This is a genomic window from Streptomyces sp. NPDC048516 (assembly GCF_043199875.1).
In the GTDB taxonomy this organism is placed as follows: domain Bacteria; phylum Actinomycetota; class Actinomycetes; order Streptomycetales; family Streptomycetaceae; genus Streptomyces.
Map to the genome: position 1 here is coordinate 114,965 of NZ_JBICWS010000007.1, position 115,343 is coordinate 230,307.

The following is a 115,343-nucleotide window of genomic DNA, read 5'->3' on the forward strand; positions in this document are numbered from 1 at the left end:
CCTCCGGCCTGTCCGTGCAGTCCTTCCTGCGCGGCATCCATGTCGTGGACTACTCGCGCGACGCGCTGGCCGAGGTCGCCCACCATGTGGTGACCCTCGCCGAGGCCGAAGACCTCCCGGCCCACGGCGCCGCGCTGAAGGCCAGGTTCGAATGGAAGGTCCCGCAGAGCAAGTGAGCAGGCACGTGACCAGGATCGACGATCTCCCCATCCGGGACGAGCTGCGCGGCAAGTCCCCCTACGGCGCACCGCAGCTGGACGTCCCGGTGCGTCTGAACACCAACGAGAACCCCTACCCGCTGCCCGAGCCGCTGATCGAGCGGATCGCCGAGCGGGTGACCGAGGCCGCCCGCCGGCTCAACCGCTACCCCGACCGGGACGCGGTCGAGCTGCGCACCGAGCTGGCCCGCTATCTCACCCGCACCGGCGGCCACGAGGTCGGGGCGGACCAGGTCTGGGCCGCCAACGGCTCCAACGAGGTCATCCAGCAGCTGCTGCAGACCTTCGGCGGCCCCGGCCGCAGCGCCCTCGGCTTCGAGCCGTCGTACTCCATGCACGGGCTGATCTCCCGCGGCACGGGCACCGGCTGGATCTCCGGCCCGCGCAATGACGACTTCACCATCGACGTCGAGGCGGCCCGGGCGGTCATCGCCGAACAGCGGCCCGATGTCGTCTTCATCTGCTCGCCGAACAACCCGACCGGCACCGCCGTCGGGGAAGCGACGGTGCTCGCGCTGTACGAGGCGGCGCAGGCGGCCCGGGCCGACGGGGCCGGCGCCCTGGTGGTGGTCGACGAGGCCTACGGCGAGTTCAGCCACCGGCCCTCGCTGCTGCCGCTGATCGAGGGCCGGCCGAATCTGGTGGTCTCCCGGACCATGTCCAAGGCCTTCGGCGCCGCCGGACTGCGGCTGGGCTACCTCGCCGCCGACCCCGCCGTGGTCGACGCGGTGCAGCTGGTCCGGCTCCCGTACCACCTCTCGTCCGTCACCCAGGCCACCGCGCTCGCCGCGCTGGAGCACACCGACACCCTCCTGAAGTACGTCGCGCAGCTCAAGACCGAGCGGGACCGCCTGGTCACCGAGCTGCGGGCGGCCGGCTGCCAGGTCGTCGACTCCGACGCCAACTTCGTGCAGTTCGGTCTCTTCGAGGACGCGCACGCCACCTGGCAGGCGATCCTCGACCACGGCGTGCTGGTCCGGGACAACGGCGTACCGGGCTGGCTGCGGGTCACCGCCGGCACCCCGGCCGAGAACGACGCGTTCCTCGACGCGGTTCGCGCAGTACTGAAGGAGAGCAAGCGATGACCCGCGTAGGACGCGTGGAGCGCACGACCAAGGAAACCTCCGTCCTCGTCGAGATCGACCTCGACGGCAGGGGCGAGGTGGAGGTGTCGACCGGTGTGGGCTTCTACGACCACATGCTCGACCAGCTCGGCCGGCACGGCCTGTTCGACCTCAAGGTCAAGACCGACGGCGATCTGCACATCGACACCCACCACACCATCGAGGACACCGCGCTGGCCCTGGGCGCGGCGTTCAAGCAGGCCCTCGGTGACAAGTCCGGCATCTACCGCTTCGGCAACTGCACCGTCCCGCTGGACGAATCGCTCGCCCAGGTGACCGTGGACCTCTCCGGCCGCCCGTACCTGGTGCACACCGAGCCGGAGAACATGGCGCCGATGATCGGCAGCTACGACACGACCATGACCCGGCACATCTTCGAGTCGTTCGTCGCCCAGGCCCAGATAGCGCTGCACATCCACGTCCCGTACGGCCGCAACGCCCACCACATCGTGGAGTGCCAGTTCAAGGCGCTGGCCCGCGCCCTGCGCTACGCCAGCGAGCGCGACCCGCGCGCGGCCGGGATCATTCCTTCCACCAAGGGAGCCCTGTAGCCCGTGAACGGTCTGTCCACCGTCTTCATCCTCCTCGGGCTCTTTCTCCTCGGCGGTGTCTACTCGTTCTGGAAGCAGCAGCTGCCCAAGGGCCTGATCGTGCTGCTGTCCGTCGGCTCGGCGCTGTGCCTGCTCGCCGGCGTGCTGCGGCTGGAGGTATGGAATTGACCCCCTCGGCATCCCGTAAGAACGTCGTCGTCTTCGACTACGGCTTCGGCAACGTCCGCTCCGCCGAGCGCGCCCTGGCGCACGTCGGCGCCGAGGTCGAGATCACCCGGGACTTCGACCGGGCGATGAACGCCGAGGGCCTGCTGGTCCCCGGCGTCGGCGCGTTCGCCGCCTGCATGGCCGGGCTCAAGCAGGCCCGCGGCGACTGGCTCATCGGCCGCCGGCTGGCCGGCGGACGCCCCGTGATGGGCATCTGCGTCGGCATGCAGATCCTCTTCGGCCGCGGCATCGAGCACGGCGTCGAGACCGAGGGCCTGGACGAGTGGCCCGGCACGGTCGGCCCGCTCAAGGCCGAGGTCGTCCCGCACATGGGCTGGAACACCGTCGAGGCCCCCGGGGACTCGCAGCTCTTCGCCGGGCTGCCCGCCGACGCCCGCTACTACTTCGTGCACTCCTACGCGGTGCACGACTGGGAGCTGGAGGTCGGCAACCCGCACATGGGCGCGCCGACGGTCACCTGGGCCACGCACGGCGAGCGGTTCGTGGCCGCGGTCGAGAACGGCCCGCTGTGGGCCACCCAGTTCCACCCCGAGAAGTCCGGCGACGCCGGTGCCCAGCTCCTGACCAATTGGATCGAGACCCTGTAATGCCGAACGCTGCGAAGCTCGAACTCCTCCCCGCCGTCGATGTCCGCGACGGCCAGGCCGTCCGCCTGGTGCACGGCGAGTCCGGCTCCGAGACCTCCTACGGCGACCCGCTGGAGGCGGCCCTGGCCTGGCAGCGGTCCGGCGCCGAGTGGCTGCACCTCGTCGACCTCGACGCGGCCTTCGGCACCGGTGACAACCGGGCGCAGATCGCCGAGGTCGCCCGCTCCATGGACATCAAGGTCGAGCTGTCCGGCGGCATCCGCGACGACGACACGCTCGCCGCGGCCCTGGCCACCGGCTGCCGCCGGGTCAACCTCGGCACCGCCGCGCTGGAGACGCCCGAGTGGGTCGCCAAGGTCATCGCCGAGCACGGCGACAAGATCGCGGTCGGCCTGGACGTCCGCGGCACGACGCTGCGCGGCCGCGGCTGGACCCGCGACGGCGGCGACCTCTACGAGACGCTGGCCCGCCTCGACTCCGAGGGCTGCGCCCGTTATGTCGTCACCGACATCAACAAGGACGGCACCCTCCAGGGCCCCAACGTCGAACTGCTCAGGAACGTCTGCGCGGCCACCGACCGGCCCGTGGTCGCCTCCGGCGGCGTCTCCTCGCTCGACGACCTGCGGGTGCTGGCCTCGCTGGTACCGGAAGGTGTCGAGGGCGCGATCGTCGGAAAGGCGCTCTACGCAAAGGCGTTCACCCTCGAAGAGGCGCTGGCAGCAGTGTCGTAATTGTCGTAACGGCGAACGAAAGGCCGCATGATGACCATCGAGCGCGTACGGACCCCCAATCCCTGGGAAGAGAAGATCGGCTTCGCACGCGCCGTGGCGGCCGGCGACCGGGTCCTGGTCGCCGGCACGATGCCCCTGGTCGACGGCGTCCTCGTGGGGGAGGGCGACCCGTACGAACAGACCAAGGCCGCCTTCACCCACGCGCTGGATGCGCTCAAACCCTTCGGCCTCGGCGCCGACGCGGTGCTGCGCACCCGTGTGTACCTCACCCACCTGCGCGATGTGGACGCGGCCGGCCGCGCCCACCGGGAGCTCTTCGAGGCCGCGCCGCCCGTTTCGAGCCTGGTCGTGGTCTCCGGCTTCGTCGACCCCCGCGTACTGGTGGAAGTGGAACTGGAAGCTTTCCGAGAACTGTCAGAGAGGCCTGAACCGACATGACCCTGGCGGTCCGAGTCATCCCTTGCCTGGACGTCGACAACGGCCGGGTCGTCAAGGGCGTCAACTTCCAGAACCTGCGCGACGCGGGTGATCCCGTCGAGATGGCGAAGATCTACGGCGAGGAGGGCGCCGACGAGCTGACCTTCCTCGACATCACCGCCTCCTCCGGCAACCGCGAGACCACCTACGACGTGGTCCGCCGCACCGCCGAGCAGGTCTTCATCCCCCTCACGGTGGGCGGCGGCGTCCGCACCCCCGAGGACGTCGACAAGCTGCTGCGGGCCGGCGCGGACAAGGTCGGCGTCAACACCGCCGCCATCGCCCGTCCCGACGTGATCCGTGAGATCGCCGAGCGCTTCGGCAGCCAGGTCCTGGTCCTCTCGGTCGACGCCCGCCGTACCGACGCGGGGACGCCGTCCGGCTACGAGGTCACCACCCACGGCGGCCGCCGCGGCACCGGCATCGACGCCGTGGAGTGGGCCCACCGCGCCGCCGAACTGGGCGCCGGGGAAATCCTCCTCAACTCCATGGACGCCGACGGCACCAAGGACGGCTACGACGTCGCGATGATCGAGGCCGTCCGCAAGCACGTCAGCGTCCCGGTGATCGCCTCCGGCGGCGCCGGCCGGCTCGACGACTTCGCCCCGGCCGTCGAGGCCGGCGCCGACGCGGTCCTGGCCGCCTCCGTCTTCCACTTCGGCGACCTGCGCATCGCCCAGGTCAAGGATGTCCTCCGGGGGGCGGGTCACCCCGTGCGCTGACCGTCCCGCGCCCGTAGGCTCGCCCCATGAGCCGTGTCAACGATGTGGGTGGCCAGGCCGGGTTCGGGGCGCTGGAGATCGAGGCGGACGAGCCGCCGTTCCATGCCGACTGGGAGGCGCGGGTGTTCGCGCTGAACTCCGCGCTGGTCCAAAGCGGGGTCTACCGGCTCGACGAGTTCCGGGACGCCGTCGAGCGGATGGCCCCGCAGGAGTATCTGGCGGCGTCGTACTACGAGCGGTGGCTGCGCGCGATCGAGACGCTGCTGGCCGAGCGGGGGCTGCTCGGTGAGGGCTGAATTCCGGACGGGGGAGCGGGTGCGGGTGCGCGCCGTCGACCCCGCGGGGCACACCCGGGTGCCGCGGTACGTGCGTGGACACGTGGGGCGGATCGTCGAGTGCCAGGGCCGCTGGGCGCTCGCCGACGAGAGCGCGGCGGGCGTTGCCGAGCCTCGCGTGGAGCCCGTCTACACCGTGGCCTTCGCCGCGGCGGATCTGTGGGGCGAGGGCGGTCACGAGGTCACGGTGGACCTCTGGGAGTCGTACATCGAGCGGGTACGGAAGGACGGGGCATGAGCGGCGAGCACACGAGTGTGCCGGTGGCGGCGCGGGTCAGGCGGCTGGAGGAGCGGCTGATCGAGGCCGGGGTGGTCTCACAGGCGCAGCTGGACGAGGCGCTCGGCGCGATGCTGAAGGGGGCCTCGCCGGTCAACGGGGCGCGGATCGTGGCGCGGGCCTGGAGCGACGAGGGGTTCCGGGAGCGGCTGCTGGCCGATGCCAACGCGGCGCTGCCCGAGATGGGGCTCTCCATGGCGGGCGGCATCCAGGAGCAGCGGCTCAAGGTCGTCGAGAACACCGCCACCACGCACCACGTCCTCGTGTGCACCCTGTGCTCCTGCTACCCGGTCGGGCTGCTGGGGCCGTCGCCGTCCTGGTACAAGAGCGAGGCCTACCGCTCGCGGGTGGTGCGCGAACCGCGCGCCGTGCTGGCCGAGTTCGGGCTGGAGCTGCCGGACGACACCGTGATCACGGTGTGGGACTCCAGTGCGGAGAGCCGCTATATGGTCCTGCCCCGGCGGCCCGGCGGCACCGCGGGGATGAGCGAGCCGGAGCTGGCCGCGCTCGTCACCCGGGAAGGGCTCATCGGGACCGCCGCGGTCTGATACGGCGTTCCTTCCCGCTCAGCGCCCTTTCCCGCTCAGCGCCCCTTCCCGCTCACCGCGCCTTCCGTGCCGCCCGGACGAACTCCCGGTTCATCGTGGCGATGCTGAACAGCGGAATCCCCTTGGGACAGGCCGTCGCGCACGCCCCGGTATTCGTGCAGCCGCCAAAGCCCTCGGCGTCCATCCGTCCCACCATGTCCAGGACGCGGCTCTCCCGCTCCGGGGCGCCCTGGGGCAGGGAGTTGAGGTGGACGACCTTGGCGGCGGTGAAGAGCATCGCCGAGCCGTTGGGGCAGGCCGCCACACAGGCGCCGCAGCCGATGCACTCGGCGTGCTCGAAGGCGGTGTCGGCGGCCGCTTTGGGCACGGCGGTGGCGTGCGCCTCGGGGGCGGCGCCGGTCGGGGCCGTGATGTAGCCGCCGGACCCGATGATGCGGTCGAAGGCGGAGCGGTCGACGACCAGGTCCTTGACGACCGGGAAGGCGGCGGCGCGCCACGGCTCGATGTCGAGGGTGTCGCCGTCCCGGAAGGACCGCATGTGCAGCTGGCAGGTGGTGGTGCTTCCCCAAGCTCTCGAATCCGCTCGAGCAGGGGAGACCCCATTCGGGCCGTGCGCCTCGCCGTTGATGACGAGCGAGCAGGCGCCGCAGATGCCCTCGCGGCAGTCGTGGTCGAAGGCGACCGGATCATCACCGCTCAGCAGGAGCTCTTCGTTGAGGGTGTCGAGCATTTCCAGGAACGACATGTCCGGTGAGATGCCGTCCACCTCGTAGGTGGACAGGGCGCCGGGGGCGTCGGCGTTCTGCTGGCGCCAGATGCGCAGGGTGAGCTTCATGCGTAGCTCCGCTGGGTGGGGTGGACGTACTCGAAGACCAGGTCTTCCTTGTGGAGGACGGGGGCCGCGCCGGTGGCGGTGAACTCCCAGGCGGCCGCGTAGGAGAACTCCTCGTCCCGGCGGGCGGCCTCGCCGTCGGGGGTCTGCGACTCCTCGCGGAAGTGGCCGCCGCAGGACTCGGCACGGTGCAGCGCGTCGAGGCACATCAGCTCGGCGAGCTCCAGGTAGTCGACGATGCGGTGGGCCTTCTCCAGGGACTGGTTGAACTCTTCGCCGGTGCCTGGCACCTTGACGCGGCGCCAGAACTCCTCGCGGATCCGCGGAATCCGGTCGAGGGCCTTGCGCAGCCCCTCGTCCGTGCGGGCCATTCCGCAGTACTCCCACAACAGGGCGCCGATCTCGCGGTGGAAGGAGTCGGGGGTGCGGTCGCCGCCGACGGCGAGCAGCCGCGTGAGGCGTGCCGTGGTCTCCGCGGCGGCCGCCACGGCCGCCGGGTGGCCGTCGTCGACGGGGGCGAGGGGGGTGCGGGCCAGGTAGTCGTTGAGGGCCGGCGGCAGGACGAAGTAGCCGTCGGCGAGGCCCTGCATCAGGGCGGAGGCACCGAGACGGTTGGCGCCGTGGTCGGAGAAGTTGGCCTCCCCGATGGCGAACAGGCCGGGGACGGTGGTCTGCAGGTCGTAGTCGACCCACAGGCCGCCCATCGTGTAGTGCACGGCGGGGTAGATCCGCATCGGCGTCTCGTACGGGTTCTCCGCGGTGATCCGCGCGTACATGTCGAAGAGGTTGCCGTACTTCTCCTCGACCGCGGCCCTGCCCATCCGGGCGATCGCGTCGGCGAAGTCCAGGTACACGCCCTGACCGCCGGGACCGACGCCGCGGCCCTCGTCGCAGACGCTCTTGGCGGCGCGCGAGGCGATGTCACGGGGCACGAGATTGCCGAAGGAGGGGTAGCGGCGCTCCAGGTAGTAGTCGCGCTCCTCCTCGGGGATCCGGTCGGGCGGGCGGACGTCGCCCGGGGTCTTCGGGACCCAGATGCGCCCGTCGTTGCGCAGCGACTCGCTCATCAGCGTGAGCTTGGACTGGTGGTCGCCGGTGCGCGGGATGCAGGTGGGGTGGATCTGGGTGAAGCAGGGGTTGGCGAAGTACGCCCCGCGCCGGTGCGCCCGCCAGATCGCGGTGGCGTTGGAGTGCATGGCGTTCGTCGACAGGTAGAAGACGTTGCCGTAGCCGCCGGACGCCAGGACCACCGCATCCGCGACGTGGCACCCGATCCGGCCGGTGACCAGGTCGCGGGCGACGATGCCGCGGGCCCGGCCGTCGATGACGATCAGGTCGAGCATTTCGGTACGGGCGTGCAGGCGCACCGTCCCGGCCGCGATCTGCCGGGAGAGCGCCTGGTAGGCGCCGAGCAGCAGTTGCTGCCCCGTCTGGCCGCGGGCGTAGAACGTACGGGAGACCTGGACGCCGCCGAAGGAGCGGGTGTCGAGCAGACCGCCGTACTCGCGGGCGAACGGCACGCCCTGGGCCACGCACTGGTCGATGATCTCGACGGAGATCTGCGCGAGCCGGTGCACATTGGACTCCCGGGCGCGGAAGTCGCCGCCCTTGACGGTGTCGTGGAAGAGCCGGTGGACGGAGTCGCCGTCGTTGCGGTAGTTCTTCGCCGCGTTGATCCCGCCCTGGGCGGCGATGGAGTGCGCCCGGCGCGGGGAGTCCTGATAGCAGAACTGCTCGACGTGGTAGCCCTGTTCGGCGAGGGTGGCGCCCGCCGCGCCGCCCGCGAGACCGGTGCCGACGACGATGACGGTGTGCTTGCGGCGGTTGGCCGGGCCCACGAGCCTGGCCTCGAAGCGGCGGCGGTCCCAGCGCTCGGCGACCGGCCCGCCGGGGGCCGCGGTGTCGGCGACGGGCGCGCCGGCCGGGTAGTCGGCGTAGCTGCCGTACGGCGTCGTGACGGTGGCCGGAGCCGTGCCGGCGGTCGATGCCGCATCGGCGGTCGACGTCACGTCGGCGGTCGGAGCCGGGTCGGTGGTCGGTGGCGGCCCGGTGGTCGGTGTCGGCCCGGTGGTCGGAGTCGGCTCGGTGGTCGGTGTCGGCCCGGTGGTCGGAGTCGGCTCGGTGGTCGGTGTCATGTCAGCTCACTACTCCGGTCATCACGGAGACGGGGACGGCGAGGAAGCCCGCGGTCAGGACGGCGGCGAGGGCGTTCGCGAGGGCCTTGAGCGTCCGGTCGCGGCCGCGCCGGTTGGCGCCCAGCGTCTGCGCGGCGCTCCAGAAGCCGTGCCGGATGTGCAGACCCAGGGCGAGCATCGCCACGAGGTAGACGGCGTTGCCGTACCAGGTGGAGAAGGTGGCGACCACGTTCGCGTACGGGTGTCCTGCCTCGGCGCGCGGATTCACCGTCAGCGTCGTCAGGTCCAGGAGGTGCCAGACGAGGAACAGGCCGAGGATGACACCGCCCCAGCGCATCGTCCGGGTGGCGTAGCTCGCGCGGCGGCCGGGCGACGGGAGAGGCAGGCGCGGCGCGAAGCGCCTCGGGTGGGCGTACTTCACCGGCCGGGCGGCCAGGTCGCGGCGGCTGAGCTGGTACGCGGCCACCGCATGCACCACGACCGCGGTCAGCAGCACCACCCGCGCGATCCACAGGAACCACTCGTGGTGCAGGAACGGCTCGCCGATGGTGCGCAGCCAGGCGGCGTACGCATCGAAGTCCGCCGCACCGAAGAAGATCTTGAGGTTGCCCAGCATATGGACGACCAGATACAGCAGCATCACCAGGCCGCTGACGGCCATCGCCGTCTTCTTGCCGACGGTCGAGTGCCACAGCAGGCCCGCGAAGGACGGCCGTCGGCCCGTCCGTGTGTCCAGTGCCATGAGTCCGACGGTAGGGACCGGCTTCCGATCAGTCCAAGACATGGTCCGGCTCATCTCCATAGGCTGCGCCTATCACCGGGCTTACCCTTGCCCGTATGCAGCTGCAGCAGCTCCGCTACTTCACGGCCGTGGCCGACACCCGGCACTTCACCCACGCCGCCGAGCGCGAACATGTCGCCCAGCCCTCCCTTTCCCAGCAGATCCGTTCGCTGGAACGGGAGTTGGGAGCGGAGCTCTTTCACCGCGCCCGCGGCCACATCACCCTCACCGATGCCGGCGAGACACTGCTGCCGTTCGCCCGGCGGATCCTCGCCGATGCCGAGACCGCCCGCCGCGAGGTCCAGGAGGTCGCCCGGCTGCGCCGCGGGCGGCTGCGCCTCGGCGCCCCGCCCAGCCTGTGCGCCAGCCTCGTCCCCGACGTCCTGCGGGCCTTCCACACCGCGTATCCGGGGGTGGAGCTCCTGGTGACCGAGGACGGCTCGCAGGACCTCGTCAGGGCGCTGGCCGACGGCGCACTGGACCTGGCCCTGGTCATCACCCCGCTTCCGGTCCAGGCCCCGGCGCTGACGACCTCGGACCTGCTGCGCGAGGAACTGGTCGTGGTCTCCGCTCCCGACCGCCCGGCCCCGGCCGGCCGGCGCACCCGCATCCGGGTGGAGGATCTGCGGGGCCGGCCGCTGGCCATGTTCCGCCGCGGCTACGACCTGCGGGAATTCACCACCGCGGCGTGCCGGGCGGCCGGTTTCGAGCCCGCCTTCACCGTCGAGGGCGGCGAGATGGACGCCGTCCTCGGCTTCGTCCGGGCCGGGCTGGGCCTCGCCGTGGTCCCCAGCATGGTCGCCGAACGCTCAGGCCTGCGCGTCACCCGCTTCTCGACGCCCGGTATGCACCGCGTGGTCTCCGTCGCCCACCGGGGCGATGTCTCCCCGCCGCGCGCCGCCCGGGAGCTGGAGCGCATTCTGCGGGACCGCCTGGAGCCGGACGGCTCCTGAGCGGGGAGAGCCCGGCGGACGGGGGAGAGGGGCGGATCACCGGACGGGGCCGGGCGCGGCCCCGTGGCAGGCGGCCGCACCCGGTCGTAGGCTGGCCGCATGTCGACCCATGCGAAGCGTGAACGGCTCCTTCTCGCCGACCTGTTGGAGAGTGCCGGCCCCGAGGCGCCGACGCTGTGCGAGAACTGGAGCGCGCGGGACCTGGCCGCGCATGTGGTGGTGCGCGAGCGCCGCGCCGACGCGGCCGGCGGGCTGCTCGTCAAGCCGCTGGCCGCCCGGCTGGAGCGGGTGCAGGCGGAGTTCGCCGGCAAGCCGTACGACGAGCTGATCCGGCTGATCAGGACCGGGCCGCCGCGGATGTCGCCGTTCGCCCTCAAGCCGATCGACGAGGCGTCCAACACCGTCGAGTTCTATGTCCACGCCGAGGACGTACGGCGGGCGCAGCCGGACTGGACCGCACGGGAGCTGGACCCCGTGTTCTCGGACGCGCTGTGGTCCAGGATCGAGCGGATGGCCCGGGTGCTGGGCCGGAAGTCGCCGGTGGGCCTGGTGCTGCGGCGCCCGGACGGGCGGACGGCGGTGGCCCATCGCGGGACTCCGGTGGTCACGGTCGTCGGCGAGCCGGGCGAGCTGACGATGTTCGCGTTCGGCCGGCAGGAAGCCGCCGAGGTGGAGCTGGACGGCGACAAGGACGCCATCGACCGGCTGCGGGCGGCCAAGCTGGGGGTGTGAGCCCGGCCGCCCGGGGAGCCGGGGGTGAGCCTGCCCGGCCGCGAAGCCGGGGGTGAGCCCGCCCCCGCAAAGCGGTCGCACGACGGGAACCCGCCCTCACGAGCGGAACACCACCACCACGACCACCACGCCGACCACCACCGCCGCCGCGAACACCGCCCCCAGCACCCGCGCCGCCACCCGCGCGGCGCGGTCCGGGTCCGGCGGCGGTGGCGGCGCGGGCGGCTGCTGACGATGCATGCCTGCAGGATGCCGCACGGCACAATGGACCCCATGAGCAGCCGCGCCGCCACCCCGGACACCACCCCCGCCCTGGACCCCGCCATCGCCGCCCGCCTCAAGCGCGGCGCCGACGGCCTGGTCCCCGCCATCGCCCAGCAGTACGACACCGGCGAGGTGCTGATGCTCGGCTGGATGGACGACGAGGCGCTGCACCGCACCCTCACCACCGGCCGCTGCACCTACTGGTCCCGCAGCCGCCAGGAGTACTGGGTCAAGGGCGACACCTCCGGCCACGTCCAGCACGTCAAGTCGGTGGCGCTGGACTGCGACGCCGACACCGTCCTGGTCCGGGTCGACCAGGTCGGCGCCGCGTGCCACACCGGCGACCGCACCTGCTTTGATGCGGACGTACTGACCACCGGGGCCGGTCAGGACCAGTAGGCTCCGCTGCCATGACCACGGGAACCACCGGCACCGCCACTCCGGACCTCGACACCTTCCGCACCCTCGCCAAGGACCGACGGGTCATCCCCGTCACCCGGCGCCTGCTCGCGGACGGCGACACCCCGGTCGGGCTCTACCGCAAACTCGCCGCCGAACGCCCCGGCACCTTCCTCCTGGAGTCCGCCGAGAACGGCCGTACGTGGTCGCGCTACTCCTTCATCGGCGTCCGCAGCGCCGCCACGCTCACCACCCGCGACGGGCAGGCGCACTGGCTGGGCACCCCGCCGGTCGGCATGCCGACCGGCGGCGACCCGCTCGACGCGCTGCGCGACACCGTCGAGGCGCTGCACACCCCCCGCGACCTCATCGAGGGCGAGGGCCTGCCGCCGTTCACCGGCGGCATGGTCGGCTACCTCGGCTACGACATCGTGCGCCGTCTGGAGAAGATCGGCGAGCAGACCGAGGACGACCTGCAGCTGCCCGAGCTGACCATGCTGCTCACCTCCGACCTCGCCGTCCTCGACCACTGGAACGGCACGGTCCTGCTGATCGCCAACGCGATCAACCACAACGACCTCGACACCGGTATCGACGAGGCCTACGCGGACGCGGTGGCCCGCCTGGACACCATGGCCGACGACCTCGCCCGGCCCGCGCACGCCAGTGCCGCCGCGCTGCCGCCCTCCCAGGTCCCGCCGTACACCGCCGAGTGGGGCGGCCCGGCCTTCCAGGAGGCCGTCGAGGACATCAAGGAACGCATCCGGGCCGGCGAGGCCTTCCAGGTCGTGCCCTCCCAGCGCTTCGAGACCCCCTGCACGGCAAGCGCGCTGGACGTCTACCGGGTGCTGCGGGCCACCAACCCCAGCCCGTACATGTACCTCTTCCGCTTCGAGGGCGGCGAGGACGGCGAGCGCACCGGCTTCGACGTCGTCGGCTCCAGCCCCGAGGCGCTGGTGAAGGTCGAGGACGGCCGGGCCATGGTCCACCCCATCGCCGGCACCCGCCCGCGCGGCGCGAGCGTCCAGGAGGACCAGGCCCTCGCGGACGAGCTGCTGGCCGACCCCAAGGAACGCGCCGAGCACCTGATGCTGGTCGACCTGGGCCGCAACGACCTGGGCCGGGTGTGCGAGCCGGGCAGCGTCGAGGTCGTCGACTTCATGTCCGTCGAGCGCTACAGCCATGTGATGCACATCGTCTCGACGGTCACCGGGCAGGTGGCCGAGGGCCGCAGCGCCTTCGACGTGCTCACCGCCTGCTTCCCCGCGGGCACGCTCTCCGGCGCCCCCAAGCCGCGCGCCCTGCAGATCATCGAGGAGCTGGAGCCGACCCGGCGCGGTCTGTACGGCGGCTGCGTCGGCTACCTCGACTTCGCCGGCGACTCCGACACCGCCATCGCGATCCGCACCGCCCTGCTGCGCAACGGCACCGCCTACGTCCAGGCGGGCGCCGGAATCGTCGCCGACTCCGACCCGGTGGCCGAGGACACCGAGTGCCGTAACAAGGCGGCGGCGGTGCTGCGCGCCGTGAACACCGCGAACCACCTGGGCGGGTAGCCCGCCGCGCCCGTTTTGCCACCCCCGCGCGCCGGGCCCCGCCGGCCGGTGCGCGATAGTGGTACCCGTGAGTGCCGTACCCCAGACCCCTGAGACCGAGCCCTCGGTCACGCCCGGGCCCCCGCCCGCCAGGTCCGCCTCCGGAGCGAAGCGCAGTCTCGCCCTGGCGCTGCCGGCCGGTGCGGTCGGCAGCGCCCTGGCGCTGCTGGCCTCCGGCCGCACCTGGGCCGAGGGCACCGCCGTGCTGGCCCAGGGCGAGCTGCCGCGCAGCGTGACCGGCGCCGATGTGACCGGTGTGCCCGGCGCGCTGGCCGTCGTCGGGCTGGCCGCGCTGGTCGCCGTCTTCGCGGTGCGCCGGACCGGCCGGATCGCGGTCGCCGTTCTGCTCACGCTCAGCGGTGTGGGCATCGCCGTCGCCGCGGTGCTGGGCAACTCCGACACCTCGGCGCTGCGGGAGAAGGCCGCCACCACGGCCGGACTGACCAGCGCCGGTGTGCATCACGTCACGCACACCGGGTGGCCGTGGGTGGCCGCCGCCGGCGGTCTGCTGCTGCTGCTCGCCGGACTGCTGGCCCTGGTCTGCGGGCGCCACTGGCCTGCCATGTCGGGCCGCTACGAGCGCACGCCGGGGGGCGGCCGCGGCCCGCGCCGGACGCCGCCCGCGCCGGATCTGGACCGGCCCGAGGAGATCTGGAAGTCCCTGGACCGCGGTGAGGACCCCACCCGGTAACGGTGCTCCACCCGGCATCGGTGACAATGGGCGCTGAGGATCACCGCGCCCCGACCCCGGCGCGAGAGAGCAACGAGGAGCATTCATGTCGAGCAGTGGCCACGGACACACCCCCGCCGCCTGGACCGGCGTCATCATCTCGTTCATCGGCTTCTGTGTCTCCGGAGCCTTCATCGTGCTGGGGAACGTGCCCGGCTTCTGGGCCGGCATCGTGCTGATCGGCCTCGGCGCCCTGGCGGGCGGTCTGATGCGCGCGGCCGGCCTGGGCCAGGAGCCCAAGCGCTCGGCCAAGCCGCGCCCGCAGGCGCAGGCGCAGCCGCAGGAGGGCTGAGCCGGCCGCGGGAGGGCCGGCCTTCCGCACCCGTGGCGCCGCGACCCGGCGCCACCCTCGTGGCCCCTCGAAGGCGCCGCTTCCCGGTCCGTACGCACCCCTGGTGCCGTACCAGCCGTCCGTGCCTCTTCCGTACGGCGGCCGAGAAGCTGCGCCTTCGCGTGTTCCGTACGGCGGCCGAGAAGCTGCGCCTTCGCGCGTGCCGCCGCACAATCGGCACGTGAGCGAACCCGCGGCGCGGCCCCGGCCCGAAGCCCGACTCCACGGCGGGCTGCCCCGCCGTCTGGCGGCGCCCCTGGGCGTCCTGGCCGCCGCCACCGCCGCCTTCGCCTGCCTCGGCGTCGTCGACCCGAACGAGCCCGGGCACTACCCGGTCTGCCCCCTGCTGCACCTCACCGGCCTCTTCTGCCCGGCCTGCGGCGGCCTGCGCAGCGCCCATGCCGTCGCCCACGGCGATCTCGTGGCGGCGCTGGGCGCCAATGCCCTGGCGGTGGCCGGGTACGCCGCCTGTGCGGTCTTCTGGGCCCGCTGGGTGGGCCGTGCGGTGCGCGGACGCCCTACGGACGGCCCGCGGCCGCGAGCCGTCCACCGGTGGGCGCTGGGCGGCCTGCTGCTGGTCTTCACGGTCGTCCGCAATCTCCCCTTCGGCAGCGGGCTGGCACCGTGATCCGCGGGCCGTGCGGGCCGGCCGTGCCCGCCCGCGCGGGGCCCCGGGGTGTCCGGGTCGTGGGACCGAGGTCCACCGGATGTGAGACCTGGATCCTTTGGCGGATACCATCGGAGTGCCGGATGGGACAGCTCGTCCCGGTGGCCACTGTCCACCTCCACCGCTCAAGAAGGAGGCCGCTCGCGTGAGTGTGCTCGACGAGATCATCGACGGCGTCCGTGCCGACCTCGCAGAGCGGCAGGCGCGCGTCGGCCTCGACGAGCTCAAGGAGCGGGCCCAGAAGGCGCGTCCCGCCAAGGACGGGGTCGCCGCGCTCAAGGGCGAGAGCGTCACGGTGATCTGCGAGGTCAAGCGCTCCAGCCCGTCCAAGGGCGCGCTCGCCGCGATCGCCGACCCGGCCGGTCTGGCCGCCGACTACGAAGCGGGCGGCGCGGCGGTCATCTCCGTCCTGACCGAGCAGCGCAAGTTCGGCGGTTCGCTGGCCGACCTGGAGGCCGTCCGCGCCAAGGTCGACATCCCCGTGCTGCGCAAGGACTTCATCGTCACCGCCTACCAGCTGTGGGAGGCCCGTGCCTACGGCGCCGACCTCGCGCTGCTGATCGTCTCCGCGCTGGAGCAGGAGGCCCTGGTCTCGCTGATCGAGCGGGCCGAGTCGATCGGCCTGACGCCGCTGGTCGAGGTGCACGACGAGGAAGAGGTCGCCCGCGCGGTGGACGCCGGCGCGAAGATCATCGGCGTCAACGCCCGCAACCTGAAGACCCTCGAGGTCGACCGCGGCAACTTCGCCCGGATCGCCCCCGAGATCCCCGACCACATCGTCAAGATCGCCGAATCCGGGGTGCGCGGGCCGCACGACCTGATCGCGTACGCCAATGACGGCGCGGACGCGGTGCTGGTCGGCGAGTCGCTGGTGACCGGCAAGGACCCCAGGACCGCGGTCGCCGACCTGGTCGCCGCGGGCTCCCACCCGGCGATCCGGCACGGCCGGTCCTGAGCGCCCGGGGACGGCACACACCGACATGACCGCCACCGCCGCAGGCATCCGCTGCCAGGCCCGGGTTCCGTACCCGGGTCCGGTCGGCGCGCGCGCCGCGGCGGGGGCCACCCGCGTCCGGCGCCCCGCGCTGGTCCACGGCTTCCCGCCCGCCGCCCACCACCGCCCCGAGCCGCAGCGCTGCGCGCTGCCGCCGTGGCACCGCGGCTGCCGGGCGCCCGCACGACGGGTCCACGGGCGCAGGGTCAGGTACCACATCGGGTCCGAGCCCGGACAGATCAACGGCAGGCGATGGCGACCGGGGTCCGCGCGCTGACGCGTCGACCCCGTTTGGGCACCGGGGTGGCGGTGGGCGCGGCGGTCATCTGACCGCCTGCTCATCCCCCCACCCCCGAACCCACCCCCGCCCCCTCCCCCGAAGGGGGAGAGGGGGGAGGGGGCGGGGGAGCGCCGCGGCCGGGTTCCACGGCCTGCGGCCCCGCCGGGTTCCCACGGAACTGCGGTCGGGCCCCACGGGCCCCCGACCGGGTCCCACGGGCCGCGACCCGGTCCCACGACGTCGCGGGCCCGGCCGGCCGACGGGTCCCACGACGCCGGCCGCCCCTCCGTGAGACCGCACCGCGGGCTCCGCGGCGGCAACCGGCCCGCGCAGCGCGCGCCGCCTACCGTGATGCCCGAATTCCGAACCCGAATTCCAAATCCTTATATCTCCGAATATCTCCGACACAACCGGACTTCCGGGGCCACCCGCCCCGGCCGAGGAGTGCGTCTGATGTCCTCCGATTTCTTCCTCCCCGACCCCGAGGGGCGCGTCCCCAGCGCCGAAGGCTATTTCGGCGCCTTCGGCGGCAAGTTCATCCCCGAGGCGCTGGTCGCCGCGGTCGACGAGGTCGCCGCCGAGTACGAGAAGGCCAAGGCGGACCCCGCGTTCGCCGCCGAGCTCGACGACCTGATGGTCAACTACACCGGGCGTCCCAGTGCGCTCACCGAGGTGCCGCGCTTCGCCGAACACGCCGGCGGCGCCCGGGTGTTCCTCAAGCGCGAGGACCTCAACCACACCGGCTCGCACAAGATCAACAACGTGCTGGGCCAGGCGCTGCTCACCAAGCGGATGGGCAAGACCCGGGTCATCGCCGAGACCGGCGCCGGCCAGCACGGCGTCGCCACCGCCACCGCCTGCGCCCTCTTCGGTCTCGAATGCACCATCTACATGGGCGAGATCGACACCCAGCGCCAGGCCCTCAACGTCGCCCGGATGCGGATGCTCGGCGCCGAGGTCATCGCCGTGAAGTCCGGCAGCCGCACCCTCAAGGACGCCATCAACGAGGCCTTCCGCGACTGGGTGGCCAACGTCGACCACACCCACTACCTGTTCGGCACCGTCGCGGGACCGCACCCCTTCCCCGCGATGGTGCGCGACTTCCACCGCGTCATCGGCGTCGAGGCGCGCCGCCAGATCCTGGAGCGCGCGGGCCGCCTGCCGGACGCGGCCGTCGCCTGTGTCGGCGGCGGCTCCAACGCCATCGGCCTCTTCCACGCCTTCCTCCCGGACGCCGGCGTACGGCTCGTCGGCTGCGAGCCGGCCGGCCACGGCATCGCGACCGGCGAGCACGCGGCCACCCTGAGCGCCGGTGAGCCGGGCATCCTGCACGGCTCCCGGAGCTACGTCCTGCAGGACGAGGAAGGCCAGATCACCGAGCCGTACTCCATCTCGGCCGGCCTCGACTACCCGGGCATCGGGCCCGAGCACGCCTACCTCAAGGACAGCGGCCGCGGTGAGTACCGCGCCGTCACCGACGACGCCGCGATGCAGGCGCTGCGCCTGCTCTCGCAGACCGAGGGGATCATCCCGGCCATCGAGAGCGCCCACGCGCTGGCCGGTGCACTGGATCTCGGCAAGGAGCTCGGTACCGACGGACTGATCGTCGTCAACCTGTCCGGGCGCGGCGACAAGGACATGGACACCGCCGCCCGTTACTTCGACCTGTACGACACGGACGCCGCCGTCGAGGCGGACAACGCCGCCGCCGGCGCGGAGATCGAAGGGGACGTCAAGTGAGCGGGAACATCAAGCTGCTGAGTGACACCCTCGCCGCCGCCAAGGCCGAGGGCCGCTCGGCCCTCATCGCCTACCTGCCGGCCGGGTTCCCGACCGTCGACGGCGGCATCGAGGCGGCCAAGGCCGTCTTCGACGGCGGCGCGGACGTCGTGGAGGTCGGGCTGCCGCACAGCGACCCGGTCCTGGACGGCCCCGTCATCCAGACCGCCGACGACATCGCCCTGCGCGGCGGAGTGAAGATCGCGGACGTGATGCGGACGGTGCGCGAGGCACACCGGGCCACCGGCAAGCCCGTCCTCGTCATGACGTACTGGAACCCGATCGACCGCTACGGCATCGAGCGGTTCACCGCCGAGCTCGCCGAGGCGGGCGGCGCCGGCTGCATCCTGCCCGACCTGCCGGTCCAGGAGTCCGCGACCTGGCGGGAGCACGCCGACAAGCACGGCCTCGCCACCGTCTTCGTCGTCGCCCCCAGCAGCAAGGACGCGCGGCTGGCCGAGATCACGGCCGCGGGCTCCGGCTTCGTCTACGCCGCCTCGCTGATGGGCGTCACGGGCACCCGTGAGTCGGTGGGGGCGCAGGCGCAGGACCTCGTACGGCGCACCAAGGCGACCACCGCCCTGCCGGTCTGTGTCGGCCTGGGCGTCTCCAACCCCGAACAGGCCGCCGAGGTGGCCCGGTTCGCGGACGGAGTGATCGTCGGCTCGGCGTTCGTCAAGCGGCTGCTGGCGGCGGACGGAGACCTGGCGGACGGTCTCGCGGGGATCCGCGCCCTGGCGGCCGAGCTGGCCGAGGGCGTGCGCAAGCGGGCCTAGCGTGGTGCGCAGCGCCGGTTCCGCAGGGATGCGGGACCGGCGCGCTGTCCCTCGCGTTGTCCCTCGATAGGGCGAACATCGGTGCGGAGGGGTGCGGCGGCACCCCTCCGCTTCGTTGTCCAGGGGCGTGAGCCAGAAGAACCATGAGGGTAAGAGAACCGCCCGCGAGCGGCTGCAGGAACAGCGGGAAAGGGAGAGGGCGCGCGCCCGGCGCAGCCGGCAGGCCGTCGTCGCCGGATCGGTGGTGGTGGTGCTGGCGGTCGCCGGCGGCATCGCCGTCTGGGCGACCTCGGCCGGCAGCGGCAAGAGCAGTTCCGACAAGGAAACCGCCCTCCCGAAACAGGCCGGCGGCGGCAGCAGACCCGCCATTCCCGTCGGTGCGCCGGGCGCCCCCTCCACACTCGCCGTGTGGGAGGACTTCCGCTGCCCGGCCTGCCAGCAGTTCGAGACCGGCTTCCGCCCGGCCATCCACGAGTTGCAGGACTCCGGACAGCTCAAGAACGAGTACCACCTCGTGACGATCATCGACGGGAACGCCGGCGGCAAGGGGTCCCTCAACGCCGCCAACGCCGCCCTCTGCGCCCAGGACGCGGGGAAGTTCCGCGACTACCACGACGTCCTCTACTCCCATCAGCCGCCCGAGCAGGAGGACAAGTTCGCCGACAAGCAGTACCTCCTCCAACTCGCCGGCAAGGTCAAGGGACTGGTGACCCCCGCCTTCACCCGGTGCGTCAACGATGGCCGGTACGACCATTTCGCGCAGAAGTCCACCGACGCCTTCGCCAAGTCCGGATACCGCGGTACCCCGACCGTCCTGCTCAACGGAAAGGACCTCTCGAAGGAGAAGGGCGGCCGCATCACGCCCGCGGACCTGAAGAAGATGGTGAAGGACGCCAACAAGGGCAAGCAGCCGGGGAAAAGCGCCTCGCCGCACAGCGGTGCCGCGCCGCATCCGGCCACCTCGACCCGGGGGAAGCAGGCCGTCCGGAGCGCCCCGCCCCGGGGAGAACAGGCCGTCCGGAGCGCTTCGCCCCAGGAAAAGCAGCACGGCATGGGCGCCGAGCCGGGGAACTAGGGGACTCGGGCGGGGGCCTTGGGGACGCAGCCGGCGTCCTGGGGGACTGAGCCGGGGCCCTGGGGGGCTCGGGGAAAGCTGACACCTCTGGCGGTCCCGGCGGGCTCCGCCCCGGCGGCGCCGCGGTCCTCCCGGGCACGCAGCGTCATCGCACGACAGCGGGGTCGTTACGCAGCCGTTGCCGGGTGGGTTGTCGCCGACCCCGCCCGGCGCGGTAGCGTCGACCTTGCCATGGACCTCGCATTCATTCCCAGCCCGTCGGTCGGCGTCGTACATCTCGGCCCGATCCCGCTGCGCGGCTACGCATTCTGCATCATCATCGGCGTCTTCGTCGGCGTCTGGCTCGGCAACAAGCGCTGGGTACAGCGCGGCGGCCGCTCCGGCACCGTCGCTGACATCGCCGTGTGGGCCGTGCCCTTCGGGCTGGTCGGCGGCCGCCTCTACCACGTCATCACGACGTACGAGCCGTACTTCGGCCCCAACGGCCACCCGCTCGACGCCTTCAAGGTGTGGGAGGGCGGCCTCGGCATCTGGGGCGCGGTCGCCCTCGGCGCCGTGGGCGCCTGGATCGGCTGCCGCCGGCGGGGCATCCCGCTGCCCGCGTACGCCGACGCGCTGGCGCCCGGTCTGGCCATCGGGCAGGCGATCGGCCGCTGGGGCAACTGGTTCAACCAGGAGCTGTACGGCAAGCCGACCGATGTCCCGTGGGCGCTGCAGATCAGCTCCGACCCGGCGATCGGACGGATCGGCGGCACCTACCACCCGACCTTCCTCTACGAGAGCCTGTGGTGCCTCGGAGTGGCGGCGCTGGTGATCTGGGCCGACAAGCGCTTCCGGCTCGGCCACGGGCGGGCCTTCGCGCTGTACGTCGCCGCCTACTGCGCCGGGCGCGCCTGGATCGAGTACATGCGGGTCGACGAGGCGCACCACATCCTGGGCCTGCGGCTCAACGTCTGGACCGCGCTGCTCGTGTTCGTTCTGGCCATCGCCTACCTGGTGGTCTCCGCCAAGAAGGCACCCGGCCGGGAAGCGGTCGTCGAACCGGGGGCGCAGCTCGCCGACGGTGAGGGCGTGGACGAGAGCGGCGAAGGCGCCAAGGACGCGGACGGCGCCACGGGCGCCGAGAGCGCCGCAGACGCCGGGGCCACCGCCGATGCCGCGGCCGTGAAGTCGTCGCCGACGCCGGGCGCCGGCGGGACGGCGCAGGCCGAGGAGCCCGCAACGTCCGAGAAGTCCGCGGAGCCCGCGAAGGACGAGCCCGCGAAGGACGAGCCCGCGGGCGAGAAGGCCGAGGACGCGGCGGACGCCCCCGCGGCGGATGCCGCCAAGCCCGCCGGCAGCGGCAGCACCAAGAAGTCCTGAGGCGGCCACCGGCCGCGACAGCGCCGGGCGGACCCGATACGTCGGATCCGCCCGGCGCTGTGCTGTCCGGGGCACCGGCGTTGCGTGCCGGGGCGTTGCCGTGCCGTCAGCGCCGGCGCTCGGCCAGCTCCAGCACCCGCCGGGCCCCCGCCACCACCGCCGCGTCCACGAATCTGCCGTCCGGCAGCGCCAGTGCCCCGCCGCCCTCCGCCGTGGCCGCCCGTACCGTCTCCCGTGCCGCCGCGATCTCCTCCGCCGAAGGGAGGTACGCGGCCTCGATGACCGGCAGCTGGCGGGGGTGGACCGCCGCCCGGCCCAGGAACCCCAGGCCTCGGCCCGCCGCACAGGATCGGGCCAGCCCGTCCAGATCACGGACGTCCGGGAAGACCGACTGCGGCGGCGGGGCCAGACCGGCCGCGCGGGCGGCGACCACGGCACGGCCGCGCGGCCAGGCCAGCCCCGCGTCGTCCCGCACCCCCAGCTCCCCGCACAGATCGGCCTCGCCGAGCGCGATTCCGCGCAGCGCCGGGTGGGCGGTGGCGATGGCGAAGGCGTGCTCGATGCCCAGCGCGGATTCGAGCAGGGCGTACAGGGCCGGGGTGGCGGGGAGCGTGCCCGGGGCGGCGGGGAGGGTGCCCGGGGCGGGCGCGGCCGCTGGAGTGAGGGTGACGGTGGTGGTCCCCGTGGCCGTACGGGACGGGGTGTGGTGGCCCGCGAGGGCGTGCCCGGCCGGTCGTACCGCCCCTTCCGCGGCGTACCCGGCCCCTTCCGCGGCGCCGGGGAGGTACCCGGGGGCGGGCTGTGCCGCCGTCGTCGCCCAGTCGGCGGCGCGGTGGACATCCGCCGGGCTCTGCACCTTCGGCAGCCGCAGACCGGCCAGGCCCGGCAGCGCGGCGAGCGTGCGGATCTCGTGCGCGGCGAGCGGGCCGTCCAGCGCATTGACGCGGACATGGACCGGGCAGGGGCCCGGGGAGGGGTCGCTCAGCAGCTCGGCGGCAGCGCGCAGGGCGTGCTCCTTGCGGTCAGGGGCGACCGCGTCCTCCAGGTCGACGACGACCACATCGGCCCCGGAGCCGAGCGCCCTGGCGACCACCTCGGGGCGGTCCCCGGGAACGTACAGCCAGGTCAGCGGCGTGGGAACGGCGACCGGGCGGGGCGGGGGAGCCGGCGTCACAGCGCACCCGCCGCGCGCAGCCCGTCGATCTCGGGCCCGGTCAGGCCGATGCCGGCGAGCACTTCGTCCGTGTCCGCGCCGTGCGGGCGCCCTGCCCACCGGATGGCGCCCGGCGTTGCGGAGAGCCGGAAGAGGACGTTCTGCATCCGGACGGTACCGAGTTCGTCGTCCGGGACCTCGGTGATCGTGCCCAGCGCCTGGTATTGCGGATCCGCCATCACCTCGCGGATGTCGTAGACGGGTGCCACCGCCGCTTCGGCCTTCTCGAAGGCGGCCAGCACCTCGGCCCGGTCGTGCCGGGCGATCCAGTCGGCGACCGCCGTATCGAGCTCATCGGCGTGCCGGGCACGCCCCGCGCCGGTCGCGAACCAGGGCTCGTCGATCACCTCGGGCCGGCCGACCAGCCGCATCACCCGCGCGGCGACCGACTCGGCGGAGGTGGAGACCGCCACCCAGGAGCCGTCGGCGGTGCGGTAGGTGTTGCGCGGCGCGACATTGGCGGAGCGGTTGCCGGTCCGCGGCTGGATGTGACCGAGCTGGTCGTACCAGAGCGGCTGGGGGCCGAGGACGGTGAGCATCGGTTCGATCAGTGCCAGGTCGATGACCTGGCCGTGCCCGTTTGCCGCCCGGGCGTGCAGCGCGGCCATCACGGCGTACGACGTGGTCAGCGCGGCGATCGCGTCGGCGAGGCCGAACGGCGGCAGGGTCGGCGGGCCGTCCGGCTCTCCGGTGATCGCGGCGAAGCCGCTCATCGCCTCGGCCAGGGTGCCGAACCCGGGGCGGCGGGCGTACGGGCCGAACTGCCCGAAACCGGTGACCCGGGCCAGCACCAGCCGCGGGTTGCGCGCGGACAGCTCGTCCCAGCCCAGCCCCCACCGCTCCAGGGTCCCGGGCCGGAAGTTCTCGATGACGACGTCCGCCCCGGCGGCCAGCCGCAGCAGGACCTCCCGGCCCTCCGGGTGGGAGAGGTCGAGGGTGAGGGTCTTCTTGTTGCGGCCCAGCAGCTTCCACCACAGTCCGATGCCGTCCTTGGCGGGCCCGTGGCCGCGTGCCGGATCGGGGCGGTGCGGATGCTCGACCTTGATCACCTCGGCGCCGTAGTCCCCCAGCAGGGTGGCGGCGAGCGGCCCGGCGAACAGCGTGGCGAGATCGAGTACCCGCAGCCCGGCGAGCGGACCGGGGGACGGGGGCTCGGGGGAGGGGCACTCGGGGGCGGTCCGGTCGCCGGCGCCTGGCCCGGGCCTCCCGGACAGGGACGGATCGGTCATGGTGCGGGTGCCTCCGGTCGGTCGGGTGCGGGGCGGAGCACGGCCAGTGCGGCGGTACGGGCCGCGAGGGCGTCGAAGCCGATGCCGTCCAGCCCGCCGACGCCGGTGGCGAGCCGGCCCTTCAGCGGTGCCGTCCAGCGGGCGGGCAGCGCCTCGGGCGATCCGGCGAGCAGCCCGGTCAGCGAACCGGCCGTGGCGCCGTTGGAGTCGGTGTCCCAACCGCCGGACACCACACGGCAGATGGAGCCGGTGAAGTCACCGTCGGCGTGGGTGAGCGCGGCGGCCAGCAGCGCCGCGTTCGGCACGGCATGCACCCAGTGGTGGTGCCCGTACGCGGCGTGCAGCCGGTCGACGACGGTCGCGAAGCCGGCCGGCGTACCGGTGGGCTCGTCGTGCGCCGCCGCGATACCCCGGCGGACGGCCTGCGCGAGCCGGGAGTGCGCCGGGATCACCGCCAGCCCGGCCCGCAGCGCGCCGTGCACATCGGCGGCCGGGCCGGCTGCCGCGGCGAGCGCGGCGGCCGTGAACATCGCGGCGTACACCCCGTTCGCGGTATGGCTGAGGGTGGCGTCCCGCCAGGCCTGCGCGGCGGCGGCCGCCGGGTCGCCGGGGTGGGTCCAGCCGAAGACGTCGGCGCGGATCTGCGCGCCGATCCACTCCCGGAACGGGTTGCGGTACCACGCGGTGTGCGGCGGCTCGATGCCGTCCAGGAGATTGCGGTACGCCAGGCGTTCGGCGGTGAAGGTACGGCCTGCCGGGAGCTCGTCCAGCCACAGCCGCGCGACATCGGCGGTGGTGAAGCCGTGGCCGTGGCGTTCGAGGAGCAGCAGGCCGAGCAGGGGGTAGTTGAGGTCGTCGTCCTCGGGCATGCCGTCGATGTTCTCGGCGAGCGAGGTGGCGCGGCTGCGGCGGTTCCACGGGTAGCGCGCGGCCACCGCCGGATCGAGCCCGGCCCCGGTGAAGTACGCGGCCGGCGGCCAGTTGCCGGTCGCCCGGGCGAGCGCGCGCACACCGTTGAGCGGCAGCTTCTCGACGGGCTTGCCGAGCAGACAGCCGGCCGCCCGCCCGAGCCAGGCGGCCTCCAGACGGGCAGTCACCTGACGGGCGTCTTCCGGACGGCCCGTCAGGGTGCGGTCCGTGCGGTCCGTGCGGTCCGTGCGGTCTGTGTGGTCCGTGTGGTCTGTGCGGTCCGTGCGGTCCGTGCGGTCCGCCGGGCGGGGCCGGCGGCCGGCCGGCGCCCAGGTCGCCTGGATGTCCGACAGGCCGGTGGGCTCGTCGGCCTCCGACGGGCAGGGCAGCTGCGCGAGTTCATCGAGCAGTGTCCCTGCGAGGGCGCGCAGGGCCGGGTCCGCGGGGCGGGGGGAGGCACCCGACCGGGCGGGCGCCGTCGTGCCGCCCGCCGCCCGCCAGCGCCGCGCGATCCCGGCGGCGTCCCGGCCGTCCTCCGCCGCCTGCCGTAGCTCGTGGCCGATCAGGTCCTCGGGCTGCACCCAGGTCACCCGGAGCGGATCCGCGCAAAGGGGCCGGACGACGGCCGCCGTGGCCGTCACCGCCCGCCCGCCTCCGTCATCGCCGGGATGGCCGAGATCGCGGTGAAGGCCTGCTCGTGGGTGCGGGCGCGGGCCCGGTCACGGGTGAAGACCTCGCGGGCGACGGTGGCCAGCGCGGCTCCGGGCGCCTGCAGATCGAGACGGCTGGCGCGGGCGACCTCCTCGCTCCACTCGGCCGGTACCGCCGCCGCGCCGCGCAGCGCGCCGACGAGCGCGCCGCTCATCGTGGCGATCGAGTCGCAGTCGCGGCCGTAGTTGACCGCGCCGAGGACCGTGGCCCGGAAGTCGCCGCCACCGGTCAGCAACATGCCCAGGGCGATGGGGAGTTCTTCGACGGCGTGCAGCCGGGAGGGGCGCCGGGCGCCGAGCGACGGGTTGCGGTAGTCCGGTCCCACCGTGTCGAAGGGGGCGACGGCCGCACGCAGCGGCGCCGGCGCAGACTCGGGGCCGGTGAGCGACGACGCGGCCTCGCAGACCGCCTCGATCGCGGCCCGGGTGCCGTCCTTGGCCAGCCGCAGCGCCTGGACGACGACCGAGGACGGGGTGGCGTCCGGCAGGAACGCGGCGGCCACGGCCGCGGCGAACACCCCCGCCGCCTCCCGCCCGTAGGAGGCCTGGTGCGCACCGGCGATGTCCAGCGCCTCGGCGTACGCCCGGTCCGGGTTGCCGGCGTTGACGATGCCGACCGGAGCCATGTACATCGCCGCACCACAGTTGACGATGTTGCCGACGCCCGCCTCGCGGGGGTCCGCGTGCCCGTAGTGCAGCCGCGCCACGATCCACTTCTCGGCGAGGAAGATCCGCTGCAGCGGCAGCGCCTCGGCCTCCAGTTCCGGGATCCAGCGCGGGGTGCCGATCAGGTCCGGGACGAGGTGGCCGGCGATGTCATAGGCGTCCAGGTGGTCGCGCACGGTTTCGTAGACCCGCACCAGCGCATGCGTCATCAAGGTGTCGTCGGTGACGTGGCCGTCGCCCTTGTGGTACGGCGCGATCGGGCGGGCGGTGCGCCAGTTGTCGTGGAACGGTCCGACGATGCCCTCGACCCGGCCGCCGTGCCGCTTGACGATCTCCTCCGGCGACCAGCCCTCCACGGGCCCGCCGAGCGCGTCGCCGACGGCGGCGCCGACCAGGCATCCGGCCGCCCGGTCCTCCAGGGACGGCGGAGCGGAGACGACGGGCGGCACCGGACCCGTGGGCGACGGCTCGGCGACCGGGGGGACGGTGCGGGCCGGGAGGGTCCGGACGGCCCGGGGCGCCCCCGCTCCGGGGGCGTCCGGCGCATCCGGCGTCTCCGGTGTCGCGGCCGGTGTCGCATTTCGCGCCGCGGCCGGTGTCTGCTCGCTTGCGTACGTCATGTGCGGGTGAGTCCTTCCACGGTGGGGGAGAGGGAGGCGGCCGGAAGGGCGCCGGGGACGGCATCGGGGAGAGCCGGCGGGACGGCCGTCCCGGTGGCTTCGGGGGCGGTCAGTTCCGTACCGGCGAGCAGCCCGGCCAGTTCGACGAGGTCCGTGCCGGCCAGCCGTGGCAGCGCACAGCCGGACAGCACCCGGCAGGCGTCGCGCCAGGTGCGGGGCAGGGCGTGGGCACCGCCGAGCACTCCGGTCAGGGCCCCGGCCAGGGCCGGCGCGGAGTCGGCGACCCGGGAGAGGCAGGCGGCGGCCGGTACCGCCTCGGCCACCAGCCCGTCCGTGGCCAGCGCGAGCGCCAGTGCCACCGGGACGGTCTCGGCCGCGGCGATGCCGTAGCTGTAGACGTGGTCGACGATCTCGTGCTCCAGCACGGGCACCAGCGCGAAGGCGGTGCCGAAGCGGCCGGGACGGCTCCGGCCGTCGGTGGCGAAGGCCCGGGCGAGCCGGACCGCGTGCAGGGCGTTGCGGCGGATCTCGGTGCCCTCGGGAAGCTGGTCCAGGGCCGCCTCCACACAGCCGCCCGCCGCCGCACCGCCCAGCGCGGCCGCCACCGCGGCGGCCATCGCCCGGGCGCCGTGCACCCCGTCGCCGTCCTGGGTGTAGCGCGCGTCGTACTCGGCCAGGTCGGCGGCGGCGGACGGCTCGCCGGGGTGCACCACGGCCAGTACGGCGGCGCGTACACAGGCCGCGTCGTCGAAGAAGTGCGGGTTGTCGTGGCCGGTGGCGGGCGGCCGCAGTCCCGCGGCGAGGTTGCCGAGCCCGGCCCGCACCGAGATCCGGGCGCGCAGCGGCAGCACGGCGGACTCCACCTCGGGTGCCCGGTCGGCGGCCGCCGCGACCTCGCCGGCCAGGGCGTTCCAGGCGAGGTCGATCGCGGCGCGCATCCGGCGGTCCCGGCCCAGGTCGCTGAGGAGCGCACCGGCCGCGGTGAGCACCGACTCGGCGGTGAAGGCCGCCCACTCGGCGTCGTCGGAGGGACCCAGCCGCAGCGGCTCGGGCGGCTGGTTCAGCGCGATCGGCACCGGCAGCGTCGTGGTCGCGTTCTGCTCGGCGAAGGTGTCCAGCTCACGGGTCAGCCGGCGGGTCCACTCCGGCATCCGCGCCGCCCGGTGCCGGGCCGCGGGCCATCCGGCGGCGTCGCCCGCGGCCAGCCCGAGCAGCAGCCCTTCGATACGGCTACGGGCGCATGCGGTGTCCGGGGGGCCTTCCGGAGCAAAGGCGGCGGCGTCCCGCGCGGCGGGCCCGCAGGTCACCCGGCCCCCGTCCGGGCCGCGACGCCGCTGCCGGCGTTGAGCCCGCTGCCGGCGCCGAGCCCGCTGCCGGCGCCGAGGCCGCTGCCGGCGCCGAGGCCGCTGCCGGCGCCGAGGCGGCTGCCGGCGCCGAGGCCGATCCCCGCCCCGATGCCGCTGGCGGCCCCGCGCCGCGCGGCGGCAGGCGCCCCGTCCACCTGCGGCGTCAGCAGGTCCGCGATGTCCAGGACGTGGTAGCCCGCCATCGACGGCAGACAGCTGCCGCGCGCCGGGCCGATGGCCCCGTCCCAGTCCTCGGGGATCGCGGCGGCGCCGCACAGCGCACCGGCCAGCGCACCGGCCACGGCCGCCGTGGTGTCGGCGTCCCGCCCCATGTTCACCGCGGTCAGCACCGAGCCGCGGAAGTCGCCACGCGCCGCCGCGAACGCGCCGAAGGCCAGCCCGACGGCCTCGGGCGCCAGATCCGTCCAGGGGTAGCCGCCGACCACGACCGCCGAGCGCACCGCCCGCTCGGTGCCGAGCTGGGTGAGGCCCGGGTCGTACCGGGAGCGCTGGGCGGCGCCGACCGCCCGGCGCAGGGAGCGGGCGGTCCAGGAGTCCTCCGGTACGACGGACAGCGCGGCGGCGATCACCGCGTCGGTGTTGGGGGCCCCTCCTGGACCGAGGGGGGCGCCCCCGGCCGAACCGAGCGGAGACCGGGGGAGCAGCGCAGACCGGGGGATTGCCGACGGCCCGTGGGGGAGGGCGACCATGGCCGCCGCGACCCCGGCGGCCACCGCCCGGCCGCCGTAGATCCCCTCCCCGTCGTGGCTGACGGTGCCGTCGATGGCGACCAGCCGGGCGGCCTCGGCGGGCCGTCCGGCGGCGAACACCCCGAACGGCGCGGCGCGCATGGCCAGCCCGTCGCTCCAGGCGTGCCGGTGCTGGGCGGAGATCGGGGCGGCCAGGCCCCGGCGCAGGTTCTCCAGGGTGCCGCGCTCGCTGAAGCCCGCGCCGCGGAACGGCCCCTCGTCGCGGTCCGCGATCCACTGGTGCCATGCGGCCTCGACATGGGCGACGGTCAGCGCCGAGCCGTGCCCGGCGAGCAGCAGCCCCGAGAAGATCGCGTACTCGGTGTCGTCGGTGCCGGCCGGGTCGTCCTCGACGTACCCCTCGATCCGGCCCCAGCGGGCGCGGATCTGCGAGGGCTTCATGTTCTCCGCGGGGGCGCCGAGCGCATCGCCGACGGCGAGCCCGAGCATCGCGCCGCGGGCCCGGTCGCGCATCGCCTCCTCCGCGGCGGCGGGCACGGCCGGATCCGCGGGCGGGGAGTGCGCTGCGCTCATGGGCGTGCCGTTCTGTCGTACGGGCCGGACCGCCGCCCGTGACCGCGGGGCGCCGGCCGGTTTCGGGCCGCTGCGCTGTATCCGTGCCACGCGGCGGCCCGCCTCTCCTGTCCCGGGCGGCAGGGTCACCCGGTCGACTCCACCGGAGGGCACCCTGAGCCGGACCGCCCGAGGGCCCGAAAAGGGGGTGTGACCCGGATCTCATCGCCACCCTTGAGGAAAAACCGCAGGTCAGCGCGGTAAGTTCGGCCTTCCTTGCTAGCGGCGGAGGGTAATGGGCGCATAGCTTCGAGGTGTTGGAGGGGGAAGTGCCGCCATCGGCCCACACCTCGCTGCAGGGAGTAGGTACCGATATGTCCGTCATGGAGATCATGGATGCCGCGGCGCCGACGCATGTGGCCCACCGCGACAACCACACCCACCGCGATGTGAACGGCGGCTGGCTGCGCCCCGCCGTCTTCGGCGCGATGGACGGGCTGGTCTCGAACCTCGCCCTGATGACAGGTGTCGCCGGAGGTGCGCTGTCGCAGCAGACGATCATCATCACCGGCCTGGCGGGACTGGCCGCCGGGGCCTTCTCGATGGCCGCGGGGGAGTACACCTCGGTCGCCTCGCAGCGTGAGCTGGTGCAGGCCGAGCTGGACATCGAGCGGTCCGAGCTGCGCAAGCACCCGAAGGACGAGCTGGAGGAGCTGGCGGCGCTCTACGAGTCCCGCGGGGTCGAGCCGGCGCTCGCCCGGCAGGTCGCCGCGCAGCTGTCCAGGGACCCGGAGCAGGCCCTGGAGATCCATGCCCGCGAGGAATTGGGCATCGACCCGTCCGACCTTCCTTCGCCCACCGTCGCCGCGGTCTCCTCCTTCGGATCGTTTGCGCTGGGCGCGCTGCTGCCTGTCCTTCCTTATCTGCTGGGGGCGTCCGCGATCTGGCCCGCGGTCCTGCTCGCGCTGGCCGGACTGTTTGCCTGTGGTGCCGTGGTGGCGCGGGTGACGGCTCGCTCCTGGTGGTTCAGCGGGCTGCGGCAGCTGGCTCTCGGCGGCGCGGCCGCGGGTGTGACGTACGCCCTGGGAGCACTGTTCGGAACCGTCGTAGGCTGACGTGTCATACGGGTGACTGCATAATTACCGCGTTACCCAGCGGTTTCGGTTTGTTGGCGACCGGGCATAAGGCCCAGGCGTCGCGGGCAACGTCGCTCGCCGAACGCCGCCTTGTGGGACGGCCTGGATTCCGTCCGTGCACTGACTCACCGCCCGTGCGGTGTCCGCATGTTGGAAGCCCCTTTTCGCTTTTTGAGAAGGGAGTCATCCTGTAACCTGCACGAAATTTCGCGGAGGGCCAACGTCGTCCCTCGGCAATGCCTATGCCACGACGACGTTGGGAGAGCCGATGCGTTTTGCGTCCACGCACTCCGCGACCACCAGCAGCGCCAGCGCCGCCGCCTGGTCGCCCATGGACGGCCGCCCTGCCCAGCAGGGCATGTACGACCCGCGCAACGAGCACGACGCCTGTGGCGTCGGCTTTGTGGCCACCCTCACCGGCGAGGCCAGCCACGCACTGGTCGAGCAGGCACTCACCGTCCTGACGAATCTGGAGCACCGCGGTGCCACCGGCTCCGAGCCCGACTCGGGTGACGGCGCCGGCATCCTGCTCCAGGTGCCGGACGCATTCCTTCGCGAGAACGTCACCTTCGAGCTCCCCGAGGCCGGCGCCTACGCCGTCGGCATCGCCTTCCTGCCGTCCGATGCCCAGGAAGCGGCCGACGCCGTCGCGCGCATCGAGGCGATCGCCGGTGAAGAGGACCTGGACGTCATCGGCTGGCGGGTGGTCCCGGTCGCCCCGCAGCTGCTGGGCAACGGCGCCCGCGCCACCATGCCCGCCTTCTCCCAGATCTTCGTCGGCGACGGCAAGAACACCGGTCTGGCGCTGGACCGCAAGGCCTTCGCGCTGCGCAAGCGCGCCGAGCGGGAGGCCGGGGTCTACTTCCCCTCGCTGTCCGCCCGGACGATCGTCTACAAGGGCATGCTGACCACCGGCCAGCTGGAGCCCTTCTTCCCGGACCTGTCCGACCGCCGCTTCGCCACCGCCGTCGCGCTGGTCCACTCGCGGTTCTCCACCAACACCTTCCCGAGCTGGCCGCTCGCCCACCCGTACCGCTTCGTCGCGCACAACGGCGAGATCAACACGGTCAAGGGCAACCGCAACTGGATGCGGGCCCGCGAGTCGCAGCTCGCCACCAAGCTCTTCGGCAAGGAGAACGCCGAGAACCTGGAGCGGCTGTTCCCGGTCTGCACCCCGGACGCCTCCGACTCCGCCTCCTTCGACGAGGTCCTGGAACTGCTCCACCTCGGCGGCCGCTCGCTGCCGCACTCGGTGCTGATGATGGTCCCCGAGGCGTGGGAGAACTCCCCCTCCATGGACCCGGCCCGGCGCGCCTTCTACCAGTACCACTCCACGATGATGGAGCCCTGGGACGGCCCGGCCTGTGTCACCTTCACCGACGGCGTCCAGGTCGGCGCGGTCCTCGACCGCAACGGCCTGCGCCCCGGCCGCTACTGGGTCACCGACGACGGCCTGGTCGTGCTCTCCTCCGAGGTCGGCGTCCTGGACATCGACCCCGCCAAGGTGGTCCGCAAGGGCCGCCTGCAGCCCGGCCGGATGTTCCTCGTGGACACCGCCGAGGGCCGCATCATCGAGGACGACGAGATCAAGGCGCAGCTCGCCGCCGAGCAGCCCTACCAGGAGTGGCTGGACTCCGGTCTGATCGAGCTGGCCGACCTGCCCGAGCGTGAGCACATCGTGCACACCCACGCCTCGGTCACCCGCCGCCAGCAGACCTTCGGCTACACCGAGGAAGAGCTGCGCGTCATCCTCGCCCCGATGGCCAAGGCCGGCGCCGAGCCCATCGGCTCGATGGGCACCGACTCGCCGATCGCCGCTCTCTCCGAGCGCCCCCGGCTGCTCTTCGACTACTTCACCCAGCTCTTCGCGCAGGTCACCAACCCGCCGCTGGACGCCATCCGCGAGGAGCTGGTCACCTCGCTGATCTCCTCCCTCGGCCCCCAGGGCAACCTCCTGGAGCCCACCGCGGCCTCCTGCCGCAGCGTGACCCTGCCCTTCCCGGTCATCGACAACGACGAGCTGGCCAAGCTCGTCCACATCAACGCCGACGGCGACATGCCCGGCATGAAGGCCGTGACCCTCTCCGGCCTCTACCGGGTCTCCGGCGGCGGCGAGTCGCTGGCCGCCCGGATCGAGGAGATCTGCGCCGAGGCCGACGCCGCCATCGACGACGGCGCCCGGCTGATCGTGCTCTCCGACCGGCACTCCGACGCCGAGCACGCGCCGATCCCGTCGCTGCTGCTGACCGCCGCGGTCCACCACCACCTCATCGGCACCAAGGAGCGCACCCAGGTCGGTCTGCTCGTCGAGGCCGGCGATGTGCGCGAGGTGCACCACGTCGCGCTGCTCATCGGCTTCGGTGCCGCGGCCGTCAACCCGTACCTGGCCATGGAGTCGGTCGAGGACCTGGTCCGCGCCGGCACCTTCCTGCCGGGCGTCGAGGCCGAGGCCGCTATCAAGAACCTGATCAAGGCGCTCGGCAAGGGCGTCCTGAAGGTCATGTCCAAGATGGGCATCTCCACCGTCGCCTCCTACCGCGGCGCGCAGGTCTTCGAGGCCGTGGGTCTGGACGAGGAGTTCGTCGCCCGGTACTTCCACGGCACCGCCACCAAGATCGGCGGCGCGGGCCTGGACGTCATCGCCAAGGAGGTCGCCGCCCGGCACGCCAAGGCCTACCCGGCCTCCGGCATCGCCGCCACGCACCGCGCGCTGGACATCGGCGGCGAGTACCAGTGGCGCCGCGAGGGCGAGCCGCACCTCTTCGACCCGGACACCGTCTTCCGGCTCCAGCACTCCACCCGCTCGCGCCGCTACGACATCTTCAAGCAGTACACGGACCGGGTGAACGAGCAGTCCGAGCGGCTGATGACGCTGCGCGGCCTGTTCTCCATCGCCTCCGAGCGCCCCTCGATCCCGATCGAGGAGGTCGAGCCGGCGTCCGAGATCGTCAAGCGCTTCTCCACCGGCGCCATGTCGTACGGCTCCATCTCCCAGGAGGCGCACGAGACGCTGGCCATCGCCATGAACCAGCTGGGCGGCAAGTCCAACACCGGTGAGGGCGGCGAGGACCCGGACCGTCTCTACGACCCGGCGCGCCGCTCCTCCATCAAGCAGGTCGCCTCCGGCCGCTTCGGTGTGACCTCCGAGTACCTGGTCAACTCCGACGACATCCAGATCAAGATGGCCCAGGGCGCCAAGCCCGGCGAGGGCGGCCAGCTGCCCGGCCACAAGGTCTACCCGTGGGTCGCCAAGACCCGGCACTCCACCCCGGGCGTCGGCCTGATCTCCCCGCCGCCGCACCACGACATCTACTCCATCGAGGACCTGGCTCAGCTGATCCACGACCTCAAGAACGCCAACCCGCAGGCCCGCATCCACGTGAAGCTGGTCTCCGAGGTCGGCGTCGGCACGGTCGCCGCGGGTGTCTCCAAGGCGCACGCGGACGTGGTCCTGATCTCCGGCCACGACGGCGGTACGGGCGCCTCGCCGCTCACCTCGCTCAAGCACGCGGGCGGCCCCTGGGAGCTCGGCCTGGCCGAGACCCAGCAGACGCTGCTGCTCAACGGCCTGCGCGACCGCATCGTGGTGCAGACCGACGGCCAGCTCAAGACCGGGCGCGATGTCGTCATCGCCGCCCTGCTGGGCGCCGAGGAGTACGGCTTCGCGACCGCCCCGCTGGTCGTCTCCGGCTGCGTCATGATGCGCGTGTGCCACCTCGACACCTGCCCGGTCGGCATCGCCACCCAGAACCCGACGCTGCGCGAGCGGTTCAGCGGTAAGGCCGAGTACATCGTCAACTTCTTCCAGTTCATCGCCGAAGAGGTCCGTGAGCTGCTGGCCGAGCTGGGCTTCAGCACCCTCGACGAGGCCATCGGCCACGCCGAGCTGCTGAACACCTCCCGCGCGGTGGACCACTGGAAGGCGCAGGGCCTGGACCTGGCCCCGCTGCTGCACGTCCCCGAGCTGGCCGACGGCGCGGTGCGCCACCAGGTCATCGAGCAGGACCACGGCCTGGAGAAGGCGCTCGACAACGAGCTGATCAAGCTCGCCGCCGACGCCCTGGCCGCGGACACCGCCGAGGACGCCCAGCCGGTCCGGGCACAGATCGCGATCCGGAACATCAACCGGACCGTCGGCACCATGCTCGGCCACGAGGTCACCAAGAAGTTCGGTGGCGCGGGCCTGCCCGACGACACCATCGACATCACCTTCACCGGCTCGGCCGGCCAGTCCTTCGGCGCGTTCCTGCCGCGCGGCATCACGCTGCGCCTGGAGGGCGACGCCAACGACTACGTCGGCAAGGGCCTCTCGGGCGGCCGGGTCGTCGTCCGCCCGGACCGCGGCGCGGACCACCTGGCGGAGTACTCCACCATCGCCGGCAACACCCTCGCCTACGGCGCCACCGGCGGCGAGCTGTACCTGCGCGGCCGGGTCGGCGAACGCTTCTGCGTCCGCAACTCCGGTGCCACGGTGGTCTCCGAGGGCGTCGGAGACCACGGCTGCGAGTACATGACCGGCGGCAACGCGGTCGTGCTGGGCGAGACGGGCCGTAACTTCGCGGCCGGCATGTCCGGCGGCTTCGCCTACGTCATCGACCTCGACAAGGCCAACGTCAACAAGGAGCTCGTCGACGCGGTGAACCCGCTGAACGACGACGACAAGCAGTGGCTGCACGACGTCGTGCAGCGCCACCAGGAGGAGACCGGCTCCACCGTCGCCGCCAAGCTCCTCGCCGACTGGGATGCCGCGGCCGCGCGCTTTTGCAAGGTCATCCCGCCCACCTACCAGGCAGTGCTCGTCGCCAAGGACGCCGCTGAGCAGGCCGGACTCTCCGAGTCCGAGACCCACGAGAAGATGATGGAGGCGGCGACCAATGGCTGACCCCAAGGGCTTCCTGAACCACGAGCGCGAGATCGCCAAGACCCGCCCCGTCGAGGAGCGCGTCAAGGACTGGAACGAGGTCTACCAGCCCGGCTCCCTGCTGCCGATCATCAGCAAGCAGGCGTCGCGCTGCATGGACTGCGGTATCCCGTTCTGCCACAACGGCTGCCCGCTCGGAAACCTCATCCCCGAGTGGAACGACTACGCCTACCGCGAGGACTGGACCGAGGCCAGCGAGCGGCTGCACGCGACCAACAACTTCCCGGAGTTCACCGGTCGCCTGTGCCCCGCGCCCTGTGAGGCCGCCTGTGTGCTGGGCATCAACCAGCCGCCGGTGACCATCAAGAACGTCGAGGTCTCCATCATCGACAAGGCGTGGGACAACGGGGACGTCACCCCGCAGCCGCCCGAGCGCCTGTCCGGCAAGACCGTCGCCGTCATCGGCTCGGGCCCCGCGGGCCTGGCCGCCGCCCAGCAGCTGACCCGGGCCGGCCACACCGTCGCCGTCTACGAGCGCGCGGACCGTATCGGCGGTCTTCTCCGCTACGGCATCCCCGAGTTCAAGATGGAGAAGCGCCACATCAACCGCCGCATCGAGCAGATGCGCACGGAGGGCACCAAGTTCCGCACCGAGGTGGAGATCGGCCGGGACCTCGACGCCAAGAAGCTGCGCAAGCGCTACGACGCCGTGGTCATCGCCGCCGGCTCCACCACCTCCCGCGATCTGCCGGTGCCCGGCCGCGAGCTGAACGGCATCCACTTCGCGATGGAGTACCTTCCGCTCGCCAACAAGGTGCAGGAGGGCGACCTGACCGTCGCCCCGATCAGCGCCGAGGGCAAGCACGTGGTCGTCATCGGCGGCGGCGACACCGGCGCGGACTGCGTCGGCACCGCCCACCGCCAGGGCGCGGCCTCGGTCACCCAGCTGGAGATCATGGGCAAGCCGGGCGACGAGCGGAACGCCAACCAGCCCTGGCCGACCTTCCCGATGCTCTACAAGGTCACCTCCGCGCACGAGGAGGGCGGCGACCGGCTCTACTCCGTCTCCACCACCCACTTCGAGGGCGACGAGGACGGCAACGTCCAGTGGCTGCACCTGACCGAGGTGGAGTTCAAGGACGGCCGCCCGGAGCCGAAGCCCGGCACCGAGCGGAAGATCCCGGCCCAGCTGGTCACCCTCGCCATGGGCTTCACCGGCACCGACCGGGAGAACGGCCTGGTCGAGCAGTTCGGCCTGGAGCTCGACGAGCGCGGCAACATCGCCCGCGACGCGGACTTCGCCACCAACGTCCCCGGCGTGTACGTCGCCGGTGACGCCGGCCGCGGCCAGTCGCTGATCGTGTGGGCCATCGCCGAGGGCCGTTCCGCGGCCAAGGGCGTGGACCGCTTCCTGACCGGAGTCAGCGCCCTGCCGGCTCCCATCAAGCCGACGGATCGCGCACTGACCGTGTGATCCGTCCCCCGATGTCCCGTACAACGTCGTGCGGAACAACCGCGGCGCCTGTCCCCCTCCCCCGACCGGGAGGGCAGGCGCCGCGGGCCTGTGCCGTCGCGCCCGGTCCCCCGGACCGGGCCCGGCGCCCCGGGCGCGCTACGCGCCGCCGCTCCCGGCGGGGAAGCGCCTCCCCAACTGCCGGGCCATTTCCCGTGCGGGCGCCGGTACGGCCGGTGGCGGGGGAGTGCCCGACGGCCGGAAATCGTGCACCGGCGCACGCCAGGCATCCAGGTCGGGCCGTTGGCCGCACAGCGGCACCACCCACCGCGGATCGGCATGCACCCGCAGCACCTGCGCCTCGATCTGCGTCCACGCCCCGTCGGTGACCGTCCGCTCTCCGACCCGGCGGGCCTCCAACTGCACCGGGCAGTGCGCCAGTCGGGGCGGCCGTACCAATTCGGACGGCTCCGTCCACGGCGCATCCGTGGAGCAGGGCATGCCGCCCGGCTCCTCCTCGGTTCCCGCTCCGTCCGGCGGCAGATTGAAGACCACGTCCGGGCGCACCGCGAGATTCCGCGCGGTCCGGCCGCGGGCCGGCAGCCAGACGCTGACGACCGGCCCGAGCTCCCACCGGATGCGCAGCTCGACCAGCACGAATGTCCCGTCGTCGTTCTCCGTGGACAGCAGCGCCGGGACGACCGAACTGCTCTTCTCCAGCGCGACTTTCATGGCCTTGAGGATAGAAGCCGGTTGATTCGGTGCTCACCGAAATGTTATCAGAGGTTACTCTGTGTACATGAAACGATGGGACGCCGATCAGGAAAGCGTCGCGGAGACCCCCGATCTGGCCGCCCTCGCGGCGCTGCTCGCGGACCGCACCCGTGCCGCCATCTGCATGGCCCTGCTCGACGGCGGCGCCTGGACCGCCGGTGAACTGGCCGAATACGCCGCGGTGGCGCCCTCCACCGCCACCGAACACCTCAACCTCCTGGTCGCCGGAGGCCTGCTCGCCGAGGAACGGCAGGGGCGGCGGCGCTACGTACGCCTGGCCGGACCGGAGGCCGCGGAGACCCTGGAGAACCTTGCCGGTCTGGCGCCCTACCGCCAGGTCCCGGTCCGCTCCCTGGCCGAGGCCAACCACCGCAGGGCCCTGCATCACGCCCGGACGTGCTACGACCACATCGCCGGTGCGCTCGGCGTCGCCATCGTCGAGGCGATGACCGAACGCGGCCTGCTGGGGCGGGACTACGGCCCGGTGCTGACCGTGGACGGGGCCGGCTGGCTGACCGCTCTCGGCATCCCCGACACCGGTCCCTCGGCGGCCCACCGGGCTCATGTCCGCACCTGCCTCGACTGGACGGTGCGCCGCCGGCACCTCTCCGGCGCGGTCGGCGCCGCCCTCTACCGGCACGCCCTGGAGCGCGGCTGGGTCGTCAAGGCCGTCGCCACCCGCATCCTCACCGTCACCGCGGCGGGCCGTACGGCCTTCCGCGCGCAGCTCGGACTGCCCGACGAGGCGCTGTTCCCCTCCCTCGGCTTCGCCCCGACGCCGCCCGGCGGCCCCGGGGCGCTCAGTCCTCGCCGACCTGGCTGATCCGGTCGTCGCCGAGCTTGCGCTGGGTGTCCTGGAGCAGGATCCGCAGCAGCCCGGCGAGCTGCTTCTGCTGCCCGGGGGTCAGGCCGTCGGTCAACTCGGCCTCGCGGTGCAGTACTTCGCCGACCGTGGCCTCGACCTTCTCGTGGCCGGCCGGGGTCAGCTCGACCAGGACCGTGCGGGGGCGGCCCTCGCCGGGCCGCCGGGTGACCAGCCCCTCGCGCTCGGCGCGGGTCACCCGCTGGGAGATCGCCCCCGCGGTGACCAGGGAGCGGCGGCTGAGTTCACGGGTGGTCAGGGTGTACGGCGCGCCGCTGCGGCGCAGCACGCTGAGCAGATCGAGGGTGGCCGGGTCCATCCCGGCGCCGGCCAGCACCCGGCGCCGGTCGTCGCCCAGCAGCTTCGCCAGCTGCCAGATCGGCGTCACGATGCCGATGGAGGAGACCGGGGTGCCGGGGCGTTCCCGTTCCCAGGCGGCGGCGATCTCCTCGACGGGATACGGGGAAGCGGGGGCCGCCGGGTGGCCGGAGTCGTCCCCCGCCTCGAAGTCTCTTGTCACGGGCCCTCCCGGGGATGGTACGTTCAGCTCTAAATTTAGACCTGAACGTGATGGACGGAGCTCAGCATATGTCACGCACCATCCTGGTCACCGGCGGCGGCACCGGCATCGGACGCGCCGTCGCCCACCACTTCGCGGACGCCGGTGACGACGTCATCGTCACCGGCCGGCGCCCCGGCTCGCTCGACGAGACAGCAGCCGGCCGCCGGACCGTGCGCCCACTGGTGTGCGACCACACCGACCCCCGGGCGCTCACCGCGCTGCTCGCCGGGCTCCCCGAGCGGATCGACGTCCTGGTCAACAACGCCGGGGGCAACACCGACCTCGACGCGGACGACGCCGCCGACCTGGCGGCCTACGCCCGCAACTTCCGTGCCAACCTCGACGCCAACCTGCTCAGCGCCGCGCTGACCACCAGGGCGCTGGACGACCGGCTCGCGGCCGGCGGCGCGGTCGTCCACCTCGGATCGATCGCCGCCGACCACGGCAACGGCGCCTACGGAGCGGCCAAGGCCGGCCTTGCCTCCTGGAACATCGGGCTGTCCCGGACGCTCGGCCCCCGCGACATCACCACCAACGTCGTCTCGCCCGGCTATATCGCCGGCACCGACTTCTTCCGCGACCAGCTCACCGACGAGCGGCGCGACCAATTGGTGGCCGCCGCGGCGGTGGGCCGCGCCGGGTCCCTCGCCGACATCACCGGCACGGTGGCCTTCCTTGCCTCACCGGCGGCCCGGCACATCACCGGCCAGGTGCTGAACGTCAACGGCGGTACCCGCGGCACCCGTTGAGGCTTCCCCGGCTCGGCTCGGCTCGGCCAGGACCGGTCCGGGCGCCGGGCCGCGGCGGCACGGCCTACGCGTCGCCGTCCTCCGCGAGCCGGGCCGGGAAACCGCCGGTCGCCACCGGCCCCCAGCGCAGCGGCGTCACCCGGATCAGCGACTTGCCCTGGCGGCGCATCGACTCCCGGTACTCGTCCCAGTCCGGGTGCTCCCCGGCGATGTTGCGGTAGTACTCGACAAGCGGCTCGACCGAATCCGGGGCGTCGATGACCTCGGCCTCGCCGTCGATCTGCACCCACGGGCCATTCCACTCGTCGGACAGCACGATGACGCTGACCGACGAGACCCGGCGGACGTTACGGACCTTGGCGCGCTCCGGATACGTCGACATGACCAGCCGTCCGGAGTCGTCCACCCCGCAGGTCAGCGGCGAGCCCTGCGGGGTGCCGTCGCCGCGGCGGGTGAGCAGGATCGCGCGGTGACGGGGGCGGACGAACTCCAGCAGTCCGGGCAGCTCGACGCGGGTGTTGCGGGCGATGGAAGGGCTCATGCGGGTGAGCCTAGGGGGTGGGCGGAGTGCGCGCGCAGGCGAACCGCGGAGCGGGCGCGCGCTCACGCCGCACCCGCCGGTCAGCCCTTGAGGAGCTGCTTGCCCGTCGCCGCGTCCACGACCTTGCGGCCGTCCAGCGCGCTCTTGAGGTGCACGGTCACCTTGTCGGTGGCCAGTTGCTCGGTGCACATCCCCTTGGCGCTCTTGCGCTTGCCCCAGCCGGTGATCACCACAAGGTCCTTCGACTCCTGGCTGCGCGCCCCGAAGCGGGCATCGCAGGCGCTGTGCCCGACGGTGACGGTGATCTCCCGTGCCCCCGTCTTCTCGGGGCGCTGCGCGGCGACCAGCGGCAGCAGCGCCTGCCGGCGGCCGTGAACGGGGGAGACCTTCGGCCAGTCGTGCACGATCTGGTCCGCGCGCCGCTCGAACTCATCCTGCTTCTTCGGCGGCACCGCGGGGGTCACCTTCTGCTGATTCTGGCCACAGCCGGACAGTGCGACGGCGCCGGCTGCCGCCAGCGCGAGCACGGCGGTGAAGGTACGGGTGCGGGAGAGGTGGGATCCTCGCATGACATTGCCTCCTTGTGTCACGGATGGGACGTGCCAGGCGCAAGACAGGTTCCGGCCGCTTTCCGCCGTTGCCGTGGATGCTGACGGTGCCGCCGGGGCCGGGGAGACGCCGCGTCGCCGTCCGGTCCGTCCACCGTGAAACCCGGTCCGCCCACGGCGAAACAGTGGCGGCGGCGGACCGTCCGCCCGCTAGCGTCCGAGCCATGGACACCCTCACCGAGCTCACCCCCACCGTCTGGCAACTCCCCTTCCCCGTAGGGCACGTGTACCTCGTCGCCCTCCCCGACGACGGCTACGCGGTGGTCGACACCGGCCTCCCCGGCTCGGCCCCCGCCATCCTCGACGCCCTCGCCACGCTCGGTGGCCGTCCGGAACAGCTGCGGCAGATCGTGCTCACCCACTCCCACCTGGACCACATGGGCTCCGCGGCCGATCTGGCCGCCGCCACCGGCGCCCGCGTCCTGGCCGGGGCGCTCGACGCCCCGTACATCCGCGGCACCGCCCCCGAACCCACGCCGGTGCCGACCCCCGCGGAACAGGCCCTGCACGAAGGGATCATGGTGAACCTGGCGGCCGCCGGGACGCCGCCGCTGCGCCACGCCGAGGTCGATATCGTCCTGCACGACGGGGACACCCTCGACGGCTGGGGGGAAGAGGTGCGGGTGCTGCACGTCCCCGGCCACACCCCCGGCGGGATCGCCCTGCACCTCCCCGCGAGCCGGCTGCTCTTCCCCGGCGACATCATCGGCACCGACCCCGACGGCCGCCGCGCGGTCCTCGGCCCCTTCAACGTCGCACGTGAGGAGGCCATCGTGTCCTTCCGGCGGCTCGCCGCCCTCGATGACGTCGAGACGGTCTGCGTACCGCACGGCGTCCCCCTGCGCACCGGCGCCCGGGACGTACTGGCCGCCGCCACACCGGAGAAGGACTGGCTCTGAACGGTGCCCGCGCGGGGCGCGGCGCATCCCCGCCGCCTGCTGACACGGGTAATCTCGCGCGGGCGCGGCCCGGGCCCCGGCCACCGGACCGGGGAGCACCGGCAGGCGGGCGAGCGCGGAATGCGAGGAGAGACACGGGCATGCAACTGCACACCCACGAGTGGGGCACCGGCGAGCGGACCGCGGTGCTGGTCCACGGGCTGATGTCCGATCACCGCACCTGGCACCGCGTCGCTCCGGCGCTCGCCGACCGGGGCTATCGCGTCCTCGCCGTCGATCTGCGCGGCCACGGCCGCAGCCCGCGCGGCGACTACGACACCGAGCGGTACGCCGAAGACCTCGTGGAGACCCTGCCCGCCGCCCCCGAGCTCGTCATCGGACATTCACTGGGCGGCCTGGCACTGTCCCTGGCGGTGGAGCGGCTGCAGCCGCGGCGGGCCGTCTACAGCGACCCGGCCTGGTCGTTCCCCAGGTTCCAGGAGCCCGTCGATCCGGGCCTGTTCGTCGCGTTCAAAGGGGCCGACCGGGCGATGCTGCGCACCTTCAACCCGCGCTGGAACGACACCGACCTCGACATCGAGCTGGCCACGATCGCGCAGTGGGACACCGCCACCGCCCTCGCGCTGTCCGCCGTCCACCGACAGGACCATGTGCCCGAGAAGCCGGTCGTCCCGTCGCTGGTGCAGTTCGCGGGGGAGGGGTTCCTCTTCTCCCAGCAGGCGGCGGACGAGCTGACCGGCCGCGGCTTCGAGGTCCGTACGGTGCCCGGCGTCGGACACACCATCCACCGCGACGACTTCGACGGCTTCATGGCGGGGCTGGAGGGGTGGGTCTAGGGCAGACACCGCTCCGGGCTCCGGCGGCCCGGCCTGGCCCGGCCCGGCCGGGGCGCCGGCCGCCGCTCCGTCACGTATCGCAGTCCAGCAGCGTCTTGCACAGCCCGCAGCGGGCCTGCAGGCGGCCACGGACCGGGACGCGGATCCGCTGGTGGCAGGCGGGGCAGGGGAAGGACACCCGCAGGGGCGGCGGGCCCTCGAAGGCATAGTCGGCGGTGGCGGGCGGGCGGCCGGTGCGCCGCGGATCCTGCGCCGCCCGGCGGTCCTTGGCGTAGCGCCGCCGGGCGGCCCAGCCGGCGGCGGCGAGCGGCGGCCGGCGGGCGTCCCGGCGGGCCCGTGCCGCGCCCGCCGTGTACGCGTCGTACGCCTGCGGGCTGGTGAACCACGGCGACGGGTCCTCGCCGAAGAACTCGGCCCGCTGGGCGAGGACATAGCCGAACTCCTCCGGCGTCAGATAGCCGAGCTTCTGCGAGAACGGGCCGTGCTCGCGGTAGGCGTCCAGCAGCAGCCAGCCCGCGCCGAGGTACGCGGCCGCGGTGTCGGTGAGGATCTCGTTGTCCCGGGTGCCGGGGAACGACAGGTCCAGGCGGTGCAGGCACAGATGCATCACCTCATGGGCCAGCGCGGCGCCGATGTCCTTGCGGTGCTTCTTGAAGCGGTCGTTGAGCTCGATGAAGTACTCGGGCCCGGCGGTGAGTTCGACCGCCGCGGCGTGTTCCATCTCCCGGAACGTGATGACCGTCCGCGCGTCCGGCAGATGCAGCTGGCGGAGCATGGCCCGGGCGATCCGCTGTGCCCCCAGGTGCAGATCCTCGGTCTCGTCGAAGGCCGCATCGACCGGCAGCACGCTGGTGGCAAAGGTGCTCACCGTGTCGTACGACAGGCGTTTGAACAGCGCATGGACGGCCGCGCGCACCGTGTCGAGATGGGGGAATCCGTGCTCGATGTCACTGCCGCCCGTGGTCACCCGGCCACTGTACGGGGGGCCGGGAAAGTCCGGTATGGGCCGTACGGGGCCCGTGGGGTAAGCGAGTTGGCCGGATGCGCACTCTTGTCACCCCGATCGGCCACTCCACATAATCACAGGGCGCTTTACGGACTCATCCCCCACTGGGTCCGGTCGCCTTGCGGCGTGCGGCCGTCCTCCACACACCTTCTGCGGCGGCCACGTCCGGCTCCGGTGTTGGCATGGGCTCGTCATCGACGTGCAACCCCCCACGAAAGGAAGCCCGTTGCGCAGCTACCGGAAGCCCCTCAAAAGATCCCTTGCCCTCGGTGCCGTCGCCCTGGCCGCCGTCAGCCTCCAGCCCGGCTCGGCCTTTGCCGCCCCCTCGGCGGGCCCGTCCGGCTCGGTCCACACCAAGGTCGTCGGCGGCACCAAGGCCGACCAGGGTGAATTCCCTTTCATGGTCCGGCTGTCGATGGGCTGTGGCGGCGCCCTGTACGCCAAGGACATCGTGCTCACGGCGGCGCACTGCGTCGACGGCAGCGGCGACAACACCTCCATCACCGCCACCGCGGGTGCGGCCGACCTGGAGGACTCGCACGCCGTCAAGGTGAACTCCACCAAGGTCCTCCAGGCCCCCGGCTACAACGGCAAGGGCAAGGACTGGGCACTCATCAAGCTCGCCAAGCCGATCGACCAGCCCACGCTGAAGATCGCCGAGGACGACAAGCTCAACAACGGCGACTTCACCATCGCCGGCTGGGGCGCCGACAAGGAGGGCGGCGAACAGCAGCGCTACCTCCTCAAGGCCACCGTGCCGTTCGTCGATGACGCCGCCTGCCAGAAGGCCTACGGCGACCAGCTGACGCCCGGCGACGAGATCTGCGCCGGCAAGCTGGACACCGGCGGCATCGACACCTGCCAGGGCGACTCCGGCGGCCCGATGTTCCGCAAGGACGACGCCGGGCAGTGGCTCCAGGTCGGCATCGTCTCCTGGGGCGAGGGCTGCGCACGCCCCGGCAAGCCCGGTGTCTACAGCGAGGTGAGCACGTTCGCCGCGAACATCAAGAAGGCCGCGGGCGAACTGGGCGGCTGACCGCGCCTCGTACGCGATCCGCGCCGCGTAAGCGATCCGGACACCGCGTACGCGATCCGTACCACGCGCACACGGAGCACGGCACGCACACGGAGCACGGCACGCACACGGAGCACGGCACGCACACGGAGCACGGCACGCGAACCGCACCACCTGCACGAAGGGCCCGGGGATCCGCGGTGGATCCCCGGGCCCTTCGGCGGAGTCCGAAGCCACCGGCCTCGGTCCGGGACCTTGGTCCCTTCGCGCCACGGCCATTGGTCCGTCCGCCGCGGGACCTAGCTCGTGCCCGCGGCCGGGCCTTGTGCCGTCACGGATGACCGGACGGCCTATGGGCCACCCGCGACTTGCTTCCTACCGTGAACGGTATGAGCAACGAGCCCCGCCCCCGACCCCCGGCACGTGACCGCGGCCACCGAGCGACGGTCCTCGCCGCGCTGCTCCTCGCCGCCTCCGCGGCCACCCTCGCCTATGTGCTGCTCGGCGGCCCGGACAACCCCGTCGAGCTGCCCGCCGAGGACCACCCGAACGCGGTCCGGGGCTGATCGGCAGGCTCCCGCCGCCGGGCGCACCGGGCCGTCCCCGGCCGCGGCGGCCCGAACACCGCCGCCCGGAGGGGAGAACGACTCGCCGCCCGGAGGGAAGAAGGACACGCCGTCCGGAGGGGAGACGGTGACGCCGCCCGGAGAGACGGAGACCGGCCCGCTACCCCGAGGGCGCCCAGGAGGAACGACATGCCGATCAGCGTGGTGATCGCGGACGACCAGGAAGTGGTCCGGATGGGATTCCGGACGGTTCTGGAGAGCCGGCCCGACATCGAGGTCGTCGCCGAGGCCACCGACGGCGAGGCCGCCCTCGCGGCCGTCGAGCGGCTGCGCCCCGATGTGCTGCTGCTGGACATCCGGATGCCCGGCACCGACGGGCTGGAGGTCACCCGGCGGCTGACCGAGCGCACGCCCGGCGGCCCCGAGGTCCGGCACACCCCAGGGATCGTCATCGTCACCACCTTCGACCTGGACGCATACGTGCAGGCCGCGCTGGACGGCGGCGCCTCGGGCTTCCTGCTCAAGGACGCCAGCCCCGCGCTGCTCGTGGAGGCCGTTCGGGCCGCCGCCGTCGGCCACTCCCTGCTCTCGCCCTCGGTCGCCGCCCGGCTGCTGCGTGAGCTGTCCCCGGCCGGCGGCAACGGCCGGGCGCCGGCCCGCACCCCCTCCGAGCCGCTGACCGGCCGCGAACGGGATGTCGTCCGGGCGCTGGCCGGCGGCCGGACCAACGCCGAGATCGCCGGCGCCCTGTATCTGTCGCTGTCCACGGTCAAGTCCCATCTGGCGAACGTGCAGACCAAACTGGACGCCCGCAACCGGGTCGAGATCGCCTTCTGGGCCTGGGAGAGCGGTCTGTCCTCCGGCGGCCCGTGAGCGAGCACGGCGAGCGCACCGGGACACGGCGCGTCCCGGGCCGCATCCCGGTGCGCGCCCGGTGGGCCGCCCTGGGCAGCCGGCCGGCACGGGGGGCGAAGACCCGTCCGCGGCAAACCGTCGCCGCCCGGGCCGCCCTCGCGGTGGCACTGCTGCTCCTCGTCGGGTTCGAGACCCTGGCGACGGCACACCAGCCCGCCCGGCCACACCTGATCGTGACGGCCGCCGGCACCGTGGTCGGTCTGTGTGCGGTGCCCTCCGACCGGATCCCGCTGACCGGGCGGGTGTGGACCGCGGCCGCGGTCTCCCTCACCGCGTCGGCGGTGCTGATCGCCGGACCGCACGCACGGGACGTGTGGGGCCTGGGCGAGGGCATCGCCCTGCTCGTCCTGCTCGGCGCCGTGGTCCGGCGGGCGCCCGGCCGCACCGCCGCCGTCCTCGGTCCGCTGCTGGGCCTGGCCTGTGTGCTCGCCCCGCTGCGGGACGTCCGGCCGGGGCTGTTCACCGTCGTCTCCGCCGTGCTGACCGTGGTCGTCGCCGCGTATGCGGCGATCTGGCGCCGGCAGGACGCCCGGCGGCTGCGCGATCTCGCGGCCGTCCGGGCCGCCGAGCGCCTGGAGCTGGCGCGGGAGCTGCACGACCTGGTCGCCCACCATGTCACCGGCATCGTCGTCCAGGCCCGCGCCGCCCGCTTCACCGCTCTCGAAGGCCGGCCGGCCGGTGCCACCCTCGAACGGATCGAGGCCTCCGGCAGCGAGGCGCTGGGCGCGATGCGCCGGCTGGTGCGGGTCCTGCGCGAGGACGGGGCACACCCCCACCCGGTCGCCGGGCTCGCCGAGGTCCGGGCGCTGACCGAGGCGTTCGCCCGCACCGGCCCGCCGGTCGTCCTCTCCGTCGACACCGGCCTGGCGCAGACGCTGCCCGACGATGTGGCCGCGGCGGTCTACCGCATCGTCCGCGAGGCGCTGACCAATGTCCGCAAGCACGCGGCGGATGCCACGGCGGTACGGATCGGCCTGCGGTCCGTCCCCTTCGGGGCGGAGCTGCGCATCGCCAACGACGGCGGCAGACCGGCCCGCCTCGGCGAACAGGCCCGCGGCGGCGGCTTCGGACTGGCCGGGCTCACCGAACGGGCCGAGGCGATGGGCGGACGGCTCCTCGCGGGCCCCGCGGCCGAGGGCGGCTGGGAACTCACCGCCGTACTGCCCCTCGACAGCGGGGCGACGGCCTGAGGCCCCCGGGTCGCACCGGCCGTACGGGCCGCACCGGCTTCCCGCCGCACCGGCCGCCCCCGCTCCCCCCGGTCCGCCCCGCTTCCCGCCGCACCGGCCGCCGGACCGCCCCGCTTCCCGCCCGCCCCCGCCGCCCCCGACGGCGCCCCACATCTGTCCAACACCTGCCCCTCCTTTGTCCATAGGCGCACCACCCGCACGCGCAGCACGCTGTCCGCCGACAGGCAGTGCAGGTACGAAGGAGGACGTGCGCGTGAACGAACAGACCGGCGCCCCGCGCGGGCCCAGCCGAAGAAACGTCGTCGCCGCCACCGCGCTCGCCGGGGCGGCGGGCGCCCTCCCGCTCGGGACGCACTCCGCCACCGCCGCACCCCGCGGAGGCGAGGCGGTGCTCCGGTCCGAGGCGCTGGAGGTCCGGGTCGACAGCGCCTTCCCCCGGATCGTCTCCTACACCGACCGCGGCACCGGCGCCGTCCTGCACGGCCAGGACACCCCGGTCACCCAGGTCCTTCTCGACGGCACCGCCCACACCCCCCGCGTCACCCACCGCACCCGCGCCGACCGCGCCACCTACACCCTCGGCTTCGACGGCGGCACCAGGATCACCGTCGAGATCGCCGTCCGGGACCGGCGCACGACCTGGCGGGTCACCGGCATCACCGACACCCCGGCGCTGCGCATCGGCACCCTGGAGATTCCCGGCCTCGCCCTGCTGAGCGTCCGCAGCGACCAGCCCGGCGCCGTCCTGCTGGCCGCCCGGATCGAACTGGACAAGGCCAAGAGCGGCGACACCCTGGTACAGGTCACCGACGCCACCCCCGCCGAGGCCGCACCCACCGGATGCGCCTACGCCGTGGTCGCCACCGACGCGCTGGCCGGCGCCGTCGAGACCAACACCTGCTACGACCGGCCCACCGGGGCCACCAGCTGGGAGAACGGCCGCCTCTGGCGGCAGACCGTCAAGGGCGACGGCTTCGTCAAGGCCCAGCTGTCCTGCGGCCAGTGGACCCACAGGGCGGCCGGGCAGCCGTCTCCCACTCCCGACTCCTCCCCCACTCCCGACTTCGCTCGACCGGGGGGACCCCCACGAGCGGGAGGCGCCCCCGGCGCCACCGACCCGCTGCCGTACGCGACCGTCATCGTCACCGGCGACCGCAACGGCGACGGGAAGACCGACTGGCAGGACGCCGCCATCGCGCTGCGCGACATCATGGTCATGCCGCTGGGCGCCGACGCACAGCATCTGCGGGTCGTCCCGCACATCCCGTTCAACTTCGCCAGCCAGGCCACCAACCCGTTCCTCGCCACCCTCGACCACATCAAGCGGATCGCCCTGGCCACCGACGGGCTGCGGCAGTTCACCCTCCTCAAGGGCTACCAGTCCGAAGGCCACGACTCCGCCCACCCCGACTACGGCGGCAACTACAACACCCGGGCCGGCGGCCTGGCCGACCTCAACGCCCTGCTCCGCGCCGGCAAGAAGTGGAACAGCGACTTCGCGGTGCACGTCAACGCCACCGAGTCCTACCCCGTCGCCCACGCCTTCTCCGAGAAGCTGGTCGACAAGAACGACAAGCAGTGGGACTGGCTCGACCAGTCCTACCGCATCGACGCCCGCCGCGATCTGCTCTCCGGCGACATCGCCCGGCGCTTCGCGCAACTGCGCAAGGAGACCGACCCGGCCCTCAACACCGTCTACCTCGACGTCTTCCGCGAGTCCGGCTGGAACTCCGACCGGCTGCAGCGCCACCTGCGCGACCAGGGCTGGCAGGTCGCCACCGAATGGGGCCACGGCCTGGAGCGCTCCGCCCTGTGGTCGCACTGGGCGAACGAGACCGACTACGGCCCCGACACCTCCCGCGGCATCAACTCCCGGCTCATCCGCTTCCTGCGCCACCACCACAAGGACGTCTTCGCCGACAAATGGCCCACGCTGCTCGGCAACGCCCGGATGGGCAACTTCGAGGGCTGGGTGGGCAAGACCGACTGGAACGCGTTCCACACGATCATCTGGACCGACGCCCTGCCCGCCAAGTACCTCCAGGCGTACCCGATCAGCACCTGGGACGCCCACGAGATCACCTTCGAGGGCCCCACCAAGACCTCCGTCAGCGACGCCGAGGGCACCCGCAAGATCACCACCGACGGCCGGCTGGTCTACGACGACGGCACCTACCTGCTCCCCTGGGAACCCCGCCGGGCCACCGACCCGCACCGCCTCTACCACTACAACCCGCACGGCGGCACCACCACCTGGACGCTGCCGCGCGGCTGGGCGGGCGCGGCCGCCGTCTACGCCTACCGGCTCACCGACCAGGGCCGTACCGCGGAGACCCGGCGCCCCGTCAGCGGCGGCAAGATCACCCTCACCGCCCGGCCCGGTGTCGCCTACGTCGTGCACCGCGCCAAAGCCCCGGTGCAGCGCGACCCCGTCTGGGGCGAGGGCACACCCCTGACCGACCCCGGTTTCCACTCCGGGAACCTCGCCGGCCGGCAGGTCACCGGACCGGCCTCCGTCCGGCTCAGCAAGACGGGCGACTACGAGCTGGTCATCGACGCCGGCACCGCCGCCACCGTCGCCCAACGACTCGCCCGGCTCGCTCCCGGCAGCTACGCCGCCTCCGTGCAGGTCGAGGTCGGCGCCACGGCGGGGGAGCGGCGACGGGCCGCCCTGGAGGTCCGTACCGCCGACGGCGTCACCGCCGCCAACTGGACCGACACCTCCACCGCCGGCAACTACGTCGCCGCCGACCGCAAGTCCGGCACCCGCTTCCAGCGCCTCTTCACCCACTTCACCGTCCCCGGGGGCGGCGGCCCGGTCACCCTCACCCTCACCGCGGCGGCCGGCCGGGCCCGGGTCAGGTTCGACAACCTCCGCGTCGTACCGGCCCGGCCCACCACCAAGCAGGGCACCCTGGCCTACGAGGACTTCGAGCACGTGCCCCAGGGCTGGGGCGTCTTCGTCAAGGGTGACGCGGGCGGCAGTACCGACCCCCGCACCCATATCGCCCAGCGGCACGCCCCGTTCACCCGGCGCGGCTGGAACGGCAAGGCCATCGACGACGTCATCGACGGCGGCCAGTCGCTCAAGTCACGCGGCGAGAACACCGGACTCGTCTACCGGACGGTTCCGCACACCGTCCGCTTCACCCCCGGCCGCCGCTACCGCGTCACCTTCCGCTACGAGAACGAGAAGGCCGGCCAGTACGCCTGGGTCACCGCCGTCGACACACCCGCTTCCCGCGAACTGAACCGCACCCCGCTGCCCGTCGCCACCCAACCCGCCACCCACGCCTACGAGTTCACCGCACCGGCCGACGGCGAGGCATGGGTGGGGCTGCGCAAGGTGGCCGATGACGCGACCGCGGAGTTCGTCCTGGACTCCTTCGAGGTACGCGAGATCTGACGCGCCCTGGGGCGGCGCCCCCGCCGCCCCAGGGACCGCTCAGCGCCCGCCCGCGCACGGATACAGACCGGGCGCCCCCGCCTCGTCACCCACCAGGGCCGGGGCGCCCTCCCACTCCCACAACAGCAGCTCGTTGGCGCCCTCGCGCAGCACCGGGCCCGGGACGTACAGGGTCCGCTGCGGCCCGAGACCCCAATAGCGCCCCAGACAGAAACCGTTGATCCAGGCGAAACCGTGATGCCACCCCGGCAGCGCGAGATCGGCGTCCCCGGGCCGCCCGGCCACCGTCACCGTCCCCCGGTACAGCCCCGCGGCCCCGCCCGCCTCCTCCACCTCCCGGAACGGAACGTTGGCCAACGCCCCGGGTTCCTCCATCGCATCCAGCCGCAGTCCCCGGGACCGCACGCCGTGCAGAAACTGCCGCTCGTGCAGCAGCCCGCCCGTGATCCCCTTGGACTCACCGAGCCGCGGCCCGTAGTTGACCCGTCCCAGCGACGCCACCCACAACTCCACCGACGCCGGCCCGGCCACCTCCCCGAGCACGGCGTCCTCGGTGTCCACCACCGGCGCGCGCACCCCGTCGACCCACACCACCGCCCGGTCCCGCAGCCCGCTCACCCGCAGCGGACGGGGGCCACGCGGCCCCGGTACCCCGACCCGGTAGCGGACCACGCCCCGGTCCACCCCCAGCTCCTCGAACGTGGCCGGAGCGCCCCCCTCCCTCTCCGCACCGCCCAGCACCTCCATCACGTCCCCGGCGCACGCCCACTCACCGACCACCGCACACACCGGCTCCGCCAGCACCCGCAGCGGCTCCGGCACCCGGGGCAACGGCCCGTCCGCCCACTCGGCGAGCACCTTGCGGAACCGCCAGAACTTCTCCGTGGGACGCCCGCGTTCATCGACCGGCGCCCCGTAGTCGTAGGAGGTGACCGTCGGCTGCAGCACCCCGTCATGCAGCTCGCCCGCGCGGTTCGCCCCCGCCCACCCGCCGAAATTCGTCCCGCCGTGCGCCATATAGATATTGACCGAAGCGCCGCACTCCAGAATCTCCCGCAGCGTCGCCGCGGCATCCTCCGGAGCGCGCGGCACGTGCTCCTGCCCCCAGTGCGCGAACCACCCGCACCAGAACTCCATGCACATCAAGGGCCCCCGGTCCTGATGGCGCCGCAACGCCGCCAGCGCCTCCCCGGCCCCCGAACCGAAGTTGACGGTGGCCGGCAGGCCAGGAACCGAACCACCGCTGAGCATGTGGTCCTCGGGCCCGTCCGAGGTGAACAGCGGCACGTGCACCCCCAGCGCCCGCAGCCGTTCCACGAGGTGCGCCAGATACACCCCGTCGCTGCCGTACGAGCCGTACTCGTTCTCCGCCTGCACCATGATCACCGGCCCGCCGCCCGCGCCGCCGGGCCCCGCCGCCGTGCACTGCCGCGCCACGACCTGCGGCAGCAGCCGCCCGAACCAGGCGTCCACGGCCCGCAGATACGACGCATCCCGCGTCCGCACCCGCCGCCCCAGCGGCCCGGTCAGCCACTGCGGCAGCCCGCCGTTCTCCCACTCCGCGCAGATGTACGGTCCCGGGCGGACGATCGCCCACAGCCCCGCCGCCTGCACCGCGTCCAGGAACCGCCCCAGCGCCTCCGGGTCCCTGAACTCGCCGGGCCGCGGCTCGTGCAGATTCCACGGCACATAGGTCTCCACGCAGTTCAGGCCCATCGCCCGCAGCATCGCCAGGCGGTGGTCCCACTGCGCCTCGTGCACGCGGAAGTAGTGCATCGCCCCGGACAGCAGCCGCACCGGCCGCCCGTCCAGCATGAAGTCCCGCTCGCCCGCCTCGAACTGCGTCACGTCACCCGCCCCTGTGTCGTCTCCCGTGCGCCACCGGCCGGGCGCACCCGGTCACCGGTCACCCTTGCCCTCTGGCGGTGTGACGGTCCATGGACAAAGATCGGATCTGTTTGGACGGTTCGACGGTCCGACGGTCCGACGGTCCGACGGAGCGGTACGGAGCGGCGGAGCGGTACGGAGCGGAGGAGCGGTACGGAGCGACGGGAGGCCCGGACGTGTACCACACCTGGATGCGCTACTTCACCCCGAGCCCGGTCCACCACCGGCTCGGCCTGGTGTGCCTGGGAGTCGGTCTCCAGCACGGCACCCTGCCCACGGTAGGTCCGCGCACCCTCGACCACCATGTCGCCATCGTCATCAGCGCCGGCCGCGGCTGGTTCACCGCCCCCGACGGCCGGCGCCGTGCGGTGACCGCCCCCGCCCTGCTGTGGATCATGCCGGGGGTGCCGCACCACTACGGCGCCGACCCGGAGACCGGCTGGGACGAGAGCTTCGTCGACTTCACCGGGCCGGCCGCCGCGACCTACACCGAACTCGGCTACATCGAACCGGACCGCCCGCTCGTACCGCTCGCGGACACCGGGCCGGCCCGGACCGCCATCGGACGGATCGCCCGCGCGGCGCGGCGGGGCAACCCCCTGCTGGAGGTGGAGACCTCGGCCGCGGTCCACGAACTCCTCGTCGCCCTGCGCAGGGCACGCGCCGACACCGACGCCGACGGGGACCCGGTCCTCCAGGCTCTCGCCCGGGACGCCTTCCTCCCGCTCTCGGTCGCCGAACACGCCGCCCGGCACGGTATGACCCCCGTGGAGCTGCGCACCGCCGTACGCCGCGGCGCCGGCTGCAGCCCCAAGGACTACCTGCTGGGCATACGCCTGGGCCGCGCAAAGGAACTCCTGGCGGGAACCGAACTCCCGGTGGCGGCGGTGGCCCGCCGGGTCGGCTACGACGACCCGGCGTACTTCAGCCGCCTGTTCACCCGGCGGGTCGGCACCGCCCCCGTACGCTTCCGCGACCGCCAGGTCCGCAACGTACCCGGCGGCTGGTCCACACAGGTCCCCGACCCGGATGACCCGCCCCTGGTCAGGGGGTGGAACGGCTGACGGGGGCTGGCTGAATCCGTGCGCGTGGCCCGTGGCCGGCGCCGGGCACGGGGTCGCTTTGCTGCGTGGGCCGGGTGCGGGTTGCCGGTGGCTGGGGCCGGTTCGCCTATTCGTTGTGGGTGGTGGGTCGGACGGGCTCCGGTGCGTCCCCTCCGACCCCCGCGGCAACCACTTAAGCCGCCCGAGAGCGAGCCCCACGCAGCCGCACCGAACAACGGCCGGTGCGCGCCCCACAGGGGCGCGGGGGACTGCGCGCCCGGCCCCAACGCACCCGCAGACAACGAACGCCCCCACCTCACCCCGCAGAACAGGGATGCACCGCCCACCCGCGTTACGGCAGCATGACGTCATGCCCGCACTGCAGCGCGACGAGGCGCAGACCCGAGCCCGGCTCATCGACGTCCACCGTTACGAGATCGCCCTCGACCTCACCCGGGGCGAGGACCACTTCGCCTCCCGTACGGTCATCCACTTCACCGCGCACGCAGACGGCGACACCTTCGTCGAGGTCAAACCCGCCGAGCTGCACTCCGCCACCCTCGACGGCCGCCCCCTCGACCCCGCGGCCCTGGACGGCAACCGCCTCCCGCTCACCGGCCTCACCCCCGGCGAGCACGCACTACGCGTGGACGCCACCATGCGCTACTCCCGCACCGGCGAAGGCATGCACCGCTTCACCGACCCCGCCGACGGCGAGACCTACACCTACACCCAGCTCTTCATGGAGGACGTCCAGCGCGTCTTCGCGGCCTTCGACCAGCCCGACCTCAAGGCCGTCTTCGCCCTCACCGTCACCGCCCCCGCCGACTGGACCGTCCTCGGCAACGGCATCGCCACCCAAGGCGACCCCGGCCACTGGACCCTCGCCCCCACCCAGCTGATCTCCACCTACCTCGTCGCCGTCGCCGCCGGACCCTGGCACTCCGTACGCACCGAACACGCCGGACTGCCCTTCGGCCTCCACTGCCGCCGCTCCCTGGCCCCGTACCTCGACGCCGACGCCGACGAAATCCTCGACCTCACCCGGCGCTGCTTCGACCGCTACCACCAGATCTTCGAGGAGCCCTACCCCTTCGACTCCTACGACCAGGCCTTCGTCCCCGAGTTCAACGCCGGGGCCATGGAGAATCCCGGCCTGGTCACCTTCCGCGACGAATTCGTCTTCCGCTCCGCCGTCACCGACACCGAACGCCAGACGCGCGGCATGGTCGTCTCCCACGAAATGGCCCATATGTGGTTCGGTGACCTCGTCACCCTCCAATGGTGGGACGACATCTGGCTGAACGAGTCCTTCGCCGAATACATGGGCTACCAGGTCCTGGCCGAAGCCACTCGCTTCAAGGACACCTGGACGGATTTCGCCATCGCGCGCAAGGGCTGGGGCTACGACGCCGACCAGCGCCCCTCCACCCACCCCGTCGCCCCCGCCCCCGAGGACGTCCCCGACACCACCTCGGCGCTCACCAACTTCGACGGCATCTCCTACGCCAAGGGTGCCTCCGCACTGCGCCAACTCGTCGCCTGGATGGGGGAGAAGGACTTCCTCGCCGGTATCAACGACCACTTCGCCCGGCACCGCTTCGGCAACGCCACCCTCGCCGACTTCATCGATTCGCTCTCCCGCGCCACCGACCGCGACGTCCACGCCTGGGCCGGGCGCTGGCTGCGCACCACGGGAGTCGACACCCTGACCCCCGTCGTGGAAGAAGGCGCGGACGGCCATTGGAGCGTGTCCGTCGAGCAGACCGGAAGCCAGGACGGCATCCGCCCGCACCGGCTCACCGTCGGCCTCTACGACCACGACCGCACCACCCCGGGCCGCCTCGTCCCGCGCGAGCCGCTGTCCTGGGACGTGCCCGACGGCGGCGGCCACTCCGCCACGGGCGGCCGCCCCGCCCTGCTCCTGCTCAACGACCAGGACCTCACCTACGCCAAGGTCCGCCTCGACCCCGTCTCCTGGGACGCCGCCCTCGGCGCCCTGTCCGGACTTCCCGAACCGCTGACCCGCGCCGTGGTGTGGAACGCCGCCCGCGACATGGTCCGGGACGGCGAACTGGCCCCCGCCGCCTACCTCGACGCCGCCCGCACCCACCTCCCCTACGAAACCGACCTCGCCGTCGTCCAAGGCGTCCTCGCCTTCGCCCGCACCCAGATCGCCGACCGCTACCTGCCCCGCACCGAACGCCGCACCGCCCTCGCCACCCTCACCTCCCTCAGCCGCGACATACTCCGCCGCACCGAAGGCCCCGAACACGGCTCGGAAGCGGGGCTGCGGCTCACCGCCGTCCGCACCTTCATCGACAGCGCCACCACTCCCGAAGGCATCCAGGACTGGCTCGACGACGGCAGCGTCCCCGGCGGCCCCCGCCTCGACCCCGAACTGCGCTGGCGCATCCTCGGCCGGCTCGCCACCCTCGGCGCGTCGCCGCTCGACGAACTCCGCGCCGCCATCGACGCCGAACTCGCCCGCGACCCCAGCGCCACCGGCCGCGAGGGCGCCGCCCGCTGCCGCGCCGCGCTCCCCGACCCGGCCGCCAAACAAGCCGCCTGGGACGCCCTGTTCACCACCGACGGCACAGCCGCCCTGTCCAACTACCTCTTCACCGCCACCGCCACCGGCTTCTGGGCACCCGAACAGCACGACCTGCTCCGCCCGTACGTCGCCCGCTACTTCACCGAGGTCCCCGCCCTCGCCGCCGCCCGCGGCCCCGCCCTCGCCGATGCCGCCGGCCGCTACGCCTTCCCCGCCGTCTTCGTCGAGGAGGACACCCTCCGGCGCGGCGAGGCCTGCCTCACCGACGGCGACCCGGCACCCGCCCTGCGCCGCAAGCTCATCGACCAGCTCGATGATCTGCGCAGGGCGCTGAAGGTACGCGCCGCGGCCGGGGGCGCCTAGCCGGGGCCCTCTTCCCACCCTGTTCCGGTTCCTGCCCCGCGCCCCGCCTCCCGGCAGCAGGGCACGGCATACGGAGGGACACCCCGGTCGCCCCGCTCACGGCCGGGGCGACCGGCCGGTCCGGCATGTCGGTACCCGGGCATCTCGTTCGTCCTTAAGCTCGATGGGACATACCGGGCTATTTGCCCCACGACTCCAGGAGTGACCATGACCGGCTCTGCCACCCAGGGAATCAAGACCGTGCTGCACCCCGTGTCCGACCTGGCGACGGCCAAGGCGGTGTACGCCGCCCTGCTCGGCGTGCCGCCGCAGGCCGACGAGTCCTACTACGTCGGCTTCGAGGCCGCGGGCCAGCACATCGGACTGGTGCCGGGCGGCGGACCGCAGGGCATGACCGCACCGGTGGCCTACTGGCACGTGCCGGACATCGAGGCGAAGCTGGCCGAGGTGACCGCCGCGGGCGCCACCGTGAAGGAGCCCGCGCACGAGGTCGGCGGCGGCCGCCTGGTGGCCACCGTCACCGACCCCGACGGCAACGTCCTCGGGCTGCTTCAGGACCGTTGAGCGCCGCGCCGGCCGGGCGGGCTTCGTGCCGGCCCGGCCGGCCGCCGCCGGTCAGACGGGCGCGGTGGGCGCCGCCCGTTGCGCGACCCCTCCGGCACAGCAAAATCAGACGTTACGCTCGGAGCCGGTCAGACCGAACCAGGCGACGCCGACGGAGACCGCGAAGGCGGCCCCTCCTCCCGGATGGAGACACGATGAGCAAGGTCACGAGGACGGACCCGCAGTCGCCCGCACCGCACGCCGCCGACAGTCACGATCTGATCCGCGTGCACGGCGCGCGCGAGAACAACCTCAAGGACGTCAGCATCGAGATCCCGAAGCGCCGGCTGACGGTGTTCACCGGCGTCTCCGGCTCGGGCAAGAGCTCGCTGGTCTTCCACACCATCGCCGCGGAGTCGCAGCGGCTGATCAACGAGACCTACAGCGCCTTCGTGCAGGGCTTCATGCCGACCCTGGCCCGACCCGAGGTCGACGTCCTCGAAGGGCTGACGACCGCGATCATCGTCGACCAGCAGCGGATGGGGGCCGACGCGCGCTCCACCGTCGGCACCGTCACCGACGCCAACGCGATGCTGCGCATCCTCTTCAGCCGGCTGGGGAAGCCGCACATCGGCCCGCCCGGCGCGTACGCCTTCAACGTCCCCTCGGTCCGGGCGAGCGGTGCCATCACCGTCGAGCGCGGAGCCCGCAAGGCGGTGAAGGCGACCTTCACCCGCACCGGCGGCATGTGCCCGCGCTGCGAAGGCCGCGGCACGGTCTCCGACATCGACCTCACCCAGCTCTACGACGACTCCAAGTCGCTCGCCGAGGGCGCGTTCACCATCCCCGGCTGGAAGTCCGACAGCTTCTGGACCGTGCGGGTCTACGCCGAGTCGGGCCTCCTCGACCCGCACAAGCCGATCCGCAAGTTCACCAAGAAGGAGATGCACGACTTCCTCCACCGGGAGCCGACCAAGGTGAAGGTCGAGGGCGTCAACCTCACCTACGAAGGGCTGATCCCCAAGATCCAGAAGTCGTTCCTGTCCAAGGACAAGGAGGCGCTGCAGCCGCACATCCGGGCGTTCGTGGAGCGGGCGGTCACCTTCACCACCTGCCCCGAGTGCGAGGGCACCCGGCTCAGCGAGGGGGCCCGGTCGTCACGCATCGGCGACATCAGCATCGCCGACGCCTGCGCCCTGCAGATCAGCGACCTGGCCGCCTGGGTCCGCGGCCTCGACGAGCCGTCGGTGGCGCCCCTGCTCACCGCGCTGCAACAGACGCTCGACTCGTTCACCGAGATCGGCCTCGGCTACCTCTCGCTCGACCGGGCGTCGGGCACGCTGTCGGGCGGCGAGGCGCAGCGCGTCAAGATGATCCGCCACCTCGGCTCCTCGCTCACCGACACCACCTATGTCTTCGACGAGCCCACCACGGGCCTGCACCCCCATGACATCCAGCGGATGAACAACCTGCTGCTGCGGCTGCGGGACAAGGGCAACACGGTGCTCGTCGTGGAGCACAAGCCGGAGACCATCGCGATCGCCGACCACGTCGTCGACCTGGGCCCCGGCGCCGGTGCGGCGGGCGGCACGGTCTGCTTCGAGGGCACCGTCGAGGGGCTGCGGGCCGGCGGCACCGTCACCGGCCGCCACTTCGACGACCGGGCCGCCGTCAAGAAGACCGTGCGCATCCCCACCGGCAGGCTGGAGATCCGCGGCGCGACGACGCACAACCTGCGCGGCGTCGACGTCGACCTCCCGCTCGGGGTGCTGACCGTCGTCACCGGCGTCGCCGGCTCCGGAAAGAGCTCGCTCGTCCACGGGTCGCTGCCGGGGCGGGCGGGGGCCGCCGGCGAGGGCGTGGTGTCGGTCGACCAGGCCCCGATCCGCGGCTCACGACGGAGCAACCCGGCGACGTACACCGGACTGCTCGACCCGATCCGCAAGGCGTTCGCCAAGGCCAACGGCGTGAAGCCGGGACTGTTCAGCTCCAACTCCGAGGGTGCCTGCCCCACCTGCAACGGCGCCGGCGTCATCTTCACCGATCTGGCGATGATGGCCGGTGTCGCCTCCCCCTGCGAGGAGTGCGAAGGGAAGCGGTTCCAGGCATCGGTCCTGGACCACCACCTCGGCGGCCGCGACATCAGCGAGGTGCTCGCGATGTCGGTGACCGAGGCCGAAGAGTTCTTCGGCGACGGCGAGGCACGCACGCCGGCCGCGCACCGTATCCTCGGCCGGCTCGCCGACGTCGGGCTCGGCTACCTCGGCCTCGGCCAGCCGCTCACCACGCTGTCCGGCGGCGAGCGGCAGCGGCTCAAGCTGGCCACCCACATGGCCGAGAAGGGCGGCGTCTACCTCCTCGACGAACCGACCGCCGGCCTCCACCTCGCCGATGTCGGGCAGCTGCTCGGCCTGCTCGACCGGCTCGTCGACTCCGGCAAGTCGGTCATCGTCATCGAGCACCACCAGGCGGTCATGGCGCACGCCGACTGGATCATCGACCTCGGCCCCGGCGCCGGCCACGACGGCGGCCGGATCGTCTTCGAGGGCACCCCCGCCGACCTCGTCGCCGCCCGCTCCACCCTCACCGGCGAGCACCTCGCGGCCTACGTCGGCACCTGACCCGGGGGAGACCCCCTTCGGCAGGCCCGCGCGGCCAACGTGAGACGGGTGCGGCCCCGGCCCCGGACGGAAAACCGCCGCGGCCGGGAGGCCGACGGCACCCGAACATCTGCGGTACACCCGTACCACTTACGGGTGGTATGACCGCAACCAGTGGATACCGACTGTACAGGGAAAGTAACTTTGGGCTGCCTAAGGGCTGGTCCGCATGGGATCGGCGCCCCAACTCCCCTGACAGAAGAGCACATTGATGCCCGTGCCCCCTGCCGGCACCGCCCTCGCAGGCGGCACCAACGGCCCCCGCGCACTCCGCCCCCTCCTCGAAACCGTCCTCGACGCCCTCACCACCGGGGCCGAGGACCGCGCCGGCCCCCTCCCCTCCGGCGGCCCCGCCACCGTCACCCGCGCCGTACGCGAGGCCTGCCACCCCCTGCTCCCCGACCACGGCACCGGCCCGCACACCGCCCTGCGCACCCTCGTCCACACCCTCGCCGCCGGCGCCGCCGACCCCGCCGACCCCCACTGCGCCGCCCATCTGCACTGCCCGCCCCTGGCCCTTGCCACCGCCGCCGACCTCGCCGCCGGCGCCCTCAACCCCTCCATGGACTCCTGGGACCAGGCCCCCGCCGCCTCCGCCCTCGAAGCCCTCACCAGCCGTGAACTCGCCGCCCTGGTCTACCCCCGGGCCACCCGCCCCGACGCCCTGATCACCACCGGCGGCACCGAATCCAACCAGCTCGCCCTCCTCCTCGCCCGCGAAGCCACCGCCCCCGGCGGCACCGCGACCGACCCCCACCGGCCCGCCCCGCCCCTCCAGATCGTGTGCGGCGCCAACGCCCACCACAGCATCCACCGCTCCGCCTGGCTCCTCGGACTCCCCGAACCCCTCACCCTCCCCACCCCCGACGGCATCCTCACCCCCGACACCGTCCACACCTGCCTCGCCAACCTCGCCGGCCGCACCGGCCCCGTCCTCCTCACCGCCACCGCAGGCACCACCGACTCCGGCGCCCTCGACCCCCTCCCCGCCCTCGCCGACGTCGCCGACCGGCACGGCGCCCGCTTCCACGTCGACGCCGCCTACGGCGGAGCCCTCCTCTTCAGCGACACCCACCGCAGCGCACTGAACGGCCTCGCCCGCGCCCACACCGTCGCCCTCGACCTGCACAAACTCGGCTGGCAACCCGTCGCGGCCGGCCTCCTCGCCGTTCCCGACCCCGCCACCCTGGCCCCCCTCACCCACCAGGCCGACTACCTCAACGCCGACGACGACACCGAAGCCGGCCTCCCCGACCTCCTCAGCCGCTCCCTGCGCACCACCCGCCGCCCCGACATCCTCAAAATCGCCGTCACCCTCAAAGCCCTCGGCCGCCACGGCCTCGGCGAACTCGTCGACCGCACCCTCGCCGCCGCGCAGACCCTCGCCGACCTCATCGAGGCCCACCCCCGCTACGAGCTCCACTCCCGCCCCGCCCTCAGCACCGTCCTCTTCCGCCCCACCGGCGCCGACGACACCACCCTCGCCACCATCCGGCGCACCCTCCTCACCGACGGACAGGCCGTCCTCGGCCGCGCCACCACCCCCACCGGCCTCTGGCTCAAAGCCACCCTCCTCAACCCCCACACCCAACCCGGAGACCTGACCACCCTCCTCAAACTCGTGGAAGGCCACACGCCTCGATGAGCGCCACCCCGCACCCGGAAACCCCCCTCACCACCGACACCACGAGCCCCGGTGAACCCCTCGACCTCGCGGGCATCGGCATCGGCCCCTTCAACCTCTCCCTCGCCGCCCTCGCCCACCCCCTCACCTCCCTCCGCACCGCCTTCTACGACCAGCGCTCCGCCTTCCACTGGCACCCCGGCCTCCTGATCGACGGCGCCACCCTCCAAGTCCCCTTCCTCGCCGACCTGGTCACCCTCGCCGACCCCGCCAGCCCCTGGACGTTCCTCAACTACCTCAAGACCCGCGAACGGCTCTTCCCCTTCTACTTCGCCGAACGCTTCCACCTCCACCGCGCCGAATTCGACGCCTACTGCCGCTGGGTCAGCGAAAACCTCCCGAGCCTCCACTTCGGCCACCAGATCGACGCCGTCCGCTGGAACCCCGAACACGAAGTCTTCGAAGTCGACTTCACCCAGCTCGACACCGAAGGCGAAGCCGAAGCCCTGGGCCGCACCTACGCCCGCAACCTCGTCCTCGGCATCGGCACCACCCCCCACGTCCCCGTCCCCCTCCGCCCTCTCGCCGAGGCCCCCGCCGTCCCCGTCATCCACTCCGCCGACTACCTCGACCACCGCGAGCGCCTGCTCGACGCCGACCACGTCACCGTCATCGGAGCCGGCCAGTCAGGCGCCGAAATCTTCCTCGACCAGCTCCGCGCCCGCCCCGCCGGCCGCGAACGCCTCCACTGGCTCGCCCGCACCCCCGCCTTCGCCCCCATGGAATACAGCAAACTCGGCCTCGAACACTTCACCCCCGACTACACCCGCTACTTCCACGCCCTGCCCGAACGCGTCCGCGACGACCTCGTCCCCGGCCAATGGCAGCTCCACAAGGGCATCGACCACGCCACCCTCGGCGCCATCCACGACGAGCTCTACCGCCGCACCCTCGACGGCGGCTGGCCCGACGCCACGCTCACCCCCGGAGTCTTCGTCCGCACCGCGGGCCGCGTCGGCACCACCAAGGTCGAACTCCACCTCGACCACATCCAGCAGGGCACCCGCTCCCGCCTCACCACCGACGCCGTCATCCTCGCCACCGGCTACCGCGAACGCCGCATGGACACCCTGCTCGCCGCCATCGACCCCTACGTACGCCGCGACTCCGGCGCACGCCCCCGCATCGAGGCGGACCACCGCCTCGTCCTCGACCCCGCCGTCACCGGCTCGGTCTACGTCCAGAACGCCGAAACCCACACCCACGGCGTGGGCACCCCCGACCTCGGCCTCGCCGCCTGGCGCAGCGCCACCATCCTCAACTCCGTCACCGGCAACACCCCCTACCCCCTCCCCAGCCGCACCGCCTTCACCAGCTTCGGCCTCCCCCAGCCGTCGACGGGACGCACCGGCATGGTCCCCCGCCAGGGCTCCACCCTCGTCCCCCGCCGTTGACACCGGCCCCTGCCACCCACGTCCGCCTGCCACCTGCCACCCGCCACCCGCCACCAGGCCCACGGGAGCCGGGGGAGCGCCGGGCCCAGGAAGAGACCGCAGCCGGCCCCGGACGGCGCCCCCTCCGCCCGTGCCTCCGGCGCCCCCCGGCGGCCCCTGGCGGTCCACCGGAAGTCAGAACACCGGCACCCCGTCCCGCGTCAGCTTCCAGTCCACCGAGGCAAATTGGGCAGGATCGATCTGCCCGCTCTCCTGAACCCACCCGATGATCAAATTCCGGATCTCGTCGGACGTCGACCACACCTGCTCCGCGGCCGCCACATGCGGGAAATTACCGCCACCACTCGCCCGGTAGTTGTTCACCGCCAGCACGAACCGGGCCGCATCATCCAACGGCTTCCCGCCGAACATCAGCTTCCCGATCCGCTGCCCCGCCGGCTTGGCGATATCGATCTCGTACGAGACGCCGCTCACCACGTCATAGTTGTAATCCGGCGTACCGTCCGCATTCGTGACCTTCGACGGATCCACCGGACCACCGGCCGCCGTCCGCACGTAATACCGCGCCGAAAACTCCAAATAAGCCCGCACCTGCGCACCCGTCAACACCCGCGCCTCCAGCGTGTTGTCGAACGGATACAGCGCCGCCATCGACCGGATCGTCACATCCCCCTCCGGCACCCTCGCGGTCCGCGAAAAGCACGACGCCTGCGACAACACCGGCAACGACGCATACGCCGACCCCGCAAGCGCCTTACGCACCACCTCCGCCTGCACGAACGCAATGAAATCCAGGACCGGCGTGTCCTTCACCGGCGCCTCGGCCGCCGTCATCTCCGCCTTCGACCGGCCGATCACCCGGTTCACATACGCCACGACCTTCCGGTGCTCGGCCCGCAGCAACCCCGTGATCCGCGCGTCCTCCGCCACCGCATTCGAGTTCAGGACCCGCGAGGCGACCGACGCCACCTCCCAGCGCCCCCGATGCCACTCCACCGCCACATCGAAGAGCGTCAGCCGCTGCCCCCACTTCAGCGGCTCCGAGAGCACCACCTCCCGGCCCGTCTCCTTGTTCACCACCCGCCGCTCGGGAACCTCCACATGCGCATGCCCCACCAACATCGCATCGATCCCCGGCACCTGCTCCGCCACCAACGCCGCCGCATTCTCCACATACGGCAACTGATCCCCGTACGACGACGTACCGCTCATCCCGGAATGTGCCGCCACGATCACCACATCCGCGCCCATCGACCGCAGCTTCGGCACCCACTTCGCCGCCTGCTCCACCAGCCCCGGAAACGCCAGTTTTCCCTGCACATGTGCCTTGTCCCAGATCGCGATCCCCGGATTCGTCAAACCCAGCACCGCCACCGTCACCTCCCGGCCGTGCGGGGACCGCAACCGCCTCAGCACATACGGACGGAACGCCGGCCGCAATGTCTTCGCGTCCACCGCATTCGCCCCCAGCAGCGGAAAATCACAGCTCTCCTCGAACTTCCGCAGCACCGGAATGCCGTAATTGAACTCATGATTCCCCAGCGTCGCGGCGTCATAGCCGATCGCATTCATCGCCCGCGCCATCGGATGCACCGGCCCGTCCGGATCCGTGATCGGATCCACCTTGGCGTAGTAATACGCCAGCTGCGTGCCCTGAATCGTGTCACCCGCATCGATCAGCAGCGTGTGCCGCCGGCCCTTCTCCCGCCGCACCTGCGTCACCAGCGTCGAAATCTTCGCCAGACCGACATCGTTGTGCGCCGCATCGTCGAACTCCGCGCCGGTGGCGTAGTCCCAGTTGAAGACATTGCCGTGCAGATCCGTCGTGCCCATGACCGTGAAGGCGTACCGCTCCCCCCGATGACCGCGGCCACCGTGGTCACCCGCGTCCCGGGCCTCCACCGCCCCGGCCGCCGGCGCGCCCGCCGCCCCCGCGAGCGCCATCCCGGCCCCCGTCACCACGGAACGCCCCAAGAACTTCCTACGGTCGAGCGACATGCCAACTCCCTTGGATGAACGCCAAAACGCCGATGCGCGCCGCCACACAGCGGGACGACGCGCGTAGATTCTGGCGCAGCCGTCCCCCGCGCAACACCCCTCGCCCGGCTCCCCCGGATACCCCACCCCGCCCCACCCCGATATGCGACCCTTCACCACCCACGCCCCCGCACCCACCCGCCCCGGACCCACCCGCCCCGCACCTGCACGCCGGGGACCCACGCGCCCTGCACCCACACGCTGCACCCGGCGGCCCGCCCCACCGAACGCACCGAACGCACCGAACGCACCGAACGCGCCAGACACACCGGACGCCCACCCCGAAACCCGGGAGCCACCATGACCGACCCCACCGCCACGTCTCCCACCCCCGCCGTCCCCGCCGGCGGCACCACCCCGACCGACCTCCCGTACGGCACCCCCGACACCCCCCGCCTCGCCGTACGCGGCGAAGCCCGCCTCGACGTCGCCCCCGAAATCGCCCGCATCGCCGTCACCGTCAGCGCCCGCGGCACCGACCGCACCGCCGCCCTCACCGACCTCACCCGCCGCAACGAACAGGCCCTCACCCTCATCAAGAGCTACGGCGACGCCATCGAAAAACTCGAAACCGGCGCCTTCAGCCTCACCCCCCAGCTCACCGAGAAAGGCCGCCACGAACGCGTCCGCGCCTACCTCGGACGCGTCACCCACACCGCCACCCTCAACGACTTCACCACTCTCGGCGAACTCACCACCCGCCTCGCCGACCTCGACCTCACCCGCGTCGACGGCCCGTGGTGGGGCCTGCGCCCCGACTCACCCGCCCACCGCGCCGCCCGCACCCAAGCCGTCCGCGAAGCCGTCCAGCGCGCCCGCGAATACGCCGAAGCCCTCGGCGCCCGCCTCGACGCCCTCCTCGAGATCGCCGACCTCGGCGCCGAGGGCAGCGCCCCCGCCCAGGCCCCCGGCATGCGCGGCTTCGCCGGATACGGTCGCGCCGCCGTCCAGGAATCCGCCCCGGCCCTCGATCTCGAACCCCAGCGTCAAGCCGTCCATGCCCATGTCAACGCACGCTTTACGATGACCCGCCCCGTACTGTGAGACCAGGCGCATGGAATGAATTCCCGCTCATCGGAGCGCTGTCGCGCCCATTCCATTACTTGTCAACAGCCTTTCATCAAGCGCTCGTTGAGCAGTCACTTCCCTACCGTTCCCTACCGCCCGGTAAGTCATAGGGTCGAAGCATGCGCCGAGCAAAGATCGTCTGCACACTGGGACCCGCCACCGACTCGTACGAGCAGATCAAAGCGCTCGTCGACGCCGGAATGGACATTGCCCGCTTCAACCTCAGTCACGGCACCTACGCCGAACACGAGGCGCGATTCGACCGGGTCCGCAAAGCCTCCGAAGAAACCCGCCGCAGTGTCGGCATCCTCGCGGACCTTCAAGGCCCGAAGATCCGACTCGGCCGATTCCGCGAAGGCCCTGTACTTCTCGAACGCGACGATGAGTTCACCATCACCGTGGAACCCGCCGTCGAAGGCGACCGCCAGATCTGCGGCACCACCTACCACGGCCTCGCCGCCGACGTCACCACCGGCGAACGCATCCTCATCGACGACGGAAAGGTCACCCTAGAGGTCACCGACGTCGACGGACCCCGCGTCCGCACCAGGGTCGTCGAAGGCGGCATGGTCTCCGACCACAAAGGCCTCAACCTCCCCGGCGTCGCCGTCTCCGTCCCCGCCCTCTCCGACAAGGACCAGGACGACCTCCGCTGGGCCCTGCGCTACGGCGCCGACATCATCGCCCTCTCCTTCGTCCGCAGTGGGCACGACATCGACGACGTCCACCGGATCATGCGCGAGGAAGACCGCTTCCTCCCCGTCATCGCCAAGGTCGAAAAGCCCCAGGCCGTCGACAACATCGACGACATCGTCGCGGCCTTCGACGGCATCATGGTCGCCCGCGGCGACCTCGGCGTGGAAATGCCCCTCGAAACCGTCCCGATCGTCCAGAAGCGCGCCATCAAACTCGCCAAGCGCAACGCCAAACCGGTCATCGTCGCGACCCAGATGCTCGACTCGATGATCGACAACTCCCGCCCCACCCGCGCCGAGGCCTCCGACGTCGCCAACGCCGTCATCGACGGCACCGACGCCGTCATGCTCTCCGGCGAAACCAGCGTCGGGAAGTACCCCACCGAGACCGTCAAGACGATGAGCCGCATCGTCGAGGCCGCCGAGGAAGACCTCCTCGCCAAGGGCCTCCCGCCGCTCACCGAGGCCAACAAGCCCCGCACCCAGGGCGGCGCCGTCGCCCGCGCCGCCGCCGACATGGGCGACTTCCTCGGCGCCAAGTTCCTCGTCGCCTTCACCCAGTCCGGCGACACCGTCCGCCGCCTCTCCCGCTACCGCTCGCCCATCCCGTTGCTGGCCTTCACCCCCGACCCGGCCACCCGTTCCCAGCTCAACGTCAGCTGGGGCGTGGAGACCTTCCTCGGCCCGACCGTCAACTCCACCGACGAGATGGTCGCCCAGGTCGACGAGCAGCTTCTCCGGCTCGGCCGCTGCCAGAAGGGCGACGTCGTCATCATCACGGCCGGCTCCCCGCCCGGAGTCCCCGGCTCCACCAACCTCGTCCGCGTCCACCACATCGGCGAGGACGACTCCCCGAAGTAGCCCCACCCGCACCGAGATTCCGCTGGGCCGAGGTACCTGACTGCCGTCCCCGTCAGTACTTCGGCCCGATGTGTCGGTCCATGAGGGCGACGGAGGCTTTGCGGGCCACGGAGATGTTCTCGGCTTTGCGGGATTGCCGGGCGGGTTTCCACTCGACCCCGACTGCGTCGAGGGTGTCGGTGCAGAGGCGGATGATGTCGGCGGACATATTGGTGAAGAAGTACCGCGGGTATTCGTAGCGCTTCCGCTGTCCGGCGACCGTGCGGGTGGCCCAGTTGGTGATCCGGCAGCCGTCGGAGTGGATGAGTCCGCGAAGGAACTCCCAGGGGTGCTCGTCCACGATCCGTTGCTGCCAGTCTTCGAGGGCGATCCGTCGTTCGTGTTTCTTGCCGGGGCCGTGTTGAGGGAAGAGGCAAAGCCAATGGTGGCTGTAACTCGTCACCATGACGCAGCCCTCGCGCTGGACGATGCACGCGCTGTTCGCCGGTCGGACGGCTTTCACCGCCTCGCGGCACGCGACGATCAGACCCGGCCAGGCATCCGCACAGGCGATGCGCAGCACATATCCGTGCCGTCGAGGCTGCCTGCTGAGGCAGCCGTCGCCGAGGTAGAGGCCGAGTAAGTAGGCGTATGCCGTCGTCGCCTCGGGTGGCCGCGGTACCGGCTCGCATCGCGGGCATTCCGTCTTGCGTGAGACCGGTTCCATGCGGGTCTGCCAGGATCGGATGGCGAAGCGGGATATCCCGGTCTGCTTGCTCACGGAATTGAGGCTGCGGCCCTGGGCGACGAGAGAGAGCGCGTGCTCGCGGGTTTCCCGGTCGTACATGGAAGCGAGCTTGGCCGGGGCGAAGACACCGGGCCACTGTTCGAGTACTCGTTCGCTCCATCGAGCGAACTTTCCTCAAGTTCAGATGACCTTGGAATCGAAGGAAAAGTGCCCCGGGTCGGACTCGAACCGACACTGTATGGGTTTTGAATCCATTGCCTGCTGCCAATTGGGCTACCGGGGCCAGCGGAATCCAAGGTTAACGCCCACCTGCTGTGGGACCACCTTACAGGAGCTAGGTAGGCTCATGGAGCACCACCTGCCTGGAATGAGGAGTCCCGTGAGCGCCGCCGAGCCCGAGCAGCCCGTCGCCGATGACGATCAGTCGCACGTCCCGCCGCTGACCACGCGCGTCGTGATCGCCGAGGACGAGGCCCTCATCCGTCTCGACCTCAAAGAGATGCTGGAGGAAGAGGGCTACACCGTCGTCGGTGAGGCCGGGGACGGGCAGACCGCCGTGGAACTGGCCCGGGAGCACCGTCCCGATCTGGTGATCCTGGACGTGAAGATGCCGGTGCTGGACGGCATCTCGGCGGCCGAGAAGATCGCCGAGGAGAGCATCGCGCCGGTGCTGATGCTGACCGCGTTCTCGCAGCGTGAGCTGGTGGAGCGGGCGCGGGACGCGGGCGCGATGGCGTATCTGGTGAAGCCGTTCTCCAAGACCGATGTGGTTCCCGCGATCGAGATGGCGGTGAGCCGGTTCACCGAGCTGCGGACGCTGGAGCAGGAGGTCGCGGACCTTACGCAGCGGCTGGAGACCCGGAAGCTGGTGGACCGGGCGAAGAGCATTCTGCAGACGCAGTACGGGCTGACGGAGCCGGCCGCGTTCCGGTGGATCCAGAAGACGTCGATGGACCGCCGGCTGTCGATGCAGCAGGTGGCCGAGGCGGTCATCGAGGACGCCGAGCAGAAGAAGCAGCAGAAGGAGCAGTAGCCCGGAGGAGTCCGGCTCGTCCGGAGGAGTCCGGCTCGTCCTGAGCGTGCGAGCGGCCCCGCACCGATCACCATCGGTGCGGGGCCGCTCGTCGTGCGAGGTGGTGTGGTCAGTCCGCGGTCCGCGGCTCTCAGTCCTCGCCGAGGTAGGCCTTGCGGACGGATTCGTCATGGAGGAGGGAGTCGCCGCTGCCGGAGAGGACGATGCGGCCGATTTCCATGACGTGTCCTTGGTCGGCGAGGGAGAGCGCGGCCTGGGCGTTCTGTTCGACCAGGAGGATGGTGGTGCCTTGGGAGCGGAGTTCGCGGATGGTTTCCATGATCTTCTGCATCATGATCGGGGAGAGGCCCATGGAGGGCTCGTCGAGCATGAGGAGTTTGGGGCGGGACATCAGCGCGCGGCCCATGGCGAGCATTTGCTGTTCGCCGCCGGAGAGCGTGCCGGAGGCTTGTTTGCTGCGTTCGCCGAGGATGGGGAAGAGCTCGTAGACGCGTTGGATGTCTTTCTCGATGTCGCCGGCGTCCTTGCGGAGGAAGGCGCCGAGCTGGAGGTTTTCGGCGATGGTGAGGCGGGGGAAGAGGCGGCGGCCTTCGGGGGAGTGGGCGAGGCCGCGTTCGACGATCTTGTGGGCGGGGACGCCGTCGAGTGGTTCGCCGTCGAAGGTGATCTTGCCGGCGAGCGGCTTGAGGAGGCCGGAGAGGGTGCGCAGGGTGGTGGTTTTGCCGGCGCCGTTGGTGCCGATGAGGGTGACGGCCTGTCCTGCTTCGACGGAGAACGAGATGCCTTTGACGGCTTCGATCTTGCCGTAGGCGACGCGGAGGTCCTCGACTTGGAGCAGTGCGGTCATGGGGTGTCTCCGGTCTGTCCCTGGGCCGGCTGGTCTGGTGGGGTCGTCCCGTCTGCTGCGCCGGGTTCTCCTGGTCCTTCGGGCTTTCCTGGCCCGTCGGGTTCTTCCGTCCCGGCTGCGGGGCCTGTTGTGCCGTCCGGAGCTGTTGTGGAGTGCGAACCTGTTGTGCCGTCCGGGTCCGTGGCGTCGTCCGGCGTCGGCATGCCCTCGACGGGTGTGCCGAGGTAGGCGGCGATCACGCGTTCGTCGGCCTGGACGACCTCGGCGGTGCCTTCGACGAGTTTCTGTCCCTGGACGAGGACGGCGACGCGGTCGCAGAGGTTGAAGATGAAGCGCATGTCGTGCTCGATGACGAGGACGGCGGTGCCCTGTGCGCGGATGGCGAGGACGAGGTCCTGGGTGGCGCGGGTTTCCTGGGGGTTCATGCCGGCGGTGGGTTCGTCCAGGAGCAGCAGTCCGGGTTCGCTGGCGAGGGCGCGGGCGATTTCGAGCTTGCGTTGTTCGCCGTAGGGGAGGTTGCGGGCGAGGTGGTCGCGTTTGTGGGCGAGGCCGGTGAATTCCAGGAGTTCCATGGCGCGTTGTTCGCTGCTGCGTTCGGCCTTTTTGAAGCCGGGGCCGCGCAGGAGTGCGGACCAGAGGCCTTCTTTGGTGCGGGTGTGCCGTCCGACGAGGACGTTTTCGAGGACGGTCATGTTGGCGAAGAGGCGGATGTTCTGGAAGGTGCGGGCGACGCCGGCCTGGGTGACGAGATGGGGCTTGCGGGAGAGGCGGGTGCCTCGGTAGCTGACGGTGCCTTCGGTGGGCACGTAGAGGCCGGTGAGGCAGTTGAAAAAGGTGGTTTTGCCGGCGCCGTTGGGACCGATGAGGCCGACTATTTCGCCGGTGCCGACGGTGAGGCTGACGCCGCGTACGGCGGTGAGCCCGCCGAAGCGCATGGTGACGCCGTCGGCTCGCAGGACGGTCTCGGTGTCAGTGGCGGGTGCGAGGCTGGAGGGTGTGGTCATGGTCGTCACGCCTTTGCCTGGGTGGCGCCGAGGGTGGCGTCTGCGTCGGGGAGGCGCTGGTCGGGCACGTCGAGTTGGCCGGTTTCGTGGAATTCGAGTTGTTTCCTGCGGTCGGGGATGAGGCCTTCGGGGCGGAAGCGCATGAGGAGGACGAGGGCGATGCCGAAGAGCAGGAGTTGGTAGTCCTGGATGAAGTCGAGCTTGGCCGGGATGAGGAAGAGGAGGGCGGCGCCGACGAGGGGTCCGCTGAGGGTTCCCATGCCGCCGAGGATGACGGCGGCGAGGAGGAAGGCGGAGTTGGGGGGCTGGGGGCCGGCGAACTGGAACTGTTCGGGGGTGGCGGTGGTGACGACGTGGGCGTGGACGGTGCCGGCGAGTCCGGCGAGGGCCGCGCCGAGGGCGAAGGCGAGGAGGCGGAGGCGGAAGCTGTTGATGCCCATGGCGATGGCGGCGGTTTCGTCCTCGCGGATGGCGATCCAGGCGCGGCCGATGCGGGAGGCGGCGGCGCGCCGGAAGACGAGAACGACGAAGGCCGTCACGAGGATCATCAGCAGGTAGTAGTTGCCGTAGGTGGCGAGGGGGATGCCGAGGATGACGTGGGGTTCGCCGAAGTTGAAGCCGAAGATTTCGAGGTTGGGGATGTTGGGGATGCCCATGGCGCCGTTGGTGATGTCGGGGCCGGTGGTGCCGTTGAGGTTGAGCATGGCGATGCGGAAGATCTCACCGAAGCCGAGGGTGACGATGGCGAGGTAGTCGCCGCGTAGGCGCAGCGTCGGTGCGCCGATGAGGACGCCGAAGACGAGGGAGGCGGCGGCGCCGGTGAGGAGGGCCGCCCAGAAGGGGAAGTGGAGCCCGAAGGCGGATTCGGGGGAGCCGGAGACGAGGGCGGCGGCGTAGGCGCCGACGCCGAGGAAGGCGACGTACCCGAGGTCGAGGAGGCCGGCGAGGCCGACGACGACGTTGAGACCCAGGGCGACGGTGGCGAAGATCAGGATGTTGGCCCCGATGATCGTGTACTGGTCGGTGTCCTGGGTGAACGGGAAGCAGGCGGCGGAGAGGAAGGCCGCGCCGAGGGCCACCGGGCGGTGGGTGCGGGTGAGTGCGGTGAGGCGGGCGGTGAGTCCGGCCCGGTGGAGGGCGGGGACGGCGAGCGCCATGAAGAGCAGGTAGCCGACGAAGGGGGCGCCGTCGTCGGTGTCGATGCCGTAGGTGAAGACGAGGAGCCCGGCGGCGAAGGCGGCGGCGATGACCAGGATCTCGGCCCAGGAGGGGAGTTCGCGGGTGGGGCTTCGCAGGGGGCCGGCGGTGAGGGTGGCGGTGAAGCGCTGCCAGGGGCCCGAGGGCGGCCGGTCGCCGGCTCGGTCGGGGGGCAGGGCGAGGGCGCCGGCCAGGGTGAGCAGGGAGGTGACGGCCGCGAGGGCGCCGCCCGGTTCGAGGTTGACCAGGCCGTGGAGGTGGACGGCGATGGCGATGAGGGTGAACCAGGTGGCGGCGAAGGTGGCGAGGGCCGCGAGGAGGGTGGGGGCGTTGCGTCCGGCGGGGGTGAGCCACTGCAGGCCGCGGATGCCGAGTGCCGCGAGGGCGAACAGCAGGGTGAGGACGCCGCCGGCGAGGGTGACGACCTGCAGTCCGGCGGGGGAGAAGTAGTAGGTGAGGTCGCCGGGGAAGTCGCTGCTCCAGGTCCAGGCGAGGCCGGTGGTGGCAGCGGTGGCGAGGGCGCCCGCGGCGGTGAGGAGACGCGCGGTGCGTTCCGCGAGGGGGAACAGGCCGCGGGCGGGGGGTGTGGTGGTGTTCGTGGTCATCGCTATCACGCCCGATCCGCGACGCGTTCGCCCAGGAGGCCTTGTGGTCTCAACAGGAGTACGAGGATGAGGAGGACGAAGGCCCAGACGTCCTTCCAGGCTCCGCCGCCGAATTGCTCCATGCCGGGTATTTCCTCGATGTAGGCGGTGGCGAGGGCTTCGGCGATGCCGAGCACGACGCCGCCGAGCATGGCTCCGTAGATGTTGCCGATGCCTCCGAGCACGGCTGCGGTGAAGGCCTTCAGGCCCATGATGAAGCCCATGCGGAACTGGACCTCGCCGGTGCGCAGGCCGTAGGCGACGGCGGCGACGCCGGCGAAGGCGGCGCCGATGGCGAAGGCGAGGACGATGATGCGGTCGGTGTTGATGCCCATGAGCTTGGCGGTGTCGGGGTCCTGCGCGGTGGCCTGCATGGCGCGGCCGCTGCGGGTTTTGGCGACGAAGAAGCCGAGGGCGATCATGCAGGTGGGGGCGGCGATGAGGACGAAGAGGTCGCCGCGCTGGACGGTGGCGCCCAGGATGTCGAAGGCGTGGCCCTTGAACTGGGGGAAGACGCGGGCCTGTTTGCCGTCGGGGTACCACTTCCAGATGGCTTGCTGGAGGGCGATGGACAGGCCGATGGCGGTGATGAGGGGGGCGAGGCGGGGTGCGCCGCGCAGCGGTCGGTAGGCGAATCGTTCGGCCGCGATGCCGACGAGGACGGATACGGCGATGCCGCCGAGCAGCATGACCGGCAGGGCGAGGGCGAGAGGGGTGCCGGCGGGGAGAGCGAGGAAGACGCTGAGCGCTCCGAAGCCGCCGACCATGAATATCTCGCCGTGGGCGAAGTTGATGAGCTGGACGATTCCGTAGACCATCGTGTAGCCGATCGCGATGAGTCCGTACATCGCGCCGAGGATGAGTCCGTTGGCCAGCTGTTGCGGCAGTTCGCTCACCGCGGGGCCTCCGTTGGGTGGGTGTGAGAGATCGGAGCTAGCTGGGTGTGAGGGATCCGGAACGGCCGGGTGTGGGGGATCCGGAACGGCTGGTGTGGGGGATCCGGAACGGCCGGGTGTGAGGGGCCAGAGCCAGCCGGGATGCGGGATCGGAGCCAGCCGGGTGTGAGGGATCCGGAACGGCCGGCTGCGAGGGGTCCGGGCCGGCTGGGCGTGAGGCGTCCGGGCCGGCCGGGAGCGGGGGATCGAGGCCGGGCCGGGAGCGCGGCCTCCGGACCGCCCGGCAAGGAGAGATCCAGGCCGGGGGTGCGCAGGAGCGGAACGGATTCCGGTGTGCCCCGGTGCTCTTGGTGTGCCACGGGCCGCGCCAGGGTCATTGGTGCGTCCTGGCGCGGCCCGGGGTGAGGTGGTGCGGTGCGGTGCGGTCGGTCAGCTCTTGTCGAACTTCTTGAATTCGGCGCTGAAGCGGGAGGCCCAGGCGCCCTTGTCGACCTGGTAGGCGGTGATCATGGTGTTGGTGGTGTCGCCGTATTTGTCGAAGGCGATGGGGCCGATGACGCCGTCGAAGGTCACCTTGTTCATGGCGTCGGCGACCTGCTTGCGGGCGTCGTCGGGGAGCTTGCCGTCGTTCGCTTCGACGACCTTTTTGACGGCTTGGATGACGGCCCAGGTGGCGTCGTAGGTGGAGCCGCCGTAGGCCTCGTAGCCCTCCTTGAAGCCGGCTGCCTTGTAGTCGGCGATGAACTTCTTGGCGGAGGGGAGCTCTTCGACGGGCTTGCCGACGGAGGAGGCGTAGTCGCCCTGTGCCTTCTTGTTCAGCTTGATGTAGTCGCTGCTGTACATGCCGTCGCCGCCCATCACGGGGGCGGTGACGCCGCCGTCCTTGAGCTGCTGGCTGAGGGGGCCGGAGGCGGGGTATTCGCCGCCGTAGAAGACCATGTCGGGTTTGGCGGACTTGACCTTGGAGACGACGGCCTTGAAGTCGCGGTCGTCGGGGCTGACGTGCTCGGTGCCGACGATCTTGCCGCCGAGTTTGGCGAACTGGTCCTTGAAGGAGGAGGCGAGACCGACGCCGTAGGTCTTCTGGTCGTCGATGACGTAGGCCTTCTTGGCCTTCATCTTCTCCCAGGCGTACTGGCCGTCGAAGGCGCCCTGGACCTCGTCGGTGGTGGCGGTGCGGAAGTAGGTGGGGAACTGGCGGACGCGCTTGTTCTGCTTCCAGTCCTTGCCCTGGGTGAGGTCGGGGGTGGTGTTCGCCGGGGAGATCAGCGTGAGGTTGTTCTGTTTGGAGACCTGCTGCATGGATTGGGCGACGCCGGAGTTGAGGGGGCCGATGACGCCGAGGACGCCCTTGTCGCCGGCGAGCTTGGTGGCGTTCTGCTGGCCGACGTTGGGGAGGGCCTTGTCGTCCAGGGCTTCGAGTTTGAAGCTGACGCCCTTGACCTCACCGGCCTTGTTGGCGGTGTTGACGGCGAGCTGGGCGGAGTTGCGGATGCCCAGGCCCAGTGCGGAGAGCTCGCCGGTGGTGGGGGCGTCGAGGCCGATGACGACCGTGGACTTTCCTTCGCCGCTCTTGGTGTCGTCGCCGCGCGAACCGCACGCGGAGAGCGTGAGGGCGCCGGTGGTGACTGCGGTGGTGAGGATGAGCAAGGAACGGTGACGCACGATCAGTCCTTTCCCTGGCGCGGCCACGACTGTCGCATGGCCGTTTCGCTCGCCGGGCTGTACGGGCTGTACAGGGTCCGTGCTTGCAGCGCACCCGGCGGCGCGGTGACTGGCGGTGACTCTAGAGCGGTGTTCGTCGCACCGGCAGAGGCGCTGAGCAGGATGTGACGCTCTTGTTATGACCTTCGATGAGCGTTATGCCGTTATGGTCCTTACACCGGAGGGCGAACGCGGTGCGGAGGGTGAACTCGCACTTCCACGGGGGGATGGGGCGTGCGGTGACGGAGGAGCGTCCGGATAGCGGATGCGGTGCGCGCGGGGGTGCCGGGGGCCGTGCGGGGGACGGGAGTTGCTGCCGTCGCCGCGGGCCGCGCGTGTTACGCAGGGTTACGGCAATGCGTACGGCCCCGCTCCCGGAATCCGGGTGCGGGGCCGTGAGGGCGGCCGGCGGTCCGCCGGCCGGTGCGGGTCAGCCGCGGTAGACGTCGGCGTCCGTGTCGCGCAGCATGCAGGTCAGGCGGGCGGTGCAGACCCGCTTGTCGTGTTCGTCGGTGATGACGATGTCGTAGGTGGCGGTGGACCGGCCGCGGTGTACGGGGGTGGCGACGCCGGTGACCAGACCGGAGCGGGCGCCGCGGTGGTGGGTGCAGTTGAGGTCGACGCCCACCGCGATCTTGGTGGGGCCGCCGTGCAGCATGGAGCCGACGGAGCCGAGGGTTTCGGCCAGGACGGCGGAGGCGCCGCCGTGCAGGAGTCCGTAGGGCTGGGTGTTGCCCTCGACCGGCATGGTGCCGACGACGCGCTCGGGGGCGGCTTCGGTGACCTGCACGCTCATCCGCTCGCCGAGGTGCCCGGCGGAGAAGAAGGACGGCAGGTCGAGGCCGAGGCCGGCCCACTGGTCGAGGATCTCCTGCGGAAACTTGGTCGTGCTCTGCTCACCCATGCCTACGGCTCCGTTCGCTCGCCCGTGATCGTCGTCGATCCGTGCCTGTTCCTATCAGGCCTCTGAGCAAGCGCTCAGCGCGGGGTTGTCGTTCCCGCCGGCCGGCCCGGTGGCGGTCAGTCCTCGCGGGGGCTCTCCAGGCGGATCACCAGGGACTTGGCCGCGGGGGTGTTGCTGGTGTCGGCGGTGTGGTCGAGCGGGATGAGGACATTGGTCTCGGGGTAGTAGGCCGCGGCGCAGCCGCGGGCCGTGGGGTAGTGCACCACCCGGAAGCCGGGCGCGCGCCGCTCGCTGCCGTCCGTCCATTCGCTGACCAGGTCGGTGTACGCCCCGTCGGCCAGGCCCCGTTCGCGCGCGTCGTCGGGGTGGACGAGGACGACGCGGCGGCCGTTCTTGATGCCGCGGTAGCGGTCGTCGAGGCCGTAGATGGTGGTGTTGTACTGGTCGTGGGAGCGCAGTGTCTGCAGCAGCAGCCGTCCTTCGGGGACGGCGGGGTATTCGACGGGCGCGGCGGTGAAGTTGGCCTTCCCGGTGGCGGTGGGGAAGCTGCGGCTGTCCCGGGGGGCGTGCGGGAGGGCGAAGCCTCCGGGGCGGGCGACCTTGGTGTTGAAGTCCTCGAAGCCCGGGATGACGTGGGCGATGCGGTCGCGGATCGTCGCGTAGTCCTTCTCGAACTCCTCCCAGGGGGTGCGGCTCTCCTCGCCCAGGACGCGGCGGGCCAGGCGGGCGACGATGGCCGTCTCGGACAGCAGCTGGGGGCTCGCGGGTGCCAGGCGGCCCCGGGAGGCGTGCACCATGCCCATGGAGTCCTCGACGGTGACGAACTGCTCGGTGGGCTTCCCGTCCGGGCCGGTCCGTACATCACGTTCGGTGCGGCCCAGGGTCGGCAGGATCAGCGCACGGGCGCCGGTGACCGCGTGCGAGCGGTTGAGCTTGGTGGAGACGTGCACGGTCAGCCGGGCGCGGCGCACGGCGGCCTCGGTGACGTCGGTGTCAGGGGTGGCGGCCACGAAGTTGCCGCCCATCGCGAAGAACACCTTGGCCTGCCCGTCGCGCAGGGCGCGGATGGCGCGGACGACGTCGAGTCCGTGCTCCCGGGGCGGGGCGAAGCCGAACTCCTTCTCCAGGGCGTCGAGGAAGGCGGGGGCGGGGCGCTCGAAGATGCCCATGGTGCGGTCGCCCTGGACGTTGCTGTGACCGCGTACGGGGCAGACGCCGGCCCCGGGACGCCCGATGTTGCCGCGCAGCAGGAGGAAGTTGACGACCTCCCGGATGGTGGGGACGGAGTGCTTGTGCTGGGTCAGACCCATCGCCCAGCACACGATGGTGCGGCGCGATGCGAGGATCATGGCCAGGGCGCGGTCGATCTCCGCGCGGGTCAGGCCGGTGGCGCGCAGCGTCTCGTCCCAGTCGTCGTCGGCGCGGGCCTGCTGCGCGAACTCCTCGAAGCCGTGGGTGTGGGCGCCGATGAAGTCCTCGTCGAGGGCGCCGTCGGTGTCGAGGAGGAGGCGGTTGAGGGCGCGGAAGAGCGCCTGGTCGCCGCCGAGGCGGACCTGGAGGAAGAGATCGGTGAGCGCGGTGCCGCCGCCGGCCAGGCCGCGCGGGGTCTGCGGGTTCTTGAAGCGCTCCAGGCCGGCTTCGGGCAGCGGGTTGATCGAGATGATCTTCGTGCCGCCGGCCTTGGCCTTCTCCAGGGCGGTGAGCATCCGGGGGTGGTTGGTGCCCGGGTTCTGCCCGGCGATGATGATCAGGTCGGCCCGGTAGAGGTCTTCCAGGAGGACGCTGCCCTTGCCGATGCCGATGGTCTCCGTCAGCGCGGAGCCCGACGACTCATGGCACATGTTGGAGCAGTCGGGGAGGTTGTTGGTGCCGAATTCGCGGGCGAAGAGCTGGTAGAGGAAGGCGGCTTCGTTGCTGGTGCGGCCGGAGGTGTAGAAGACGGCCTCGTCGGGGGAGCCGAGGGCGGTCAGCTCCTCGCCGATGATGTCGAAGGCCCGCTCCCAGGTCACCGGCTCGTAGTGGTCGGCGCCCTCGGGGAGGTACATGGGGTGGGTGAGGCGGCCCTGCTGGCCGAGCCAGTAGCCGCTGCGGGTCGCGAGGTCGGCGACGGAGTGGTCGGCGAAGAAGTCCGGGGTGACCCGGCGCAGGGTGGCCTCTTCGGCGACGGCCTTGGCGCCGTTCTCGCAGAATTCGGCGGTGTGCGGCTTGTCGGGCTCGGGCCAGGCGCAGCCGGGGCAGTCGAAGCCGTCGCGCTGGTTGACGCGCAGCAGGGTGAGGGCGGTACGGCGCACGCCCATCTGCTGCTGGGAGATGCGCAGGGCGTGGGTGATCGCCGGCAGCCCTACGGCGGAGTGCTGGGGTTCGCTGACCTGGGGCGCGTCCTGGACGGGGTCCGACGCGGGCGGCTTGCCTGCCATGACGCTCTCCCTTGAGCCTGAGCTGCTGCTCGCTCCGCCGGGTGCGGCGGATCGTTTGCTGTACACAGCGGATCGTTGCTGTACGCATCTGATCCTGTCACGGACGCGGAGGGTGGTGCAGGGGCGAGTGGGGGCGTCTGCGGCGGGGAGCCGTCACCGCCGCGGCGGGGATTGTCAGTGGGGCGTGGCAGGATCGGGGGCGTGGCAGCAAAGGCAGCGAAGAAGAGCGAAGCGACCGGCACCGAGGCGGCGGCGGGCGCCCGCCCCCGCCTGCTCCTGATGGACGGGCATTCCATGGCATACCGGGCGTTCTTCGCCCTGCCCGTGGAGAATTTCACGACCGTCACGGGACAACCGACCAATGCGATCTACGGCTTCGCGTCGATGCTCGCGAACACCCTGCGCGACGAGGCGCCCACGCATTTCGCGGTGGCCTTCGACGTCTCGCGCAAGACCTGGCGGTCCGAGGAGTTCGCCGACTACAAGGCGAACCGTTCCAAGACCCCCGACGAGTTCAAGGGCCAGGTCGAGCTGATCGGTGAACTGCTCGACGCGATGCACGTCAAGCGGTTCGCGGTCGAGGGCTTCGAGGCCGACGACGTCATCGCCACGCTCACCGAGCAGGCCACCGCCCAGGGCTTCGAGGTCTCGATCGTCACGGGCGACCGCGACTCCTTCCAGCTGGTCTCCGACGACGTCACGGTCCTCTACCCCACCAAGGGCGTCTCGGAGCTGACCCGCTTCACCCCGGAGAAGGTCTTCGAGAAGTACGGCCTGACCCCCGCCCAGTACCCGGACTTCGCCGCGCTGCGCGGCGACCCGTCGGACAACCTCCCCGGCATCCCGGGCGTCGGCGAGAAGACCGCCACGAAGTGGATCAACCAGTTCGGTTCGTTCGCCGAGCTGGTGGAGCGCGCCGAGGAGGTCAAGGGCAAGGCGGGCGTCAACCTCCGCGAGCACCTGGAAGCGGTGAAGCTCAACCGCCGGCTCACGGAGATGGTGCGCGATGTCGCGCTGCCGTGCGGCCCGGCGGAGCTGACCCGCGAGGCATACGACCGCGAAGCGCTCACGGTGTTCCTCAACGGGCTGGAGATCCGCAACCAGGGCCTGCGCGACCGGCTGCACGCCGTCGACCCCGGAGCGGCCGAGGCCGCCGAGGAAGCCGCCCCGGCCCCGGGCGTCGAGGTGGACGGCACGGTCCTCGGCACCGGCGAACTCGCTCCGTGGCTGGCCGAACACGGCACGGGCCCGCTGGGCGTGGCCACGGTCGACGTATGGACGCTGGGCAGCGGCAGCGTCGCCGAGGTGGCGCTGGCGGCCCCCGCGGGCCCGGCCGCCTGGTTCGACCCCGCCCAGCTCGACGAGGCCGACGAGCAGGCCTTCGCCGCCTGGAGTGCGGACGCCGCCCGGCCCAAGGTGATGCACAACGCCAAGGGCCTGATGCGGGTCTTCGGCGAGCACGGCTGGCGCATCGAGGGCGTCTCCATGGACACCGCCCTGGCCGCCTATCTGGTCAAGCCCGGCCGCCGCTCCTTCGCGCTGGACGCGCTGTCGCTCGAATACCTGGGGCGTGATCTCGCCCCGGCCGCGGCAGGCGACGGCCAGCTCGCCTTCGGCGCGGACGAGGAGGCCGAGGCGGATGCCCTGATGGTGCAGGCCCGTACGGTCCTCGACCTGGGGACGGCGTTCGAGGCGAAGCTGGCGGAGGTCGGCGCGGCCGACCTGCTGCGCGAGGTGGAGCTGCCGACCAGCGAGCTGCTGGCCGGGATGGAGCGGGCCGGCATCGCCGCGGACCGGGGCTGGCTGGAGCGGATGGAGCAGCAGTTCGCGGGGGCGGTGCAGCAGGCCGTCAAGGAGGCGCATGCCGCCGCGGGCCACGAGTTCAACCTCGGCTCGCCCAAGCAGCTGCAGGAAGTCCTCTTCGGTGAGCTGGGCCTGCCCAAGACCAAGAAGACCAAGACGGGCTACACGACCGACGCCGATGCCCTCGCCTGGCTGGCGTCGCAGACCGACAACGAGCTCCCGGTGATCATGCTCAGGCACCGTGAGCAGGCCAAGCTGCGGACGACCGTCGAGGGCCTGATCAAGACCATCGGCGCCGACGGCCGTATCCACACCACCTTCAACCAGACCGTGGCGGCCACCGGACGGCTGTCCTCCACGGACCCCAACCTGCAGAACATCCCGGTGCGTACGGACGAGGGCCGGGCGATCCGCCGCGGGTTCGTCGTCGGTGAGGGCTTCGAGTCGCTGCTGACCGCCGACTACAGCCAGATCGAACTGCGGGTGATGGCGCACCTCTCCGACGACGAGGGCCTGATCGAGGCGTTCACCTCCGGCGAGGATCTGCACACCACCGTCGCCTCCCATGTCTTCTCGGTCGACAAGACCAAGGTCGACCCGGAGATGCGCCGCAAGATCAAGGCGATGTCCTACGGCCTCGCGTACGGCCTGTCGGCGTTCGGCCTCTCCCAGCAGCTGGGCATCCAGCCCGACGAGGCCCGCAAGCTGATGGACAACTTCTTCGAGCGCTTCGGCGGAGTGCGCGACTACCTCCAGCGTGCGGTGGAGGAGGCCCGCGCCACCGGCTACACCGAGACCATGCTCGGCCGCCGCCGCTACCTCCCCGACCTCAACAGCGACAACCGCCAGCGCCGCGAAATGGCCGAGCGGATGGCGCTGAACGCCCCGATCCAGGGCACCGCCGCCGATATCGTCAAGATCGCGATGCTCCGGGTCGACGCGGCGATGCGCGCCGCCGAGCTGCGGTCGCGGATGCTGCTCCAGGTCCATGACGAAATCGTCGTCGAGGTCGCCCCCGGCGAGCGCGCGAAGGTCGAGGAACTGCTCCGCCGGGAGATGGCCGCGGCGGTCCAGCTGAGCGCACCGCTGGATGTCTCGGTCGGCTCCGGCAAGGACTGGGAGTCGGCCGCGCACTGAGCGGGAAGCGGGCGGTGGCGGCGCGGACACACCACGGCGTCACCGCCCGCACCGCCCGCAACCCGGCGCGTACGGCACCGCGTTGCGGCCGCTTCCGTTCCGTTCCGTTCGTCACGGCGCAGGACCCGGTCGTCGCCGGACGCGCCATGGATCTTGTTCACCGCGGAAGCACCTGCTTTGATCACCCCGTGATGCGCCGTGCGGCCCGGGCTCTGGGCACCTATGTCTCCCGCAGCCCGGTCACGGCCGGCTATGCCGGACTGCTGCTGTCGACCCATCTGTGGTGCACCGCGGTGCTGTCCACGGCGGAGGCACAGCGAGTGGTGCTCGCCGTCAGTACCCACCTGGACAATCTCCACGACCGTCCGCTCCGGGTGCTGGCGGGCAGCATGCTGTTCTTCGACGGCACGCTGACCGAGGTCACCTCGGAGGCCTTCGCCGGCACGCTCATCACGCTCGGCCTGGGTGTCATCGTGTGCCTGGCGTGGCTGGAACGGCGGTACGGACCGGGGCGTGCCTACGGCATCTTCGTCCTGGGGCATCTCGCGGCCACGCTGCTCACCGTGCCGCTGATCCTTGTGGCCCTCGCCCACGGCTGGTACCCGGACAGCGTCCGGCACGCCCCCGACTTCGGCATCAGCTACGGGGCCGAGGCGGTGCTCGCGACGGGGGCGCTCCTGATGCGCCGGGCCCGGTGGCTCGCCGCGGCCGGTGTCGTCGCCTGGCCGGTGCTCGGCGCCGACTGGAGCGGGGGGCCGCCCGACTTCACCACCGTCGGACATCTGCTGGCGGCCGCCATCGGCTTCGTCTGCGGCGCCTTCCTGCTGCGGGCCGCCCGGCGCACCGCCCCGGCCCCGACCCCGGTGCCGCCGGCCGCCCCGGCCCCGACCCCGGTGCCGCCGGCCGCCCCGGCCCCGGCCCCGGTGCCGCCGGCCGGCCCGGCGCTCGTCGAGTAGCCCGCCGGGTGCGGCGGGCGCGGGGTGCGCAGCAAGCCGGCGGGTGCCGTCACTCGGCGCGGGCCGAGGCGTTCGGCGACGCTGCTGAGGCACCCGACGGCGACACCCCCCGGGGCACGGGCTGCGCCGCGGGCAGCGGTGGCCGGCCGGCGCCGCCCGTCGCCCGGGTGCGGAGGGCGCGGCGGTGCAGCAGTCGTACGGCCACCGCGAAGAGCGGCAGCCCGAGGGCGAGGCCGGCCCCGGCGCCGAAGAGCGCGGACGGAAGGTAGTCGGCCGCGACCGCCGCAGGACCGTATACGGCGCGTGCCCGCAGCACACGGTGCACGGTGCCGGCCACCACGCACAGCACGAGCGGGACGGACAGCAGCAGCCGCAGCCGTAGGGTCAGCACCGGCACCGCGACCGGCACGGGCGCCCCGGCAGCCGCCGCGCCGCCGCCCCGCCCCCGGAGGGCCGCCCACACGAACGCGCCCATCGCCGCCAGCGCGAGTGCCGAGGTGCCGTACTGGAGATACGCATAGACCGGCAGGCCGCCCACCACCCGGTCCAGTCCGGGTACCAGCCGGATGCCCCAGCGGCCCGGGTGGGTGAAGGCGTCCCAGACGACATGGCTCGCCGCCCCGAGGACCGCGGAGAGGAGGAACCAGCCCGCGAGAGCGGCGAGTTCGCGGGCACCTCGGGGGCGCCAGGGCCGCCCGCGCAGGAGCGTATGGACCGGGCCTTGCCACCGCCGGGGCAGCAGCGTCAGCAGCGGCTCGCGCAGCAGCAGCCAGATGCCGACGAGCGCCGCGGTGACCAGGATGTCCACGGTCAGCACGCCGGGCAGCGAGTGGGTGACCTCGCCGAACTCCATGGCGCCCGGAACCGGACCGGCCGCGTAGTAGGTCATGTCCGGGGCGAACGAACCCGCCACGAGAGCCGAGGCGACCAACGGACCACGCGCCGCGCCGGTCCGCCGGACGGCGGGAAGCACGGCAGCGGCATGACTGAGCGTGAACGGCATGGCGCCTCTCCTGGATCGATTCGGATCATTATGTGTCCGATGTTGGTGGTAGATGCCGGGCCCGAGTTGTCGTAGTGTCGCCTGAGTTGGAGCGCTGGGGAGCGCAACACCGCGTCAGGGACGCGGTAGGGCAACGCGGAGGGGAACCACGTATGGCAGCCACATTCCGAAGGCGGCTCCGGAGGGGAGCGGCCTCGACAGCGGTGGCGGCCGTGGTGCTTGCCACCCTGACCGCCTCTCAGGCACCTGCCGCCACCGAGGCCTCGGCAGCCAAGGGACAGAAGCCCACTCCACCCGCCGACACCCCCATCGACGGTGGTTCCGCGTACTTCACCGACCGGCCGCCCGTCAACAGACCGGTACCGCCGCACGCTACGCACCACACCGGTCAGGGCCCCGCCGTCGGCACCGGGCCCGCCGAAGCCGGTCTGCCCGCCACCGTCCTGGCCGCGTACAAGAAGGCCGCCTCGGCGGTCGGCGCGTTTGATCCGGGCTGCCGGCTGCCCTGGCAACTGCTGGCCGGCATCGGCAAGGTCGAGTCCGGACAGGCGCGCGGCGGTGCCGTCGACGCGGAGGGCACCACCCTTCAGCCGATACTCGGCCCGCAGCTCAACGGCCACGGCTTCGCCCTGATCAAGGACACCGACGGCGGTCGCTACGACGGCGACCTCACCCACGACCGTGCCGTGGGACCGATGCAGTTCATCCCCTCCACCTGGTCCAACGGCGGGCCCGACGGCGCCGGTTGGGGCGCCGACGGCAACGGCGACGGCAAGAAGGACCCCCACAACGTCTTCGACGCGGCCCTCGCCGCGGGCCGCTATCTCTGCGCCGGCGGCCGCGATCTATCGGTCCAGGGCGACCTGGACCGGGCGATCCTCGGCTACAACGCGTCCGAGGAGTATCTGCGGACGGTGCTGTCCTGGTACGCGTTCTACCGCAAGGGCACCCATGAGGTCCCGGACGGCCGGGGCGTCCTTCCGGTGCACCGCGACGGCGCCGGCACGTCCGGCGGCCACGGCGGCGGCCGTACCGGCGACGCCACGCGCCCCCACCGCAGCTCTCCCGCACCGGGCCGGCATCCGGGGTCCGGCGGACCGGGCACCGGCAAGCCGGACCGCCCCGGCGGGCCCGGGGGTTCGGACGGCACCGGCCACACCCCGGGCGGCAATACGGGGAAGCCGGCCCCGAAGCCCACCCCCAAGCCCACCCCCAAGCCGCCCACCGAGCCCACCCGGCTCACCACTCTCGAACGGGTCGGCGACAAGGACTTGAGCGCCCTCGCCGGCACCGAGTTCGCCGCGTCGCCGCGGGTGCGCGCCAAGGACGCCGCCGGCAAGGCCGTCGCCGGCGCCCCGGTCCGCTTCACCCTGCCCAAGACCACCGGCGCCCGCTTCCCCGGTAACGCCACCTCCGTCACCGTCCGGACGGACAAGGACGGCCTCGCCACCGCTCCCACGCTGCGTGCGGGCGACGCGGCGGGCGCCTTCACCATCCGGGCCACCGCCGTGGGCCGTACCACCCCCGCCGTCGCCTTCGGCGCCACCGTCAAGGCCAAGCCGGCCCCGAAGGCCGACAAGCTCCTCCGCACCTCGGACAAGGAGCTGACGGCGACCGCGGGGCAGGCCTTCGCCGAGGACGCGGTCGAGGTCAAGGCGACCTACCAGGGCAAGAGCGCGCCCGGCGCGGCGGTCACCGCGACCATGGTCACCGACGACCCGAAGCAGCCCGAGGAGAACGACAAGGGCCCCTACTTCAAGGACCCCGCGGCCACCGGCGACGACAAGGACCAGCCGGTCCGCACCCTCACCGGGCTCACCACCGACGCCCACGGCCTGCTGAAGCTCCCGAAGATCTACACCGATACGCACGCCGGTACGTTCCTGCTGCAGCTGACCACCGCCGACGGCGCCGTACTCACCATCAAGCTGAAGGTCGCCGCCCCGACCGGTTCCTGACCGGACTCCCGGCCCGTCGCCGCGCGGGCCGGTCCGGCACCGTGCCGACCGGTCCCGGGTCCATGGCCGGGCCATCCAGCCGGGCCGACCAGCCGGGCCGGCCGCCGCGCCGGCCCGCCACCGCCGTCCTGCCCGCCGTCCAGGGCAGGACGGCGGTGCCACGTGTTCTCATCTCGGCCGCCCGTTGCTACGGTGCCCCCGCCCTGACGCTGTATCAGCTCCCGGGAGGCCGACCATGCGCGCCCTGACAGCAGCCGCGGCCGGACTTGCCGCGGCGCTCGCCCTCGTGCTCACCCTCGCGGCGATCGGCGCACCCCGCGGTACGACCTCGCCCAAGCCGCTGCTGACCACCGTCCCCAAGCACCCCTGAGGGAGGGACGCCACCGCCATGCGCCGCACTGTGCCCACTTGGGGGACCGCCCCCGCGCCCCGGGCCGGCTCCGTCACCGCGGGCCCCGGCCGGGGCGGAGAAGCGCGAGGGATGCGCCGCCCGGCGAGCCTGGTGCTGCTCGCCCTCGCCGTCTTCTTCACCGCCCTGTCCCCGCTGATGCGGTGGTACGCCTTTCCGCGGCTGGCCAAGATCCCGCCCGGCCAGTACCAGGACATGGTCCTGGAGGCCAGGCCCGCCACCCTCCTCAACTACGGGACGATGAAGGCCGAGCGTGTCCCCGAGGTCACCATCGTGCAGACCCTCAAGGGCGATGTCGCCGCGTCCGAGCGCATCGAGCAGTCCGCCGGCCGCGATGTCGTCGTCTGGGACGCGCTGTCCTACGTCGTGGGTCCCGACGGCAAGATGGTCTCCGAAATCCCCGAGCGCTACCTCTTCGACGCACACTCCCAGGAACCCGTACACGCCACCGGCGAGATGGTCGACGGCGACCCGGTGCGCCGCGAGGGCATCGAGTACAAGTGGCCGTTCCTCACCGAGAAGCGCGACTACGCCTACTTCGACCCCCAGGCCCGCACCTCGGCCCCCATCCACTACAGGGACACCCGCACGTTCCGCGGCCTGGAGGTCTACTACTTCGAGCAGACCGTCCCCTGGACCAAGGTGCCCTTCCCCAAGAAGATGCCGGTCAAGGGCATCACCCCGCAGTCCGTCGAGAAGATGGGCACCACCCGCTGGTACACCACCAAGCGGATGTTCTGGGTGGAGCCGGTCACCGGCGCGCCCGTCAACGGCCAGGAGATCCACCAGGAGGAGCTGCGCGGCGGCCAACTGCTGCCCGGGGGCGGCAAGGTCACCGCGTTCGCCGGCCATGTGAAGATGCGCGGCGACTACATCGACTCCACCGTGGCCCTGGTGACCTCGCAGCGCACCCTCGTCCTGTGGCTCACCCGCTACCTCCCCTGGGGATTTCTGGTCCTCGGCGCCGCGTTGCTCGCCCTGAGCCTGCGCCTCGAAGCCCGTGGCCGCCGCCCTCGCGCCCCGGCCGGCAAGGCGCCCGCCCCCGCGCCGCCGTCGTCCGGCGACGGCGTTGTCAGTGCCGGCCCGTAGCGTGGACACATGACGCCGGCGAGCCGCCTCCGCGCCCCTCCGGCCCCGCGCTCAGCCGCGCTTGAGCCGCGCCGAGGTGTGCCGGGTCGGCTCGGCCGCCGAAGGGTCCTCCGGCCAGGGATGCTTGGGGTAGCGCCCGCGCAACTCCGCGCGTACGGACCGGTATCCGTCCCGCCAGAACGAGGCGAGATCCGCCGTGACGGCGGCCGGACGCCCCGCGGGGGACAGCAGATGCACCAGCACGGGAACCCGCCCGCCGGCCACCCGCGGCGACTCCTGCAGGCCGAACAGCTCCTGGAGTTTGACGGCCAGCACGGGCTGCTCGCCCTCGTAGTCCACCCGCACCCGCGAACCACTCGGCACCTCGATGCGCTCCGGTGCCAGCTCGTCGAAGCGCGCCGCCTCACCGGTCGCCCAGGGCAGCAGCCGGGCCAGCGCCTGCCCCGCATCGACCCGTGCCAGGTCGGCCCGCCGCCGCGACCGGCCGAGCTCCACCCCCAGCCACTCCTCGACGCGCTCCAGCAGCGCCGCGTCCGACACATCGGGCCACGGCGCGCCCAGCTCCCGGTGCAAAAACGCCAGCCGCTGCCGCAGCGACGCCGCCCCGGGCGGCCACCGCAGCAGGCCGAACCCCTCCCGCCGCAGGCCCGAGATCACCGCGTCCCGCAGCAGCCCGGGATCGGGCGCGGTCAGCGGCCGGGACGCCAGCTCGATCGCCCCCAGCCGGGTCACGCTCCTGGCCACCACGTCACCGTCCGCCCAGCCCACCTCCTCACCACAGGAGTACAGCGCCCGCGCCGCGGCACATGCCGTCTCCTCGTCGATCACCGCCGCGAGCCGCACCCGCGCCGACACCGCCGTCACCGGCCGGTCCGCCACCGCAACCGCCAGCCACTTCGCATCCCGCAGCCCCGATCCGCCGTCGCCGTCCGAAGGTCCCGCGCGGTGCCCTCGTCCGGCCCGCACCCCCGGACCCGCCCCTGCCCCCGCCAACTCGGCCCCGGTGCCCGACGCCATGAGGTAGCTCCCGCCCCCGCGGGCGCATGCCACCCGCTCAGGGAAGGCCAACGCGGCGAGGAGGCCGGCGACCGCATCGTCGGTGACCGCTGCCGCCGCGCCGCCCCCGCTCCCGGCCCCGCCCCGGCCGCTGCCGGCGAGCGCAGCCGCCCGCCCGTCCGCGCCCTCGGCGGTCTTCCGGCCTCGTGCGGCACCGGGCTCCGCGCCCGCTCGTCGGGCACCGGGATCCGCGCCCGTCCCGGATCCGGCTCCCGCGCGGGCGTCCGCGCCCGACCCGGCCCGCGGCTCTCCGGCCGCCGACGCCAGGCGCCGCGCCTCCTGCCGCCACCGCGCCGCGTACCCATCGCCGCCCCGCCGTGCGGTGCGCCACGCGGCCGCCAGATCATCCCCGTACGCCCGCGGCGGTTCCTCGCTCAGCAGGGCGACCACCTCCGCGGCGCGGCGCACGCCGACCTCGGGTGCGCCGTCCAGCAGGGCGCGCGCCAGCCGGGGGTGCAGCCCGAGCCGCGCCATCCGTACCCCCCGCGCCGTTGCCCGGCCGGCCCCGTCCACCGCGCCGATCGCCGTCAGCACCTCCCGTGCCGCGGCCAGCGCGCCGGCCGGCGGCGCGTCGAGCAGGGCGAGACCACCGGCCGTCGGATCGCCCCAGCAGGCCGCCTGCAGGGCGAACGCGGTCAGATCGGCGACCTTGATCTCCGGATCGGGGAACGCCGGCAGCCGCCCGTCCTCGCCCTCCGGCCAGCAGCGGTACACCACCCCCGGCGCCTCACGCCCCGCCCGGCCGGCGCGCTGCCGGCCCGCGGCCCGGGAGGCCCGCACGGTCGTGAGCGCACTGAGCCCCCGCGCATGATCCGTCCGCGGCACCCGCGCCAGCCCGCTGTCCACCACCACCCGCACGCCCGGCACGGTCAGGCTGGACTCCGCCACCGAGGTCGCCAGCACCACCCTGCGCAGGCCGTCCCCGCCCGCCAGTACGGCGTCCTGCACCTCGGCCGGGGCCCGCCCGTGCACCTGCAGCACCTCGGCGTCCACCCCGGCCAGCTCCCCGGCGACCCGCCCGATCTCCCCGACACCGGGGAGGAAACACAGCACATCACCCGTCTGCTCGCGCAGCGCCCGCCGCACCACCACCGCCACATGCGCCAGCAGCGCCGGATCGACGCGCATCCCATGGGCCGGCCGCACCGGCCGCTCCGGGGGCGCCCACACGACCCCCACCGGATGCGACACACCCGCCGCCTCGACCACCGGTGCCGGGCCTTGCGAGCCGCCCAGCAGCCGCGCCCAGCCCCCGGCATCCGTCGTGGCCGACGCCGCCACCAGCCGTAGCTCGGGCCGCAAGGTCTCCCGTACGTCCAGGAGGAACGCCGCGGAGGTATCGGCGTCGAGATGCCGCTCATGACACTCGTCGAGGACCACCACATCCACACCGGCCAGCTCCGGATCGCGCTGCAGCCGCTGCAGCAGCACCCCGGTCGTCACCACCTCCACGGTGGTACGGGGCCCGGCCCGGCGCTCCCCGCGCACCGTGAACCCGACCCGGTCCCCGGTCTTCTCGCCCAGCAGCCAGGCCATCCGCCGCGCGGCCGCGCGCGCCGCGATCCGGCGCGGCTCGGCGACCAGCACCCGCCGCTGTGGCCCCTCGCCGGTCAGGCCCGCCAGCTCCAGCGGCACCAGCGTCGTCTTGCCGGTGCCCGGCGGCGCGCACAGCACCGCGGCACCGGGCCCGTCGAGGGCGGCGCGCAGTGCGGGCAGCGCGGTACGCACGGGCAGCTGGTCAAGGGCGTCACGGCGGATCACGCCCCCAGTCTGCCGCCCCGGCAGGGCCCGCCGGCCGGCTGCCCCGGGACGGCACCGGCCCGAGCGCCCGCGCCGGCCGTGACAGCCGCCCGCTCCGCACCGGCACCACCGGTCGCCACGCCGCGGCGGCACCGCCAAGTCCGCCGTGCCGCACCGCACCGCCGGCCGCCCGGTCGGCGCCACTGGTTCCGAAATCCGTAAGCCGGACACCACCGGTCCGCTAGGGAGCCACTGCCGAGCACACGAAGATCGCCGTCCCCGGGATCAGATGCCCGCGCAGCGGGGACCAGCCGCCCCACTCCTGGGTGTTCCATTCGGGCCATTCCGGCTCCACGAGATCCTCCAGCCGGAATCCGGCCGCCACCACGTCCCGTACCCGGTCGCCCAGCGTCCGGTGGTGCTCGACGTACACGGCCCGGCCCCACTCGTCCTGCTCGACGTACGGCGTGCGGTCGAAATAGGAAGCCCCCACCGACAACCCCTCGGGCCCCGGCTCGTCGGGGAAGGCCCAGCGGATCGGGTGCGACACGGAGAAGACGAGCCGGCCGCCCGGCCGCAGAACCCGGCGCACCTCGCGCAGCACCCGCACCGGATCGGCGACGAACGGCAGCGCGCCGTACGCGGAACAGGCGAGGTCGAAACCGCCGTCGCGGAACGGCAGCGCCCCGGCGTCCGCCTCGACCAGATCGAGGGCGTCCCCGCCCGGTCCGCCGGCGATCCGCAGGGCGTGCTGCAGCTGCCGGTGGGAGATGTCGAGCGCCACCGGGAGCGCGCCCTGCGCCGCCAGCCAGCGGGAACACTGCGCCGCACCGGCTCCGATCTCCAGGATCCGGCGCCCCTTGAGTTCGGCCGCCGGCCCGAGCAGCGCGGCGTCCGCCTCGTCCAGCCCCTCGGGGCCCCAGATGAACCGGTCGTCCCCGAGGAAGGCACCGTGCTCGCTCTGGTACTCGTCCGCGTTGCTGTCCCACCAGCCCCGGCTGGCCCGGCTGCTTTCGGTGTCCGAGGCGTCACGGCGAGTCGCCTCCGGCTCGTGCTCTTGGTTCATCGCGCCCGTCGTCGTAAAGTTCGCTCTGCTTGTTGCTGCAGGGACTGTGAGGCCGTTCGACCTCGCGGAACATCGTGTGTGCCGGTTATGGGGCGTTCTGCCCCCGGTGTGCGCGTTCGCGCATTGACCGGGTCCGGCTGCCCCCGTATGCTACAAGTTGCGCTGCGGGCTTGCGCGCCTCAGACGGAGCAGGCCGCGCTCGCATCTGTATGTATGTCCCCTCGGTTTTGAGGCGATCTTCGGGTCGCTCCGGATGCTCAGGCATCTGCGGGCCTCCGGCGAATGCGCCTTTGACACTGTCCGGCTTATGCAGAGGCGATACGGGTTCTCGGCGTAGCAGTACCTACGACTTCAATGTCCGCACCGGAGCCTTTACCCACATGACGAGCAGCACCGAGACCACCGCCACCACCCCGCAGGTTGCGGTCAACGACATCGGTAACGAGGAAGCCTTCCTCGCCGCGATCGACGAGACGATCAAGTACTTCAACGACGGCGACATCGTCGACGGCGTCATCGTGAAGGTCGACCGGGACGAGGTCCTGCTCGACATCGGTTACAAGACCGAAGGTGTGATCCCGAGCCGCGAGCTCTCGATCAAGCACGACGTCGACCCCAACGAGGTCGTTGCCGTCGGCGACGAGATCGAGGCCCTGGTCCTCCAGAAGGAGGACAAGGAAGGCCGCCTGATCCTCTCGAAGAAGCGTGCCCAGTACGAGCGCGCCTGGGGCACCATCGAGAAGATCAAGGAAGAGGACGGGATCGTCACCGGTACCGTCATCGAGGTCGTCAAGGGTGGTCTCATCCTCGACATCGGCCTCCGTGGCTTCCTCCCGGCCTCTCTGGTCGAGATGCGCCGTGTCCGCGACCTCCAGCCCTACGTGGGCAAGGAGCTCGAGGCCAAGATCATCGAGCTGGACAAGAACCGCAACAACGTGGTCCTGTCCCGCCGTGCCTGGCTGGAGCAGACCCAGAGCGAGGTCCGCCAGACCTTCCTCACCACCCTCCAGAAGGGTCAGGTGCGCTCCGGCGTCGTCTCCTCCATCGTCAACTTCGGTGCCTTCGTGGACCTGGGCGGCGTCGACGGTCTCGTCCACGTCTCCGAGCTGTCCTGGAAGCACATCGACCACCCGTCCGAGGTCGTCGAGGTCGGCCAGGAGGTCACGGTCGAGGTCCTGGACGTCGACATGGACCGCGAGCGCGTGTCCCTGTCGCTCAAGGCGACCCAGGAAGACCCGTGGCAGCAGTTCGCCCGGACCCACCAGATCGGTCAGGTCGTCCCGGGTAAGGTCACCAAGCTCGTTCCCTTCGGTGCGTTCGTGCGCGTCGACGAGGGCATCGAGGGCCTGGTCCACATCTCCGAGCTGGCCGAGCGCCACGTCGAGATCCCGGAGCAGGTTGTCCAGGTCAACGACGAGATCTTCGTCAAGGTCATCGACATCGACCTCGAGCGTCGCCGGATCTCGCTGTCGCTGAAGCAGGCCAACGAGTCCTTCGGCGCCGACCCGTCGGCCGTCGAGTTCGACCCGACCCTGTACGGCATGGCCGCGTCCTACGACGACCAGGGCAACTACATCTACCCCGAGGGCTTCGACCCCGAGACCAACGACTGGCTCGAGGGCTACGAGACCCAGCGCGAGGCCTGGGAGAACCAGTACGCCGAGGCGCAGCAGCGCTTCGAGCAGCACCAGGCTCAGGTCATCAAGTCCCGTGAGGCCGACGAGCAGGCTGCGGCCGAGGGTGCTGCGGCGCCGGCGGCGCAGGGTGGCGGCCAGACCGGCGGCGGCAACGCCGGTGGCGGCGGCTCCTACTCCTCGGAGTCGGCGGACAACTCCGGCGCCCTGGCGTCGGACGAGGCCCTTGCCGCGCTCCGCGAGAAGCTGGCCGGCGGCCAGAGCTGAGCTCTTGCCGATAGGCACTAGCCGATAGACGAAGGCCCGTTCCCCGGTGGGGAGCGGGCCTTCGTCGTGTCCGCGCAGGCGGGGCAGGCAGGGGCGTAGGCAGCAGGCGCGTAGGCGGCCGGGGGCGGCGGCGGCGCTCCGGCCGGGTGTGCAGGCCGGGTGTGCAGGCCGGGTGTGCAGGCCGGAGGTGCAGGCCGGAGGTGCGGGCCGGGGGCAGTGGGTGCGGAGGCGACCCCGCTCCCTCTGGGGTGAGTTGAGGTTCCTCCGGGCGAGTGCAGGTTTCTGAAGGCGTGTGAGGCGCGGTGGGCCGGGCTCGCCGGCGGGAGGGGGCCGGATCGGACCGCCGGCCGGGCCTGCGCCGGGGCATGTGCGAGGCAGGGGGCTTCCGCGTCACCGGGAATCGGGAATGCCCGCGCGGGATCGTGCGTTGCCGCTGAGGAGAACGAGGAGGAGCAGTCACTGTGTTGGATCCCCAGGGTATGTACGAATGGGAGCCGAGCGGGCTCGCGGAGGTGGAGGCGATCGCCTCCAGGGACTCCGCCGGACTGGTGCTGCTGTACCACTTCGACGGGTACATCGACGCCGGCGAGACCGGCGACCAGATCGTTGAACGGCTGCTGGACGGCCTGCCGAACCAGGTCGTCGCCCGCTTCGACCACGACCGCCTCGTCGACTACCGCGCCCGCCGTCCGCTGCTCACCTTCGAGCGCAACCGCTGGACCGCCTACGAGACCCCGGGCATCGAGCTGCGGCTCGTACGGGACACCACCGACGCGCCGTTCCTGCTGCTCTCCGGGCCTGAACCGGACGTCGAGTGGGAGCGTTTCGGGGCCGCCGTGAAGGAGATCGTGGAACGCCTCGGCGTACGCCTCTCGGTGAACTTCCACGGCATCCCCATGGGCGTGCCGCACACCCGTCCCGTAGGCATCACCCCGCACGGCAACCGCACCGATCTGATGCCCGGGCACGGCGGCTTCTTCGACGAGGCGCAGGTGCCCGGCAGCGCGGAGGCGCTGATCGAGTTCCGGCTGGCGGAGGCGGGACACGACGTCCTGGGCGTGGCGGCGCACGTACCGCACTACATCGCACGGTCCGCGTATCCGGATGCCGCGCTGACGGCGCTGGAGGCCGTGACGGCGGCGACCGGGCTGGTGTTGCCGGGCGCCGCGCATTCGCTGCGTACGGAGGCTCTGCGGACGCAGGAGGAGATCGAGCGGCAGATCTCGGAGGGCGATGAGGAACTGGTCGCGCTGGTCAGCGGGCTGGAGCATCAGTACGACGCGGTGGCCGGGGCGGAGAGCCGGGGGAACTTGGTGGCCGAGCCGGTGGAATTGCCGTCGGCCGATGAGATCGGCAGAGAGTTCGAGCGCTTCCTGGCGGAGCGCGAGGGCGACGGCGGCGCGGGCGGGGCCTGAGCGAGCCGGAACCTGCCGGGGCGTGGGGCGTGGGGCGTGGGTGAGGACAGGTCGTGAGCGAGGCCGGGCTTGGGGGAGGCCGGAGGGTGAGAGCGGGAGCGGCCTCCTGCGCTCCTGTCGTCCGGGCGCAGCGTATAGCGTGGGCCCATGGTGAAGGTGGGGCTGACCGGCGGAATCGGCGCGGGCAAGAGTGAGGTTTCGCGCTTGCTGGCGTCGTACGGCGCGGTGGTGGTGGACGCGGACAAGATCGCACGCGAGGTCGTCGAGCCGGGAACGCCCGGACTGGCGGCAGTGGTCGCGGAGTTCGGCAGCGACGTACTCGCACCGGACGGCACGTTGGACCGGCCGAAGCTGGGCCGGATCGTGTTCTCCGATCCCGGGAAGCTGAAGGCGCTGAATGCGATCGTGCACCCGCTGGTGGGGGCACGGTCGGCCGAACTCGAAGCATCGGCCGGGCCGGACGCGGTGGTGGTGCACGATGTCCCGCTGCTGACCGAGAACGGCCTGGCACCGCTCTACGACCTGGTGGTCGTGGTCGACGCCGCGCCGCGGACCCAGCTGGACCGCTTGGTGCGGCTGCGTGGTATGGCGGAGGACGAGGCCACGTCACGGATGGGGGCCCAGGCCACCCGCGAACAGCGGCTGGCCGTCGCGGATCTCGTCATCGACAACGACGGGCCGCTGGACGCGCTGGAACCCCAGGTCCGCGCCGTATGGGAGCGGCTGCGGAGCGCCTGAGGCCGGAGGGTAACCTCGCCGCCATGACTGCTGCTTCCGACCTTGACGCCACGAACTCCGCGACCGGGCCCGCCCGTACAACGGAGCCGGGCTCCGGCCCCGGCTCGGTTGCCGCGGCCGCCACGCCGCCCGTTGCCGGTGACCCGGCGCCCGCCTCGTTCGTGGTCAACATCCCCGGCATCGCGGACGCCGATCTGGAACCTGACCCGCTGGACCCCTCGCAGATCGTCGCCGGCGAGCCGGTGGTGACGGGCAAGGTGCTGTGGGAGTCCCCCGACGGGCAGCAGATCCGCGGAATCTGGCAGATCACGCCAGGTGTGGTGACGGACACCGAGGCCAATGAGCTGTTCGTGGTCGTCAGCGGGCGCGCCACCATCGAGGTCGAGGGCGGCTCGGTGCTGGAGGTGGGACCCGGCGACGCCTGCGTCCTGCGCGAGGGCGACCGCACACGGTGGACCGTGCACGAGACGTTGCGCAAGGCGTACCACATCAGCCTGTAGGGAAGCGGACCTGGCGCGAAGGCCAAGCCAGGATCGAGCGCCGGGCCGGTGGCGAGCGGCCGGCGGTGCTCTTCCGCCGGCCCGGCCGGCTGTGCTTGCACCGGGGGCCGGGCGCCCCGGTTGAAGTGATGCCGGCCGGGGAATGCCGCGGCCGATGGGAATGTTGTGCAGCAGGTAACGCCGTACGGTCCGTGGCTGATGCATGTCCCGACGGCGACGGAGAGGAGCAGCCGTGCCCGAGAGCAGCCCCGAGACGCATGTCATCGACTTCCGCGCCGCGGAGCAGCTGTTGGCGGCCCGCGACCCACGCGGAGCGATCCGGCTGCTGGACTCGGTCATCACCGCGCACCCCGAGAACACCGCGGCCCGGCTGCTGCGCGCCCGTGCCTTCTTCCTCGCCGCTCAACTGCGGCCTGCGGAACTCGAGTTCCAGATCGTGCTGGAACGCGAGCCGGACAACGCCTTCGCGCACTTCGCACTCGCCCGCACCCTGGAGCGTGCTGACCGCGCCGAGGAGGCGCTGCGTCACTTCCGGCTGGCAGCCGCTCTCGAACCGCGCCCGGAGTTCATCGAAGCCGCTCGCTTCGCGCCGGGACCGAGCAGCGGCGACGGCAGCGGCAACGGGGACGGGACCGGTGACGGCTATCGTGATCACGGCCACCCGGACGCCGGTCCGGAGTAGTCAACGCGTCGATCGCGTCGATCGCGCCGATCGGGCCGTCCGCGTCGATTGCTCCCGCCGACAGCGGCCGCCACGGCGCCCGCCTTTGCCGCACACGGGCGCCGCCAGCTGTCACCGGATGCGATACGCCACACCAACCGGCACGTCGTGGTGCCCGCGGACCACTCCGGCGCTCCGCCTTCGCCGCACGCGTTACGTCGCGCCCCGCACCGCGGTGCTCACGGTCTGCTGTCCCGTCTCCTGCCGGGGCCGTTCCGTATGCCGAACGCGTCGTTGCGCCCTCGGTCGGGGGCGTACGGCGGTATGTCCTTTCCCGGCTGGTAGTGCGGTCCCTGGTGGATGTGGCGGATCACCACGGCCAGGTCCGCGGCCGCCACCAGGGCCAGCGCGGCACAGGCCGCTGCCCACTCCGGTCGCCCGGTATCGACGAAGGCCACGGTTCCGGCGATCGCCCACAGCAACCCCCACAGCGCCAGTCCGCAGCGGATTCTCAGCGGGCTGCGTGCCTGAAGGGGCTCATTTCCCGTACGCATCGGCACCCATCTCCCACCTCCAGGATCCTCCCGATCGGTCGGCCAGTCACCTGTCTCCGGCACCTCTTTCCCCGCTGGGCGCTGTTCTTTCCGCTCCTTCCACCGGCTGTTCCACGGTTTGCCCTCCGGTGGGGCACGGGCCGGGGAACGAGGCGGGGAGCGGGTCGCCGGCGGGGTGCCTGTTGATCCAGGACAGTCCGCCGATGTCGAGGAGCGAGCGGGCACGGGTCACGGCGACGTAGGCCAGGCGCGCCTCGTCCAGGTCGACCGGGCCGGGCAGCGGGGTCCCGTCCTCGTCGGGTTCGTCGAGGTCGTCGGGCCCCGTGAAATCGTCCGCGATGCGCACGCTTTCCCACTCCCGGCCCTTGGCCCGGTGCGCCGTGGACACCGTCACCTCGGCGGAGTCCTCGGGTGAGAGCTGGTCCAGGGCGTGGAGCAGCGCCTCCGTGCCGTGCTCGTCGACGAGCTCCGCCAAGGGGAGCAGGTCCCGCCCGGCCGGGTCGGACTCCGCGTACTCGCGCAGTTCGGCCCAGGTCTCGAAAAGCATCAGCTCGGGGTGGCCGGTGCGGCGGCCGGCCTCGAGGTCGTACGCGGCGCGGGCGAGAGCGCCGAGTGCTTGGCCGCCGCCGGCGAGGGCGACCCGGCGGTTCGCCTCCAGTTGTCCTATGACCTCCGCCATCGCTCCCACATTTGTCCGGCAAAGAATCGCCTCTGGCTCGGAGACCCTGCGTAACTCCGTCTCCCGGCAGGGCGATCCGGTGAGCCGGATCGGGGCGCCGACGATGGTGAGCCAGCGATTGGCCTCGGCCGCAAGCGCCGGACCGAAGCGGAACGACCGGGAGAGACTGAGCTGTCTGCCGTCGAACCCGGTCATGACGTCGCGGGCGCCGCGCCAGCCGTAGATGGCCTGGGCGGAGTCTCCGACCAGCACCAGTTGAGCGTGGTCGCGCTGGGCCGTGAAGACCTGCTCGACCACGGGGCTGGTGTCCTGTGCCTCGTCCAGGAGCAGGAAGTCCGCCGGGATGACGGGCTCGCGCAGCGCCCACATTTTGAGGTAATGGTCGTGCTCGAAGCGGACGACGCCGTGGTTTGGATGCTGCAGGTCGGCCCAGGCCTTGCGCGCGTAGGGCAGGACGAGAGCGGCGAGTTGTGCGTGCAGCGGCGCGGATTCGGCTCCGCGCAGGGGCGGGACGTGATGGGGCGCGATCTCCTGGTCGGCCGACCGGCAGAAACGGGTGACGGTGCGCAGGGCCGTGTAGGAGAGCGCCTTGTGGGTCACCTTGCGTGTGCCGAGGGGGAGGGTCATGTCTTCGTCGATGCCCAGGGCGGCGCCCGTGCGCCATCCTGCGCGCCGGGGGGCGTTCATGCGTGCCTGGTAGCGCTTGCCCACGGCGGTGTAGGCGAGGGAGTGGGCGGTCGTGCAGGACACTTCGGCGGGGAATGTCCGCGCGGCATGGCGCGTGACCGCTCGGTTGAAGGCGAGGTACCGGCCTGATCGGCCCTGCCGCCGCGCGGTGCGGGCGAGCATCGCCAGGGTGGTCGTCTTGCCGGTCCCGGCGCCGGCCTGGATCACCAGATGCGCGCCGGTCACAAAGGCCTCCGCCGCGGCGGATTGTTCGGGGGTGGGGAGGTGCATGCCGGGCTCCTCGTCGTCGCCAATTGATTACTGAGAGTGATGATGTCGCTCACCGTAGCGGATTTCGGGCCGGGGGCGAGAGGGATTCCCGCGGCCTGTGGATAACTCCCGGCCTGCGCGCGAAAGGCCTGGTCGGGACGGATTGTCAGTGCTGTCTGCTTCCATCGGTCAGGAAGCGCAGGGACCGCGGCGGAAGGGGGCGGCAGGCAGTGTCATCTCTCGATCGGCTCCTGCGACGTGCGGCGAGCAGCGCGCGCGGACGAGAGGTGTGCCGGTGCGGTCATGGCGCGTGGCAGGGGCCTCGGTGCCCGGCGCTCCGAGGGAGGTGTGATCCCTGGGGAGGGAAGCGGAAGACGTGCTGCGTGCGACCGTAGACTCGCAGGTCGGAGGCGCAGGATCGGGCCGTTCGCGGCAGGTTCTGCGGATGCCGCGGCCGGGGTGGAGGATCCACGCGGTGCACGATCGAGCAGTGGACGACCGGGCCGTGGATCGCCGAGCAGTGCACGACCGGGCCGTGGATCGCCGAGCAGTGCACGACCGGGCCGTGGATCGCCGAGCAGTGCACGACCGGGCCGTGGATCACCGAGCAGTGCACGACCGCGCCGTGAGTGATCGAGCAGCGCACGACCGCGCAGCGAACGACCGAGCAGTGAGGAATGGGATGACCAGGCGGTGGGAGGCGGCGGGGGAGTCCCGGCCGTTGCGCGACCTGCCCACGGCCGGGTCCGGAGGCTTGGGGGAGGGCGGGGAAACCGGGGCTGTGCAGGCTCGCTGCGCCGCGGTCTTCCTGCCCGCCCGGCCCGGCCGGCCCCCGCGCGCCGGAAAGGTCGCTCTGTGGCGGCCCGACGGCGGCCCCCTCCCGGACGTCGGCACCGGGGAGGACGGCGAGGCCGCGCCCGGCAGCGACGGGACCGCCGGGCCGGGGCAGCTGACGATCGCCCGCCGCCATGGAAACGGCGCCCGCAGCCGCACGGTCCCCGCCGTGCTGCTTCCCCTGGCCGAGGCCGTCCCCCTGCTGGTCCGTGCCCGGCACGACCCGGCCGCCCACCCGGCCGCCGCCTGCTGGGGCGCGGCCACCCTGCATGCGCTGCATCTCGCCGCCCGCGGCAGGCTGCTCCCCGGGCTGACCGCCGAGGACACCGACGCCTGGCGCGCCGGGCCGCTGGACCCCGACGACATCGCGCACCTCCGGGCCGTCGCCGCCGCCATGCCCGCCGAGGCCCACGCCGTACCGATCGCCGGCAGCCGCCCGCTCCAGGTGTACGACCCGGCGGCCCTGGTACGGCTCTTCGTGGACGCGGTCGCCGACACACTGCCGCGGACCCCCGCCGCCCGGCTGGTCGCCGGAGCCCCGTTCGCCGCGAGCGCGCCCCAGCACCTTCCCGGCGCCCGGGACTGGGCCGCCGAGGTCGCGGCCGGCGTCGATGCCGGGGTGCGCCTCTCCCTGCGCCTCGATCTCGCCGCGCACAAGCTCTTCGACCGGGGGGAGGAGAGCGGGGAGGGCGGAGCCGAAGTGCGCAGTGCGGCGGCCGCCGTCCTCCAGGTGCACAGCCTCACCGACCCCACCCTGGTGACGGACGCCCGCGGACTGTGGGACGGCGAAGAGCCCGCCTCCTTCGGGCCGCGCTCCCGTGTCGACACCCTGCTCGCCCTGCGGCGCGCCGCCCGTGTCTGGCCCCCGCTCACCCGCCTCCTGGAGCAGCCGGTTCCCGACGTACTGGCGCTCAGCGAGGACGAGTTGTACGCACTGCTGGGAGAAGCCGCGCCACGCCTGGGCGCCGCGGGGGTGGCCGTCCACTGGCCCAGGGAACTGGCCCGCGGCCTGACCGCGACGGCGGTGCTGCGCCCGGCACCGGGCTCCGCCGCGGACGGCTTCGGCTTCTTCGACACCCGTGAACTCCTGCAGTTCCGCTGGCAGGTGGCGATGGACGGGGTGCCGTTGAGCGAGGCGGAGATGGATGCCCTCGCCGAGGCGCATCGCCCCGTCGTCCGGCTGCGTGACCAGTGGGTTCTGGTCGACCCCGGGCTCGTCCGCAAGGCCCGCAAACGCGAACTGGGCTACCTGGACCCGGTCGAGGCCCTTGCCGCGACGCTCAACGGCACCGCGGAGGTGGACGGCGAAGAAGTCGACGTGGTGCCCGAGGGCGCCCTCGCCGCGCTGCGCGGCCGTCTCACCGCCGAGGCACGGCCCCTGCCCCAGCCGCCCGGGCTGCGGGCGACCCTCCGTGACTACCAACTACGGGGCACGGCCTGGCTCGACACCATGACCTCCCTCGGTCTCGGCGGCTGCCTCGCCGACGACATGGGACTGGGCAAGACCCTCACCGTCATCGCGCTCCATCTGCACCGCCGGCCCGGCGCACCGGTCCTGGTCGTCTGCCCGGCCTCCCTGCTCGGCAACTGGCAGCGCGAGATCGAACGCTTCGCCCCCGGTATCCCCGTACGCCGCTTCCACGGCGCCGGCCGCAGTCTCGACGGCCTGGCGGGCGGCTTCGTGCTGACGACCTACGGGACGATGCGCAGCAGCGCCCCCCAACTGGCCGGACACGCGTGGGCCTGGATCGTCGCCGACGAGGCCCAGCATGTGAAGAATCCGCGCTCCTCGACGGCCAGGGCGCTGCGCAGCATCGAGGCCCCCGCCCGGATCGCCCTCACCGGCACGCCCGTGGAGAACAACCTCTCCGAGCTGTGGGCTCTCCTCGACTGGACGACGCCCGGGCTTCTGGGCTCCCTCAAGACCTTCCGTGCGCTGCACGCCCGGGAGGTCGAGGGCGGCGAGGACGCGCGGGCGGCCGAGCGGCTGGCAAGGCTGGTGCGCCCGTTCATCCTGCGCCGTAAGAAGTCCGATCCGGGCATCGTCCCCGAACTGCTGCCCAAGACCGAGACGGACCACCCGGTGGCGCTGGGGCGCGAACAGGCCGCGCTGTACCGGGCCGTCGTCCGCGAGACCCTTTCCCGGATCGAGTCCGCCGAGGGCATCGCCCGCCGCGGCCTGGTGATGAAGCTGCTCACCGCCCTCAAGCAGATCTGCAACCACCCGGCGCAGTACCTCAAGGAGGCCGCGCCCGGTCTCGCCGCCCGCTCCGGGAAGCTCGAACTCCTCGACGAACTCCTGGACACCATCCTCGCCGAGGGCGGCGCCACCCTGGTCTTCACCCAGTACGTCGGCATGGCCCGGCTGCTCGAACGCCATCTGACCCACCGGGGCATCCCGGTGCAGTTCCTGCACGGCGGCACCCCCGTCGCCGAACGGGAGAAGCTGGTCGACCGCTTCCAGTCGGGTCACGCCCCGGTCTTCCTGCTGTCCCTGAAGGCGGCGGGCACCGGCCTGAATCTGACCCGCGCGGGACACGTGATCCACTACGACCGCTGGTGGAATCCGGCGGTGGAGGAGCAGGCCACCGACCGGGCGTACCGCATCGGCCAGACCCGGCCCGTCCAGGTCCACCGGCTGATCGCCGAGGGCACGGTCGAGGACAACATCGCCCAACTCCTGAGCGCCAAAAGGGCACTGGCCGACGCCGTGCTCTCCGGTGGCGAGAGTGCGCTCACCGAACTGTCCGACGCCGAACTGGCCGACCTCGTCTCCCTCAGGAGGCCCGGATGACCCCCCGACCCGCCTCCGGGCGCGCCGCCGCCGCGGACCGGCTGGCCCGCGCGGACCGCTCGCGCACCTTCCCGCCCCTGCCGGCCCGGACCGGAGCCCGCGGGCTGTTCGCCGAGTCCTGGTGGGGCAGCGCATGGCTGGACGCGCTGGAGACCACCGCCCTCGACAGCGCCCGGCTCGCCCGCGGCCGGACTTACGCCCGCGACGGCCACGTCGACACCATCAACGTCACCCCGGGCCGCATCGTCGCCACCGTACGCGGCAGCAGACCCCGCCCCTACAGCGCGGAAATCCGCCTTGAACCCCTCACCGACCAGGAGTGGGACGGACTTCTGGACGCCATCGCGGCGGAGCCCGGACAGCTCACCGCCCTGCTGGCCAAGAAACTGCCCCAAGCCCTGGCCGAGGACGGGGCGGGCCTCCTCCCGGGGCCGGGCGACCTCGTCCCCCGGTGCTCCTGCCCCGACCACGGCAGGCCCTGCAAGCACGCCGCCGCGCTCTGCTTCCAGGTCGCCCGCCTCCTGGACGCCGACCCGTTCGTCCTGCTGCTGATGCGCGGCCGCGGTGAACGCGAACTCCTCGACGCGCTCTCCCGCCGCAACGCCGCCCTCACCGCCCGCGAGGCCCGTGCCCACCCACCCGCGGCCACCCAGCCGGCCTCGCACCGCCCCGCACCCGAAAGCGGAACCCCTCACCCCGTCACCGCACCGGGGGCCGCGGCGGCTGCCGGCGGGCCCGGGGAGCCCGCGGCAGCGGCCGGGCCGCAGGCTCTCCCCGGTGTCCTCGCCAGGGCGGCGCTCGCCGACCGCCCCCGCCCGCCGCTCCCTCCACCGCTGCCGGCCCCACCCCGCCCCGGCCGGCCGCCCGCCCTGCCGGATGCCGACCACCTCCCCTTCGACCCCGCGGCCCTCGAATTCCTGGCAGCCGACGCCGCGGCCCGTGCCCATGCCTGCGTGTCCGCCGCCGGATCCGCGTGCCCCGGCGACGGAAGGGCCTCCGGGGACGGGCGGCGCCCCGGCGATGGGCGGCGCCCCAGCGACGGGCGGCACCCCGCCGGCGGACAGCCGCCCGTCCACAGCCCCTTCCCTGCGCTGCCCGTATGGGAGGACGCCGTCCGCCTGGCGGCCACCGCCCACCCCACCGCCGGCCTGACGTCCGCCACCCGGGCCCTCTACCGCGACCTCGCCGCGGCAACCGGCCGGTCGACCACGGACGTGGCCCGCTCGGTCGCCGCCTGGCGGCAGGGCGGCCGCGAAGGCCTCGCCCTCCTCGAAGCCGCCTGGAACCCGCCGGCCGGCGACTTCGACCGGGCCCGCAGCGCCCTGCTCGCCGCGGATCTCCCCGCCCTGCGCCCGCGCCACAACCACCTCACCGACGCGGAGCGCGGCATCCAGCTCCGTTTCGGCCACGACCACCGCTGGTATCCGTACGAATCCGAGCCCGGCACCGAGGACTGGTGGCCCACCGGCCCCGCGGACCCCGACCCCGTGGGCGCCCTCACCACCCTGCTCGCGCGATGACTAACCTCGACGCCGTGGAAGGTCTCGACGCTGTCACCCGATCCCTCGCCCGGCGCACCCCCGAGCAGCTCGCCGCGCTCCTCAGCCGGCACGCCGAACCGCTCGCCCGCCGGCCCGCCCCCACCGAACTCCGCGGCCTGGCCCAGGCGTTGTGGTCCTACGAAACCCTTCACCACCTGGTGCTGCACCTCGACCACCCCCGGCTCCAGGTGCTCGCCGCCACCGCCCGCATCAGCCAGGAGCGGGCCGGGCGCGACGCCCCAGGCCCCGCCGCCCCGGCCCCGGGCGCCGACTACCAGTCCCTGATGGCCCACCGGCTGTCCTTCGCGCATCTGGCCAGCGCACCCGTCCCGCCCGAGGACGTCCTCGCCGCGCTCGGGGCCGCCTCACCCGGACCAGCGCGCACCGCCGCCGAATCCGCACTGCGCCACCTCTGCGAGGACGGACTCGCCGCGCCGACCGAGGACGGCACGATCGTCGTGCCGCCGCGCGCCCCGCAGCTCCTGGCCGCCCACGACCTCGGCCCGTTCCTCGCGCACGCCCCGCAGCCCCCGCCGGACGACACCGCCGCTCCCGGGGCGCCCGCCGCAACCGTCCCCCCGACCTCGCCGCACGACGAATCCCGGGCCTCCGTGGCGACCCTCGCCGCCACCGCCGACCGTCTGCTGGCCGCCCTGGCGACGCAGCCCGCCGCGCTGCGCAAGTCGGGCGGGCTGGCCGTACGGGAGATCAAGCGGCTGGCCAAGGCGGCCGGGGCCACCGAACCGCACGCCCGCCTCCTCCTCGACCTCGCGCTGGCAGCCGGCCTGATCGCGCTGACCCGTAGCCCGTCCGGCATCACCGCACTGCCCACCGGCGCCTACGACGACTGGCTCGCCCGCCCGCCCGGCGCCCGCCTCGCCCCGCTCCTGGCCGCCTGGTCGGGGCTGTGGGACATCCCCACCCATACCCCGGCCGGCGAGACCCCGACCGCACTGGTCCGTGGCCACGACCGGCACGCCCCCGCCCTCCGGCACGCGCTCCTCGCCGCCCTGGCCGCAGCCCCCCTCGGCGGGGGGAATCCTCTTCCGCCACTGCCGTTCACGGAGCCCCCACAGCAGGAGGCGGGTACCCGCACCCCGTGGGAGGACCTGCTCGGGGCCGCGGACTGGCACCGCCCCCTCGCCGTCACCCGCCGGCCGATGGCCGGGGAACGCGCCGCCCACACCCTCCACGAGGCCGCCTGTCTGGGGCTGGTCGCCCACGGTACCCTCACCCCCCTCGGCCGGTCGCTGCTCGCCGACCCGAGCTCCCTGGACGAGCCGCTGGGCGATCTGCTCCCGCCGCTCCTCGAACAGGCCCACTTCCAGGCCGACCTGACCGCTGTCGTGCCCGGCCGCCCCGCCGCCGCGCTCCAGGCACTGCTCGCCGCCGCGGCCGACCGGGAATCCGAAGGCCACGCCGTGACCTGGCGCTTCACCCCCCGCTCCGTACGCCGTGCGCTGGACGCCGGCCACTGCGCCGAAACCCTCCTCGACGACCTCGCCCGCGCCTCGGCGACCGGCACCCTGCCGCAACCGCTCGGCTACCTCGTCCAGGACGCCGCCCGCTCCCATGGCCGGATGCGTGTCCTGCCCGCCGCCTGCTGCATCCGCTCCGACGACGAGGCCCTGGTCGAAGAGCTTGCCGCGCACCGTGCCCTGCGTGACCTCGGGCTGCGGGCCATCGCCCCGACCGTCCTGGTCAGCGGCCGGCCGCCGGCCGCCACCCTGGACGCCCTGCGCGCCGCGGGCTATGCGCCGACCCTGGAATCCGACACCGGCACCACGACCGTCGAACGCCTCCCCGCCCACCGGGCCAAGGCCCCCGCCCCTCCCCGCACTTCCCACGCACCGCTCGCCCTCGCCCACCGTCTCCTGGGACTGCCGGCACCCTCCCGGGAGGCCACCGCGACCGGGGGCACCTGACCCGTTGCCGGGACGGCGCCGAGGGCTGTCCCGGCAACGGGCGGGGCGCCGCATACGCAGTGGCGGTCTCAGCCGTCGGTCGGCCTCAGCCGTCGGCCGGTTTCCGCCGGCCGGCCCCGCCGATGCGGCGCAGTGCGGTCGGCCCGAAGCCGAGGCGCGGGAGGCGTCTGGGGGTGGGCTGTGAGCCGTGGGGCAGGGGCGGCGGCGAGGGCTGTCCCGGAGCGGGCGGCACGGCGGAGAGCGTGGCCGCGGGCGTCGCCGCGACGGCGGAGGCGGCACCGGCCGCTGCCGGGGGAAGCGGGGCGGCGGACGACGCGGGGCCGGCCGGGGCCTGCCGGGGAGGCGGGAGCGCCTGCGGTGAGGCCGGTCCGCCCGCCGCACCGCTTGCCGCCGGCCCGGTCCGTGCCGCATTCCGGAGCAGGCCGAGTACGGCGGAGGGGCGCAGGACCGGGGCCGCCGGAGCGAAGGGTGTGACGGCATCGAGGTAGGCGCGGCTGACGGCGGACCGGCCGGCGGCGGGGGAGGGGAGCACCGTGCCGGTGGCCAGCGACCACGGTGCCCGGGCCAGGCGGCCGAGGCTCCGCTGCACCTTCCGGGCAAGCGCCGGCTCGTCGATCCCGTGCCGCCTCAGTGCCCCGCGCAGCACCGCGGCACCATGGGCGGCGAGCGCCAGGCCCTGACCGCAGTCGGGGGCCAGCGAGACCACGGCACCGCCGAGCGCGATGAATCCCGTCGGCCAGGACGGCAGTTGTTCATAACGCCGCCACCGGCTGGTGGTGTCGCGGGACAGTCGCACCTCGCTCAGCGGCTCGGCGTCCGCGATGAGGTCACCGATGACGCCGGTACCCGTGCGGCGCGCGAACGGCACGAACCGGCGCGCGTGTTCGCAGGGCCGGTCGTCCCCGGTGCCGGTGAGCGTGACCAGCCAGCGCCCGCCCTCGATGGGGACCAGTGTCGCGGTCTTGCCGGGAACCGGGCGCCGTGGCGCGGCAGCGCCGGCGGACGGCGTGGTGAACGCCGAACGGGTGGTGAGCACCGGGCAGTTCTCCATGCCGTCGGGGGCACGGAAAATACGGGTCGCCGAGACGATGCCGCAGTCCGCCAGGTCCTCGTGCGCGGTGGGCAGTCCCAGCGAGGCCAGCCGCTCCCGGGAGGTGGAGTGCCGGCCGGTGGCGTCGACGACGAGGTCGGCATCCAGACGGTACGTGGCGCCGGTGGTGGTGTCCCGCACACGCACGCCGGTGATGTGTTCCGCGGTGCCAATGAGCCCGGCCGCTTCGGTTCCGTCGAGGACGCTCACTCCCGTCAGGGCCGGCACCTGTTGGCGGATGACCCGGTCGAGGAGATCGCGGGAGCAGGCGATCAGATGCTCCGCGCGTGCCCGTCGGCCTAACCGGCCCGCCGGGTGCCGGTCCGTGAACTTCGCCGGCTTCGGCATCCTGCGGGCGCCCTCGGCCAGCCAGCGTTCGACGCTGCCGGGCAGCAGGGCATCGATCAGCCGTGCGCCGTCCGCCGTCAGCAGATGGGCGTGCCGGGCCCGCGGAAGGTCGGTGGGCCCGGCGGGGGTCCGCGGCAGCCGGTCGCGCTCGACGACGATGACGTCGGCGTGTTCGGACAGCGCCGCGGCGGCGAGCATGCCCGTGAAGCCGCCGCCCAGCACCACGGCGAGGTAGGGGTGGTGGAACTGGAGCCCGTTGCTGCTCGTCGTGCTCGATCCGTTCATGGGCAGTCCCTTTCTCGGCGGCGGAGCACGGTTTCCCTGCGAGTGCGTGCCACGTCCAGAAAGGGCGGTGCCGCATGCGGTCGGGAACGCCGGCGCGCGGCGGCGATGACGGCGTCGGTGACGGCGGTGAACGAAGCCGTCAACGAGAACGGCAGGGACGCGGATGCGGTCCGCAGCATGCGCAGAGGTACCGGTGGAAGCGGTTGCGCGCGTTGTGGGTCCCGGCAGGCCGACGCGTACGCCGGCCTGCCGCCCCCCGATTTCCCCATCATGATTCCCCCTCAGGCCGTGCCTGCGTCGCCCCGCGCACCGCCACGTCCTCCTGTGCCACCCGCCCGTATCACCGGGTGGGGCGGGCGAGCACAACTGCCTCGTCACATGAGCTCTGCCCCGGGGGACGCAGCCGTCACATCCGGTCAACGGCGGACACCCTTCCGGATCGTAGGCGGCGGCGATCACATCCGACAGCCGGGTTTGAGAGAGGGGCGCGTGGTGGCCACCCCGGAGATACCGATGGGTAGATCTGCAGCAAAACGGTGCAATGGGCGGAAACCGCTGCGGCGCTTTCTCGCAACGCGAGAAAGACGGGCCGGAATATCTCGTGAGGGGAGGGACGGCGGCACGCGAAGTCCCGCAGGGTTGGCGGGAAATGATCGGGTACCGACGGACAGATGGCCGGCCTGCCTACCCTGTGCGGGCACCGCACTGGAGAACCCGAGGGAGAGTCGTGCGCGCGATTGTGATGCGAGAATTCGGCGGCCCGGACGTGCTGCGGCTCGAGGAGGTTCCCGAGCCCGCGCCCCGCGCCGGCCACTCGCTGGTCGAGGTGTCCCTGGCCGGCATCAACTACGCCGATGTGCACGTACGGGGGGACTCCTATCTCGCGCCCGTCGAGCTGCCGTACGTACCCGGGAACGAGGTCGTGGGGACGGCGGACGGCGGACGCCGCGTCGTCGGGCTGTGCCGCGGTGGCGGATACGCGGAGCGGACACTGTTGCACCGCCGCGTGACCTGGGACGTCCCCGACGCCATCAGCGACGAGCAGGCCGTTGCGCTGGCGCTGCAGGGCAACAGCGCCTGGCATCTGCTGTTCACCTCGCTGCGCCTGACCGAGGGCGAGACCGTCGTCGTACCGGCCGCCGCGGGCGGCGTCGGTTCGCTGGCCGTCCAGCTCGCCGCGCACGCCGGAGCCAGGGTCATCGGCCTCGCGGGCTCTGCGGAAAAGCGCAAACTGGCCGAGGAACTGGGCGCCCACGCAGTGGTCGACTCGACCGCCGAGGACCTGACCGAGCGCATCCTGGACGCGGCCGGCGGACCGGTCGCGGCGGCGCTGGAGATGACCGGCGGGGCCACCTTCGAGCGGACCCTCGCCGCCGTCGCACCGCGCGGCCGCCTCGCCGTCTACGGGTACGCCGGCGGCGACCTGGCGAGCGTGCCCACCCGGGAGCTGATGGAGCGGAGCATCACCGTCTCCGGCTTCTGGCTGCCGCAGCTCTACGCGGACCGTACGGCCCTGCCGACGTCCATGCGGGCGCTGTTCGACGCGGTCACCGACGGCACCCTCAAGCCGCTGACCGGCACCGCTTACGCGCTCGGTGAGGCGGCACGGGCGCACCACGATCTGGCCGCACGCACCCCGACCGGAAAGCTGGCCCTCGACGTCGCCCGGTAATTCCGTTAGCCCGGGGTGCCGGACGGGCACCACGCCTGCGGGAGCGGGCCCCGGGAACGGCCGCCGGGAGGCGCGGCCGGCGGGGGCGGCGGCCCGCAGCGCACCTGCCGTGCGCCTTCGGGCGCCTACCACTGCCAGGGGAGAGAGCACACGATGGGCAACAGCACCGCAGCCACGGGCGGTTCGGCCTCGGCCGCCGCACCCGCCACCGGCACGGCGCCGCGTTCCGCGGGCCACGCCAAGAAGGCGCGCCAGGCGGCCAAGGGCACGTCGTCCACGGGCTCCCGGGGGTCGGGATCCGGCCATGCCGAGCGGGTCTTCCTCGTCCAGACGGCCTTCGCCGAGCTGGGCGGATCCGCCCACGGCCCGGGGGAGATCGCGGAGTTCACCGGCCTGGACGACTCCGTCGTCTACCGCATCCTGCAGTCCGGCATCTACCAGCGCATCTTCGAACGGGTGGACCGCGGCCTCTACCGGCTGCGCACCTCGGCGGCCCAGCTGGCCTTCACCGCGCTCGACCACCGCCTCGACGGTGCGGCCTCCCAGACGGTGCTGAGTGAACTGCGGGCGGCCACCGACGACGGGCTGGCGTTCCTCTACATGGTGGCGCCGTTCTCCGGCGCGCAACGGCAGTGCGTCGACATGGCCGTTGGCGACTCCGACCTCGCGGAGCTGGGGATGACCCCGCGCGATGTGCTGTCCGTGACGCGTTCGCTGCGCACCGGTGCCTCCGGGCGGACGATCCTCGCCTACCTGCCGGAGGTGCTGCAGCAGCGGGTGCTGGCCGAGCCCGTCCCCGACCAGGCGGGACCCGGTGTCTACCGGGACAACGAGGCGCTGGCGGAGTCCCTGGCCGAGGTGCGCGACCTCGGACACGCCCTCGGGTACGAGGAGTGCATGGCCGGCTGGAACTCCTGCGCGGCGCCGATCATGTGGGACGGCTCCATCATGGGAGCGGTGCTGCTTCTCAAGCTCAAGTCCGTGATGCCGGTGGCCCCCGGCGGCGTCATCGAGGCGACGAAGGAGGCGGCGGCCGAACTGAGCCGCCACGGAGCCGCCCGGCCGTCCGCGGACCAGGCCTGAGCCGCGGCGCCGTGCGACGTCCCGCGCCGGGCTGCCGGGCACAATGGCGGGGTGCGGCTCGAAGCGATCACCTGGGAACGGCTCACCGACGCGCTCGCCGAGCGCATCGCCACGATGCCGGCGAAGGACGGGAGCCCCTGGCTGCGGGTGGCCCTCGACGGGGCGCCCGCCGCCGCGCCGGGCGAGCTGGCCGGGCGGCTCGCCGAGGCGCTGCGGATCCGGGGGCGGGCGGTGCACAAGGCCGGCACCTTCGGCTTTCTGCGCCCCGCCTCGCTGCGGCTGGAGTACGGCCGCGAGGACCCCGACGCCTACCACGACGAGTGGTTCGACCGGCAGGCCCTGTGGCGTGAGGTGTTCCAGCCGCTGGACGCGGGCGGCACCGGGCGGGTGCTGCCGGATCTGTGGGACCCCGTGGCGGACCGGGCGACGCGCAGCGCGTACGTGGAGCTGCCGCCCGGCGGCGTCCTGCTGCTGCACGGCCCTCTGCTGCTCGGCCACTGGTTCCCCTTCGATCTCTCCGTGCATCTGAAGCTGTCACCGGCCGCGCTCGCCCGCCGCACTCCGCAGGACGCGCGCTGGACCCTGCCCGCGTTTGCGCGCTACGAGGCCGAGACCCGGCCCGAGGAGGCGGCGGACGTGGTCGTACGGGCCGATGATCCCCGCCGTCCGGCCTGGAGCGGACCGCTCTGAGGGCCCGGCCCGGCCTGCGTCCCCCGCCCCCACGGCCGTCCTTTCCCCGTGGAAGAAACCGTGGGAGAAACCCTACGGCCGACCACTGACAACCGAGCCGGACGACTGGGCGCGGACCGCTGATCACCGCGCCGGCGGCGGCGGTTAGCGTGAGTCCGTGACCACTTCATTCAATGCATCCGACGAGTCCACCGTGCTGCCCGGCAGCCAGGGGCCCACCGCGACCGTGGAGGCCCGCCCGCGGTCCGTCGGCACCGTGACGACGACCTATGCGCCCGACCCCGACGGCGACCCGGACCCCGGCGAGATCGTATGGACCTGGGTGCCCTACGAGGAGAACGACGGCCGGGGCAAGGACCGCCCCGTGCTGGTCGTCGCCCGCGAGACCGGCGGAACGCTGCTGGCCGTGCAGCTGTCCAGCAAGCGGCACCAGAACGACCGGGAGTGGGTCCCCCTCGGGGCCGGTCCCTGGGACCGCGCGGGGCGCGACTCGTGGGTGGCCGTGGACCGGGTGCTGCGGGTGCACCCGGCCGGGATGCGACGCGAGGCCTGCGCGCTGGACCGGGGCCGCTTCAACCTGGTCGTCAACCGGCTGCGCGAGCGCTACGGCTGGCGCTGACGGCGGGACTCCCGGGCCCCGGAGTTCCGGCGTGCCGAAGCTCCGGGGCGCCGGACTGACGCGTTGTGGAACTCAGGCGTCGGCCAGGGCCAGGAGCTTGGTGACGGTGTTCCAGTTCCGGGCCGTCGCCGTCACCCCGAGCCGGGCGCGGCTCACCACGTCGGCGAGCTTGGAGCGGCCGATGCCGCCGGGGCACCACAAATACAGTTCGCGTCCGGTCAGCCGGTACTGATCGGGCGCGAACGCGGCCGCGTCGAGCGCATCCAGCCGGGACGTGTCGGCCGGCACCGCCGACAGAAACGTGACATGCAGGCTCTTGGGATCCGCTACGGCCTGCGGAAACGGATTCGCGGCGACGGCGGCGGCCAGCTCGTCGCCGGTCCGGACGACGACCGGCACCGTCAGGCCGAGTTCGGCGGTGATCCGGTCGTGGATCACCCGGGCCGTCTCCTGCGGTGGGGTACCGGGGTCGGCGAAGACGATATTGCCGGTCTGCAGGAGCACCGAGACCTCGCGGAGGCCCAGGGACTCGGCCAGCGCCAGCTGCTTCGCCTTGGGGAAGGAGTTGTGGCCGCCGACATTGATGCCGCGGAGCAGAGCGATCTGACGGGACATGGGACTGCCCTTCGTAGGAGCCGGCCTCGGCGAGGGCGGACGACGGTCACGATCAGAAGAGCGGAGCGGGCAGCACCCCTTCGAGGGCCAGCAGCAGACGCTTGGTCTCCAGCCCACCGCCGAAGCCGCCGATGCCGCCGTCACTGGCGACGACGCGATGACAGGGGACGACGACCGGAAGCGGATTGGCGCCCATCGCGGCGCCCACCGCGCGGGCGGCGCCCGGTTCCCCGACCCGGTCGGCGAGGTCCTGATAGCCGACGACGCCGCCATAGGGGACCCCGGCGGCCAGGGCCTGCAGCACCCGGGCGGCGAAGCCGGCGGCGAGCGACCAGTCCAGGGGGACGGTGAAGGACCGCAGCTCTCCGGTGAAATAGGCGGTGAGCTCGGCCGCGGCCGTCGCCGGATGAGGGACCGAGGCCGTCGGCGCCCCGCCGAAGAACTGCTCCAGACGGGTCAGCTCCCGGCGGGCCGTTGGCCCGTCGGCATGGAAGACGACGCGGACCAGGCCCTCCCGGGTCGCGGCGAGCAGCAGCGGGCCGATCGGGGTCTCCAGCCGCGTCCAGGCCCAGTCGCGCCGGGCTGCCGCCCCTGCCGCTGCCCCCGCCGCTGGCGCTGCCTCCGGTGTGGCGTCCGGCGGCTCCTCCGGACGCGCAATCTGCTCGGAATCCGTCACCTGACCAGGGTAGGACGCACCACTGACAATGCGGCGGGGAACGGACCGGCTGCCGTCACCGGGGCCCGCTCCCCGCCGGCTCCGGCTCAGTCGTCGTCGCCCCCGACCGCGTCGCGCACCACGTCGGGCTTGTTGGTGATGATGCCGTCGACGCCCAGCCCGGCGACCTTGACCGCGGTTGCCGCGTCGTCGACGGTCCAGGTGTACAGGTCCAGCGGCCGGCGGTGCGGGCCCTTCAGACCGTGCACGGCGGCGACGTACTCCGGGGTGACCGCCGTGTGGACGGGGTTGATCTGATCGCAGTACCTCGCGAACTTCGGGAGGTCGGCGACGGACGGGTTGCCGAGAAAGCCCGTCTTGAGGTCCGGCCGCAGGCGGTGCACGGTCTTGAGGGCGTCGGCGTTGAAGCTCTGGATGATCAGACGGCGCTTGACGTGCCCCTGGTCCAGCCAGCCCCCGCGGCGCAGCTCGGCGAGGGTCTGCCGCTCGATGCCGGGGTAGAGCTCCGGCGATTTCAGCTCCATCAGCAGACTCTGGTCGTTGTGCTCGACCTCGTCCATGTAGTCCTCGAGGGTCGGCACCCGCTCCCCGCGGAACTTCGGTCCGAACCAGCTGCCCGCGTCCAGTTTCTCGATCTCACGGAGCGTGAAGTCCGCCACGTTCCACGGGGAGCGGCCGGGAAAGACCTGCTCGACGTTGGTCGTCCGGGCGAGCGAGTTGTCATGGAGGATCACCAGCTCGCCGTCCTTGGTGCGCTGGACGTCGTTCTCCACCCACTCGAAACCGAGCCGGTCGGCCGCGTCGATCGAGGAGAGGGTGTTCTCGGGCGCGTACGTCGAGGCGCCGCGGTGAGCGATCGTCACCGGAGGGCGTCCGTCCGGTGCGGCCTGGGCGACGGTTGTGGAGAGGGCGAGCGCGGACAGACCCATGAGCGCACCGGCGGCAACGGTGGCGACGGGGCGAATACGCATACGGACTCCTCGTGACGTCGTGGACGTGAGCTGACGTGAAGTGACGTGAACCGGGTCGGACGGGCAGAGGCTCGCAGCTGTGCCGTAGCGGGAGGCGGTCGTGTGGTGGCCGGGCGCTGAACGGGGAGTGGCCGGTTTTCCGTCGCGGAGCGACACGCAGCTGCAGGATGCCCGGATTGGCCGTGCCACAGACGTACGCCCCGACGCCGTCCAACTTGCCGGAGCCTCGGCATCCGCGCATCTTGACCGATGATGCGTCACCCGTCGTGCGCCTGAACGGTTTTGGCCGGACACGTCGCGGGGTGGTCCGCCGCGCCGGGGCCGTGCGTGGGCGCGTCGCGCTCACGGGCCTGGACACCGGACCTGGACGCCGGGCCCGGGCCTCGCCCCCGGCCCCGGAGGGAAGGCGGGCCGCCTTCCCGCGTGTCCCGGGTGCCTCACGCGTCCCGCGCGTCTCCCGCGCGCGAGGGGCACGGCCGGCCCGGGTGTCCCGCGCTCCGGTGCGGCCCGCCGCCCGCCGCCCGCCGGCCCACCGGCCCGCCGTCCCGCCGCTGTGTGCCGCCCGTCGCTCGCGGCCGCCCCGCCGTCCGCCGTGCACCGCCCGTCGCCCGGAACCAGTCCTGCCACACACCCCGAAACCGCAGGTCAGTGCGCTGGGCGCCTCGATTGTCAGTGCCGAGTCGTACGGTGGATGCCATGCGGCCCGTATCAAACATCGAACGCACGGTGGCGCCCTTCGAGGTCGTCAGCCCCTACCAGCCCAACGGCGACCAGCCCGCGGCCATCGCCGAACTCGACCGGCGTATCCGCGGGGGTGAAAAGGACGTCGTCCTGCTCGGTGCAACCGGTACCGGCAAGTCGGCGACCACCGCGTGGATGATCGAGAAGCTGCAGCGCCCGACGCTCGTCATGGCGCCCAACAAGACCCTCGCGGCCCAGCTCGCCAACGAATTCCGCGAGCTGCTGCCGAACAACGCCGTCGAATACTTCGTCTCCTACTACGACTACTACCAGCCCGAGGCGTACGTCCCGCAGTCCGATACGTACATCGAGAAGGACTCCTCCATCAACGAGGAGGTCGAACGGCTGCGGCACTCCGCGACGAATTCGCTGCTCACCCGGCGTGATGTCGTCGTGGTCGCCTCGGTGTCCTGCATCTACGGCCTGGGTACGCCGCAGGAGTACGTCGACCGGATGGTGCCGCTGAAGGTCGGCGACGAATTCGACCGTGACGCGCTGCTGCGCCGTTTCGTCGACATCCAGTACACCCGCAACGACGTGGCCTTCACCCGTGGCACCTTCCGGGTGCGCGGCGACACCATCGAGATCTTCCCGGTGTACGAAGAGCTGGCCGTGCGGATCGAGATGTTCGGCGACGAGATCGAGGCGCTGTCCACCCTCCATCCGCTCACCGGCGAGGTCATCAGCGAGGACCGGGAGCTGTACATCTTCCCGGCCAGCCACTACATCGCGGGGCCGGAGCGGATGGAGCGGGCTATCGCCGGGATCGAGGCCGAGCTGGCGGACAGCCTCACCACGATGGAGAAGCAGGGCAAGATGCTGGAGGCCCAGCGGCTGCGGATGCGCACCACGTACGACATCGAGATGATGCGTCAGATC

General features: G+C 72.6%; 97 protein-coding genes and 1 tRNA gene (2 of these 98 running past the window's edge). 63 read left to right on the forward strand and 35 right to left on the reverse strand.

Translation table 11 applies throughout. The annotated features are described in order from the left end of the window. The 11 genes in view from hisD to ACGFR7_RS16325 are tightly spaced (at most 30 nt apart) and all read left to right on the forward strand, a layout consistent with a single transcriptional unit that may run on beyond the window. A protein-coding gene (hisD, locus tag ACGFR7_RS16275) for a histidinol dehydrogenase (RefSeq protein ID WP_393318849.1) crosses the window boundary here: on the forward strand, window positions 1-176 show its final stretch. It extends 1,147 nt beyond the left edge of the window; only the last 176 of its 1,323 coding nucleotides appear in the window; its start codon lies beyond the left edge, outside the window; its stop codon occupies window positions 174-176. Window positions 177-184: 8 nt separating this feature from the next. Then, on the forward strand, window positions 185-1,303 hold the full coding sequence (locus ACGFR7_RS16280) for a histidinol-phosphate transaminase (RefSeq protein ID WP_393318852.1): 1,119 nt from the start codon (window positions 185-187) through the stop codon (window positions 1,301-1,303). Continuing rightward, window positions 1,300-1,893, forward strand: coding sequence for an imidazoleglycerol-phosphate dehydratase HisB (gene hisB / locus ACGFR7_RS16285; RefSeq protein WP_030085936.1), 594 nt, complete (start codon window positions 1,300-1,302; stop codon window positions 1,891-1,893). The genes ACGFR7_RS16280 and hisB overlap by 4 nt, the downstream gene beginning before the upstream one ends. A 3-nt stretch (window positions 1,894-1,896) precedes the next feature. Then, window positions 1,897-2,061 (forward strand): hypothetical protein, encoded by a 165-nt coding sequence (locus ACGFR7_RS16290; protein WP_167392733.1) that lies wholly within the window; start codon window positions 1,897-1,899, stop codon window positions 2,059-2,061. After that, window positions 2,052-2,708 carry an imidazole glycerol phosphate synthase subunit HisH gene (gene hisH, locus ACGFR7_RS16295; RefSeq protein ID WP_393318856.1) on the forward strand — a complete coding sequence of 219 codons (657 nt, stop codon included), beginning with the start codon at window positions 2,052-2,054 and terminating at the stop codon, window positions 2,706-2,708. Before ACGFR7_RS16290 ends, hisH begins: the two co-directional genes overlap by 10 nt. Beyond that, window positions 2,708-3,439: a bifunctional 1-(5-phosphoribosyl)-5-((5-phosphoribosylamino)methylideneamino)imidazole-4-carboxamide isomerase/phosphoribosylanthranilate isomerase PriA gene (gene priA / locus ACGFR7_RS16300; protein WP_088797211.1), complete on the forward strand. Its 732-nt coding sequence runs from the start codon at window positions 2,708-2,710 to the stop codon at window positions 3,437-3,439. The genes hisH and priA overlap by 1 nt, the downstream gene beginning before the upstream one ends. Window positions 3,440-3,469: 30 nt before the next feature. Further along, window positions 3,470-3,877, forward strand: a complete 408-nt coding sequence (locus ACGFR7_RS16305; protein WP_311623411.1) for a Rid family hydrolase — start codon at window positions 3,470-3,472, stop codon at window positions 3,875-3,877. Further along, entirely contained in the window at window positions 3,874-4,638 is a 765-nt protein-coding gene (gene hisF, locus ACGFR7_RS16310) for an imidazole glycerol phosphate synthase subunit HisF (RefSeq protein ID WP_393318859.1), read from the forward strand. Before ACGFR7_RS16305 ends, hisF begins: the two co-directional genes overlap by 4 nt. A gap of 26 nt (window positions 4,639-4,664) precedes the next feature. Beyond that, window positions 4,665-4,934 (forward strand): hypothetical protein, encoded by a 270-nt coding sequence (locus ACGFR7_RS16315; RefSeq protein ID WP_393318862.1) that lies wholly within the window; start codon window positions 4,665-4,667, stop codon window positions 4,932-4,934. Beyond that, complete coding sequence (locus ACGFR7_RS16320) at window positions 4,924-5,211, forward strand: SH3-like domain-containing protein (protein ID WP_393318866.1); 288 nt, start codon at window positions 4,924-4,926, stop codon at window positions 5,209-5,211. Before ACGFR7_RS16315 ends, ACGFR7_RS16320 begins: the two co-directional genes overlap by 11 nt. Then, window positions 5,208-5,798, forward strand: a complete 591-nt coding sequence (locus tag ACGFR7_RS16325) for a nitrile hydratase subunit alpha (protein WP_393318869.1) — start codon at window positions 5,208-5,210, stop codon at window positions 5,796-5,798. Before ACGFR7_RS16320 ends, ACGFR7_RS16325 begins: the two co-directional genes overlap by 4 nt. 52 nt (window positions 5,799-5,850) lie before the next feature. Here the strand turns inward: ACGFR7_RS16325 and ACGFR7_RS16330 are convergent, their stop codons facing one another. From ACGFR7_RS16330 to ACGFR7_RS16340, 3 genes are read right to left on the reverse strand one after another with little or no spacing between them, the layout of a single operon-like run. After that, window positions 5,851-6,633, reverse strand: coding sequence for a succinate dehydrogenase/fumarate reductase iron-sulfur subunit (locus ACGFR7_RS16330; protein ID WP_393318872.1), 783 nt, complete (start codon window positions 6,631-6,633; stop codon window positions 5,851-5,853). Next, window positions 6,630-8,765: a fumarate reductase/succinate dehydrogenase flavoprotein subunit gene (locus ACGFR7_RS16335; RefSeq protein ID WP_393318875.1), complete on the reverse strand. Its 2,136-nt coding sequence runs from the start codon at window positions 8,763-8,765 to the stop codon at window positions 6,630-6,632. The genes ACGFR7_RS16330 and ACGFR7_RS16335 overlap by 4 nt, the downstream gene beginning before the upstream one ends. 1 nt (window position 8,766) lies before the next feature. Continuing rightward, window positions 8,767-9,507 (reverse strand): succinate dehydrogenase cytochrome b subunit, encoded by a 741-nt coding sequence (locus ACGFR7_RS16340; protein WP_393318878.1) that lies wholly within the window; start codon window positions 9,505-9,507, stop codon window positions 8,767-8,769. Window positions 9,508-9,602: 95 nt separating this feature from the next. Here ACGFR7_RS16340 and ACGFR7_RS16345 point away from each other — a divergent pair, with 95 nt between their 5' ends. Then, window positions 9,603-10,499 carry a LysR family transcriptional regulator gene (locus ACGFR7_RS16345; protein WP_393318881.1) on the forward strand — a complete coding sequence of 299 codons (897 nt, stop codon included), beginning with the start codon at window positions 9,603-9,605 and terminating at the stop codon, window positions 10,497-10,499. Between the two features lie 99 nt (window positions 10,500-10,598). Continuing rightward, window positions 10,599-11,231 carry a TIGR03085 family metal-binding protein gene (locus ACGFR7_RS16350; RefSeq protein WP_393318884.1) on the forward strand — a complete coding sequence of 211 codons (633 nt, stop codon included), beginning with the start codon at window positions 10,599-10,601 and terminating at the stop codon, window positions 11,229-11,231. Window positions 11,232-11,327: 96 nt separating this feature from the next. Here ACGFR7_RS16350 and ACGFR7_RS16355 read toward each other — a convergent pair whose 3' ends face one another. Beyond that, the gene (locus ACGFR7_RS16355; RefSeq protein WP_393318886.1) at window positions 11,328-11,471 is read right to left on the reverse strand and encodes a hypothetical protein; all 144 of its coding nucleotides are present in this window, start codon (window positions 11,469-11,471) and stop codon (window positions 11,328-11,330) included. Window positions 11,472-11,504: 33 nt separating this feature from the next. Here ACGFR7_RS16355 and hisI point away from each other — a divergent pair, with 33 nt between their 5' ends. The 11 genes from hisI to lgt all read left to right on the forward strand — a co-directional run bounded on the left by hisI (window position 11,505) and on the right by lgt (window position 21,483). Continuing rightward, the gene (hisI, locus tag ACGFR7_RS16360) at window positions 11,505-11,894 is read left to right on the forward strand and encodes a phosphoribosyl-AMP cyclohydrolase (protein WP_393318889.1); all 390 of its coding nucleotides are present in this window, start codon (window positions 11,505-11,507) and stop codon (window positions 11,892-11,894) included. A gap of 11 nt (window positions 11,895-11,905) precedes the next feature. Then, complete coding sequence (locus tag ACGFR7_RS16365; protein WP_393318891.1) at window positions 11,906-13,450, forward strand: anthranilate synthase component I; 1,545 nt, start codon at window positions 11,906-11,908, stop codon at window positions 13,448-13,450. Window positions 13,451-13,517: 67 nt separating this feature from the next. After that, window positions 13,518-14,180: a TIGR02234 family membrane protein gene (locus ACGFR7_RS16370; protein WP_393318893.1), complete on the forward strand. Its 663-nt coding sequence runs from the start codon at window positions 13,518-13,520 to the stop codon at window positions 14,178-14,180. 85 nt (window positions 14,181-14,265) lie between these two features. Then, entirely contained in the window at window positions 14,266-14,511 is a 246-nt protein-coding gene (locus tag ACGFR7_RS16375; protein ID WP_350250369.1) for an HGxxPAAW family protein, read from the forward strand. Between the two features lie 220 nt (window positions 14,512-14,731). Continuing rightward, window positions 14,732-15,178, forward strand: a complete 447-nt coding sequence (locus tag ACGFR7_RS16380) for a DUF2752 domain-containing protein (protein ID WP_393318896.1) — start codon at window positions 14,732-14,734, stop codon at window positions 15,176-15,178. Between the two features lie 184 nt (window positions 15,179-15,362). After that, on the forward strand, window positions 15,363-16,172 hold the full coding sequence (gene trpC / locus ACGFR7_RS16385; protein ID WP_030088821.1) for an indole-3-glycerol phosphate synthase TrpC: 810 nt from the start codon (window positions 15,363-15,365) through the stop codon (window positions 16,170-16,172). Window positions 16,173-16,197: 25 nt separating this feature from the next. Continuing rightward, a complete protein-coding gene (trpM, locus tag ACGFR7_RS16390; protein WP_393318899.1) occupies window positions 16,198-16,488 on the forward strand; it encodes a tryptophan biosynthesis modulator TrpM in 291 nt (96 codons plus the stop codon). A gap of 456 nt (window positions 16,489-16,944) precedes the next feature. Beyond that, a complete protein-coding gene (gene trpB / locus ACGFR7_RS16395; protein WP_393318902.1) occupies window positions 16,945-18,231 on the forward strand; it encodes a tryptophan synthase subunit beta in 1,287 nt (428 codons plus the stop codon). Continuing rightward, window positions 18,228-19,046, forward strand: coding sequence for a tryptophan synthase subunit alpha (gene trpA, locus ACGFR7_RS16400; protein ID WP_393318904.1), 819 nt, complete (start codon window positions 18,228-18,230; stop codon window positions 19,044-19,046). Before trpB ends, trpA begins: the two co-directional genes overlap by 4 nt. Window positions 19,047-19,173: 127 nt before the next feature. Continuing rightward, entirely contained in the window at window positions 19,174-20,121 is a 948-nt protein-coding gene (locus ACGFR7_RS16405; RefSeq protein WP_393318907.1) for a DsbA family protein, read from the forward strand. 231 nt (window positions 20,122-20,352) lie between these two features. After that, entirely contained in the window at window positions 20,353-21,483 is a 1,131-nt protein-coding gene (gene lgt / locus ACGFR7_RS16410) for a prolipoprotein diacylglyceryl transferase (protein WP_393318910.1), read from the forward strand. Window positions 21,484-21,589: 106 nt separating this feature from the next. Here the strand turns inward: lgt and ACGFR7_RS16415 are convergent, their stop codons facing one another. Genes ACGFR7_RS16415 through ACGFR7_RS16440 form a run of 6 tightly spaced genes read right to left on the reverse strand, consistent with a single transcriptional unit; the run spans window position 21,590 to window position 29,459 of the window. Beyond that, entirely contained in the window at window positions 21,590-22,612 is a 1,023-nt protein-coding gene (locus ACGFR7_RS16415) for an HpcH/HpaI aldolase/citrate lyase family protein (protein WP_393319408.1), read from the reverse strand. Window positions 22,613-22,653: 41 nt separating this feature from the next. Further along, window positions 22,654-23,925, reverse strand: a complete 1,272-nt coding sequence (locus ACGFR7_RS16420; protein ID WP_393318913.1) for a CaiB/BaiF CoA transferase family protein — start codon at window positions 23,923-23,925, stop codon at window positions 22,654-22,656. Next, window positions 23,922-25,424, reverse strand: coding sequence for an ADP-ribosylglycohydrolase family protein (locus tag ACGFR7_RS16425; protein WP_393318916.1), 1,503 nt, complete (start codon window positions 25,422-25,424; stop codon window positions 23,922-23,924). The genes ACGFR7_RS16420 and ACGFR7_RS16425 overlap by 4 nt, the downstream gene beginning before the upstream one ends. Window positions 25,425-25,471: 47 nt before the next feature. Further along, entirely contained in the window at window positions 25,472-26,830 is a 1,359-nt protein-coding gene (locus ACGFR7_RS16430; protein WP_393318919.1) for an ADP-ribosylglycohydrolase family protein, read from the reverse strand. Beyond that, entirely contained in the window at window positions 26,827-28,137 is a 1,311-nt protein-coding gene (locus tag ACGFR7_RS16435) for an ADP-ribosylglycohydrolase family protein (protein ID WP_393318922.1), read from the reverse strand. The genes ACGFR7_RS16430 and ACGFR7_RS16435 overlap by 4 nt, the downstream gene beginning before the upstream one ends. Beyond that, complete coding sequence (locus ACGFR7_RS16440; protein ID WP_393318925.1) at window positions 28,134-29,459, reverse strand: ADP-ribosylglycohydrolase family protein; 1,326 nt, start codon at window positions 29,457-29,459, stop codon at window positions 28,134-28,136. The genes ACGFR7_RS16435 and ACGFR7_RS16440 overlap by 4 nt, the downstream gene beginning before the upstream one ends. Window positions 29,460-29,821: 362 nt before the next feature. On the opposite strand from ACGFR7_RS16440, the gene ACGFR7_RS16445 reads away from it, so the two are divergent. The 3 genes from ACGFR7_RS16445 to ACGFR7_RS16455 all read left to right on the forward strand — a co-directional run bounded on the left by ACGFR7_RS16445 (window position 29,822) and on the right by ACGFR7_RS16455 (window position 36,909). Continuing rightward, window positions 29,822-30,553, forward strand: coding sequence for a VIT1/CCC1 transporter family protein (locus ACGFR7_RS16445; protein WP_393319411.1), 732 nt, complete (start codon window positions 29,822-29,824; stop codon window positions 30,551-30,553). A 289-nt stretch (window positions 30,554-30,842) separates the two neighbouring features. Next, window positions 30,843-35,456, forward strand: coding sequence for a glutamate synthase large subunit (gltB, locus tag ACGFR7_RS16450; RefSeq protein WP_393318928.1), 4,614 nt, complete (start codon window positions 30,843-30,845; stop codon window positions 35,454-35,456). After that, the gene (locus ACGFR7_RS16455; RefSeq protein ID WP_393318931.1) at window positions 35,449-36,909 is read left to right on the forward strand and encodes a glutamate synthase subunit beta; all 1,461 of its coding nucleotides are present in this window, start codon (window positions 35,449-35,451) and stop codon (window positions 36,907-36,909) included. Before gltB ends, ACGFR7_RS16455 begins: the two co-directional genes overlap by 8 nt. A 138-nt stretch (window positions 36,910-37,047) precedes the next feature. Here the strand turns inward: ACGFR7_RS16455 and ACGFR7_RS16460 are convergent, their stop codons facing one another. Further along, window positions 37,048-37,620 carry a hypothetical protein gene (locus tag ACGFR7_RS16460; protein ID WP_393318934.1) on the reverse strand — a complete coding sequence of 191 codons (573 nt, stop codon included), beginning with the start codon at window positions 37,618-37,620 and terminating at the stop codon, window positions 37,048-37,050. Window positions 37,621-37,687: 67 nt separating this feature from the next. Here ACGFR7_RS16460 and ACGFR7_RS16465 point away from each other — a divergent pair, with 67 nt between their 5' ends. After that, a complete protein-coding gene (locus ACGFR7_RS16465; protein ID WP_393318937.1) occupies window positions 37,688-38,485 on the forward strand; it encodes an ArsR/SmtB family transcription factor in 798 nt (265 codons plus the stop codon). On the opposite strand, the gene ACGFR7_RS16470 is transcribed toward ACGFR7_RS16465, so the two are convergent. Further along, complete coding sequence (locus ACGFR7_RS16470) at window positions 38,463-39,044, reverse strand: MarR family winged helix-turn-helix transcriptional regulator (protein ID WP_393318940.1); 582 nt, start codon at window positions 39,042-39,044, stop codon at window positions 38,463-38,465. The two genes, ACGFR7_RS16465 and ACGFR7_RS16470, sit on opposite strands and share 23 nt — an antisense overlap. Before the next feature lie 68 nt (window positions 39,045-39,112). Between ACGFR7_RS16470 and ACGFR7_RS16475 the strand changes: the two genes are divergently transcribed. Next, complete coding sequence (locus ACGFR7_RS16475) at window positions 39,113-39,835, forward strand: SDR family NAD(P)-dependent oxidoreductase (RefSeq protein WP_393318943.1); 723 nt, start codon at window positions 39,113-39,115, stop codon at window positions 39,833-39,835. A 64-nt stretch (window positions 39,836-39,899) separates the two neighbouring features. Here the strand turns inward: ACGFR7_RS16475 and ACGFR7_RS16480 are convergent, their stop codons facing one another. Further along, entirely contained in the window at window positions 39,900-40,376 is a 477-nt protein-coding gene (locus ACGFR7_RS16480; protein WP_393318946.1) for a PPOX class F420-dependent oxidoreductase, read from the reverse strand. 80 nt (window positions 40,377-40,456) lie between these two features. Next, a complete protein-coding gene (locus ACGFR7_RS16485; RefSeq protein WP_393318949.1) occupies window positions 40,457-40,945 on the reverse strand; it encodes a hypothetical protein in 489 nt (162 codons plus the stop codon). Window positions 40,946-41,148: 203 nt separating this feature from the next. Here ACGFR7_RS16485 and ACGFR7_RS16490 point away from each other — a divergent pair, with 203 nt between their 5' ends. Together ACGFR7_RS16490 and ACGFR7_RS16495 are read left to right on the forward strand one after the other, a co-directional pair. Then, window positions 41,149-41,883 carry an MBL fold metallo-hydrolase gene (locus ACGFR7_RS16490; RefSeq protein ID WP_393318952.1) on the forward strand — a complete coding sequence of 245 codons (735 nt, stop codon included), beginning with the start codon at window positions 41,149-41,151 and terminating at the stop codon, window positions 41,881-41,883. Between the two features lie 140 nt (window positions 41,884-42,023). Further along, window positions 42,024-42,719: an alpha/beta fold hydrolase gene (locus ACGFR7_RS16495; protein ID WP_393318955.1), complete on the forward strand. Its 696-nt coding sequence runs from the start codon at window positions 42,024-42,026 to the stop codon at window positions 42,717-42,719. Window positions 42,720-42,789: 70 nt separating this feature from the next. Here the strand turns inward: ACGFR7_RS16495 and ACGFR7_RS16500 are convergent, their stop codons facing one another. Then, complete coding sequence (locus ACGFR7_RS16500) at window positions 42,790-43,686, reverse strand: hypothetical protein (protein ID WP_393318958.1); 897 nt, start codon at window positions 43,684-43,686, stop codon at window positions 42,790-42,792. 265 nt (window positions 43,687-43,951) lie between these two features. On the opposite strand from ACGFR7_RS16500, the gene ACGFR7_RS16505 reads away from it, so the two are divergent. From ACGFR7_RS16505 to ACGFR7_RS16525, 5 genes are all read left to right on the forward strand, one after another. After that, window positions 43,952-44,761, forward strand: coding sequence for a S1 family peptidase (locus tag ACGFR7_RS16505; protein ID WP_393318961.1), 810 nt, complete (start codon window positions 43,952-43,954; stop codon window positions 44,759-44,761). Window positions 44,762-45,129: 368 nt separating this feature from the next. Beyond that, window positions 45,130-45,306, forward strand: a complete 177-nt coding sequence (locus ACGFR7_RS16510) for a hypothetical protein (protein WP_393318964.1) — start codon at window positions 45,130-45,132, stop codon at window positions 45,304-45,306. Between the two features lie 189 nt (window positions 45,307-45,495). Further along, window positions 45,496-46,179, forward strand: coding sequence for a response regulator (locus tag ACGFR7_RS16515; protein WP_393318967.1), 684 nt, complete (start codon window positions 45,496-45,498; stop codon window positions 46,177-46,179). Between the two features lie 71 nt (window positions 46,180-46,250). Continuing rightward, window positions 46,251-47,411, forward strand: a complete 1,161-nt coding sequence (locus tag ACGFR7_RS16520; protein ID WP_393319414.1) for a sensor histidine kinase — start codon at window positions 46,251-46,253, stop codon at window positions 47,409-47,411. A gap of 253 nt (window positions 47,412-47,664) precedes the next feature. After that, window positions 47,665-50,817 (forward strand): endo-alpha-N-acetylgalactosaminidase family protein, encoded by a 3,153-nt coding sequence (locus tag ACGFR7_RS16525; RefSeq protein WP_393318969.1) that lies wholly within the window; start codon window positions 47,665-47,667, stop codon window positions 50,815-50,817. Window positions 50,818-50,856: 39 nt separating this feature from the next. Here ACGFR7_RS16525 and ACGFR7_RS16530 read toward each other — a convergent pair whose 3' ends face one another. Further along, the gene (locus ACGFR7_RS16530; RefSeq protein ID WP_393318972.1) at window positions 50,857-52,665 is read right to left on the reverse strand and encodes a beta-galactosidase family protein; all 1,809 of its coding nucleotides are present in this window, start codon (window positions 52,663-52,665) and stop codon (window positions 50,857-50,859) included. A gap of 215 nt (window positions 52,666-52,880) precedes the next feature. On the opposite strand from ACGFR7_RS16530, the gene ACGFR7_RS16535 reads away from it, so the two are divergent. The 6 genes from ACGFR7_RS16535 (at window position 52,881) to ACGFR7_RS16560 (ending at window position 62,945) form a co-directional block, all read left to right on the forward strand. Further along, a complete protein-coding gene (locus ACGFR7_RS16535) occupies window positions 52,881-53,768 on the forward strand; it encodes a helix-turn-helix domain-containing protein (protein WP_393319416.1) in 888 nt (295 codons plus the stop codon). Window positions 53,769-54,117: 349 nt separating this feature from the next. Continuing rightward, window positions 54,118-56,664 (forward strand): aminopeptidase N, encoded by a 2,547-nt coding sequence (gene pepN, locus ACGFR7_RS16540; RefSeq protein WP_393318975.1) that lies wholly within the window; start codon window positions 54,118-54,120, stop codon window positions 56,662-56,664. Window positions 56,665-56,871: 207 nt separating this feature from the next. Then, window positions 56,872-57,228: a VOC family protein gene (locus ACGFR7_RS16545; RefSeq protein WP_328387618.1), complete on the forward strand. Its 357-nt coding sequence runs from the start codon at window positions 56,872-56,874 to the stop codon at window positions 57,226-57,228. 194 nt (window positions 57,229-57,422) lie between these two features. Further along, window positions 57,423-59,828 (forward strand): ATP-binding cassette domain-containing protein, encoded by a 2,406-nt coding sequence (locus ACGFR7_RS16550; protein WP_393318978.1) that lies wholly within the window; start codon window positions 57,423-57,425, stop codon window positions 59,826-59,828. Between the two features lie 250 nt (window positions 59,829-60,078). After that, complete coding sequence (locus ACGFR7_RS16555; protein ID WP_393318981.1) at window positions 60,079-61,512, forward strand: pyridoxal phosphate-dependent decarboxylase family protein; 1,434 nt, start codon at window positions 60,079-60,081, stop codon at window positions 61,510-61,512. Beyond that, the gene (locus ACGFR7_RS16560; RefSeq protein ID WP_393318984.1) at window positions 61,509-62,945 is read left to right on the forward strand and encodes a lysine N(6)-hydroxylase/L-ornithine N(5)-oxygenase family protein; all 1,437 of its coding nucleotides are present in this window, start codon (window positions 61,509-61,511) and stop codon (window positions 62,943-62,945) included. Before ACGFR7_RS16555 ends, ACGFR7_RS16560 begins: the two co-directional genes overlap by 4 nt. A gap of 174 nt (window positions 62,946-63,119) precedes the next feature. On the opposite strand, the gene ACGFR7_RS16565 is transcribed toward ACGFR7_RS16560, so the two are convergent. Then, window positions 63,120-64,943, reverse strand: a complete 1,824-nt coding sequence (locus ACGFR7_RS16565; protein WP_393318987.1) for a bifunctional metallophosphatase/5'-nucleotidase — start codon at window positions 64,941-64,943, stop codon at window positions 63,120-63,122. Between the two features lie 339 nt (window positions 64,944-65,282). On the opposite strand from ACGFR7_RS16565, the gene ACGFR7_RS16570 reads away from it, so the two are divergent. Together ACGFR7_RS16570 and pyk are read left to right on the forward strand one after the other, a co-directional pair. Beyond that, window positions 65,283-66,026, forward strand: coding sequence for an SIMPL domain-containing protein (locus tag ACGFR7_RS16570; RefSeq protein ID WP_393318990.1), 744 nt, complete (start codon window positions 65,283-65,285; stop codon window positions 66,024-66,026). Between the two features lie 143 nt (window positions 66,027-66,169). Next, entirely contained in the window at window positions 66,170-67,606 is a 1,437-nt protein-coding gene (gene pyk / locus ACGFR7_RS16575; protein WP_393318992.1) for a pyruvate kinase, read from the forward strand. A 52-nt stretch (window positions 67,607-67,658) separates the two neighbouring features. Here pyk and ACGFR7_RS16580 read toward each other — a convergent pair whose 3' ends face one another. Both ACGFR7_RS16580 and ACGFR7_RS16585 read right to left on the reverse strand, forming a co-directional pair. Then, complete coding sequence (locus tag ACGFR7_RS16580) at window positions 67,659-68,432, reverse strand: transcriptional regulator (protein WP_393318995.1); 774 nt, start codon at window positions 68,430-68,432, stop codon at window positions 67,659-67,661. A 109-nt stretch (window positions 68,433-68,541) separates the two neighbouring features. Further along, a tRNA-Leu gene (locus ACGFR7_RS16585) sits at window positions 68,542-68,616 on the reverse strand. An 84-nt stretch (window positions 68,617-68,700) separates the two neighbouring features. Here ACGFR7_RS16585 and ACGFR7_RS16590 point away from each other — a divergent pair. Then, window positions 68,701-69,366 carry an ANTAR domain-containing response regulator gene (locus ACGFR7_RS16590; protein WP_393318998.1) on the forward strand — a complete coding sequence of 222 codons (666 nt, stop codon included), beginning with the start codon at window positions 68,701-68,703 and terminating at the stop codon, window positions 69,364-69,366. A gap of 130 nt (window positions 69,367-69,496) precedes the next feature. Here the strand turns inward: ACGFR7_RS16590 and ACGFR7_RS16595 are convergent, their stop codons facing one another. The 7 genes from ACGFR7_RS16595 to ACGFR7_RS16625 all read right to left on the reverse strand — a co-directional run bounded on the left by ACGFR7_RS16595 (window position 69,497) and on the right by ACGFR7_RS16625 (window position 78,979). Further along, the gene (locus ACGFR7_RS16595; protein ID WP_393319001.1) at window positions 69,497-70,213 is read right to left on the reverse strand and encodes an ABC transporter ATP-binding protein; all 717 of its coding nucleotides are present in this window, start codon (window positions 70,211-70,213) and stop codon (window positions 69,497-69,499) included. Continuing rightward, complete coding sequence (locus tag ACGFR7_RS16600; RefSeq protein ID WP_393319003.1) at window positions 70,210-71,217, reverse strand: ATP-binding cassette domain-containing protein; 1,008 nt, start codon at window positions 71,215-71,217, stop codon at window positions 70,210-70,212. Before ACGFR7_RS16600 ends, ACGFR7_RS16595 begins: the two co-directional genes overlap by 4 nt. A 5-nt stretch (window positions 71,218-71,222) precedes the next feature. Beyond that, a complete protein-coding gene (locus tag ACGFR7_RS16605; RefSeq protein ID WP_393319006.1) occupies window positions 71,223-73,019 on the reverse strand; it encodes a branched-chain amino acid ABC transporter permease in 1,797 nt (598 codons plus the stop codon). A gap of 5 nt (window positions 73,020-73,024) precedes the next feature. Beyond that, the gene (locus ACGFR7_RS16610; RefSeq protein WP_393319009.1) at window positions 73,025-73,954 is read right to left on the reverse strand and encodes a branched-chain amino acid ABC transporter permease; all 930 of its coding nucleotides are present in this window, start codon (window positions 73,952-73,954) and stop codon (window positions 73,025-73,027) included. A gap of 429 nt (window positions 73,955-74,383) precedes the next feature. After that, the gene (locus ACGFR7_RS16615; RefSeq protein ID WP_393319419.1) at window positions 74,384-75,604 is read right to left on the reverse strand and encodes a branched-chain amino acid ABC transporter substrate-binding protein; all 1,221 of its coding nucleotides are present in this window, start codon (window positions 75,602-75,604) and stop codon (window positions 74,384-74,386) included. A 484-nt stretch (window positions 75,605-76,088) separates the two neighbouring features. Continuing rightward, entirely contained in the window at window positions 76,089-76,562 is a 474-nt protein-coding gene (locus ACGFR7_RS16620) for a PaaI family thioesterase (RefSeq protein WP_393319012.1), read from the reverse strand. A gap of 116 nt (window positions 76,563-76,678) precedes the next feature. Further along, a complete protein-coding gene (locus ACGFR7_RS16625; protein WP_393319015.1) occupies window positions 76,679-78,979 on the reverse strand; it encodes an FdhF/YdeP family oxidoreductase in 2,301 nt (766 codons plus the stop codon). A 201-nt stretch (window positions 78,980-79,180) separates the two neighbouring features. On the opposite strand from ACGFR7_RS16625, the gene polA reads away from it, so the two are divergent. Both polA and ACGFR7_RS16635 read left to right on the forward strand, forming a co-directional pair. Next, on the forward strand, window positions 79,181-81,919 hold the full coding sequence (gene polA / locus ACGFR7_RS16630) for a DNA polymerase I (protein WP_393319017.1): 2,739 nt from the start codon (window positions 79,181-79,183) through the stop codon (window positions 81,917-81,919). A 14-nt stretch (window positions 81,920-81,933) separates the two neighbouring features. Further along, the gene (locus tag ACGFR7_RS16635; protein ID WP_393319020.1) at window positions 81,934-82,875 is read left to right on the forward strand and encodes a rhomboid-like protein; all 942 of its coding nucleotides are present in this window, start codon (window positions 81,934-81,936) and stop codon (window positions 82,873-82,875) included. Window positions 82,876-82,924: 49 nt separating this feature from the next. Here the strand turns inward: ACGFR7_RS16635 and ACGFR7_RS16640 are convergent, their stop codons facing one another. Beyond that, entirely contained in the window at window positions 82,925-83,878 is a 954-nt protein-coding gene (locus ACGFR7_RS16640; RefSeq protein WP_393319023.1) for a DUF4184 family protein, read from the reverse strand. 152 nt (window positions 83,879-84,030) lie between these two features. On the opposite strand from ACGFR7_RS16640, the gene ACGFR7_RS16645 reads away from it, so the two are divergent. The 3 genes from ACGFR7_RS16645 to ACGFR7_RS16655 all read left to right on the forward strand — a co-directional run bounded on the left by ACGFR7_RS16645 (window position 84,031) and on the right by ACGFR7_RS16655 (window position 87,334). After that, window positions 84,031-85,836, forward strand: coding sequence for a lytic transglycosylase (locus ACGFR7_RS16645; RefSeq protein WP_393319026.1), 1,806 nt, complete (start codon window positions 84,031-84,033; stop codon window positions 85,834-85,836). A 235-nt stretch (window positions 85,837-86,071) separates the two neighbouring features. Beyond that, on the forward strand, window positions 86,072-86,206 hold the full coding sequence (locus tag ACGFR7_RS16650; protein ID WP_381651830.1) for an SPW_0924 family protein: 135 nt from the start codon (window positions 86,072-86,074) through the stop codon (window positions 86,204-86,206). Window positions 86,207-86,317: 111 nt separating this feature from the next. Further along, complete coding sequence (locus ACGFR7_RS16655; RefSeq protein WP_393319029.1) at window positions 86,318-87,334, forward strand: DUF3068 domain-containing protein; 1,017 nt, start codon at window positions 86,318-86,320, stop codon at window positions 87,332-87,334. Between the two features lie 51 nt (window positions 87,335-87,385). Here the strand turns inward: ACGFR7_RS16655 and ACGFR7_RS16660 are convergent, their stop codons facing one another. Both ACGFR7_RS16660 and ACGFR7_RS16665 read right to left on the reverse strand, forming a co-directional pair. Next, window positions 87,386-90,151: an ATP-dependent RNA helicase gene (locus tag ACGFR7_RS16660; RefSeq protein WP_393319032.1), complete on the reverse strand. Its 2,766-nt coding sequence runs from the start codon at window positions 90,149-90,151 to the stop codon at window positions 87,386-87,388. Window positions 90,152-90,371: 220 nt separating this feature from the next. Then, on the reverse strand, window positions 90,372-91,196 hold the full coding sequence (locus ACGFR7_RS16665; protein ID WP_393319035.1) for a class I SAM-dependent methyltransferase: 825 nt from the start codon (window positions 91,194-91,196) through the stop codon (window positions 90,372-90,374). A 380-nt stretch (window positions 91,197-91,576) separates the two neighbouring features. Between ACGFR7_RS16665 and rpsA the strand changes: the two genes are divergently transcribed. From rpsA to ACGFR7_RS16690, 5 genes are all read left to right on the forward strand, one after another. Then, window positions 91,577-93,097: a 30S ribosomal protein S1 gene (rpsA, locus tag ACGFR7_RS16670; protein ID WP_129296945.1), complete on the forward strand. Its 1,521-nt coding sequence runs from the start codon at window positions 91,577-91,579 to the stop codon at window positions 93,095-93,097. 461 nt (window positions 93,098-93,558) lie between these two features. After that, entirely contained in the window at window positions 93,559-94,512 is a 954-nt protein-coding gene (locus tag ACGFR7_RS16675) for a PAC2 family protein (protein WP_393319038.1), read from the forward strand. Between the two features lie 147 nt (window positions 94,513-94,659). Next, window positions 94,660-95,250, forward strand: coding sequence for a dephospho-CoA kinase (coaE, locus tag ACGFR7_RS16680; protein WP_393319041.1), 591 nt, complete (start codon window positions 94,660-94,662; stop codon window positions 95,248-95,250). A gap of 23 nt (window positions 95,251-95,273) precedes the next feature. Next, window positions 95,274-95,750, forward strand: coding sequence for a cupin domain-containing protein (locus ACGFR7_RS16685; RefSeq protein ID WP_393319044.1), 477 nt, complete (start codon window positions 95,274-95,276; stop codon window positions 95,748-95,750). Between the two features lie 232 nt (window positions 95,751-95,982). Next, entirely contained in the window at window positions 95,983-96,432 is a 450-nt protein-coding gene (locus ACGFR7_RS16690) for a tetratricopeptide repeat protein (RefSeq protein WP_393319047.1), read from the forward strand. Window positions 96,433-96,650: 218 nt separating this feature from the next. Here the strand turns inward: ACGFR7_RS16690 and ACGFR7_RS16695 are convergent, their stop codons facing one another. Beyond that, window positions 96,651-96,965: a DUF6343 family protein gene (locus tag ACGFR7_RS16695; protein ID WP_393319050.1), complete on the reverse strand. Its 315-nt coding sequence runs from the start codon at window positions 96,963-96,965 to the stop codon at window positions 96,651-96,653. Window positions 96,966-97,011: 46 nt separating this feature from the next. Further along, complete coding sequence (locus ACGFR7_RS16700) at window positions 97,012-98,601, reverse strand: UvrD-helicase domain-containing protein (protein WP_393319053.1); 1,590 nt, start codon at window positions 98,599-98,601, stop codon at window positions 97,012-97,014. Window positions 98,602-99,262: 661 nt separating this feature from the next. Here ACGFR7_RS16700 and ACGFR7_RS16705 point away from each other — a divergent pair. From ACGFR7_RS16705 to ACGFR7_RS16715, 3 genes are read left to right on the forward strand one after another with little or no spacing between them, the layout of a single operon-like run. Continuing rightward, window positions 99,263-102,208, forward strand: a complete 2,946-nt coding sequence (locus tag ACGFR7_RS16705; protein WP_393319056.1) for a DEAD/DEAH box helicase — start codon at window positions 99,263-99,265, stop codon at window positions 102,206-102,208. Further along, complete coding sequence (locus tag ACGFR7_RS16710) at window positions 102,205-103,728, forward strand: SWIM zinc finger family protein (RefSeq protein WP_393319058.1); 1,524 nt, start codon at window positions 102,205-102,207, stop codon at window positions 103,726-103,728. The genes ACGFR7_RS16705 and ACGFR7_RS16710 overlap by 4 nt, the downstream gene beginning before the upstream one ends. Beyond that, complete coding sequence (locus ACGFR7_RS16715) at window positions 103,725-105,674, forward strand: helicase-associated domain-containing protein (RefSeq protein ID WP_393319061.1); 1,950 nt, start codon at window positions 103,725-103,727, stop codon at window positions 105,672-105,674. Before ACGFR7_RS16710 ends, ACGFR7_RS16715 begins: the two co-directional genes overlap by 4 nt. Before the next feature lie 85 nt (window positions 105,675-105,759). Here the strand turns inward: ACGFR7_RS16715 and ACGFR7_RS16720 are convergent, their stop codons facing one another. Beyond that, window positions 105,760-107,397 carry an FAD-dependent oxidoreductase gene (locus ACGFR7_RS16720; RefSeq protein WP_393319064.1) on the reverse strand — a complete coding sequence of 546 codons (1,638 nt, stop codon included), beginning with the start codon at window positions 107,395-107,397 and terminating at the stop codon, window positions 105,760-105,762. Window positions 107,398-108,124: 727 nt separating this feature from the next. Here ACGFR7_RS16720 and ACGFR7_RS16725 point away from each other — a divergent pair. From ACGFR7_RS16725 to ACGFR7_RS16740, 4 genes are all read left to right on the forward strand, one after another. Continuing rightward, window positions 108,125-109,069, forward strand: a complete 945-nt coding sequence (locus ACGFR7_RS16725; protein WP_393319067.1) for a zinc-binding alcohol dehydrogenase family protein — start codon at window positions 108,125-108,127, stop codon at window positions 109,067-109,069. A 153-nt stretch (window positions 109,070-109,222) separates the two neighbouring features. After that, entirely contained in the window at window positions 109,223-110,152 is a 930-nt protein-coding gene (locus tag ACGFR7_RS16730; RefSeq protein ID WP_393319070.1) for an IclR family transcriptional regulator C-terminal domain-containing protein, read from the forward strand. Window positions 110,153-110,203: 51 nt separating this feature from the next. Then, the gene (locus ACGFR7_RS16735; RefSeq protein ID WP_393319073.1) at window positions 110,204-110,842 is read left to right on the forward strand and encodes a uridine kinase; all 639 of its coding nucleotides are present in this window, start codon (window positions 110,204-110,206) and stop codon (window positions 110,840-110,842) included. 157 nt (window positions 110,843-110,999) lie between these two features. Then, window positions 111,000-111,461, forward strand: coding sequence for a type II toxin-antitoxin system PemK/MazF family toxin (locus tag ACGFR7_RS16740; protein WP_393319076.1), 462 nt, complete (start codon window positions 111,000-111,002; stop codon window positions 111,459-111,461). Window positions 111,462-111,533: 72 nt separating this feature from the next. On the opposite strand, the gene ACGFR7_RS16745 is transcribed toward ACGFR7_RS16740, so the two are convergent. The 3 genes from ACGFR7_RS16745 to ACGFR7_RS16755 form a co-directional block, all read right to left on the reverse strand. Beyond that, window positions 111,534-112,076 carry a DUF1697 domain-containing protein gene (locus ACGFR7_RS16745; RefSeq protein ID WP_393319078.1) on the reverse strand — a complete coding sequence of 181 codons (543 nt, stop codon included), beginning with the start codon at window positions 112,074-112,076 and terminating at the stop codon, window positions 111,534-111,536. A gap of 52 nt (window positions 112,077-112,128) precedes the next feature. Beyond that, window positions 112,129-112,752, reverse strand: a complete 624-nt coding sequence (locus ACGFR7_RS16750) for a methylated-DNA--[protein]-cysteine S-methyltransferase (protein WP_393319081.1) — start codon at window positions 112,750-112,752, stop codon at window positions 112,129-112,131. Between the two features lie 86 nt (window positions 112,753-112,838). Continuing rightward, complete coding sequence (locus ACGFR7_RS16755; protein WP_393319083.1) at window positions 112,839-113,723, reverse strand: glycerophosphodiester phosphodiesterase; 885 nt, start codon at window positions 113,721-113,723, stop codon at window positions 112,839-112,841. Between the two features lie 696 nt (window positions 113,724-114,419). Here ACGFR7_RS16755 and uvrB point away from each other — a divergent pair. Further along, window positions 114,420-115,343: the start of an excinuclease ABC subunit UvrB gene (uvrB, locus tag ACGFR7_RS16760; protein WP_393319086.1), read on the forward strand. 1,209 nt of this gene lie beyond the right edge of the window; only the first 924 of its 2,133 coding nucleotides appear in the window; its start codon is at window positions 114,420-114,422; its stop codon lies beyond the right edge, outside the window.

Bases quoted from the DNA above. Each gene is read 5' to 3' on its own strand.
- hisB (WP_030085936.1), top strand. From the start codon at position 1,300: ATGACCCGCGTAGGACGCGTGGAGCGCACGACCAAGGAAACCTCCGTC.
- hisH (WP_393318856.1), top strand. From the start codon at position 2,052: ATGGAATTGACCCCCTCGGCATCCCGTAAGAACGTCGTCGTCTTCGAC.
- priA (WP_088797211.1), top strand. From the start codon at position 2,708: ATGCCGAACGCTGCGAAGCTCGAACTCCTCCCCGCCGTCGATGTCCGC.
- ACGFR7_RS16305 (WP_311623411.1), top strand. From the start codon at position 3,470: ATGACCATCGAGCGCGTACGGACCCCCAATCCCTGGGAAGAGAAGATC.
- hisF (WP_393318859.1), top strand. From the start codon at position 3,874: ATGACCCTGGCGGTCCGAGTCATCCCTTGCCTGGACGTCGACAACGGC.
- ACGFR7_RS16315 (WP_393318862.1), top strand. From the start codon at position 4,665: ATGAGCCGTGTCAACGATGTGGGTGGCCAGGCCGGGTTCGGGGCGCTG.
- ACGFR7_RS16325 (WP_393318869.1), top strand. From the start codon at position 5,208: ATGAGCGGCGAGCACACGAGTGTGCCGGTGGCGGCGCGGGTCAGGCGG.
- ACGFR7_RS16330 (WP_393318872.1), bottom strand. From the start codon at position 6,633: ATGAAGCTCACCCTGCGCATCTGGCGCCAGCAGAACGCCGACGCCCCC.
- ACGFR7_RS16335 (WP_393318875.1), bottom strand. From the start codon at position 8,765: ATGACACCGACCACCGAGCCGACTCCGACCACCGGGCCGACACCGACC.
- ACGFR7_RS16340 (WP_393318878.1), bottom strand. From the start codon at position 9,507: ATGGCACTGGACACACGGACGGGCCGACGGCCGTCCTTCGCGGGCCTG.
- ACGFR7_RS16345 (WP_393318881.1), top strand. From the start codon at position 9,603: ATGCAGCTGCAGCAGCTCCGCTACTTCACGGCCGTGGCCGACACCCGG.
- ACGFR7_RS16350 (WP_393318884.1), top strand. From the start codon at position 10,599: ATGTCGACCCATGCGAAGCGTGAACGGCTCCTTCTCGCCGACCTGTTG.
- ACGFR7_RS16355 (WP_393318886.1), bottom strand. From the start codon at position 11,471: ATGCATCGTCAGCAGCCGCCCGCGCCGCCACCGCCGCCGGACCCGGAC.
- hisI (WP_393318889.1), top strand. From the start codon at position 11,505: ATGAGCAGCCGCGCCGCCACCCCGGACACCACCCCCGCCCTGGACCCC.
- ACGFR7_RS16365 (WP_393318891.1), top strand. From the start codon at position 11,906: ATGACCACGGGAACCACCGGCACCGCCACTCCGGACCTCGACACCTTC.
- ACGFR7_RS16375 (WP_350250369.1), top strand. From the start codon at position 14,266: ATGTCGAGCAGTGGCCACGGACACACCCCCGCCGCCTGGACCGGCGTC.
- trpM (WP_393318899.1), top strand. From the start codon at position 16,198: ATGACCGCCACCGCCGCAGGCATCCGCTGCCAGGCCCGGGTTCCGTAC.
- trpB (WP_393318902.1), top strand. From the start codon at position 16,945: ATGTCCTCCGATTTCTTCCTCCCCGACCCCGAGGGGCGCGTCCCCAGC.
- lgt (WP_393318910.1), top strand. From the start codon at position 20,353: ATGGACCTCGCATTCATTCCCAGCCCGTCGGTCGGCGTCGTACATCTC.
- ACGFR7_RS16420 (WP_393318913.1), bottom strand. From the start codon at position 23,925: ATGACCGATCCGTCCCTGTCCGGGAGGCCCGGGCCAGGCGCCGGCGAC.
- ACGFR7_RS16430 (WP_393318919.1), bottom strand. From the start codon at position 26,830: ATGACGTACGCAAGCGAGCAGACACCGGCCGCGGCGCGAAATGCGACA.
- ACGFR7_RS16440 (WP_393318925.1), bottom strand. From the start codon at position 29,459: ATGAGCGCAGCGCACTCCCCGCCCGCGGATCCGGCCGTGCCCGCCGCC.
- ACGFR7_RS16445 (WP_393319411.1), top strand. From the start codon at position 29,822: ATGGAGATCATGGATGCCGCGGCGCCGACGCATGTGGCCCACCGCGAC.
- gltB (WP_393318928.1), top strand. From the start codon at position 30,843: ATGCGTTTTGCGTCCACGCACTCCGCGACCACCAGCAGCGCCAGCGCC.
- ACGFR7_RS16455 (WP_393318931.1), top strand. From the start codon at position 35,449: ATGGCTGACCCCAAGGGCTTCCTGAACCACGAGCGCGAGATCGCCAAG.
- ACGFR7_RS16460 (WP_393318934.1), bottom strand. From the start codon at position 37,620: ATGAAAGTCGCGCTGGAGAAGAGCAGTTCGGTCGTCCCGGCGCTGCTG.
- ACGFR7_RS16465 (WP_393318937.1), top strand. From the start codon at position 37,688: ATGAAACGATGGGACGCCGATCAGGAAAGCGTCGCGGAGACCCCCGAT.
- ACGFR7_RS16475 (WP_393318943.1), top strand. From the start codon at position 39,113: ATGTCACGCACCATCCTGGTCACCGGCGGCGGCACCGGCATCGGACGC.
- ACGFR7_RS16480 (WP_393318946.1), bottom strand. From the start codon at position 40,376: ATGAGCCCTTCCATCGCCCGCAACACCCGCGTCGAGCTGCCCGGACTG.
- ACGFR7_RS16485 (WP_393318949.1), bottom strand. From the start codon at position 40,945: ATGCGAGGATCCCACCTCTCCCGCACCCGTACCTTCACCGCCGTGCTC.
- ACGFR7_RS16490 (WP_393318952.1), top strand. From the start codon at position 41,149: ATGGACACCCTCACCGAGCTCACCCCCACCGTCTGGCAACTCCCCTTC.
- ACGFR7_RS16495 (WP_393318955.1), top strand. From the start codon at position 42,024: ATGCAACTGCACACCCACGAGTGGGGCACCGGCGAGCGGACCGCGGTG.
- ACGFR7_RS16510 (WP_393318964.1), top strand. From the start codon at position 45,130: ATGAGCAACGAGCCCCGCCCCCGACCCCCGGCACGTGACCGCGGCCAC.
- ACGFR7_RS16515 (WP_393318967.1), top strand. From the start codon at position 45,496: ATGCCGATCAGCGTGGTGATCGCGGACGACCAGGAAGTGGTCCGGATG.
- pepN (WP_393318975.1), top strand. From the start codon at position 54,118: ATGCCCGCACTGCAGCGCGACGAGGCGCAGACCCGAGCCCGGCTCATC.
- ACGFR7_RS16545 (WP_328387618.1), top strand. From the start codon at position 56,872: ATGACCGGCTCTGCCACCCAGGGAATCAAGACCGTGCTGCACCCCGTG.
- ACGFR7_RS16550 (WP_393318978.1), top strand. From the start codon at position 57,423: ATGAGCAAGGTCACGAGGACGGACCCGCAGTCGCCCGCACCGCACGCC.
- ACGFR7_RS16555 (WP_393318981.1), top strand. From the start codon at position 60,079: ATGCCCGTGCCCCCTGCCGGCACCGCCCTCGCAGGCGGCACCAACGGC.
- ACGFR7_RS16560 (WP_393318984.1), top strand. From the start codon at position 61,509: ATGAGCGCCACCCCGCACCCGGAAACCCCCCTCACCACCGACACCACG.
- ACGFR7_RS16565 (WP_393318987.1), bottom strand. From the start codon at position 64,943: ATGTCGCTCGACCGTAGGAAGTTCTTGGGGCGTTCCGTGGTGACGGGG.
- ACGFR7_RS16570 (WP_393318990.1), top strand. From the start codon at position 65,283: ATGACCGACCCCACCGCCACGTCTCCCACCCCCGCCGTCCCCGCCGGC.
- pyk (WP_393318992.1), top strand. From the start codon at position 66,170: ATGCGCCGAGCAAAGATCGTCTGCACACTGGGACCCGCCACCGACTCG.
- ACGFR7_RS16580 (WP_393318995.1), bottom strand. From the start codon at position 68,432: ATGTACGACCGGGAAACCCGCGAGCACGCGCTCTCTCTCGTCGCCCAG.
- ACGFR7_RS16590 (WP_393318998.1), top strand. From the start codon at position 68,701: ATGAGGAGTCCCGTGAGCGCCGCCGAGCCCGAGCAGCCCGTCGCCGAT.
- ACGFR7_RS16595 (WP_393319001.1), bottom strand. From the start codon at position 70,213: ATGACCGCACTGCTCCAAGTCGAGGACCTCCGCGTCGCCTACGGCAAG.
- ACGFR7_RS16600 (WP_393319003.1), bottom strand. From the start codon at position 71,217: ATGACCACACCCTCCAGCCTCGCACCCGCCACTGACACCGAGACCGTC.
- ACGFR7_RS16605 (WP_393319006.1), bottom strand. From the start codon at position 73,019: ATGACCACGAACACCACCACACCCCCCGCCCGCGGCCTGTTCCCCCTC.
- ACGFR7_RS16620 (WP_393319012.1), bottom strand. From the start codon at position 76,562: ATGGGTGAGCAGAGCACGACCAAGTTTCCGCAGGAGATCCTCGACCAG.
- ACGFR7_RS16625 (WP_393319015.1), bottom strand. From the start codon at position 78,979: ATGGCAGGCAAGCCGCCCGCGTCGGACCCCGTCCAGGACGCGCCCCAG.
- ACGFR7_RS16640 (WP_393319023.1), bottom strand. From the start codon at position 83,878: ATGCCGTTCACGCTCAGTCATGCCGCTGCCGTGCTTCCCGCCGTCCGG.
- ACGFR7_RS16645 (WP_393319026.1), top strand. From the start codon at position 84,031: ATGGCAGCCACATTCCGAAGGCGGCTCCGGAGGGGAGCGGCCTCGACA.
- ACGFR7_RS16650 (WP_381651830.1), top strand. From the start codon at position 86,072: ATGCGCGCCCTGACAGCAGCCGCGGCCGGACTTGCCGCGGCGCTCGCC.
- ACGFR7_RS16655 (WP_393319029.1), top strand. From the start codon at position 86,318: ATGCGCCGCCCGGCGAGCCTGGTGCTGCTCGCCCTCGCCGTCTTCTTC.
- ACGFR7_RS16665 (WP_393319035.1), bottom strand. From the start codon at position 91,196: ATGAACCAAGAGCACGAGCCGGAGGCGACTCGCCGTGACGCCTCGGAC.
- rpsA (WP_129296945.1), top strand. From the start codon at position 91,577: ATGACGAGCAGCACCGAGACCACCGCCACCACCCCGCAGGTTGCGGTC.
- coaE (WP_393319041.1), top strand. From the start codon at position 94,660: ATGGTGAAGGTGGGGCTGACCGGCGGAATCGGCGCGGGCAAGAGTGAG.
- ACGFR7_RS16685 (WP_393319044.1), top strand. From the start codon at position 95,274: ATGACTGCTGCTTCCGACCTTGACGCCACGAACTCCGCGACCGGGCCC.
- ACGFR7_RS16695 (WP_393319050.1), bottom strand. From the start codon at position 96,965: ATGCGTACGGGAAATGAGCCCCTTCAGGCACGCAGCCCGCTGAGAATC.
- ACGFR7_RS16700 (WP_393319053.1), bottom strand. From the start codon at position 98,601: ATGCACCTCCCCACCCCCGAACAATCCGCCGCGGCGGAGGCCTTTGTG.
- ACGFR7_RS16705 (WP_393319056.1), top strand. From the start codon at position 99,263: ATGACCAGGCGGTGGGAGGCGGCGGGGGAGTCCCGGCCGTTGCGCGAC.
- ACGFR7_RS16710 (WP_393319058.1), top strand. From the start codon at position 102,205: ATGACCCCCCGACCCGCCTCCGGGCGCGCCGCCGCCGCGGACCGGCTG.
- ACGFR7_RS16715 (WP_393319061.1), top strand. From the start codon at position 103,725: ATGACTAACCTCGACGCCGTGGAAGGTCTCGACGCTGTCACCCGATCC.
- ACGFR7_RS16720 (WP_393319064.1), bottom strand. From the start codon at position 107,397: ATGAACGGATCGAGCACGACGAGCAGCAACGGGCTCCAGTTCCACCAC.
- ACGFR7_RS16730 (WP_393319070.1), top strand. From the start codon at position 109,223: ATGGGCAACAGCACCGCAGCCACGGGCGGTTCGGCCTCGGCCGCCGCA.
- ACGFR7_RS16745 (WP_393319078.1), bottom strand. From the start codon at position 112,076: ATGTCCCGTCAGATCGCTCTGCTCCGCGGCATCAATGTCGGCGGCCAC.
- ACGFR7_RS16755 (WP_393319083.1), bottom strand. From the start codon at position 113,723: ATGCGTATTCGCCCCGTCGCCACCGTTGCCGCCGGTGCGCTCATGGGT.